This window comes from Rhodococcoides kyotonense, from assembly GCF_900188125.1.
GTDB classification, from domain to species: domain Bacteria; phylum Actinomycetota; class Actinomycetes; order Mycobacteriales; family Mycobacteriaceae; genus Rhodococcoides; species Rhodococcoides kyotonense.
The window spans coordinates 29,368-144,710 of the sequence record NZ_FZOW01000001.1; the positions used below are offsets into that span (position 1 = coordinate 29,368).

The window sequence follows — 115,343 nt, forward strand, 5'->3', positions numbered from 1 at the left end:
GGTGTGAGGGGTATGGAATCGAGCACCACGAACGCCGACGGCACCATATGCGACGGCAACGCCGACGCCACCTTCACACGAACATCCTCGACATCGATCACCACACCCGGAACCGGCATCACATACGACACCAACACCGTCGAACCAGCAGGACCGGAAACACCCAACGTCGCAACGAACTCCACACCAGGAACCGACGCGATCACCGCATCGATCTCACCCAACTCGATACGGAACCCACGCACCTTCACCTGAAAATCCGAACGCCCCACATACTCGAGCGCACCAGAAGCATTCCACCGCACCACATCACCCGTGCGATACATCCGCTCACCGACCACACCGAACGGCGCCGCAACGAACCGCTCCGCACTCAACCCAGCCCGATCGTGATACCCACGCGCCAACCCCGGACCCGCCAGATACAACTCACCCGCAACACCCACCGGAACCGGCTGCAACCGCTGATCCAGTACCAGCTGCTCGGAGCCGGTGATCGGCGATCCGATGTCCACCGGAACTCCGACATTCAACGCCGAGCTGACCGACGAGAACACCGTGGCCTCGGTCGGTCCGTACGCGTTGAACATCTTTCGGCCAGGCGCCCAGCGCTCGACCAACTCAGGACCACACGCCTCGCCGCCGGTCGCCACCACACGCAGATCCTCGAGACCCGCAGGATCCACCGACGCCAACGCCGCAGGCGTCACGAACGCATGCGTCACACGCTCCGCAGCCAACAACGACGCCAACTCCGCACCGCCGTACACATCCGTCGGCGCGATCACCATCGTCGCGCCGCCGCAGAAGGCGAGCACCAATTCGAGAATCGAGGCGTCGAAACTGGTCGATGCGAACGCGAGTGTTCGCGATCCGACAGTCACTTCGAATCGGTCGCGTTCCAGTTCGGCCATGTCGGCGAGACCCGTATGCGTCACCACGACGCCTTTGGGCGTACCGGTGGAGCCGGAGGTGTAGATCAAGTACGCCGCGTCGAGCACCGACGTCGTTCCGGTTCGGTCCTCGTCGGTGACGGGAGCGTCCGAGTTCTCGGACAGCTCCAAGGCGACGGTGTCGTCGTCCAGAACGGTCCAGGAGACGGCGGATCCGATGCCGGCGAGCACGTCGTGATGTTCGGCCACCGTGATGCCGAAGACTGCACCCGAATCGTTCAGCATGTGCGCAATACGATCCACCGGATACGACGGATCCACCGGCAGAAAAGCACCACCCGCCTTCGCCACCGCCCACACCGCCGTCACCGACGACACCGACCGCGACAACGCCAACGCAACAAAAGAACCAGGACCCACACCACGAGAAATCAACAACCGCGCCAACCGAGACGACGCCGCATCCAACTCCCCATACGACACCGACACCCCACCCGACACCAACGCCACACCATCGACACCCGCACTATCGACCGCTGCGGACAAGATCTCCGGCAACAACCGCACACCCACCGACACCCCACCACGCACCGGCACCAACGCCGCACGCTCGGTCCCGGATAGTACGTCGATGTCGCCGACGATGGACTCGTCGTTCTCGGCGACGATCTCGAGGATGCGGAGTAGTCGATCGGCGTGGTCGCGGACTGCGTCCTCGGTCAGTACCGACGCGTCGTAGTGGACGTCGACGGCGATTCCTGCAGGAGCGCCGACCGCGTCGAGATCCTCGGTGGTCTGCACCACGACATCGACGCCGTCGACCTCGGTGGGATCGACGGCGCAGGCGTGAGCGAGAACGACGCGGAACAGTGCTGCATCGTCCGTGGCACCGATCGCGCGACGTACGTCGGCCAACTTCACGTGCGCATGCGCGAGCGCTGCGGAATCGACGAGGCGGAGACGATGCGACAGCGCCGAGAAAGACTCGGCGGTATCCACCGAGCCTCGGAGCACGACAGTGTTACCCGACGTGTACGGGGTGCGAGCTCCGATCGAGACGTCGGTCTCGCCGGATACGCGGGAGAGAAGAGTCGCCAGGGCGGTGTGCAGCGACACCAGCACGCTCGATCCCTGGCGCGATGCCGATGCGAGAAGACCGCGGTGCGCTTCGGCGCCGAGGCGCACGTTCACCGTGCGCGGACTTCGCGATCCATCGGTGGCGGACCGTGTACGCGAGTGCGGGAGTCCGACGGGGTCGGAACGGTTCGCGAGTTCCGTGGACCAGAAGGCCAATTCCTGTTGTTCGACGCGTCGACGCTGCCCGATGGCCGCGCTCTCGGGGTGGACGTCGTCGATGTCGTCGTGTGGGCTCGCTGCGACGAAGGCCGACACGACATCGATGAAGGATCGATGATGCGCCGCGAGATCCTCGTCGACGTATCGGTTGGGGTTACCGCGGAAGTCGACGAAAGTTCTTGCGGGATCGCCACTTTGATAGACGTTGACCAACAGATCGTCGACCGGACCCGAGGTAACGATGTTGAATTCGCCGACGATCGGACCGAGGTGGATCTCCTGGTGGAACAGCATGACGTTGACCATCGGCGCGACGAGCGCCTTGTCGATACCGCTGCTGTGGAGATCGCGGCGGATGTCCTCGATGCTGAAACGTTGGTGCCGAAGGGCTCCCATCAGCTCGAGCTGCACCTGCGCGACGAGGTCGCCGACGGTCGAGCGCGCCGGTACGGTCACCGCGATAGGAGCGACGTTGACGAGCATGCCGCCCGAACGGCGAAGTGTCGCAGTGGTTCTCGCCGACACGGGGATGTTGACGAGCACGTTCTCCCGGCCGGTCATCCGCGACAGGTAGCACGCGAACGCCGAGATCACGACCGCTGCGGCGGTAGCCCCCTTCGAGGCGTCCGAATCCTCGAGCGCACTCACCACACCCTCGGGCAGAGCTGCGCTCTCGAGCTTGCTGGCCGCGATGGTGGCGCCGGGCGTGTTCGACAGCGTCGCACCGTCCTCCACGTCGCGGACGTGGTCTGCCCAGTACTGTCGATCGGTTTCGTAACGGGCCGACGAGCGGTAGGCCTCGTCGAGTTCGTACAGCGTGTGGAGGTCGGACGCCTTGGCAGGCGATGGGTCGCGCCCTTCGACCTCCGCTGTGTACAACTCCGCAGTGCGATTGACCATGGTCATGGCGCCGTAGCCGTCGAGCGCCACGTGGTGAATCTTGCTGTACCACAGGTATCGGTCGTCCTCGACCTGGAGAAGCCAGACGCCCATCAGTCGATCTTCGATCAGATCGATTGGCGCAACATAGTTTTCGTCGATCCAGCTACGTGCGGCCGCCATCGGATCCGGTTCGCCGCGGAAGTCGATCCAGTCGATCGAGTCGTCGATGGTGTGGTCGACGATCTGCACGGGCTCACCGTCGGACTCGGCCAGCCGGAGAAACGCCGATTGGAACTCGTGACCCGCTGCACGCGAGGCGCGTCGCAGTATCTCCAGGTCGAGATCTCCTCGGAGATCGACGTACTGAGCGATGCACACCGGGACGGTCGGCGCGAGCTGCTGCGCGAACCACATTCCTCGCTGAGCCGATGACAGCGGAAAACCACCGCTTGCACCGTTACCTCCCTGAGGAAGGGGGCTGTGAGATTCGCCTGAAACTGCGGCCCGCATTCATTCGCCTTTCTGGAACGAGGTCGAGGAAGGGGGTGTCGCGGCGGGATCGGTCAATGCAAAGTCCGTTCTCGAGCATGAGACGACGGGCGCAATGGACCGCCCCGGGCGCGAAAGGTCGGTACGGCTGTTGCCTCCCCGGCCGTTCTTACAGTGGTTCGTTGCGCGCTGCGGCAGGGATTGGCCCATGAAGGAGGTTCGAATCAGAATGTCGAAACGAAAAAGTACAGAAAAACAAACCCGAGGTCCGTTTCGAGAACGTCGCGTCGGAGCTGCCGACGACCGCCCAATCTTCCACCGAAGATCCCTCCCGAGTGCCAAAGCCACCGACCGCACACTCACGGCCGGGATGAAAACTTCCCATCGATCCAACTGCACGAGAGATCGCCCACCACGATCGATCGAACGGAAGCCGGCCGAAGCCGAATCTGTTCATCCCGATAACGCAAATGCGCGCTTACACACACTGCGATCTACAAACATACAATAGTTCGCCGCCCCCTTTATGGCCGATCACTATTGAAGAATCGAGCCGACATCCGAGACTGTTACAACGCGCGACAATTTCAGGGGTACAAGCGGAATCGAATCCCGGAACTCGAATCCGACTGGACCACAATTCCGTACGGTGTCATTTTTCGGTTGTCGAGTCGCTTTGTCCGCGAAAACCCGTCGGCAGGAATGTTTTACGTGATCGGGCTCTCCCGAGCAGGACGAACGCTGCCGCAAGCGCGGACAGGACGTACTCGGGAATGGACCCGAGATCCGTTGCGAGAGTCTTCTCGTGCCGCAAGTCGATCTGCGCCACCAACGCGTCGGGTACGAACAACTCGGTCCGTTGTGTGACGACACCGCTGGGCGAGACGATGGCACTGACGCCGCTCGTCGCCGCGACCACGACGGAACGTCCGTGCTCGACGGCTCGGACGCGGGACATCGCCAGTTGTTGGTACGTCATCTCGGTATCGCCGAATGTGGCGTTGTTGGTAGGAATTGCTATGAATTCCGCACCCGAGCGGACCGATTCGGTCAGTGCTCGGTCGAACGCGACCTCGTAACACGTGGCAATACCGGCAGCGATGCCATCGGCATGCACGACGCCGTCGCCGGTGCCCGGGACGAAATACCCTGCTCGGTCCGCGTACTCGGAGAACAGCCGAAAGAAACTTCGCCACGGCAGATACTCACCGAACGGTTGAATGATCTTCTTGTCATGTCGCTCCCCCGGTCCCGATGCACCGTCCCACACGATGACCGAGTTCGTCGTCGTTCGGTCGTCGTTGACCAGGACGGATCCGACGAGGATCGGAGCACCCACCGCCTCCGACGCGGCCGTGATCTCGGTTGCCGCGTCGGCGTTGCGGAGAGGGTCGATGTCCGACGCGTTCTCCGGCCACACCACGAGATCAGGGGCTGGCGTTCGGCCTGCCCGGACGTCGTCGGCGAGCGCGACGGTCTCGCGGACGTGGTTGTCCAGCACAGCGCGGCGCTGTGAGTTGAAATCCAGTCCCAGCCTCGGGACGCTGCCCTGGATGGCCGCGACGGTGATCGAGCGGGAGTCGGGATCGTGGTCGTCGCCGATCAACGTCGGCGAGACCAGCAGGGCGACTATCGACGCAGCAGCGGTGACGGCGACACCGACCAGAATTCCGGAGCGCTCGAGTCCGACGCGTCGGCGTCTCCTCGCCACCGCCACGGTCAGCGCCGCCAGACCGGTTCCGGTCAACGCAACTCCGAAACTGAGCAGGGGTGCCCCGCCGACACCTGCCAGCGGGAGCAGCCAGCCGTCGGGCTGACCGAACGCGAGGCGGCCCCACGGAAAGCCGCCGAACGGGAAGCTGGAGCGGGCCCACTCGACGAGACTCCAGACCAGTGCGACCGACACCGGCCACCACCGCGAGCGAGCGACGATCACTGCGAGCACTCCGAACAGGCCGATGAACACGGACTCCGCTGCGGCCAGCGCCAACCAGGGAAGCGGACCGACGTAGACGCCGATCCATGGCAGCAGTGGGACGAAGAATCCCAGGCCTGCGAGCATTCCGTACCCGAAGCCGGCCTTTTTCGTCAGCGATCCTTCGGTGCCGAAGCGAACGAGGACGAGGACCAGCAGCGCGATCGCTACCGGCGCGAGGAACCACAGTTGCCGAGGTGGGAAGCTGAGGAACAGCAGCAGACCCGATACGACCGACGCCGACGAGGACAGTGCGATCCGCAGGATCGGCGACCGATCACGCTTCATGGACGACCCGTCCGCGATGGACGGTGCGCAGGCAACGCGGACTCGGCGAGTCCAATTCGAGTGGAGGCAGCGGCGACACACCTGCCCTCGGATCCGTGGACCATCGTTGGACGCCGTCCTTGGGGGCTCGCACCACCAGTTCCGGGGCGTCCCACAGCGCAAAGCTCGCCGGCGCGCCAGGGGTGAGCGTTCCGGCCACTCCGTCGCGAACACCGCCTGCTCGCCAGGCGCCGCGGGTAGCGGCTGCGAACGCCGCACGCGGAGATACCCCGCTTCCAGGCGTGTGGTGACCGACTGCGGCCCGCAGAACGGCCCACGGGTCCAGTCCCGTGGCGGGCGCGTCCGACCCGAACGCGAGCGACACGCCTGTCGACGCGAGCTGCGTCAACGGGTTGAGCCCCGCCGCGCGCGTCGCGCCGAGCCTGCGGGCGTACAGCGAGTTCGCACCTCCCCACAGGCGGTCGAATTGCGGTTGCATGCTCGCGATGACACCCCACGACGCGAGCTTGCCTGCCTGATCGGCAGTGACCATCTCCAGATGTTCGACGCGGTGACCACGCGCGGCGAGTGCAGGTCCGCCCAACCGGGCTGCAACCGACGCGAAACCCTCGACGACGGCGTGCACAGCGGCGTCGCCGATCGCGTGGAATCCGGCTTGGATTCCGGCCTCGGTGCATGCCGCGATGTGCGCGGCGATGGCGTCCACGTCGAGGTAGGACGAACCACGGCCCGACGCGTCGGCATAGTCCTCGGTGAGCCAGGCAGTGTGCGAGCCGAGAGATCCGTCCACGAACACGTCGCCGCCCAGCGCGTGAGCGCCGGTCCGTGCGACGAGTTCCTCGGCTTCCGCCGGAGTCGACACCGCCTCGCCCCAGTAGCCCCGAACTTCGACACCGTGATCCATCGACAGCAGTTCTGCGAAATCGTCACGGCCGGCGATGTCGGGTCCACCGCATTCGTGCACGGCGACGATTCCCGACGCGGCCGCCGCGTCGAGAGTGCGCGTGCGCGCGGCCGCTCGGGCGGCAGGAGTGAGCATCGACCGAGCAGCAGCGCGTACTGCATGGTGTGCAGCCCGTGTCACGGGCATCTCCGGGTGGAAACCGTCGGCATCCTGCAGGCCCGCGCATGCGGCGCGGAGCGTGGTCGAACACGCCGCCGAATGCGAGTCGATGCGGGTCAGGTAGATCGCCCGGCCCGGCGCGATCGCGTCGAGCTCGGTCGTGGTGGGCGCACCCCCGTCGGTCCACGCCGACTCGTCGAAACCGTGTCCCCAGACGACGGGATCGTCGGACCCGGCCACGTAGCGCCGAATATCATCGAGACATTGTGCGCGCGAACGACATTCGGAGAGATTCATACCGCCGAGCAGCAGCCCGTGTGCTGTGACGTGTACGTGCGAATCGACGAAGGCGGGAGCGACGAACGCTCCCGCCAGATCGAACTCCTCGGCTCCGGGATGCAGAGCGCGGCCGGTGCGGTCCTCACCGGTCCACGTGACGATTCCATCGGTGACGGCCATCGCGGTGGCGTCGGGAGCGGAGGAACTGTAGATCCGCCCGCCGAGAAACAGTTGGGTGCTCACGGCAGACCAGTCTGCCCTCAGCGGGTAGGGGAATCGAAATCCCGTCCGTCGAGCTCGATGATCCGCCCGTGATCGCCCGTCTTCGGTCCTGTGTACGACTCGGAGACCACCTCACCGTCGATGACCGTCGGCCGCATACGGCTCGTGGCCGTCGCGACACTCGGCATCCAGCGTGCGGCGGCGGCCAGTACCAGCGGCCGCAACGCCCACCGGGTCGGCGGCAGCAGAAGCAGAATGCCGAACACCGTCGTCACCAGTCCGGGAACGAACATCGCGACGGATCCCACGGCGAACAGCACTCCGTCGGCCACCGCGCCCGCGGGTGTCCGTTCGCCGCGGCTCGCAGCCCGCAAGCCCTCCATCACACGACGACCTTGCGATCGGACGAGTACGAGACCGACGGCGGACCCTGCGATCAGCAGCAGGACGGTCCACAGCACGCCGATCGCACTGCCGACCGCGACGAGCGCGGCGACCTCGACGACGACATAGAGGAGGAAGAGAGCAAACACGGCGATTCCTTTCGTTGCCTGTCAGGTCAACGAACCACGATGCGAATTTTCTCCCGTTCAGGCGGATTTTCTCCGTGAGGACGTCGCTACGCCCCAGGCCGCACCAAGCCGGTCTCGTATGCCAGAACCACTGCCTGCACTCGATCGCGCAGGCCGAGTTTGGTCAGCACTCGGCCGACATGGGTCTTCACCGTCGCCTCCGACAACACCAGACTTCGGGCTATCTCCGCATTCGACAACCCCGTTGCCAGCAGTCCGAGCACCTCGCGCTCACGCTCGGTCAACGCGTCGAGCATGTTCGGATCCCGCGTCGGTGCCGTGTCTCCGGAGATGAAACGTGACAGTAGCCGCCTGGTGACTTTCGGCGAGACGACGGCGTCACCACCCGCGACGCTGCGGATCGCCGACACCAGATCCTCGGGTGGTGTGTCCTTCAACAGGAACCCACTCGCACCTGCCCTGAGCGCACCCAGAACGTGCTCGTCGAGGTCGAACGTCGTCATCACCAGTACGCGCGACTCGGAATCCGATGCCACGATCCGCGACGTGGCGGTCACCCCGTCGATCCCCGGCATTCGGACGTCCATCAGGACGACATCGGGCTTCAGCTCCTCCACTGCAGCGAGGGCAGCCGCGCCGTCGGACGCCTCACCCACGACCGGCAGATCGTCCTGCGCGTCCAGAACCATCGTCAGTCCCATCCGCATCAGTTCTTGGTCGTCGACAATGAGAACGCTGATCGGCACCGACACAACATATCCGCATCGTCACTCGAGGGGCAGCACAGCTCGCACGAGCCACTGACCGTCCTTGGTACGCCCCGCCTCCAGCGTCCCCTGGAGCACGGCGACGCGTTCGCGCATTCCGAGCAGACCGTTTCCAGTTCCCTGGACCGAGCTCGCGACCGATCCGACGCCACTGTTGCCGATCTCGACCAGCACGTCGTTCTCCCGTCGAATCACGGACACCTCCGCTCTCGGAGCATGGCCTCCGTGCCGCAGCACGTTCGTCAACGACTCCTGGACCACTCGGTGGACACCGAGACTGATCGCAGGGCTGATGTCGTCGAGATTTCCCGTCTGTTCGAGTTCGACGTTCAGACCCGCGCTCGCCATCATCTCCACCACCTTCGCCAATCCGGCAGTTCCGTACTGAGGCATGTCGTCGATGTGCGGGGTGGTGCGCAGCAGTGCGACCGTGCGTCGGAGCTCGGCGAGGGCCTGTCGGCCGGTCGCGGAGATGTTCGCGACAGCCTGCTCGGCGCGTTCGGGATCCTTCCTGATCGCGTACGACGCACCGTCCGCCTGGACCACCATGACGCTCACGCCGTGCGCGATGACGTCGTGCAACTCACGGGCGATGCGGGTGCGTTCGAGTGCCACGGCTTCTTCGGCGCGGCGGTCGCGGTCGTACTCGGCGACGACGAGCCGGGCTTCGACGGCCTCGTCGTATGCGCGACGCGCCCCCAGGAACTCTGCGGCGATCCACGCCAGCGCATACATCATGACGGTGAACACGGCCGACGAGATCGGTTCCTCGTCGAACACGAGGATCGACAATGTCGAGTCCGCGAGTACCGCGACCAGATACAGCGTCCCCTCACGTCGACCCACGTACGCAACCAACGTGTAGAGCATGATCGGCATCGCCAGGAGCGACAGGTGCAGGTTGCTCGTCTCCCCCACGGCCAGTCCGGTGAACGTGCCGAACAACGACGCAACGAGCACCGCGGTCGCGACGGTCCGAGGGTGACGACGACGCCACGCCACCGGAACGCTGACTGCCACGGCTACGACAGCGAACAGCAGCCAGTTTCTCGTCTCGGCGTTGCTGACCAACGCCACTACGTCGAGCACGAAGAGCGCCCCGGCCAGCAGCGAGTCCGCCACGAACGGCTTGCCCCTGAGCCACAGGCTGAATCTCCGCATGTGATTGAGTTTGCCGCATGACAGCAGTGAACAAATGACAGCGGCTGATTGGGGCCTGCTGATGGTCGCCGCGACGGCTGCCGGTTGGGTCGACGCGGTCGTCGGCGGCGGAGGACTGATCCTGCTGCCCGCGATTCTGCTGGTAGCGCCGCAGCTGAGTCAGCAAGCCGCGTTGGCGACCAACAAGGTGACCGCCGTATTCGGGACAGGCGCAGCCGTCGTGACGTTCGCTCGCAAGGTCGCGCTCGACTGGAAGATCCTCGCTCCTGCGGCGGTCTTCGCAGCGGTGGCGTCGGCAGCAGGCGCGGCAGCTGTCTCGCTCATCGATCGAGACCTGTTCGTGCCCATCATCATGGTCGTACTCGTCGGGGTCGCGATCCTCGTGACCGCGCGCCCGACGATCGGTACCGTTGCGGCTTCCCGCCCGCCCATGACGCGCAAGATCGTCGTCGTCGTGTTTCTCGCCGCAGGCGGTTTCGGGTTCTACGACGGAATTCTCGGACCGGGTACCGGCACGTTCTTCATCATCGCGTTCGCGACGATGCTCGGCACCGAGTTCGTGCGCAGCGCCGCGATGGCGAAGGTCCTCAACCTCGGCTCCAATCTCGGAGCTCTGACGTTCTTCGCCGTCACCGGGCATGTGCTGTGGCAACTCGGCGCGGCCATGGCAGTCTGCAACGTGGTCGGCGCCGTCGTGGGCTCACGCATGGCGATCGCGCGAGGCGCGGGATTCGTGCGCGTCGTACTGCTCGTCGTCGTGCTCGGCATGGTCGTCCGACTCGGATGGCAACAGTTCGGCTAATCTCCATTCCTGTGACCCAGCCGTCCGACAGACAAGTGGACCCGGACTTCCGGGCGTTACCGTGCGGTGAGCTGGCGGCCGCAGCCTTGGACACCGCCCGCAAGGCCGGTGCATCACATGCCGACTTCCGCGTGCACCGACTCGCCACGCAGTCGCTGAACCTGCGCGACGGCGCCGTGCAATCGGCCGTCGACGGTTCCGAGATCGGTTTGGCCGTACGCGTCGTCGTCGACGGGACATGGGGATTCAGCTCGCACAGCGAGCTGTCCGTCGACGCGGCCGTGGCGACTGCCGCATCTGCCGTCGCCGTCGCGAAGGCGCTGCGCTCGCTCAACCGCGAACGTGTCGAGCTCGCCGACGAGCCCGTGTACGCGAACGCGTCGTGGGTGTCCCGGTACGAGATCGACCCGTTCGAAGTACCGACTCGCGACAAGGTCGATCTGCTGTCCGACTACTCGGCACGGTTGCGCGCGTCCGACGGCGTCGACCACGTCACCGCGTCCGTGCTGCAGGTGAAGGAGCAGTCCTACTACGCCGACCTCGCCGGAAGTTCCATCACCCAGCAGCGCGTGCGACTGCATCCTCAGCTGGAGGCGACCACCGTCGACACCGCGGCGGGCGCGTTCGAGACGATGCGCACCTTGGCGCCGCCGGTGAGTCGCGGATGGGAGTACCTGGGTCAGAACAGCACGTGGGATTGGTCGGACGAACTGTCGCGGATCCCTGGGTGGCTCGCCGAGAAGGTCAAGTCGCCGCCGGTCGTCGCGGGCCCGACGGACCTCGTCATCGATCCGACCAACCTATGGCTGACGATCCACGAATCCATCGGTCACGCAACCGAATACGATCGTGCGATCGGATACGAAGCTGCATACGCCGGAACGTCGTTCGCCACACCCGACCAGCTCGGGACACTGAAGTACGGCAGCGAGAACATGCACGTGACGGCAGACCGCACGGAGATCAACGGGCTGTCCACCATCGGATACGACGACGACGGGGTCGCGGCCCAGAAATGGGACCTGGTCCGAGACGGCGTGCTCGTCGGGTATCAGCTCGACCGCGTCTTCGCGCCGCGACTCGGCCTGGCGAGGTCCAACGGTTGCTCCTACGCCGACTCGGCGCAGCACGTGCCGATCCAACGGATGGCCAATGTGTCTCTGGAACCCGACCCCGACGTCGATCGCAGCATCGACGACCTGGTCGCCTCCGTCGACGACGGCATCTACGTCGTCGGCGACAAGAGTTGGTCGATCGACATGCAGCGCTACAACTTCCAGTTCACCGGCCAGCGCTTCTTCAGGATCAAGAACGGTGTCCTCGACGGCCAGGTGCGCGACGTCGCCTACCAGGCCACGACGACGGACTTCTGGGGATCGATGGATCTGGTCGGCGGCGCGTCGACGAGACGCCTCGGTGGCGCGTTCAATTGCGGAAAGGCACAACCCGGTCAGGTCGCGGCCGTCAGTCACGGGTGTCCAGCCGCCGTGTTCCGCGGAGTGAACGTCCTCAACACACGATCGGAGGCCGGCCGGTGATTCCTGGTCACGACGTCGTCGAGCGAGTGCTGTCGCTCGCCACTGTCGACGAGACGTTCGTCATCGTCACGGATTCGAGTGAGGCATCACTGCGGTGGGCCGGAAACTCGATGACCACCAACGGAATCGGCACGTCGAGGACGTGGACGGTGGTCTCGATAGTGCGTGCAGCCGACGGCACGAAGGTGTCGACGGTGTCCTCGACGAGTGTCGATCCGGACGACATCGCGTCGGTTGTCGCCGCGTGCGAGAAGACAGCGCGCACAGCGGAAACTGCCGAAGATGCCATGCCGTCGATCACCGGCGCGGGTGCGCCCGACGACTGGAATGCAGACACCGAACACACCACCATCGACGTGTTCGGAGGATTCACAGCGGATCTGGCCGCGGGCTTCGACCGTCAGGATCAGCTGTACGGCTTCGCGCATCATCGTCTCGACACCGTGTGGCTCGGGTCGTCGTCGGGCATCCGGCGACGTTTCACGCAGCCGACCGGATCGATCGAGATCAACGGCAAACGCGACGACGCCAGCGCCTGGGTCGGGGCGAGCACCAAACGGTTCGACGACGTGAACGTCGCCGCCCTGCTCGACGACCTGTCCACGCGACTCGGTTGGGCGTCCCGCCACGTCGATCTCCCCGCCGGCCGATACGAGACGGTGCTGCCCCCGTCGGCCGTCGCCGACCTGATGATCTATCTGATGTGGACGATGGAGGGCCGCGGAGCGCAAGAGGGACATACCGCGTTGTCCAAGCCCGGCGGCACACGCGTCGGCGAGAAGTTGGGTCGAATACCACTGACGCTGTACTCCGATCCGGCAGAACCCGGGCTCGAGTACTCACCGTTCGTCGCTGCGGGCGCGTCGAACGATTCGGTCTCCGTGTTCGACAACGGTATGTCCACGTCGCGCGTCGAGTGGGTGCAGGACGGCGCCGTCGGTGCTCTTGCATACCCACGGTTCCTAGCGAAGAAGTACGACACCGACCCGGTGATCCCCGGCGACAACTTGATTCTGACCGGCGGCAGCGACAGCGATCTGGACGCCATGATCGCGCGTACCGAACGCGGCCTGCTGCTCACTACCCTGTGGTACATCCGCGAAGTGGATCCGGCGACTCTGCTGCTCACCGGGCTGACTCGCGATGGTGTCTACCTCGTCGAGGACGGCAAGGTCACCGGAGCCGTCAACAACTTCCGATTCAACGAGAGCCCGCTGGATCTGCTGCGCCGCGTCACCGAGGCCGGGGCAACGGAAAAGACGCTGCCCCGGGAGTGGAAGGACTGGTTCACACGAACGGCGATGCCGCCGTTGCGCATTCCGGATTTCCACATGTCCTCGGTGAGCAAGGCTCAGTAGTAGCTACTCGCCGGGACCGGAGATTTCGAGCGCGATGTTGTCGGGATCGCGGAACTCGACGATCGCGAGACCGGAACCGATCGGCTTGATCGGCTCGTGCTCGATCCCGAGGTCGTCGAGCGTTGTCACGGCGTCGAGAAGATCCTGGTGAGTCTCGACTGCGAAGCTCAGATGATCCAATCCGGTGCGGTCCTCGTCGAACCGGTCCTGCCCGGGTGCCACAGGGCGCAGCCCGAACATTCCGCCCCCGAACTGATAGATGACTCCACCAAAGAGGAACGCCAGCGACTTCTTCGTCTCCTCGTCCGCATTCGGGTCCCACTCGAAGGCGACGTCGAAGCCGAACACGTCGTCGTAGAACTTCCGCGACACGTCTATGTCGCTGACAGTGACACGAACATGGTGGAAATCGGTGGCCTTGATCGCCATGGTGTTTCTCTCCTCGTCTGGTGGCGTTCGATGCCACCGATCTACTTCTCTTACGGTGTCGCCGCCTGAATCGTTCGCCCGAACGAGAGTGCACCACTGCGGCTCGTACGAAACGTCGCTCCCTCTGCCGTACCGGTCAGGAATCGAGAAGTATCGACGGCAGGCTGCCACTATCGTCATCGCAGAGAACGAATCACGACACCGCCACAGGAAGAGACGAGCACAGATGACCACGAGCGTGGACGCACTGTCATCCGAGACCCACATCGCCGACAGTCACGACCTGATTCGCGTTCGCGGCGCGCGGGTCAACAACCTCCAGGACATCAGCGTCGAGATCCCCAAGCGCAGGCTGACCGTGTTCACGGGAGTGTCCGGGTCCGGCAAGAGTTCGTTGGTGTTCAGCACCATCGCCGCTGAATCTCAGCGCATGATCAACGAGACCTACAGCGCGTTCGTTCAAGGTTTCATGCCGTCGCTCGCGCGGCCGGACGTGGATGTTCTCGACGGGTTGACCACGGCGATCATCGTCGACCAGCAGCGTATGGGAGCCAACCCGCACTCGACGGTCGGTACGGCAACCGACGCCAACGCAATGCTCCGGATCCTGTTCAGCCGACTCGGCTCCCCGCATGTCGGGTCACCCCAGGCCTTCTCCTTCAACGTCGCCTCGATCTCCGGGGCCGGCGCGGTCACCGTCCAGAAGGGCGGCCGCGAAACGAAGGAGAAGCGAACGTTCTCGATCACCGGCGGCATGTGCCCGCGGTGCGAGGGTCGAGGATCGGTCAGCGACATCGACCTGACGGCGCTCTACGACGCCACCAAGTCTCTCAACGACAGCGCCATCACCATTCCCGGATACAGCATGGAGGGTTGGTACGGCCGAATCTTCCGCGGGTGCGGCTACTTCGATCCGGACAAGCCGATCGCCAAGTTCACCAAGAAGGAACTGAACGACCTGCTCTACCGGGAGCCGACCAAGATCAAGGTCGAAGGCATCAATCTGACCTACTCGGGTCTGATCCCCCAGATTCAGAAGTCGTTCCTGTCCAAGGACGTCGACGCCATGCAGCCGCACATCAGGGCGTTCGTGGAACGTGCTGTCACGTTCGCGACGTGCCCCGAATGCGAGGGCACTCGATTGAACGAGGGCGCACGGTCGTCGAAGATCGGCGGCGTCAGCATCGCCGACGCCTGTGCGATGCAGATCACCGACCTCGCCGCGTGGGTCAGCGGGCTGAAGGAACCGTCCGTCGCGCCGTTGCTCGAATCGCTGAGCGAGACACTCGATTCGTTCGTGCGGATCGGTCTCGGCTACCTCAGCCTGGACCGGCCTGCAGGTACGTTGTCCGGTGGTGAAGCACAGCGCACCAAGATGATCCGGCATCTCGGGTCGTCGCTCACCGATGTCACCTACGTGTTCGACGAACCGACGACCGGCCTGCACCCGCACGACATCCAGAACATGAACGAACTGCTCCTCCAGCTGCGCGACAAGGGAAACACCGTTCTGGTCGTCGAACACAAGCCCGAGACGATCGTGATCGCGGACCACATCGTCGATCTGGGACCGGGCGCCGGAACAAGCGGCGGCACAGTGTGTTTCGAAGGTTCGGTCGACGGGCTGCGTAGCAGCGACACCATCACCGGTCGTCACTTCGACGATCGAGCCGTCCTCAAGGAATCGGTCCGGGACTACTCCGAGGTCATCGAGATTCGCGGAGCGGACTCGCACAACCTGCAGGACGTCGACGTCGACGTGCCGCTCGGTGTGTTGGTCGTCGTCACCGGTGTCGCCGGGTCCGGGAAGAGCTCGCTGATCCACGGTTCGCTGTCGGGTCTCGACGACGTGGTGTCGATAGACCAGAGCGCCATTCGCGGATCTCGGCGCAGCAATCCTGCGACATACACAGGGCTGCTCGAACCTATCCGGAAGGCATTCGCGAAGGCCAACGGCGTCAAACCTGCTCTCTTCAGCGCGAACTCGGAAGGCGCCTGCCCGACGTGCAACGGCAACGGCGTCATCTACTCCGATCTCGCCATGATGGCAGGCGTCGCGACGCCCTGCGAGGAATGCGAGGGCAAGCGATTCCAGGCATCGGTGCTCGACTACCACCTCGGCGGCAAGGACATCAGCGAGGTTCTCGCGATGTCGGCGGCCGAAGCCGAGAGTTTCTTCGGGGGCGGCGAGGCGAAACTGCCTGCGGCGCACAAGATTCTGACCCGCTTCGTCGATGTCGGACTCGGTTACATCAAGCTGGGTCAGCCGTTGACGACGTTGTCCGGCGGTGAGCGTCAGCGTCTCAAGCTCGCCACTCACATGGGCGAGAAGGGCGGGATCTACGTGCTCGACGAGCCGACCACCGGGCTCCATCTCGCCGACGTCGAACAGCTTCTCGGACTGTTGGATCGGCTGGTGGACTCGGGCAAGTCCGTCATCGTCATCGAACACCACCAGGCCGTCATGGCGCATGCCGATTGGATCGTCGACCTCGGTCCCGGCGCAGGCCACGACGGTGGCCGCGTCGTCTTCGAAGGCACACCCGCAGATCTGGTGGCGGACCGTTCGACCTTGACGGGACAGCACCTTGCCACCTACGTGGGGCTGTAGGCGTCAGGCCGCGAGTAGGCAACACCGTCGTGAGTGAAAATGTGTACAGGGGTACACATTTTCACTCACGTAGGTGTGACCGAAATGCCTACGGTGCCGGTCTTGCCTCGGCGGAGGTTGCTGCCCTTGATGGTCAGCCACCCGAGGATTCCGTACTTCTTCGCTATGGCGGCGCGGGCCTGCTCGGTCCCCGACGAGTCCAGAATCTCGGCGCGCCCGTCGACCGCGTCGCCCTGGACCGTGCCGCGCGCCGAACACGGTGCGATCGTCACTGCGGCGTTGCGCTTGATCCGCTTGACCTTCCATGAATCAGCGGTCGTCCACACCAGAAGTCGGCCGCCGTCGCGCGCACCCCACAGAGGTGTCGCGACGGGCGTTCCGTCCTTCTTGAAGGTCGTGAGCGAGACGTATTTTCCGTCGGCGATCTCCTGAAAAGAGGACATGTCGCCCAGAGTACGGCTACTCCCCCTCCAAGTCGCCCTCTGTCTCGAGGTACACCTGACGAAGTTCACCGAGGATCTTCGGGTCCGGCTCCGCCCACATTCCGCGTTCGGTTGCTTCGAGTAGTCGTTCGGCGATGCCGTGCAGTGCCCACGGGTTGGACTGCTGCATGAACTTCTGATTCTGCTCGTCGAGAACGTACGTCTCGGCGAGCTTCTCGTACATCCAGTCGGCGACGACGTCGGTCGTCGCGTCGTAACCGAACAGATAGTCGACGGTCGCAGCCATCTCGAATGCACCCTTGTAGCCGTGTCGGCGCATCGCCTCGAGCCACCGAGGGTTGACGACGCGTGCACGGAACACACGGGCCGTCTCCTCGGACAGCGTTCTGGTGCGCACGGATTCGGGCCTCGTGCTGTCCCCGATATACGCCTCGGGCGATCGTCCGGTCAGTGCTCGCACCGTCGCGACCATGCCGCCGTGGTACTGGAAGTAGTCGTCGGAATCCGCGATGTCGTGTTCACGGGTGTCGGTGTTCTTGGCTGCCACCGCAATTCGTCGATACGCGGTACGCATGTCGTCCGAGGCGGGTACACCGTCGAGCCCGCGGCCGTACGCGAAACCACCCCACGTCGTGTAGACCTGTGCCAGGTCGTCGTCACTGCGCCAGGTCTTGCTGTCGATCAGCTGCAGCAGACCCGCGCCGTACGTTCCCGGCTTCGACCCGAAGATTCGCGTCGTCGATCGGCGCTCGTCTCCGTGCTCGGCGAAATCGGCCTGCGCGTGCGCGCGGACGTAGTTCTGCTCCGCGGGCTCGTCGAGTGCCGCGACCAACCGCACCGCGTCGTCGAGCAGTGCGAGGACGTGCGGGAACGCGTCGCGGAAGAAGCCACTGATGCGGACGGTCACATCGATCCGAGGACGACCCAGCTCGTCGAGATCGATCACCTCCAGCGTCGTGACACGCCGCGACGCCTCGTCCCACACCGGACGCACACCGAGCAGCGCGAACACCTCCGCGACGTCGTCACCCGACGTGCGCATCGCCGATGTACCCCAGACCGACAGACCGACGGACTTCGGCCATTCGCCGTGATCCTGTCGGTACCGGGCGAGCAGCGAGTCCGCCATCGCCTGGCCGGTCTCCCACGCCAACTTCGACGGGACGGCTTTCGGGTCGACAGAGTAGAAGTTGCGGCCCGTGGGCAGGACGTTGATCAGACCGCGCAGGGGCGAGCCACTCGGACCGGCAGGGATGAACCCACCGTCGAGGGCGTGGAGAACCTGTTCGATCTCCCGCGACGTTCCGCGAAGCCGCGGCACCACCTCGGTTGCCGCGAACTTCAGGATCTCCGTGACGACCGGACCGTGGTCTCCCCCGACCGTCTCGGCGGCGGCGGGGTCCCACTGCGCTGCCTGCATCGCCGCGACGAGCCCGTGCGCGAGCGCCTCGATCTCGTCGACGCGGGTGCGCTCCTCGTCGCCGTCCTCGCTCAGGCCCAATGCCTCACGAAGGCCGGGAACGGACTGCTCCCCGCCCCACATCTGCCGTGCGCGCAGCATGGCCAGCACGAGTTCGACCTCGGCGTCGCCGACCGGCTCCTGCCCGAGGACATGTAGTCCGTCCCTGATCTGAACGTCCTTGATCTCGCACAACCAGCCGTCGACGTGCAGAAGCATGTCGTCGAACACTTCCTCGTCCGGCCGCTCCTCCAACCCGAGGTCGTGGTGCATCTGTGCTGCGGTCATCAGCGTCCAGATCTGCTGACGGATCGCGGGCAGCTTCGCCGGATCGAGCGCCGAGATGTTGGCGTGTTCGTCCAGCAGCTGCTCGAGACGAGAGATGTCGCCGTAGCTCTCGGCGCGCGCCATCGGCGGGATGAGATGGTCGACGAGCGTCGCATGCGCACGGCGTTTGGCCTGCGTGCCCTCGCCCGGGTCGTTGACCAGGAACGGATAGATCAACGGAAGGTCGCCGAGCGCCGCGTCGGTTCCGCACGAGGACGACATCCCGAGCGTCTTACCCGGGAGCCACTCGAGGTTTCCGTGCTTGCCGAGGTGAACCATCGCGTCGGCGCCGAACCCGCCGTCCTGCTGCGACGCCTGGATCCAGCGGTACGCGGCCAAGTAATGATGACTCGGCGGCAGGTCGGGGTCGTGATAGATCGCGACGGGCTTCTCCCCGAAACCGCGCGGTGGCTGCACCATGATCACGACATTGCCGAATTGCATTGCTGCGATGACGATTTCACCGTCCGGATCGGCAGAACGGTCGACGTACATCTCGCCCGGTGCCGGTCCCCAGTGCTCTTCGACGGCCGAGGTCAGTTCCTCGGGCAACTGCGAGAACCACGTTCGGTACAGAGCTGCCGAGATGCGAATCGGGTTGCCTTCGAGCTGCTCGTCGGTGAGCCAGTCCGGATCCTGCCCACCGCGCGCGATGAGCGCATGGATCAATGCGTCGCCGTCTCGCGCTGCCAGACCTGGAATGGAATCGGGGCCGTCGACAGGACCGAGATCGTAACCGGCCGCGCGCATCTCGGACATCAACGCGATCGCGCTGGCGGGTGTGTCGAGGCCGACCGCGTTGCCGATGCGCGCATGCTTGGTCGGATATGCCGAGAACATCAACGCGATACGACGTTCCTGCGACGGAATGTGCCGGAGCTTCGCGTGTCGCACGGCGATGCCCGCGACCCGCGCCGCACGTTCGTGATCGGGCACGTACGTGGTCAAGCCGTCGCCGTCGATCTCCTTGAACGAGAACGGAACCGTGATCAATCGGCCGTCGAATTCCGGAACTGCGACCTGCGTGGCCACGTCGAGGGGTGACAGTCCGTCGTCGTTGGCCTCCCAGGTCTCTCGGCTGCTCGTCAGGCACAGCCCCTGCAGGATCGGCACGTCGAGAGCGGCCAGTTCGGCGACGTCCCATGCTTCGTCGTCGCCACCCGCCGACGCTCCGGCCGGCTTGGTTCCGCCGGCCGCCAACACCGTCACGATCATCGCGTCGGCTCTCTTCAGCGTCGCGAGAAGCTCGGGCTCGGCTGTGCGCAGCGACGCACAGAAGATCGGAAGCGCTTGTCCGCCTGCATTTTCCACCGCAGCGGACAGCGCGTCTATGTACGCGGTGTTGCCGGCGAGGTGCTGAGCTCGGTAGTACAGAATCGCGACAGTCGGCCCTGCATCGGAGGCGGCGGGTCGTTCCAACAGTCCCCACGTGGGAGTGTGCAGCGGCTCGGAGAACCCGTGACCGGTGAGCAGCACGGTGTCGGACAGGAACGCGAACAGCTGGACGAGGTTCTCCGGTCCCCCTTCGGCGAGGTAGTTGTGCGCTTGCGCGGCGACGCCCGCGGGGACCGTCGACAGTTCCATCAGTTCGGCGTCGGGTGCCTGCTCGCCACCCAGTACGACGACGGGGAGCCCGGACGCGAGTACCGCATCGACGCCTTCTTCCCACGACCGCTTGGAGCCGAGGATACGCAGCACGACGAGATTGGCGCCCTGCGCGAGTGCGGGGACGTCGTCGGCGATGAGTCGGGAGGGGTTACCCCATCGATAGTCGGCACCACTGGCGCGTGCACTGAGCAGATCGGTATCCGACGTCGACAGCAGCAAGATCACGGGTAAAGCCCTTCTGAAGGGTGTTCGCGCCCTTCGATCATCTTGTACCTGGGGCTCGAAGGAGAGGGTCTGACTTTCACAGTGGCGCGACCGCACCGGGATTGCACCGGTTTCCTCTCGGCCGAAGCCTTGTCGAGAAGGATGCTACCCAATGCGGCGGCGTCGGCTGTCACGCAGAACCGATAGCCTCGGATACATGAGTTCGCGCGAGAATCCCGATCGCTGCCCCGGGGCACTCACGATGCACCAGGCAGCGGACGGTGGCCTGGCCCGCGTGCGGTTGCCCGGCGGTCGGCTGGGGTCCGACGCGATGGCGCAACTCGCGCACGCGGCGACGGAACTGGGCGACGGCACGCTCGAACTGACGTCGCGCGCGAACGTCCAGTTCCGCGGGGTCACCGACGGCGACGAACTGGCCGACCGACTCGCGGCCGCAGGACTCCTTCCGTCGCCGACGCACGAGCGAGTGCGCAACATCCTCGCGTCCCCGCTGTCGGGACGGGTCGGCGGTCGAGCCGACGTACGCGAGTCGATCACGCGCCTCGACACGGAACTGTGCTCACGGCCGACGCTGGCCGCGCTACCCGGGCGAACCCTCTTCGCGCTCGACGACGGTCGAGGCGACGTCACAGCCCTGCAGCCCGACTTCGGTGTCCAGGCGATCACGCCCGACGAGTTCGCGCTCGTGCTCGCAGGCGCCGACACGGGCGTGCGCGTCGCGGCCGAGGAGATCGTGGGTGTCCTCCTGGGTGCAGCGCAGGCGTTCGTCGATCTGCGGAGCACCGAGTGGCGCCTGTCCGAGTTGCCCGACGGGACGGATCGGATGCTCGCCGCGCTGGGATACGTCCGCACAGGCGCAGCAGAACTGGACGTCTCCGGCGCCGATGTACCGCCGATCGGTTGGTTGCCGCAGGACGACGGCCGCGTCGCGCTCGGCGGTGTGCTCGCGATGGGTGTTCTCGACGCCAGGCTCGCCGAGTTCCTTGCCGCGATCGAACGTCCGCTGGTCGTCACCCCCTGGCGTGGCATCGTGGTCTGCGACCTGGACGAAGGTGCAGCGGAGACGGTCGTGCGGGTTCTTGCACCGATGGGCCTGAGCTTCGACGAGTCCTCTCCGTGGGCGCAGGTCGGCGCGTGCACCGGTTCACCCGGCTGCGAGAAGTCGCACGCCGATGTCCGGGCAGACCTCACTCTTGCCGTCGACGAGGGTCGGATCCCGACAGGACGCCGTCAGTACTGGTCCGGGTGCGAACGCCGCTGCGGACGGCCGAAGGGCGATGTCGTCGACGTCGTCGCCGGACCCACCGGATACCGGGTGTCCTGAGCCCCGCCTGCCCTGACCTATCGTGAACGGCATGCACGACTACGTCCGCGACGGCGCGGAGATCTACCGGCAGTCCTTCGCGACCATTCGGTCGGAGGCAGATCTGTCGGCCTTCGAGCCCGACGTCGCGCAGGTGGTCGTTCGCATGATTCATGCGTGCGGTGAAGTCGATCTGACCGATGTCGTTGCTGCGACCGCACGCGTCGTCGCCGACGCGCGGGCGGCCCTGAACGAGGGCGCCCCGATTCTGTGCGACGCCAACATGGTCGCCGCCGGAGTCACCCGCCGGAGGCTTCCCGCCGACAACGAGGTGCTCTGCACTCTGTCCGACCCAGCCGTACCTGCCCTCGCCGAAAAAATGCGGACGACCCGTACTGCCGCGGCACTCGAGCTGTGGGGCGAGAAGTTGGACGGTGCGGTCGTTGCGATCGGCAACGCACCGACCGCTCTGTTCCACCTGTTGGAGATGATCGACGCGGGCGCTCCCCGACCGGCTGCCATCGTCGGAGGTCCGGTCGGATTCATCGGTGCCGCCGAATCGAAGGAAGATCTCATCGCCTCGCGGCACGGGCTCGAATACCTCGTGGTGCGCGGTAGGCGCGGAGGCAGTGCGATCACCGCTGCAGCAGTCAATGCCATTGCAAGCGAGGAAGAATGAACGACAACCACGGCAAACTGTGGGGCGTCGGCCTCGGTCCGGGCGATCCCGAATTGGTGACCGTCAAAGCGGCGCGCGTCATCGGTGAGGCCGACGTCGTCGCCTTCCACAGCGCACGCCACGGGCGCAGCATCTCGCGCGGCGTCGCAGCCCCCTACATGCGCGACGGCCAGATCGAGGAACACCTCGTCTATCCCGTGACCACCGAGACGACGGATCATCCCGGTGGATATCAGGGCGCGATCGACGACTTCTACGAGCAGGCCGCGCAACGCCTCGCCGAGCACCTCGTGGCGGGGCGATCGGTAGCCCTTCTGGCAGAAGGCGATCCGCTGTTCTACAGCTCCTACATGCACATGCACAAGCGCCTGTGCGACCGCTTCGATGTCGAGGTGGTCCCCGGCGTGACGTCGGTCAGCGCAGCGTCCGCGGCACTGAGCACACCGCTCGTGGAACGCGACGAGGTGTTCACCGTTCTGCCCGGCACCCTGCCGGTGGAGGAACTGACGCGGCGCCTGCGCACGACCGACGCGGCCGCGATCATGAAGCTCGGTCGCACGTTCCCCAACGTCTTTCGGGCACTGAAGGATTCAGGACGTCTCGACGAGGCCAAGTACGTCGAACGTGCGAGTACCACTGCTCAGCGAGTGCTCGACGCCGCCGACGTCGACCCTGCCGAGGTTCCGTACTTCTCGATCGCCATCGTGCCCAGCCCGTCGAACAACCGGCAGGCCCCCAGCGAGGGTTCCGCAGCGAAGGGCGAGGTCGTCGTCGTCGGATTGGGACCGGGCGCCGACCGCTGGACCACCGACGAGGTCCGCCAGGAACTGGCCGCGGCGACCGACCTCGTCGGATACGTCACGTACGTGAACCGAGTTCCTGAGCGCCCCGGGCAGATTCGCCACGCCAGCGACAACAAGGTCGAATCTGAACGGGCCGCATTCGCACTCGATCTCGCGAAGCGCGGCAGACGCGTCGCCGTCGTGTCGTCGGGAGATCCCGGTGTGTTCGCGATGGCCGCCGCCGTCGTCGAAATCGCCGCGGACCCGCAGTGGTCCGATGTCGACGTCCGCGTCGTTCCCGGTATGACGGCGGCCAATGCCGTCGCCAGCCGCGTCGGCGCACCACTCGGACACGACTACGCGGTCATCTCGTTGTCGGACCGACTCAAGCCGTGGGATGTCGTCGCGACCCGGCTGGCTGCAGCGGCGTCGGCCGACATGGCGATCGCGATCTACAACCCGGCATCGAAGTCGCGGACCTGGCAGGTGGCTGCCATGCGTGACCTGCTGCTCGAGCATCGTGGCCCGGACACCCCGGTGATCATCGGCCGTGCCGTCGGCAGCGACGACGAGTCGGTGCGCACGCTGCGGCTCGCGGACCTCGACCCGGCGGACGTCGATATGCGGTGTCTGCTGATCATCGGATCATCCCAGACGACGGTGATCGAAACCGGTAGCGGCACACAGGTCTTCACGCCGCGGCGATATCCCGAGGTCGCGCACCCGTCATAGACGGCGCCGAAGCCACGAGACGACGTCGTCGACAGCACCGGTCTCGAAGTCGCCGGGAGGTGTCCGGGGGCGGTCGATCATGACGATGGGTATCCGCAACTCGCGTGCAGCGACGAGCTTGGCTTCGGTCATCGCTCCCCCGCTGTTCTTGGACACGACCAGCTCGATACCGCGACTGCGCATCAGTTCGATCTCGCCGGCACTGTCGAAAGGTCCACGCGCCAACAGCACTTCGTGGTGCGGCGGCATCGACGTATCCGGCGCGTCGATACTTCTGATCAGAAACCACGACGAGGCGTTCTCGGCGAACGCGTCGACACCCTGGCGTCCGATCGTCAGGAACACTCTCCGAGGCTGCTGTGCGACGATCGTGGCTGCCTCGGTCATCGATTCCGCCGGTATCCACCGATCATCCGGACCGGCGGTCCAGGGCCGACGTCGCAGTACGGCACTCGGTGTCGAGGTCCGTGCGCAGGCCGACGCAGCGTTGCGTGAGATCTCGGCGGCGAACGGATGCGTTGCGTCGACGACCACGTCGACCTGGTTGTCTCGAATCCACGACGCGAGTCCGTCGGGACCGCCGAAGCCACCGCTTCGAACGCGGCCGACAGGAAGAGCTGGATCCCGGACCCGCCCGGCGAGTGACGTCGTCACGTCGAACCTACCGTCCACATGGAGAGCCTGTGCAAGAGAACGTGATTCCGAAGTTCCACCCAGAATCAGAACCTTCACGGCTTGACCGACGTCCACTGCGCAACGGGCAGCTGAGGCCGCCATCCCGTGAACGAGCCCAGCGGTTCACCGCGATATATCTGGAACTTGCACAACGATCCACCGAAACGCGAGACACACTGCAGCAGAAGAGCTTCCGACTCTGCCGTCACGGCGTTGGCCACGAGACGGCCCCCGGGTCGCAGGCGACCCCAGCACGCATCGACCATGCCGTCCTGCGTCAGTCCCCCACCGATGAAGATAGCGTCGGGCGTATCACTGCAGTCCGCGAACGCCCGAGGCGCACCGCCCACGATCCGCAGCCCAGGAACACCGAGCACCGACGCGTTCTCCGTGATCTGTGTACGACGCGCTGCGGCCACCTCGAAAGCAACTGCGCGACAGCGTGCGTCGGTGCGCATCCACTCGATGGCAATCGACCCGGACCCGCCGCCGACATCCCACAGCATCTCGCCCGGCGACGGCGCGAGCGCACTCAGCGTCAATGCCCGCACTTCGGCCTTGGTCAGCTGGCCGTCACCCGAGTACGCCGCGTCGGGAAGGCCGGGCACGCGGGTGAGCCTGAACTCTCCGGAGAAGACACAGTCGATCGCGACGACGTTCAGCGGGTCGCCCGCAGGCTCCGCCCACGCGTCTGCGGTGCCATGGACGGATCTCTCCGACGGGCCACCCAGCTGTTCGAGAACGGTGACGCGGGACTTACCGAACCCGCTGTCGCGCAACGTCTTCACGACCTCCGCAGGCGTGTCCTGATCACGGGAGAGCACCAGAACGTTCTGGCCGTCGGCGAGTGCAGGCCGCAGCACAGAGGCAGGAGTGTTCACCAGGCTGACCGTCGTCGTGGTGTGGACCGCCCACCCCAGCCGCGAGCAAGCGAGGGACAGCGACGACGGAGCAGGCACAACACGGAGACGTTCTGCACCGAATTCGCGTGCCAGAGTGACGCCGATTCCGTGGAACATCGGATCGCCGCTCGCCAGCACGCACATTCGGCGACCGCCGAACTCGTCGACCCACGACCGCAATGCAGGCAGCAACGGACTGGGCCACTGCCGCTTTCGGTCGTCGGGCACCGGGACCGAGCCGAGCTGCCTACCCGATCCGAAGACGACCTCCGCACCGGACACGATCGCGCGGGTAGCGTCGGACAAGCCGTCCCAGCCGTCGGCGCCGATGCCGACGACGTCGATGGGCATCGCGGTATCGACCGCCATCAGCGCGGCATCTTTCGCCAGATCCACGCCGGCAGCAGATTCATGACGATGGTGATCGGCGCGAGAACACCGGGGATCCACACGCGGGCTCTCCCTTTGTCCAACGCGCGCACGACGGCGTCGGCAACCTGGTCCGGTGTGCTGGAGAACGGTGCGGGCGTCATCCCCTCGGTCATCGACCCGATGACGAAACCGGGACGCACGAGTAGCAGCGACACACCCGAGCCGTGCAGCGCATCAGTCAATCCGGAGGCGAATCCGTCGAGCCCTGCCTTCGCGGACCCGTACACGTAGTTGGCCTTTCGGACCCTCATCCCGGCGATCGACGAGAACACGACGAGCCTGCCCTTGCCCTGCGCTCGCAGCAGCGCCGCAGCGTGAGTCAGCACGGATACCTGGGCCACGTAGTCCGTGTGCACGACGGCGACCGCATGAGCTGCATCCGATTCCGCCCGCGCCTGATCACCGAGGATCCCGAAGGCGAGGACCACGGTACCGAGCGAGCCGTGGGCCGACGCGACATCCTGCAGCAGCGGTCCATGCGAGGCGAGGTCGTCGGCGTCGAACTCGACGGTGTGCACCGACCGGGCACCGGCCTCCTGCAGCCGGGTGACCTGCGCGGACAGTTCCCCGCTCCGTCGTGCGGCCAGCACGACGGTTCGTCCAGGTGCGAGCCGCGCGGCGAGCTCCATGCCGATCTCGCTACGGCCGCCGAGCAGCAGAAGTGTGTCGTGGTCTCCGGTCGTCGTCACGGCTCACAGTCTGTCCGATTAACGTTTCGGGTATGGCCACCACCCCCGCTGACCCCACGTCGCTCACACCGGACGCGCTGGCGTTCCTCACCGATCGCCACCTCGCGACGCTGACGACGCTGCGACCGGACTCCACTCCTCACGTCGTCGCGGTCGGGTTCACGTGGGACCCGGAGGAGCGGATCGTTCGGATCATCACCGGTGGACGCACACAGAAAGCTCTGAATGCTGCACGCGGCGGGTACGCGGCCGTCAGTCAGGTCGAGGGCGCCCGCTGGCTGACGCTCGAAGGGCCGAGCGACGTCCTGACCGACCGCGACGACGTCACCGAGGCCGAACGACGCTACGCCGAGCGCTACCGGATCCCACGCGAGAACCCGGAGCGCGTCGTGATCAGGATCGCCGTGCAGCGCATCCTCGGTTCGACATCCCTGATCAGTCGACCGGCAGAACCGTCAAACCGTGGGGTCGAAGGTTGACCGACTCGCATCCATCGGCGGTGACGATCACGATGTCCTCGATGCGTGCACCCCAGTTACCACGGAAGTAGATCCCCGGTTCGACACTGAACGCCATCCCTTCGGTGAGCCGAATGTCGTTGCCGGACACGATGTACGGTTCCTCGTGAACCGACAGGCCGATGCCGTGGCCGGTGCGATGCAGGAACGCGTCACCCAGCCCTTCGGCCGCAAGAAGGTCGCGTGCCGCAGCATCGATCGATTCCGCGGTCACGCCGGGCCGCACAGCGTCGACGGCAGCCTGCTGAGCCCGCTCGAGCAGTGCGTACTGCGCGGCGATCTCCGGTGTGGGCTCCCCGAGGACGTAGGTACGCGTCGAGTCCGAGTTGTAGCCGGGTGCGACGGGGCCGCCGATGTCGATGACGACGACGTCGCCTGCTTCGATCACACGGTCGGACACCTCGTGGTGTGGGTCGGCGCCGTGGGGACCCGAACCGACGATGATGAACGCCGCGTCGGTGTGCCCTTCCTCGACGATCGCCGCGCCGATGTCCGCGGCGACGGCGGCCTCCGTGCGCCCCACCCGAAGGAAGTCACCCATCCTGGCGTGCACCCGGTCGATCGCCTGGCCTGCCCGGCGCAACGCCTCGATCTCCGCATCGTCCTTGATCATCCGCAGACGCCGCAGGACATCCGTCGCGAGCACGGGCACTTGCCCGATCGACGACGCCAGCGGGACGAAATGAAGCGCAGGCATCGCGTCGTCGACCGCGGTTGCCGCCCCCTGACGCAATGTCGACGACACCAACTCGTACGGACTGACGCCGTCGACCCAATCGGTGATCTGCAGCCCCAGATCGCTCACGGCGGAGTCCGTCAACGCTGCCAGTTCGAGCCGAGGCACGATCACGGTGGCCGTCGAGCCGTCGGCAGGAACGACGAGGCAGATCAGTCGTTCGAACGAGCTGGCCCGGGATCCGACGAGATACTGCAGATCGGGCCCCGGCGTGATCAGGAGCGCGTCCAGGCCCGCTTCGCCCGCATACTGCGCTGCGCGCGACAACCGGGATGCGTAGATCTCGGACGGGAAGCGGGCGCCGGGGTCTTCGGAAGTGGAATCGGAACTCATGACTTCAGGCTAACGGCGTTTTGGCAAGATGATGGCCATGACAGCTCCGGGAAAGTCGCCTCTGCTCCTTCTCGACGGAGCCAGCCTGTGGTTTCGTGCCTACTACGCACTGCCCGAATCGATTACGGCACCCGACGGCCGCCCGGTCAATGCGGTCCGCGGATTCATCGACATGGTCGCAGCCTTGATGGCGCGGACGGAACCGTCGCGCCTCGCTGTCTGCCTCGATCTCGACTGGCGTCCGCAGTTTCGTGTCGACGCGGTGCCGTCCTACAAGGCCCACCGGGTCGCGGAGGTCGTCAGCGGCGACGCCGACAGCGAAGAGGTACCCGAGACTCTGACGCCTCAGGTCGACATGATCATGGATGTCCTTGCGGCGGCGGGCATTGCTACCGCAGGCGCCGAAGGACTCGAAGCAGACGACGTGTTGGGCACCTTGGCTGCGCAGGAGCGACAAGACCCCGTCGTCGTCGTCAGCGGCGACCGAGACCTGCTTCAGGTCGCTGCCGACGAACCCGTCGAGGTCCGTGTGCTCTATGTCGGACGTGGCCTCGCGAAGGCCGAACTGTTCGGACCCGCCGAGGTGGCCGAGAAGTACGGCGTGCCTCTGCATCGCGCCGGAGACGCCTACGCCGAACTCGCTCTGCTACGCGGCGATGCGTCGGACGGATTGCCTGGCGTCAAGGGAGTCGGCGAGAAGACGGCGTCGACGCTCATGCTGCGGTTCGGATCCGTCGAAGCGCTCCGCACCGCTGCATCCGATCCGACGTCGGATCTCGCACAAGGGATTCGAGCGAAGCTGAACGCAGCGAGCGACTACCTCGACGCAGCTCTGCCGGTCGTGCGCGTCGTCACCGACGCCGATGTCGCATTCTCGCGGTCGGACGTCATTCCAGCCGCGCCCGCCGACGAGGCTCGCCTCACCGAGTTGGCGTCGGAGCTCGGGATAGGGAACGCCGTGAATCGACTCGTCGCAGCGATGTCGACCTACGGCACTCCTTGATCGCAGACGTCGGACGTACGAGGTGCGCGGGTCAACGTGGACGCGATACCTCGTACGTTCCCTCGTCGTCGGTGAAGGTCAGCGTCACGGTCCGGGAGATTCCGTCGACGTTGAGGGTGCAGTCGAACGAGCTGCCTCGCTCCACCTGCTGGCCGTCCGGGCACGACACATCGGTGACGCCTGCCGAACCGTAAGTGCCCGTGACGATCTCCTCGACGCCTGATTCGGCGGCAGCACGATCGAGTGTCGTGTTTCCACCGAGCGTGGCGAACAGGACACCGCCGATGACGAGGATCGCCGCGACCAGTCCGAGGATCACGAACAGTGCCGTCTTCGACGAACCCCCCTGCGACTGCTGCTGCCCAGGGCTCCACTGCTGACCGCCCTGCGGGTACTGGCCTTGCGGGTACTGCCCGCCCGGAGGCTGTCCCTGACCGTAGGGTTGCTGTGGGTACTGGCCGTACTGCTGAGGCTGTCCTTGCGGCGCTTGACCGTACGGCTGCTGGCCGCCAGGGTACTGCCCCTGTGGGTACTGGCCCTGGGGGTACTGCCCCTGCGGATACCCTTGCGGGGCCTGCGGATACGACCCTTGGGGGTACTGCCCCTGCGGGTACTGGTACTGGCCCTGGGGAGTCTGGCCCTGAGGATTCTGGCCCTGGGGGTACTGCCCGTACTGGCCTTGCTGCGGATACTGACCCCACGCCTGCCCGCCCGGTTGCTGCGCGTCGGGCGTGTCACCCCCGGACTCGCCCGGTGTGCGTGACCACTGATCGTCAGGATTGCCAGGACCGTATGGGCCGCTCATCTCGCCTCCACTCGATTCGCCTTCTCGACCGATACCGTATCCCGCCGCACCGACCTAGGCGGCATCGACGGCGACGACACCTCGCCGTAGCGCGACGATCGCGCGCGCGGCTGTCTTCGACAACGCCGGATCAGGAGACGCGAGCCGCACCTGGTCCAGAAGATCGATCACCTGTCGGCACCATCTGACGAAGTCCCCGCCGGACAATGCCTTGCCGTGATCACCCGCAGCGAGAAGCGCCTCGACGAGGGAATTGTCGCTGGCCCAGCGATACACGGCCTTGACGAAGCCCATGTCCGGCTCGCGCGTCGGCGGCAACTTGTGGCGAATCTCGTCCGACCGCAGCTCCGCCCACACACGAACGGTCTCCCCCAACGCAGCGCGGATCGGAGCCGTCGGGCCGTGCGGAATCGGGTCGCCTTCCTGACGCGACTCGTAGACGACCGACGACACCACTGCCGCCAACTCCGCAGGCGCAAGGCCCTGCCACAACCCTTGCCGAAGGCATTCCGCCACAAGCAGATCCGACTCGGAGTAGATCCGGCCCAGACGGGTTCCGTTCTCGGACACCGTCGGCACCTTGCCCGTGGTGATGTAGTCACGTTCGGCCAGCAGCGCGAGAATCCGGTCGAAGGTTCGTGCCAGCGAATTGGTCGTCGCCGACACCTTCTGGCGCATGGTCTCGGTCTCACGAGCGATCCGGCTGTAGCGCTCACCGACTCGGCCGAGCTCGTCGCGGTCGGGCCGCGAATGGACCGGGTGCGACCGGATGCTGCGTCGGAGCGTCGCGAGCTCCTTGTCGTCAGCAGCAGTCGACTTGCGTCGTCGCCGATCCGAACCCGCGGAGACCCCGGTCGCTCGGAGAGCAGCGGCGAGGTCACGACGTGTGCGGGCCGTGCGATGGTCGACGTGCCGGGGCAGTCGCATGTGGCCGAGTGAATCCGCCGGCGACGGGAAGTCCGCCGCCGACAGCCGTCCCGCCCATTTGTCCTCGGTCAGGAACAGCGGCCGTGGGTCGCCTGCGTCGCCATCCGGTTCGAGAACGACAGCCAAGCCGCTACGGCGGCCGCTCGGGACCGAGACGATGTCGCCGCGCTTCAGCACCCGCAGCGAATCGACAGCCTTGTCCCGACGGTCTTGCCTTCCCTGACGCTCCAGCGACTTCTCGCGTGCCTTGAGCCGCTCGCGAAGACTCGCGTACTCGAAGTACTCGCCGTCGGGTCCGCCGAGCGTGGCACCGAGTTGCTCGAGGGTCGCCGCATTGCGTTCGATGCCCCGAACGAGCCCGACCACCGAACGATCGGCCTGGAACTGAGCGAACGACCGCTCGAGGAGTGCCCGCGACTCGGTGGCGCCGAACTGTTCCACCAGATTGATCGACATGTTGTACCCAGGGCGGAACGAGCTCCTGAGAGGGAACGTGCGGGTCGAGGCGAGGCCTGCCACCTCGGTGGGCTCGGTGCCCGGCTGCCACAACACGACCGCGTGGCCCTCGACGTCGATACCGCGGCGCCCTGCTCGGCCGGTCAACTGCGTGTACTCGCCGGGAGTCAGCTCGGCGTGGGTTTCGCCGTTGTACTTGACCAGCTTCTCCAACACGACCGTCCGGGCAGGCATGTTGATGCCGAGCGCGAGCGTCTCGGTGGCGAACACGGCCCGCACGAGCCCCTTGACGAAGAGTTCTTCGACGGTGTGCCGAAAGACCGGCAACATCCCGGCATGGTGCGCAGCCAGGCCCCGTTCAAGTGCCTCCCGCCATTCCCAGAAACCGAGGACCTCGAGATCCTCACGCGGCAACTCGGCGGTGTGCTTGTCGATGATGTACCGGATCTCTTCGACCTGCTCGGGCGTCGTCAAAGCCAGCCGCGAGCGCAGGCACTGCGTCAGCGCTCCGTCGCACCCGGCTCGCGAGAAGATGAACGTGATCGCAGGAAGTAGACCTTCCTGGTCGAGACGCGCGATGACCTCGGGCCGCGGCAACGGACGGTTGTTCGCGTTGCCGCTGTAGCCGCCTCCGCCCGACCGTCCGCGCCCTCTGCTGTGCGGCGCCTGCCACCGATCGGCGTGGTCGAGGGCTTGGCGTTGTTTCACATGCCGCACCAGCTCTTTGTCCACGACCACCTTCGAGGCGCCGTCGGCGGCGTGCGCTCTGCTGTCGAACAGGTCGAACAGTCGACGACCGACCATGATGTGCTGCGACAGCGGAACAGGTCTGTTCTCGTCGACGACGACCGTGGTGTCGCCGCGCACCGTCTCCATCCACGCGCCGAACTCCTCGGCGTTGCTCACGGTGGCCGACAGGCTGACCAGTCGCACGTCCTGCGACAGGTGCAGAATGACTTCTTCCCAGACGGCCCCACGGAAACGGTCGGCCAGGAAATGCACCTCGTCCATGACGACGTGCGACAGACCGCGCAGCGCGTCCGACGACGCGTACAGCATGTTGCGCAGGACCTCGGTGGTCATGACGACGACCGGGGCGTCGGGATTGATGCTCGAGTCTCCCGTCAGCAAGCCGACCGAGTCACGTCCGTATCGCGCGGTCAGATCGGCGAACTTCTGATTGCTCAGCGCCTTGATCGGTGTGGTGTAGAAACACTTTCGGCCTGCGGCGAGAGCCAGGTGCACGGCGAACTCACCGATGACGGTCTTGCCCGCACCCGTGGGTGCGCACACGAGGACGCCGTGTCCCGCTTCCAGCGCGGTGCAGGCATCGACCTGGAAGCGGTCGAGTGGGAACCCGAGTGCACCGGCGAACCGCTGCAGCTCGGATGTGGAGACCGTCACTCGATCACGTCAGATCGTGTCGGTGAAATCCTGGTCGCGTCGCTGTCGATCGCGCTGACCGACGTCGGACTGGACCGGCGGTGTGACCGATACCGGCGATTCGATGTTGCTTGCGGAGTCGATCGACGTTGCCTCGTCATCGGACACATCACCCCATTCGTCGTTTCTCTTCCGCAATTTACGCTTGTCGTGGATTCGCGCGATCTGCACGGCGAACTCGAACAACAGCGTCAGAGCCAGAGCCAGAGCCAACATGGAGAACGGGTCCTGGCCCGGGGTCGCGATCGCAGCGAAAACGAACAAGGCGAAAATCAATCCTCGACGCCATGCCTTGAGCCGCTCGTAGGTCAGCACGCCGACGAAGTTCAAGGCGACGACCAACAGCGGGATCTCGAAACTGACGCCGAAGATGATCAACAGATTGATGAGGAAGCCGAAGTATTGGTCACCGCTGAGCGCGGTGATCTGCACGTTGTCACCGATCGACAACAGGAAGTGCAATCCCTTGGCGACGATGAAGTAGGCGAGCACGGCACCTGCGACGAACAACACTGCCGCGGACGACACGAACCCGACGGCGTAACGGCGCTCCTGCGAATACAGACCCGGCGTGACGAACGACCAGATCTGGTACAGCCAAATCGGACACGCCATCACGACACCGGCTGTGAACGCGACCTTGAACCTAAGCAAAAACTGGTCGAACGGCCCGGTCGCGAGCAACCGGCATTCGTCGTCGCCACTCAGATTCGCCCGCAGACTCGGGTCTAGCGAGCAGTACGGGCCACGCAGCAGATCACCGAGTGATTCGATGCCGAACAGCGTGTGGGAATACCAGAAGAACCCGAATGCGGTGGTCACTGCGATTGCGAGCAGCGACCACATCAGCCGGGTTCGTAATTCGTAGAGGTGATCGACCAACGACATGGTGCCGTCGGGATTCAATCGGCGTTTGCTCCGCCGTGGATCGAACGGGATTCGCATTCTCTGTCTTCGCTCAGCAGTGAACCGGGGTGCAGGTCAGCACCCCGGTTTGCCCCGATGTGGGTTACGTCAGGCGGACTTGGAGTCCGGCTGCACGTGAGCGTGCGTGTCGACCGGGCGGGTCGAATCCAGCTGCGCCGGAGCTGCGGTCGGAGCGGCCGGAGCGTCGGACTTGCCGTCGTTCTGCATCTCCTTGACTTCGCTCTTGAAGATGCGAAGTGACCGTCCGAGTCCGCGAGCTGCGTCGGGCAGCTTCTTCGAACCGAACAGAATGACGACGACGAGGGCAACGATCGCCCAGTGCCACGGGCTCATGGCTCCCATGTGTACCTCCCAAGATCAGATGATTCGAGCGTACCCGAGATTTCGGACAGGGTGCTCCCGAGAACCTGTTCGTTTCCTGTCCGTTCACTTGTATTGAGCCGAACGAAACAAATGACTCCCGCCTCAATCGAGGTCGGAGTATGCGGCCAGCGCGTCCTGTGCACGATGCCTGACGCTGCGCTGCAGTTCGGGAGGCCCGAGGACGGTGACACCCTCACCGAATCCCAACGTCAGTCGTGTCATCCATGCCAAAGTCGCGAACCGCATGGTGACCGTCAACGAGCCGTCCGCGTCCGCGCCCACCTGAGTCATCGGGTAGTAGTCCATGACCCACGCGTATCCCGGCGCGATGCGCAATCGCGCCTGCGGAAGTGTCGGATCGTCGTTGAAGATCTCGAAACTGTCGTCCTGTGGAAGCCCTTCGGGCGGACGGGACTTCTCGTCCAGTTCGACGGCGCGATCGATGCGGTCGAATCGAAACAATCGCACTCCCTCGGCCCGACGGCACCACGCCTGCAGGTAGCTGTGATCGTCGATCAACACTGTTCTGATCGGGTCGACGATGCGCTCGGACACCGCGTCTCGCGACGCCGAGTAGTACGTCAACTCGAGCGCGTGCTGGTTCCGCGACGCCGAACGGACGGCAGCTGCTGCGGCACTTTCCGCCTTCGACGCTCCTGTTCCGGAGTCCGACGACCTCGGCACGTTCGCGGCCGCGGCACCTGCAGCATCTTCGATCTTCGCGATCGCGCGCTGCGCCGCCGACGGATCGACCATTCCCGGCATCGCCGTCAGCGTGCGCAGAGCGACGAGCAGTGCCGTCGCCTCCGTCGAGGTCAACCGCAGCGGACGGTCGATTCCCGCCGAGAACGTGACCTCGATGCTCTCCTCGGAGAACGACAGGTCGATCAGGTCACCCGGTCCGTATCCCGGCAGTCCACACATCCACAACTGGTTCAGGTCCGTCATCAGAGTCGACGTCGACACACCCAGCTCTTCGGCCGCCTCGGCAGCGCTCATACCCGGGTTCGCCAGGAAGAACGGCACCATGTTCAGCAACCGGGCCATCCGCACCGACAGTCGCGCGCTCATCGCCCCGCCCCGTTCCTCACGCCGAACGCATCCTCCCGCGTGTCCGAATGCTCCTCCGCGACCGATTCGTCCGGTGACGCCGACTGCAGGGTGGCCACCACATCGTGACGCAACTCGGGCGGGTCGAGTACGAGAGCATCTGCGCCATGGCCTGCGACCAGACGAGTCACCCACTCCCAGGACCGAACGGGAATCCGAAGTACCGCACCTGGACGACCGCCGACGCTGCGATGTTCGACGACGTCACCGAGACGCCTGATCTCGAGAGCCCGGTCGTCGGCCACCCAGATCGTGGCAGTTCCGCTGATTTCCGCCGTGCCTGCGACACGTTCGACGATCGCCTGCAGGTCGACGTCATCGGGCTTGCGGACACTGCCCGCTTTGCCGAACGTGGTGACGTCGTCGCCGATGCGCGACAAGCGGAACGTGCGCACGTCGTCGCGATCGAGATCGTGGCCGACGAGGTACCAGCGTCCGCGGAACGTGACGACGCCCCACGGTTCCACCGACCTGGTGGTGAACGGATCCGACGTCGAACTGCGGTGCTCGAATCGAACCGAGCGACCCGCGTCGATCGCGGCAAGCAACGCACCGAGCGCAGGCTCCGAACCACGCGTCCGAGCTGGTACTGCGGTCACCGACGCGGCCGACTCGTCCTGCTCGACCTGAATCCCCGCGGCGCGCAACTTCAACAGAGCGCTCTGCGCAGCCGAGGTGAGCTCGGGCGACTCCCACAACTGAACCGCGACCGCGACCGCAGCTGCTTCTTCGCTGCTGAGGTCGATCTCGGGGAGCTCGTACGCGTCGCGGTTGATGCGGTATCCCTCGACACCGCCCGTTCCGATCGACACTCCCGTCTCCAGGGGCACACCGAGATCCCGGAGCTCGTTCTTGTCGCGCTCGAACATCCGACTGAATGCTTCGTCGGACCCGGAATCGCCGTAGCCCGCGACGGACTCTCGAATCCGCTCGGCCGTCACGAACTGACGTGTCGACAGAAGACAGATGACAAGGTTCATCAACCGCTCGACTTTGGTGATCGCCACCTGAAGAAGCCTAATGGTCCGTGCGCGGTCCGCTACATCGACGCGATCAGCCGCTCGACACGCTCGTCGACGCTGCGGAACGGGTCTTTGCAGAGAACGGTGCGTTGTGCCTGGTCGTTGAGCTTGAGGTGCACCCAGTCGACGGTGAAGTCGCGGCCCGCTTCCTGCGCGGCAGTGATGAATTCTCCGCGCAACTTCGCGCGCGTCGTCTGAGGCGGCAGGTCGACAGCCTCGTCGATCTGTTCGTCCTCGGTGATGCGCTTCGCCAGACCCTTCCGCTGCAACACGTCGAACACACCTCGTCCACGCTTGATGTCGTGGTACGCCAGATCCAACTGTGCGATCTTGGGATCGGACAGCTCCATCGAGTAGCGATCCTGGTAGCGCTGGAACAGTTTGCGCTTGATGACCCAGTCGATCTCGGTGTCGACCTTGGCGAAGTCCTGGGCCTCGACAGCGTCCAGAGTGCGACCCCAGAGATCGACGACCTGCTCGACCTGAGTGTCGGGCTCGCGGCTCTTCAGGTGCTCGACGGCTCGCGCGTGGTACTCGCGCTGGATCTCGAGCGCACTCGCCTGGCGGCCACCTGCCAACCGCACCGGGCGACGACCCGTCAGATCATGACTGACCTCACGGATCGCGCGAATCGGGTTGTCCAGCGCGAAGTCTCGGAAGGAGACGCCCGCTTCGATCATCTCGAGTACGAGGGCTGCGGTACCGACCTTGAGCATCGTGGTGGGCTCGGCCATGTTCGAGTCGCCGACGATGACGTGCAGGCGCCGGTACTTCTCGGCATCCGCATGCGGCTCGTCGCGCGTATTGATGATCGGCCGTGACCGTGTGGTCGCCGACGACACGCCCTCCCAGATGTGCTCGGCCCGCTGAGAGAGGCAGAAGGTGGCAGCTTTGGGTGTCTGCAGAACCTTGCCTGCACCACAGATGAGCTGACGAGTCACCAGAAAAGGCAGGAGCACGTCGGAGATACGGGAGAACTCCCCCGCACGCTGCACGAGGTAGTTCTCGTGGCACCCGTAGGAGTTGCCGGCGGAGTCGGTGTTGTTCTTGAACAAGTAGATGTCGCCGCCGATACCTTCCTCGGCCAGACGTTGCTCGGCGTCGATCAGAAGGTCCTCGAGAACTCGCTCACCGGCACGATCGTGCGTCACCAGCTGCAAGAGACTGTCGCATTCGGCGGTCGCGTACTCGGGATGCGACCCGACGTCCAGGTACAGCCGCGCGCCGTTGCGGAGAAAGACGTTCGAGCTACGTCCCCACGACACGACTCTCCGGAACAGATACCGTGCTACCTCGTCGGGGCTGAGTCGCCTGTGCCCGTGAAAAGTACACGTGACACCGAACTCGGTCTCGATGCCCATAATTCGTCGCTGCACACTTCGACAGTACAACGATGACGGCACCGATGATGGCTTCGAACACACCGACTCCGGCGAGTGTCGTACCGGCCGACATAGGGTCGAACCATGAGAACCCGCGCCACCCGTCTCGCCGACCGCATTCATGGATGGGACGAGGTGACATTCGATCGAACTGCAGCGTTCCGAGCGTCGGCGGCCGACCCCGTGTTGCGGGCGCTGACGAAGTCCGCCAACCACAGTGTTCTGTGGGGAGTCGCGGCCGGCGCTCTCGCTGTGCGGCCCGGCCGTACTCGACGCGCAGCAGTCCGCGGAATGCTTGCCGTCGCCGGGGCCAGTGCCGTTGCGAACGGTCTTCTCAAGCCACTGTTTCCACGGACGCGTCCAGGGACGGAATTGACGCCGTTCGTACGCAGACTGATCTCGCCGCCCAGGTCCTCGTCGTTCCCGTCCGGCCACTCGGCGTCCGCCGCAGCCTTCGTCACGGCTGTCGCACTCGAATCTCCGGCGGCAGGCGCGGTCCTGGCACCCGTCGCCGCAGCCGTCTGCTATTCGCGGGTACACACGGGAGTTCACTGGCCGAGCGACGTCGTGGCAGGCGCTGCGCTGGGGACGGCCCTCGCACTCTCGACGCGTCGCTGGTGGGCAGTGCGCACGGACGAGCCGGCCGAGGTGCGCGCCGATCGTGATGCGCCGTCGCTGCCACACGGACACGGTCTCCTCGTTCTCGTCAATCGCAGCTCGGGGTCCGACGACGCCGTCACCGACGAGATCCGCGCTCTGCTGCCCGAAGCCGAACTGTTCGAACCCGATCCGGATCTGGACTTCGGAGACCAACTGGAGAAGCAGATCGCGCAGTCGAGCCCACGCGCGTTGGGTGTGTGCGGCGGCGACGGCACGGTCGTGAGTGTCGCCGAATCCGCAGTACGACACGATCTTCCGTTCGTTGTGTTCCCTGGTGGCACGCTGAATCATTTCGCGAAGGATGCAGGCGTCGACGACGTGTCCTCGACTGCGACGGCCGTCGAGAACGGCCTTGCGTCGGTCGTCGATGTCGCCTCGGTTCGCGTCGACGAGACGCAGGTGATTCCGTTCGTCAACACAGCGACGTTCGGCGGCTACCCCGACTCGGTACGGATGCGTGAACGGCTACAAGGCCGCATCGGCAAGTGGCCCGCAGCGGCGGTCGCCATGGTCCGGGTTCTCGCTGCTGCTCGACCGCTCGACGTCACCATCGACGGTCGGAAGCATGCGGTCTGGATGCTGTTCGTCGGAAACGGCCAGTACTCCCCCGCCGACCAGGTTCCGATGTCACGGAGGTCGATCGGTTCGGGCACGCTCGACGTCCGATACCTGCCGTCGAAGCCGTTCCTCTCACGAACGAGACTGGTGTTCGCGGCCGCGACCGGCACTCTCGGATCGTCCTCGACCTACGTGCACCGCGTTGCGCAATCGCTGAAGGTCGAGGTCGACGGGCCGCAGGTAGCGCTGGCAACCGACGGGGAGGTCACTGCCGACGGTCGTGTGTTCGAGTTCGCGAACGACACCGGCGTCGTGCTCTACCGCGATCGGTAGCGCACGACGCCGGTTAGGTCGAAAGGCGAACGCCGACAGAGCGTTCCGACGGTTATGCCGGAAGAAGCTCCTCGAGTGCGGTTCCGGCGATCCGCCGGAACGCACGCCGCGGCCGCGCTTGGTCGAGGACAGCGACCTCGAGGGAACTGACTTCCAGCACCTTCTTGTCCGTGTCCGCCGAGCCGTTGGTGCCCGGACCCGCTGCAGCACTTGCACCGTCCGACAACGCAGCAACGGCGATCGCGACCGCGGCACCCAGATCGAGACCAGGACGGTACGACTCGCGCAACGCCGTCACGATCGGCTCGGTCGTGCCGCCCATGACGACGAAGTCCTGCTCGTCGACGATCGACCCGTCGTACGTGATGCGGTACAGCTGCGTCGACGGCGCCTCGTCGGAGTGCGACACCTCCGCCACACAGATCTCCACCTCGTACGGCTTCAGCTGCTCGGTGAAGATGGTGCCGAGGGCCTGCGCATACGTCTTCGCGAGCGAACGGCCCGTGACGTCGCGCCTGTCGTAGGTGTATCCCTTGGTGTCCGCATGCAGGATTCCCGCTTTGCGAAGGTTCTCGAACTCGTTGTACTTCCCGACAGCGGCGAAGCCGAGTCGGTCGTACAGTTCGCTGACCTTGTGCAACGCGGTCGATCGGTTCTCGGCCACGAACAGCACACCGTCCGCGAACGTGAGGACGATGACGCTCCGTCCGCGTGCGATTCCCTTGCGCGCGAGTTCCGAACGATCGCGCATGATCTGTTCGGCCGACGCGTAGTACGGCATGGTCATGACGCGGTCCCCCCTCTCGGTGCACCCTGTACCTCGGCGGCGCGCTCGGCGATGACAGCCCGTGCCGCATCCGCGATACGGGACTCACCCACTTCGACGGCACCGACGCTGGTGACGGACACGGCAGTGGGATAGATACCCCGTGTGATGTCCGGGCCACCGGTGGCCGAGTCGTCGTCGGCCGCGTCGTACAACGCCTCGACGACGGCACGCAACGCGGCGTCCTCCGTCGAAGCCGGGGTGTACAGCTTCTTCAACGCCGACTTGGCGAACAACGACCCCGAGCCGACGGCGTGATAACCCGACTGCTCCTCGTAGCGTCCGCCCACGATGTCGTACGACACGATGCGGCCGGCCTTCTCCGGATCGGTGACGTCGATATCGAATCCCACCAACAGTGGAACTGCAGCCAAACCCTGCATCGCGGCACCGAGATTGCTGCGGACCATCGACGACAGCTTGTTCGCCTTGCCGTTGAACGTGAGCGGAACGCCCTCGATCTTCTCGTAGTGTTCGAGCTCGACCGCGAACAGACGCACCAGCTCGATCGCGATACCCGCCGTTCCGGCGATACCCGCAGCCGAGTACTCGTCGGTTACGAACACCTTCTGCATGTCCCGGTTGGCGATCAGGTTGCCCTGAGTCGCACGACGATCGCCGGCGATGAGGACGCCGCCGGCGAAGGTGACCGCAACGATGGTCGTGCCGTGTGGGGCGACGTCCGACAACCCTTGCCCGGCGGACGTCATACGTCCTTCGGGAAGTAGGTGTGGCGCATGGTCGCGCAGATAGTCGGTGAACGACGAATGATGCGAACCGAAGGTCGGCAGCAAATCACGAGGTCCGTGTCCGGCTGTGCGATCGTCCGTCACTGGCCGCCCTTCTGAACGTAGGCGCGTACGAAGTCTTCAGCGTTTTCCTCGAGCACGTCGTCGATCTCGTCGAGGAGGTCGTCGGTCTCTTCCGCCAACTTCTCGCGGCGTTCCTGACCACCACCGGCCTCGCCGGGAACCTCGTCGTCGCCGTCGCCACCGCCAGAGCGCCGTGTCTGCTCCGTAGCCATAGTCGCCGACCTCCTTACGTATTCGCTCAACCTGCTCGGACCTTCACCCTACCGAGTCGAACACCGGTAGGGGTGGCAGACACAAGGTACGAACCGGAGAAAGACGACGGATACGCGTCGACGCTCGATCAGGTCGTCAGTTGCTCCACGAGCTCGGCAGCCGTCTCCGCGGTCTCGAGAAGTTCGCCGACGTGCGCTTTGCTTCCACGCAAGGGCTCGAGGGTGGGGATACGCACGAGCGAATCACCGCCGAGATCGAAAATGACCGAATCCCAACTCGCAGCGGCGATGTCGGCGCCGAACTTACGCAGAACCTCGCCACGGAAGTACGCGCGCGTGTCTGCGGGCGGCGTCGACACGGCGTCGAGCACCTGTTGCTCGGTGACGAGACGCTCCATCGAGCCACGGGCGACGAGACGGTTGTACAGACCCTTGTCGAGCCGAACATCCGAATACTGCAGGTCGACGAGATGGAGTCTCGGCGCCGACCAACCCAGGCCCTCACGCTGCCGGAAACCCTCGAGCAGGCGGAGTTTCGCCGGCCAGTCGAGCAGATTCGCGCACTCCATCGGATCGCGTTCGAGCAGATCGAGAACCATGGCCCATTTGTCGAGAATGTCGGCCACGCGTGGGTCGTCGTTGCCTTCGCTGGCTACGAACTTCGCAACGCGCTGGTGGTAGATGCGCTGCAGTGCGAGCGCGGTCAGCTCGCGACCGTCGGCGAGTGCAACCGCTCGGCGCAGCGTCGGGTCGTGACTGATCTGGTGAACGGCCGTCACCGGCCGTGCAAGCTGCAGATCGGACAGATCGACACCGGCTTCGATGATGTCGAGAACGAGGGCGGTAGTCCCCACCTTGAGGTAGGTCGCCATCTCGGCGAGGTTGGCATCGCCGATGATGCAGTGCAGGCGACGGTACTTGTCCGCGTCGGCGTGCGGCTCGTCGCGAGTGTTGATGATGCCGCGCTTCAGCGTCGTCTCGAGGCCCACCTCGACCTCGATGTAGTCCGCTCGCTGCGACAGTTGGAAGCCGGCCTCGTCGCCCGACTGGCCGATACCGACGCGTCCGGACCCTGTGATGACCTGACGGGATGCGAAGAACGGCGACAGACCGGCGATCACGGCCGAGAACGGGGTTTCGCGCGACATCAGGTAGTTCTCGTGGGTGCCGTACGACGCGCCCTTGCCGTCGACGTTGTTCTTGTACAACTGAAGCCTCGGCGCTCCGGGAACGCTGGAGGCATGCCTCGCGGCCGCTTCCATGACACGCTCGCCCGCCTTGTCCCAGATGACGGCGTCCAACGGATCCTTGACCTCGGGAGCCGAGTACTCCGGATGCGCGTGGTCGACATACAGACGAGCACCGTTGGTCAGAATCATGTTGGCGGCACCGACTTCGTCGGCGTCGATGACCGGGGCAGGACCGCTGAAACGGCCGAGATCGAAGCCACGGGCGTCCCGCAACGGAGACTCGACCTCGTAGTCCCACCTCGTGCGCTTGGCGCGTGGAACTCCCGCTGCTGCCGCGTAAGCGAGCACGGCCTGCGTGGAGGTGAGGATCGGGTTGGCCGTCGGTTCGGTCGGAGAGGAGATTCCGTACTCCACCTCGATGCCGATGATGCGCTGCATGAGTCCGAGCCTAGGTGATCGCTGCGTCCGACATCGAACTCAGCACCGTCGAATGGGCATACGCGTCGGGGCTGCCCGTGTAGACGGACAGCCCCGACGACGGCCGAGCCACGACGGCGATTACAAGTACTGTCCCGTGTTGGATTCGGTGTCGATCGCGCGTGAAGCACTCGCGTTCTTGCCGGTGACCAACGTGCGGATGTAGACGATGCGTTCGCCCTTCTTGCCGGAGATTCGCGCCCAATCGTCCGGGTTGGTGGTGTTGGGCAGATCTTCGTTCTCGGCGAACTCGTCGACGATCGAATCGAACAGGTGCTGTACACGCAGACCGGGGTTGCCCGACTCGAGCACCGATTTGATCGCGTACTTCTTGGACCTGTCCACGATGTTCTGGATCATCGCGCCCGAGTTGAAGTCCTTGAAGTACAGAACTTCCTTGTCACCGTTGGCGTACGTCACCTCGAGGAAACGGTTGTCCTCGCTCTCGGCGTACATGCGGTCGACGACACGCTCGATCATCGCGCGGACGCACGACGGTCGATCTCCACCGAACTCCGCGAGGTCGTCGGCGTTGACCGGCAACGAATCGGTCAGGTACTTCGAGAAGATGTCCTGTGCCGATTCGGCGTCGGGACGCTCGATCTTGATCTTGACGTCGAGACGGCCGGGTCGCAGAATGGCCGGGTCGATCATGTCCTCGCGGTTGGAGGCACCGATGACGATGACGTTCTCCAGCCCTTCGACGCCGTCGATCTCCGCGAGAAGCTGGGGAACGACCGTCGTCTCGACGTCGGACGACACACCCGACCCTCGGGTACGGAAGATCGAGTCCATCTCGTCGAAGAACACGATGACCGGCGTGCCTTCCGACGCCTTCTCACGAGCGCGTTGAAAGATCATGCGGATGTGACGCTCGGTCTCACCCACGAACTTGTTGAGCAGTTCGGGACCCTTGATGTTGAGGAAGTAGGACTTGGCTTCCTTGGCATCCTGGCCGCGTGCTTCGGCGATCTTCTTCGCGAGCGAGTTGGCGACGGCCTTCGCGATCAGCGTCTTGCCGCAACCCGGAGGGCCGTACAGCAGAACACCCTTCGGCGGACGCAACGAATATTCGCGGAACAGATCCTTGTGCAGGAACGGCAGTTCGACCGCGTCGCGGATCTGTTCGATCTGACGACCGAGCCCGCCGATGTCCTCGTATCCGACGTCGGGAACCTCCTCCAGCACAAGGTCTTCGACCTCCGCCTTCGGAACACGTTCGAAGGCGTAGCCGGCTTTGGTGTCGACCAACAAGGAGTCACCGGGACGCAGCTTGCGAGACGGCTCGTCGGGATCCTCGACACCCTCGTCGTTGGCCATGTCGAACAGCGGCTTGGCCAACCACACCACGCGTTCCTCGTCGGCGTGCCCGACGACCAGCGCTCGTGATCCGTCACCCAGCAACTCACGCAAGGTGCTGATCTCACCGACCTGCTCGAACGATCCCGCCTCGACGATGGTGAGCGCCTCGTTGAGGCGAACCGTCTGGCCAGGCGCCAAAGTGTTGGACTCGACGTTCGGCGAGCACGTCAACCGCATCTTGCGGCCCGACGTGAACACGTCGACGGTGTCGTCCTCGTGGACGGTCAGAAGAATCCCGTAGCCGCTCGGGGGTTGCCCCAGACGGTCGACTTCCTCGCGCAACGCGATGAGTTGCTGACGGGCTTCCTTGAGAGTGTCCATCAACTTGGAATTGCGCAACGACAGCGAATCGATCCTCGACTCGAGTTCGCGCACGTGCTCCGGTGATTCGCCGAGCTGGCCGAGTTGACGCCGCAGCGACGCCGCCTCGATGCGCAACTCCTCGAGTTCCGCCCTTGCCGCGGCCGAATCCGGATTGTCTGTCGAGCTCATGAGCGACTCCTCCCAGTGAAGATCAGTCAACGCTACCGGCAGTCGAGCAAAAGTGCGTGTGGACACGATCCCGTGGTGTCGTATGCCCCGATTCGACGCATCCGAACCCAGGGCGAAGTCATGTTAGCCTCGCCTGACCACATGGGATTTCACGTATCTCGAGGAAGAGACTTCACCAGTGAAAATGCGCAGGTACACAGCGTTGGTCGCATCCGTTTCGGCCGCTCTTCTCATCGCCGGATGTAGTTCGAGCGATGATTCGGATCACGCGGACCACACGTCGGAGGCTTCGGCCGCGTCGACATCCGAGACCGCGACATCGGAGCCCACTGCCGCAAGCGTCGCAGCACCGACCGTCGACGAGCTGACCCAGTCGCTGGAACTGCTCGTCGATCCGCAGGTCGACGCGGCCACGAAGGCTGCGACCGTCGAGAACGGGCAAGCCCGGCTCGCGAATCTGGAACAGATGACGGCCGCTCTCCAGAACTACGGGGAGATCACCTTCCAGGTCGAGGAGCCGACGGTCGAGGGCGAAACTGCCACCGCGCCGGTCACGATCGCGACGGTCCGCGGTGCTACTGCGCCGACACCGAACACGTGGGTGCTGATCGACGGCGACTGGAAGGTCTCGGACGCGAGCGCGTGCCAGCTTCTGGCGATGGGCCAGGCCCCCTGCGTCTGACAGGACTCGATCAGCCACCCCGAGCGGCAGCGACTGGATCAGCTCTTGCCGGAACGTCGCTGCGGCTTGGGGGTGACGGTCCCGGCAGCGAGTTTGCGTGCGCTGATGAGGAATGCGGTGTGACCCTGCATCCGGTGTTCGGGTCGCACCGCGAGACCGACGACGTGCCAGCCGCGGACGATGGACTCCCACGACCGGGGCTCGGTCCAGCATTCCTGTGCTCGCAATGCTTCCACGACGCGGGACAGCTGGGTGACGGTCGCGACGTAGACGATCAGAACTCCGCCGGGAACCAAGGCGTCGGCGACTGCCGGAAGCGCGTCCCACGGAGCGAGCATGTCGAGGACGACGCGGTCGACGGTCTCACCCGGTCGGTCGTCGGCGAACCTGCTGATGTCGGCAACCGTGAGATCCCAGTTGTCGGGGCGTTCCCCGAAGAAGGTCTCGACGTTCTTGACGGCGTAGTCGGCGTGATCTTGTCGAATCTCGTACGAGATCACGGTGCCCGTCGGGCCGACGGCGCGGAGCAGCGAGCACGTCAGCGCGCCCGAACCGGCACCGGCCTCCAGCACACGAGCGCCCGGGAAGACATCGCCCTCGTGCACGATCTGTGCGGCATCCTTCGGATAGATGACCTGCGCACCCCGCGGCATCGACAGCACGTAGTCGGTCAACAGCGGTCGAAGCGCGAGATACGGCGTGCCGTTCACCGACGTGACGACGCTTCCCTCGTCTGCGCCGATCAACGCGTCGTGCGTGATGCCACCACGATGAGTGTGGAACTCTTTCCCCTCGTCGAGCACGACGGTGTAGTGACGACCCTTGCCGTCCGTCAGCTGGACCCTGTCGCCGATGCGGAACGGGCCGCTGCGAGCAGGCCCGGTGGGAGCGGTGCCGCTGGGGGCCGGTGTGCCCGCAGAGGTGGTCTCGTCCGAAGACAGGCTTTCGTCCGAAGACACAGCAGTTCCCTCTTTCGTCGTGAATCGAGCTGGGTGTGCCGTCCGAGAAAGGGACGGCGACTCGACCGACCAGACTACGGGCCTCCACGATCTTGTCGGACGACGGGCTTAGTCTGCTCGATGTGAGTATCACCGATGTGCCGCCGGTCCCGGCCCCGAACACCCCAGCACGCCGGAGCAGGCCCGCGTTGTCGCCGTCACGGGCGAACGACTTCAAGCAGTGCCCGCTCCTGTACCGGTTCCGTGCTGTCGACCGGATCCCGGAGAAGTCGACCACCGCGCAGGTCAAGGGAACCGTCGTGCATGCCACCCTGGAGGCGTTGTACGGAATGCCCAGCGCGACAAGAGATTCCGAGACCGCAGTGGACCTGGTCGATCCCGCGTGGGAGCGCGTCGTCGCAGACGATCCGGAGATCGACGAGCTTCTCACGGCGGACGAGCGCACCGCACTGCTCGATCAAGCACGCGCTCTCGTCACCGGCTACTACGACATGGAAGACCCCACTCGATTCGATCCCGAATCGTGCGAACAACGCGTCGAGATCGACTTGGCCGACGGCACACCGCTCCGCGGGTTCATCGACCGAATCGATGTGGCGCCCAACGGCATGGTGCGTGTCGTCGACTACAAGACGGGTCGGGCCCCGAGTGGTTTCACCGAAGCGAAGGCGCTGTTCCAGATGAAGTTCTATGCGCTGGTCATCATGCGTATGCGCGGAATCGTGCCCGCACAGCTGAAGCTGATGTATCTGGCCGACAAGAAGTCGCTGACGTATGCCCCCGACGAGGGCGAGCTTCTCCGATTCGAACGCATGCTGTCCGCCATCTGGAAGGCGATCCTGACGGCAGGCGAGACCGGCGACTTCCAACCTCGACGCGGAACTCTCTGCAAGTGGTGTGATCACCAGGCACTGTGCCCCGAGTTCGGTGGCACGCCGCCGGTGTATCCAGGGTGGCCTGTCGGAGCCGAGTCGTGACGGCCGACGCGTTCTACGTCCCACTCGGCGCCGACGACGACGGCTACGAGGTCTTTCGCACCACCGAGCGGACCGTCAGCCTCTGGGCGCCGACGATGCAGCACGGCGCTCCCCCATCGGCGTTGCTCGTTCGAGCGCTCGAGCGCGTCTCGCCCCGCGCCGATGTCCAACTCACTCGTGTCGTGGTCGAACTGCTCGGGCCCGTGCCCATCGCGGACATCACGGTTCGATCATGGATCGAACGACCGGGCCGCAGCATCGAACTCGCCGTCGCCGAGCTGTGGGCTCGATCCGAGACGGGAGCGTCCCGTGCCGTCGCACGCGGAACTGCATGGCGCATGGCGACCGCTGCCACCTCGCACGTGTCGCACGTGGCGGATCCGCCGCTCGAGCCGGTATCCGAGGCAACGGACCACGTCTGGAGCGGCTTGTGGGAATCCGGCTACCTCGAAAACGTCGAGATGAAGGCACTCACGAAACTCGGCGGCCCCGGTCCGGGTCAGGTCTGGGCACGGCCCAAACCTGCACTCGTGGAAGGGGAATCGATGACGCCCCTCGAACGACTGTTCTCCATCGCCGACATCGCGAACGGTATCGGCGCCACACTCGACCTGGACAGGTGGACGTTCTTGAACACGGACCTCACCGTGCACGTCTTTCGTGAACCAGTCGGCGACTGGATCGGCGTGTCGGCCGAAACATCAACCGGGCCAAGCGGATTCGCGATGTCCGCCGGTGTCCTGCACGACGAGCGCGGGCCGGTCGGGCGGATTGCCCAGACGGTGCTGGTCCGCCCCCGCGCCTGACCCGGTGAAGTCCTGTCGGGTCAGAAGGCCCTGCAGGACCGAATGTCGGATGCCAGAATCGCTTTCGCACCGAGTTCCGCGAGATCGTCCATGACCGTGTTGTGCACCTTGCGAGACACCATGGCGCGCACGGCGATCCAGTTCTCGTCCGCCATCGGCGACAGCGTCGGCGATTCGATTCCAGGTGTGATCTTGACGGCCTCGTCGAGAATCGATTTGGGGCAGTCGTAGTCCAACATCAGGTACTGCTGCGCGAACACGACACCCTGAATACGTGCGATCAGCTGCTTGCGAGTCCTGTCGGTGTCGGTCTTCGAGTCGCTACCCTCACCGACACGCTGAATGAGCACACCCTCGGAGTCGCACAGCGACTCACCGAACGCCACCAGATTGTTCTGGCGTAGCGAGCGACCGGACTCGACGACGTCGGCGATGGCGTCGGCGACGCCGAGTTGGATGGAGATCTCGACGGCACCGTCGAGTCGAATGACCGTCGCGTCCAGTCCTCGCGCGGCGAGGTCGGCTTTCACGAGATTCGGGTACGACGTCGCGATGCGGAGTCCAGCGAGATCACCCGTCGACCATTCCCTGCCCTGTGGGCCTGCGTAACGGAACGTGGATCGACCGAAGCCCAGAGACAGAATCTCCTCGACCGGAGCACCGGAGTCGAGGGCGAGGTCGCGTCCGGTGATCCCCACATCCAGTTGGCCCGAGCCGACGTAGATCGCGATGTCCTTCGGGCGGAGGAAGAAGAATTCGACACCGTTCGCCGGATCGAGAACGGTGAGGTCCTTGGAGTCGCTTCGGCGTCTGTAGCCGGCTTCCTTCAGAATCTCGGCGGCGGATTCGGACAGAGCACCTTTGTTGGGAACTGCAACGCGCAACATGACGAGGTCCTTAGTGTGTGCGGACGATGAGCTGGGGCCGGGAACGTAGCCCGCTGGAGTGACCAGAAATCCTGCAGCTCACAGATGTCGGTAGACATCCTCCAGCTTCAATCCGCGTCCGACCATCAGCACCTGGACCCAGTAGAGCAGCTGGGAGATCTCCTCGGCCAGTGCTTCGTCGCCTTCGTGCTCGGCGGCGATCCATACTTCGCCTGCCTCCTCGATGATCTTCTTCCCTTGCGCATGCACGCCTGCATCCAACGCAGCGACGGTGCCGGAGCCCTCTGGGCGGGTGGCAGCGCGGTCGGTCAGCTCGGCGAACAGGGAATCGAAGGTCTTCACGGTGACTGATTCTTTCATGACGCTACTTTCACGATGCGGCCGACGTCCGTGCATCGCGCCACGCGGACCGAAACTGATCCGCGGTCAGACCGACCAGGGAGTCCAGAAGCACGTACCCCGGCGTCGGCTCCACGGCCACTTCCGACGGGACGAGCAGCACGGAGCAGCCGGCCCGGTGCGCCGACAGTGATCCGGTCGGCGAATCCTCCACTGCCAGACAGCTCGACGGGTCGAGACCGAGAAGTGACGCACCACGCAGATAGGGCGCCGGGTGGGGCTTGCCCTCGTCGACCTCGTCGCCGCTGACGGTGAAGTCGAAGTACTCGCGCCCGATGGTATCGAGCGCGTTGTCGACGAGTCCGCGCTCGGTGTTGGTGACGAGAGCTGTCTTCAGGCCCATGTCACGGGCGAGCTGGAGCGCATCCTTCGCACCCGGTCGCCACGGAATACCCTCCGCGAACAACGATCCGACGCGCGCGGTCAGCCAGTCACGGCCGAACGAGAACATCCGTTCCGTCAACTCGGTTCCGGTGTGCGCGAATACTTTGGTGAGCGCGCCACGCATCGAGTTTCCGAGAGTGCTCTCCCGAACTTCCGGTGTCAGTTCACGGCCCAGTTCGAGCGACAGCTCGGCAACGGCGACGTCCCAGATCTTCTCGGAGTCGAGCAGGGTTCCGTCCATGTCCCACAAGACGCCCTGCAGACCGGATACAGCGAGATCAGACATTGAAGTACTTGGCCTCCGGGTGGTGGAGCACGAATGCGTCGGTCGATTGTTCGGGATGCAGCTGCAGTTCCTCGGACAGCTTGACCCCGATTCGTTCGGGTTCGAGCAGGGCTGCCAGCTTGATGCGATCCTCGAGGTCCGGGCACGCGCCGTACCCGAACGAGTAACGCGCACCACGATATTCGAGCTTGAAGAACCCTTCCGGATTCGACGGATCCTCCGCTGCGACGCTCGCGCCACCGGCGAGCTTCAGCTCTTCACGAACACGCCGATGCCAGTACTCGGCAAGCGCTTCCGTGAGCTGCACGCCGATTCCGTGTACTTCGAGGTAGTCACGGTAGGAATCCGATGCGAACAGCTGGTTCGCGAAATCGGCGATCGGCTGACCCATCGTCACGAGGTTCATCGGAAGCACGTCGACCTGGCCGGTCTCTCTCGCGAGTTCGCGCGACCGGATGAAGTCGGCGACGCACAGGAACCGATCACGCTGCTGGCGCGGGAAGGAGAAGCGGAACCGCTCAGGCGCTTCCGGCTCGGGTTCGGTGAGCACGACGACGTCGTCGCCCTCGGACACGGCCGGAAAGTATCCGTACACGAGAGCGGCGTGCGCGAGAATGCCGTCGGTGCTGAGTCGATCGAGCCAGTAGCGCAACCGAGGCTTGCCCTCGGATTCGACGAGGTCCTCGTAGGTCGCCCCTTCGCCCTTGCGCGCCCCACGCAATCCCCACTGGCCGAGGAACAGTGCACGCTCGTCGAGCAGGCCGGAGTACTCGGTCAGCGACACGCCCTTGACGATGCGCGTGCCCCAGAACGGCGGCACCGGCACCTCGATGTCGGTGGCGACATCCGAACGCTCGGGTACGACGACGGGAGTCGCGTCAGCCTTGCGCTGCTCGGCGATTCGACGTGAACGCTCGTGCCGCGCCTTGCGCTCCTCGGCTTTCGCCTTGGCCTCCAACGCTTCCGGGCTGTCGGGTGCAGGCCCCCCGCCTCGCTTGGTGGTCATGATCGTGTCCATGAGCCGCAGACCCTCGAAAGCGTCACGCGCGTAATGGACTTCGCCTTGGTACACATCTTGCAGGTCGTTCTCGACGTAGGACCGCGTCAGTGCCGCGCCGCCCAGCAACACCGGGAACTGTTCGGCGACTCCCTTGCTGTTGAGCTCCATCAGGTTGTCCTTCATGACGACCGTGGACTTCACGAGCAGGCCGGACATACCGATGACGTCGGCGCGCTTGTCGATCGCTGCTTCGAGGATGGTCGCAATCGGTTGTTTGATACCGAGGTTGACCACCTCGTATCCGTTGTTGCTCAGGATGATGTCGACGAGGTTCTTGCCGATGTCGTGGACGTCGCCCTTGACGGTGCCGAGCACGATGCGCCCCTTGCCGTCGTCGTCCGTCGCCTCCATGTGAGGTTCCAGGTATGCAACAGCGGCTTTCATGACTTCGGCCGACGCGAGAACGAACGGCAGCTGCATCTGACCGGAGCCGAACAGCTCACCGACCGTCTTCATGCCGGACAACAGCGTCTCGTTGATGATCTCGAGTGGAGGCTTCTCCGTCATCGCTGCGTCGAGATCGGCGTCGAGTCCGTTTCGCTCGCCGTCGACGATCCGTCGCTCCAGTCGTTCGAAAAGCGGAAGGCGGCCGAGTTCCTCGGCCCGCGACTCACGCGCCGACGCTGCCGATACACCCTCGAACAGCTGCATCAACTTCTGCAGCGGGTCGTAACCCTCGGCGCGACGGTCGTAGACCAGATCGAGTGCGGTCTCACGCTGCTCGTCGGGAATCTTGTTCATCGGCAGGATCTTCGAAGCATGAACGATGGCCGTGTCGAGTCCTGCTTCGGTGCACTCGTGCAAGAACACCGAGTTCAGCACCTGCCGCGCAGCAGGATTGAGGCCGAACGAGATGTTGGACAGCCCGAGAGTGGTGTGCACCTTCGGATACTTGGCCTTCAGCTGACGGATGGCCTCGATCGTCTCGATGCCGTCGCGTCGGACTTCCTCCTGGCCCGTCGAGATCGGGAACGTGAGGGTGTCGACGATGATGTCCTCGTGGCTCAATCCCCAGTTGGTGGTGATGTCCTCGATCAGCCTGTCGGCGACGCGCACCTTCCACTCGGCTGTACGAGCCTGGCCTTCTTCGTCGATCGTCAGCGCCACGACGGCAGCGCCATGCTCCTTGACCAGACGCATGATCTTCTGGAATCGGGAATCCGGACCGTCGCCGTCCTCGTAGTTGACCGAGTTGACCGCGCTGCGCCCGCCGAGATGCTCGAGCCCTGCCTCCAGCACGGCCGGCTCGGTGGAATCGAGCATGATCGGCAACGTGGACGCCGTCGCGAGCCGCGACGCGAGCGCAGCCATGTCGGCGGCGCCGTCACGGCCGACGTAGTCGACGTTGAGATCGAGCATATGGGCGCCGTCGCGCGTCTGATCCTTGGCGATGTCGAGGCACTTCTCGTAATCCTCGGCGATCATGGCCTCGCGGAACGCCTTGGATCCGTTGGAGTTGGTGCGCTCGCCGATCATCAGGATGCTGGCGTCCTGCTCGAACGGCACCGCGGAGTACAACGACGACACGCCCGGCTCGGGCGCAGGCACACGGTCCGCCTTCGCGACGCCGTGCACCAAGTCCGCGACCTGACGGATGTGCTCCGGCGTCGTGCCGCAGCAGCCGCCGACGAGCGACAGACCGTACTCGCTGACGAACGACCCGAGCGCGGTCGCCAACTCGGGTGCCGTCAGCGGGTACTCGGCACCGTTCGCGCCGAGTGTGGGCAGGCCTGCGTTCGGCATGACCGACACAGGGAGCGTCGAGTGCTTCGACAGGTGACGGAGGTGCTCGCTCATCTCGGCGGGACCCGTCGCGCAGTTGAGGCCGATCATGTCGATGCCGAGCGGTTCGAGAGCAGTAAGCGCTGCTCCGATCTCGCTGCCGACGAGCATGGCACCAGTGGTCTCCACCGTGACATGTGTGATGATCGGAATGCGGAGCCCGAGCTTGTCCATCGCGTGCTGGCTTCCGATGATCGCGGCCTTCACCTGCAGCAGATCCTGGCAGGTCTCCACGAGAATCGCGTCGGCGCCACCGTCGATCATTCCCAGGGCAGCCTCGGTGTACGCATCTCGCAGTATCGCGAAGGGCGCGTGTCCCAGCGTGGGCAGCTTCGTTCCTGGGCCCATCGAGCCCAGCACGAACCGATCCATACCGTCGCGGCCCTTGCCCATCTCGTCGGCGGTCTCGCGTGCGAGGCGAGTGCCCTTCTCCGCGAGCTCGCGGATGCGATGGGCGATGTCGTAATCGGCGAGGTTCGGCAGGTTGCAGCCGAACGTGTTGGTCTCGACGGCGTCGGCGCCCGCAGCGAAGTAAGCACGGTGGATGTCGCGTAGGACGTCCGGACGCGTGTCGTTGAGAATCTCGTTACAGCCTTCGAGACCGATGAAATCGTCGAGCGTCAGATTCGCGTCCTGCAACATCGTTCCCATAGCCCCGTCGCCGATCACGACGCGAGAGCGAATCGCATCCAACAGGCTGGTCTTGTGTAGCGCAGGCATCACTACAGACTAGTGGGGTCGTTTGCACAGGCTCCACTCTCGCCCCCGTGGGCATGGCGCCATGACCACGACAGCGCTGCCTGGTCGTAGGCTGGCGTGGTGAGTCCTCGAAACCGAGACGGCAACTTTCCCGCCGACAACGACGATACAGAACATGACAATTCGGACAGCGCCGCGGAGGCGCTGCTGGACGCAGTCACGTCAGCTGTGTCGAACGCAACACCGTTTTCACCGGTTTCCGACCTCGTCGACGACGACGACATTCCGCTGCCGACGCTGCGCGACCCGATTCTGGTGGCCGCATTCGAGGGGTGGAACGACGCGGGCGACGCCGCGAGCGGAGCCGTCGAACACCTGGAACTGATCTGGGACGCCAGTCCCCTCGCGGAGCTCGACTCCGAGGACTATTACGACTACCAGGTCAACCGACCGACGATTCGGCAAGTCGACGGAGTGACCCGCGAGATTCAGTGGCCGTCGACCAGGTTGTCGGTGTGTTCGCCGCCCGGCAGCACACGGGACATCGTGCTTCTCCGCGGTATCGAGCCGAACATGCGCTGGCGAAGCTTCTGCGACGACCTCCTGGAGTTCATCGAGCAACTCGGGGTCGACACCGTCGTGATCCTCGGCGCTCTCCTGGCAGACACGCCGCACACCCGTCCCGTTCCTGTGACCGGAAGCGCTCACAGCGTCGAAGCAGCCGAGCGCTTCAATCTCGAACAGACTCGCTACGAGGGGCCGACCGGGATCACCGGCGTCCTGCAGGACGAATGTGTCAAAGCCGGTGTGCCCGCGGTGTCGTTCTGGGCGGCAGTTCCCCACTACGTCTCGCAGCCACCGAACCCCAAGGCGACCGTCGCTCTGCTGCAGCGCGTCGAAGAGGTTCTCGACATCGAGGTCCCTCTCGGCGAACTCCCGACGCAGGCGGAGGACTGGGAGGAAGCCGTCACCGAAATGACGAAGGAAGACGAGGAGATCAGCGAGTACGTCCGCAGCCTGGAAGAGCGCGGCGACGCAGAGGTCGACATCACCGAGGCGATATCGAAGATCGACGGTGACGCGATCGCCGCAGAGTTCGAGCGCTACCTGCGTCGACGGGGTCCCGGCAGCTTCGGTCTGTGAGCGGTTCTCGCGCAGAACACCGCAGCCGAGCCGATCGGATTCGCGTCGCAGCTCTGTATTCGGGCGGATTCCTCGGTCCTTTCGGTGGCAGCGTCGTGGCATCGATGCTGCCGGAGATGGGTGATTCGCTCGGCGTGACAGCGGGCACGGCGTCGTCGTCGCTCACCGCGTACCTGCTCCCGTTCGCGGTGACGATGCTCGTGTCCGGGACGCTCGGTGCGCGGTGGGGCCGTCTGCGCACAGTCCGTATCGCGTACGCGGTGTACGGCGTCGCGTCGATCGCCTGCGCGCTCGCGCCGACTCTGGATGTTCTGCTGACGGCACGCGTCGTGCAGGGGTGTGCCAACGCGTTCACGACACCGTTGCTGCTCGCGACTCTGGCGGCGACGACGCCACGGGCGCGACTCGGTCGAGTCCTCGGCACGTTCGGTGCGCTGCAGGCAGCGGGTCAGACGAGCGCCCCTCTGGTCGGTGGAGTGGCCGCCGAATTCGACTGGCGCTACGCCTTCGTCGTCCTGGCGGTCGTGTCCACGGTCCTCGGGCTCGTCGGGCTACCTCGTACCGACGACGCCGTCGGCCGGGCTCCGCGCGAACGACTCCGTGATGCGATGCGGCCGCACGTGTTGCGCATCGGTCTCGTCGCGCTTCTGGGGTGGGGCGCATTGGGCGGACTCAACTTCATGCTCGCGTACCGGGCCGAGGACGTGTTCGGTCTCACGTCGGTCCAGCGAGGCTTGCTGCTCACCGGCTTCGGGCTCACCGGCATCCTGACCGCGCCTGCGGTCGGACGATTGATCGACCGCCTCGGGGCGTCCCGCACCGTCCTGATCGGTGCCGTCGCAGGCGCCGTGCTCGTCGCAGTCACCGGTACCGTTCCCGCGCTGTGGGTCGTCGGTGTGGCGTGGGCGGCCGCCGGCGTCGCCTCGCAGTTCATCCTGGTCGGTGTCAACGCGGCCGCGCTCGGCGGAGGTGCAAATCGTGGAGGCGCGGTCTCGGTGGTCCAGGCCTTCCGGTTCTCCGGTGCTGCCGTGGCGCCGCTGGCCCTGACGCCGTTGTACCTCGCGCATCCGGCCGCCGGGTTCCTCGTTCCTGCGGTGCTGCTTGCCGTCGTCGCACCGATCGCGATGCCCCGCGGCACCCGCCCTGACAAGCGCGAAGTCGGAGCTGTGAGTTCTTCCTGACCCTTCCGTAACTCGGACGCAGCGAAGACGTCACCGGGTGACCGCACGCTGGGTCCATGGCCAGCACACCGCGTTTCCTGCAGGGCGTCTTTCCATTCGTCGGACACGGTCTCGGCAAGCCCGAGTCGGTCGATGCGTCCACCACCTTCGTCGTTCCATCCGGGTCGATCGCGCAGCCGCTCTATTTTCGAGGCGGAAATTCGAGCGACGAACTGGTCGTCGTGACACTGTTGCGCGACGGTCAGCCGATGCGCATGTTCCCGATGGGAGCAAAGAGCGGAGTCAACATTCCGCTGCGGGTGGTCGAGGACGTCGATCCCGATTCGGTGCTCGAACTGGTGGTCGCGGCGCCCGAGGGAACCACCGGAGAAATCGTCGTCGACTTCGGTCTGGTGTTGATCTGATGACGCCTGGGACTCGGCAGCGGCTTCTGGTCGTCGGTAACGGCATGGCAGGCGCGCGGACCGTCGAGGAGATCCTGAAGCGCGGCGCCGACCGCTTCGACGTCACCATGATCGGCGACGAGCCGTACGGCAACTACAACAGAATCATGTTGTCGCACGTACTGGCCGGTGAGACCGGTGTCGACGACGAGGACCTCCTGCTCAACCCGATGAGCTGGTATCGCGACAACGGCGTGACGCTGTACGCCGGCGATCGCGCCGTCTCACTCGATCGGTTCGCGAAGTCGGTGCGCTGCGAGAGCGGACGCGAGGTCGCCTACGACATCCTCGTGATCGCCACCGGCAGCAACACGTTCTTTCCCAACATGGACGGCCTGCGTGAATCGGACGGCCGACTCGCGCGCGGTGTCTTCGGGTTCCGGACGATCGAAGACACCAACGGAATGCTGCAGATGGCCGCGTCCGACGACGACCTACGGGCCGTCGTCATCGGCGGCGGACTTCTTGGGCTGGAAGCCGCCTACGGGTTGCGGACGCAGGGGCTCGACGTCGACGTCGTCCACTCCCCCGGCCACCTGATGAACCAGCAACTCGACGAGCGTGGTGGCCGTTTGTTGCGCAACAAGATCGAGTCCTTGGGTGTCGGCGTGCACACGTCGCGGCGAACCACAGCGGTGCTACGTGACGAGTCCGGCCGAGTCGCGGGTGTCGCGTTCAACGACGGCAGTTCACTGCCCGCAGACATGATCGTCGTCACCGCGGGCATTCGTCCCAACGTCGAGTTCGCCCGAGGAGGCGGGCTCGTGATCGAGCGAGGCATCGTCGTCGACGACCAATTGCGTTGCGAAGACGAAGGATCCATCTATGCGGTCGGCGAATGCTGCCAGCATCGCGGTGAGGTCTACGGTCTCGTCGCGCCGCTGTGGGAGCAGGCCGTCGTTCTGGCCGAGCATCTCGCGGGTACGAATTCGGCTGCTGCATATCACGGTTCACGGTTGACGACGAAGCTGAAGGTGGCCGGAGTGGACGTCGCAGCGATGGGCGTGAAAGGCCCCGAGCGCGACGACGACGAGTTCGTGCAGTTCTACGAGCCACGCAGCGGGACGTACAAGTCCGTCGTCGTGCGTGACGGAAAGCTCATCGGCGCAACACTTCTGGGTGATATCAGCAAGGCGAACTTCCTGACGCAGGCGTTCGACGAGAAAGTGCCGCTCCCGGACGAGCGCATCAGCATGCTGTTCGACATGGGCACTCCGAGCGCCTCCACGGGAGCGGCCGAGCTCGCCAACGACGTGCAGGTGTGCAACTGCAACGGAGTCACGAAGGGGGCGATCGTCGCGTGCGTCCACGCGGGCGCGAAATCGATGGGCGACGTCACAGCCGCGACCCGAGCGGGTAAGGGCTGCGGGTCGTGCAAGGGCCTCGTCGCCGACATCCTGGCCTGCGCCGCCGGTGGCGCGGTGGAGGCCGATCCGGCAGCGGACTGGTACGTACCGTGCATTCCGCTGGCCAAGCCTGCACTGATCGACGTGATCCGCGACCGTGACCTGCGGTCGGTCTCGCAGGTGTTCGCCGAGTTGGCCACCGACGGCCGCGAGGACGCTCCGTCCAAGATGCCGCTCGCGTCGTTGCTGCGGACCGTCTGGGGACCGGACTGGGTCGACGAACGCGGTGCACTGTTCATCAACGACCGCGTGCATGCCAACATCCAGCGCGACGGCACGTTCTCCGTCGTTCCGCAGATGAAAGGTGGCGTGACGACGCCCGATCAGCTGCGCAAAATCGCCGACGTTGCGGACAAGTATCGGGTACCGCTCGTGAAGGTGACCGGAGGCCAGCGCATCGACCTGCTCGGCATCAAGAAGGAAGACCTACCGAAGGTCTGGGGTGACCTCGACATGCCGTCCGGGTTCGCCTACGGCAAGAGCATGCGCACGGTGAAAACGTGTGTCGGCAGCGACTTCTGCCGGTTCGGTCTGGGTGACTCGACAGCTCTTGGAATCGCGCTGGAGGAGCGCTTCCAAGGACTGGAGACGCCCGCCAAGCTGAAGCTCGCGGTGGCTGGGTGTCCCCGCAACTGCTCCGAGGCACTGTGCAAGGACCTCGGTGTCGTGTCGGTCGGCGACGACAAATGGGAGATCTACGTCGGAGGAGCGGCAGGCGCGCACATCCGGAAGGGCGATCTTCTGGCGACCGTCGTCGGCGCCGACGAAGTCGTCCGTGTCGCAGGAGTGTTCATTCAGCACTATCGCGAGTCCGCGCAGTGGCTCGAGCGAACGTACGCCTGGGTTCCGCGTGTCGGCCTGGAAGAACTGCAACGCCGATTGATCGACGACGGCGACGGCATCGTCGCGGGATTGGAGGACCGCATGCAGACATCGGTGAACGGCTACCGCGATCCCTGGCAGGACAGGGTGGAACAGAAGTCCCCCGCCCAGTTCGCGCCGTCCCTCCCCCTGCTGCCGTTGCCGCAGGTACCGGTTCGATGAGCGTCCCGGTCGGCTCGCTCGACGACCTCACACCCGGGGAGGGTCGCGCCTACGTCGTCGACGGAAGACAGGTGGCGGTGTTCCTGCTCGGCGACGGCACCGTGCGCGCGACCGACGCGGTCTGCCCACACCGTGGCGGTCCCCTCGCGGACGGGCAGATCGACGGTTCGGTCGTCGTCTGCCCGCTGCATCAGTACGCGTTCTCGCTCGACGACGGCACATGTGCAAGCGGAATCGATGCGGTCGCGACATATCCCGCCGCGATCGTGGACGGCAAGGTGACGGTCGAACTGCACTAGGTCTTGCGCCCGGCGGCCCTCTCGGTCATATTGGATAGTAATGCTATCCAATATGACGAGAGGTGACTGCCATGGAGACGAATCGGGTTCTGCCCGGCCGGCATACCGCGCGCATCGAAGGCGACTTCGTGGTGTTCGTCATCGGGATACGGATCAACAAGTGGCGGAAAGTCCGCAGGTGGGTGCGGCCCTTCTTCGCCATGCCCGCGATGCTGAAAGAGCTTCGCGCCCACCCGGAGGCTGGTTTGCTCGACGCCCGAATCATGCTGGGCGGCAGAACGTTCACGCTCATTCAGTACTGGCGCAGCTTCGACCAGCTGGAGAAGTTCGCGAAGAACCCCGACGACCTTCACCTACCGGCGTGGCGGAACTTCAACAGAAGCGTCGGGTCGAGCGGTGATGTCGGGGTCTTCCACGAGACTTACCGCGTTGGGCCAGGAGATCACGAGTCGATCTACGTGAACATGCCGGTAGTCGGACTCGCGGCGGCCGGGGCGTCCATTGCGGTCGACACCCGCACCGATACCGCCCGCCGTCGCCTCGACACGTGACCGTCCCGCAGGCTCGTGTTTTCACTCCTACACGCCAACGCCCTACCCTGTTCCAGTGAGCGATTCGGGTGACGACAACGCACGTCTGGGTGGCGCGGCGGCGTTTCTGCAGGAAGATCGCCTCAAGCTGTTCGCGTTCACCGTCGCGGAGAAGCGCCAGGAGTACCTGTGGGTGCTGCGGGCGTTCGACATCGCCCGGGCCAATTACGTCGTCCTGCTGCACGCCGCAGACATCGCCGACACGCTCGCCAGGAACGCCCCCGAGGACCTGAAGCTGAGCGCGGCGGAGATCGGGCCTCTGCTCGAGCAGCTGCACGCCTGGGAGCTGCTCGAACGCAGCTATGACGGTTCGCGCGCGGCCACGCTGGCGGAGTACCGCAACCGCCACTTCGTCTACCAGTTCAGCCAAGCAGGCTACAAGGCGTTCCGTGCCGTCGAGGACGTCCTCGGCGCACGGCTCGACGACGCATCGCTGTCGAGGCTCGTGCTGCCGGAACTGCTCGCGGACATGCACGAGCTGGCCGACGCGAACCGCCAGGCCGACGGTGACCTCATCTACCGCAAGCTGTCGAGGCTCGACTCCACGCTGTCGGAGATGGCCACGCGCGCCGCGCACTTCTATCTGGTGCTCGGTGACCTCGTCCGCACCACCGAGATCACTCCCGAGTCCTTTCTCGTACACAAGGACGCGCTGCTGACGCACATGCGTGAGTTCAGTTCCGATCTGACTCGCTACGCCCCCAAGCTGGCCGAAGCCATCGGCGTCGTCGAGGACAGCGGCATCGACGCCCTCATCGAGCGAGCCGCCGTCAGCGACGAACGTGTCTTCCTCACCGTCGACGAACGGCGCGCCGACTGGCAGGCACGCTGGTCCGGCCTGTCCCACTGGTTCGTCGCCGCGGAAGCCGAGCTCAGCGAGTCGGAACGCCTTCGCGAAGGAACGATGAGCGCCATCGCAGCGGTTCTGTCGCTGCTCCGACGCGTGACCGAGACTCGTAAAGGCGGTGTGAGCCGAGAAAGCCAGCTGCGTCATCTGGCCGGCTGGTTCTCGAACACTCCCACCGAGGACAGCGCGCATGCTCTGTTCCACGCAGTGTTCGGTCTCGGACGCCCTCGCCACCTCTCGATGGTGCATCCGGATGCCGACATCATCCCGACGTCGCGAACGTGGTGGGAGGCGCCTCCCGTCGAGATCTCCCGCACTCTCGCCGAGACGGGCCGGACTCCGTCCCCCGGCCTTCCCGGCCGGCTACAGCGCAACGACGGCAGTGTGCGACGCCTTCGCGAACGCCAGCTCGAGGCGCAACGCTCACGCAGCATCGCAGCGCACTCTCTGGCATCGTCGGGTGTCTACGAACGCACTCTCGACGAAGAGGAGACCGAGGTTCTGTTGAGTCTGCTCAATGCCGCGTTGACCGCCCGAGTGCGGGTCAGCGGACAGACGTCGGGATCCACGGGCTCGGACAGCGGCGTCAAACTCACGCTGAGCGAGAGTCCGACCTCGACGGTCGTCCAGACAGCACGTGGGCGGCTGCACCTCGACCGGTTGACGCTCGAGGTCGCGGAGGTGGCGCGCCGGTGAGAGCACGCGACATTCCCACTCTCGCACTCGATTCCTACCAGCGCGCGGCACGGATAGCTCTGTCGAACCATCTGGTGACGACGACGTATCCCGATCGGATCGCGCTTCCTCTGCTGCGTCGATGGGCCACCGAACTTCGGGAGGACCTCCTCGATCTCTTCGGCTACCGACTCGAGGTCACCGAAACCACCGCGCGACTGTTCCCCGTCATCGACGCACTCGACACCAGTCAACCCGCTCGCACGGCCTCCGATCGCATCTTCGACCGTCGTCGCTACGCCTATCTCGCGCTGGCTCTGGCCGCACTGGGTCGCGCCGGCAACCAGATCACGTTGTCCGAGTTGGCCGATCACGTCGCAGCCGAAGCCGGGCAGGTCGACGGAGTCGAACTCGCGACGGACCGAGCAGCAGACCGAGACGCGTTCGTCGACGCCGTCGGATGGCTCGGCGCTCGCGGCGCGATTTCCCTTGCCGACGGCGACGCGGGCGGCTGGGCGAGCAACCCGTCGGCGGGTGAGGCGCTCTACGACATCGAGCGATCCGTCGTCGTCGCGCTGTTCCGGCCGCCGCGCGCAGTGCAACACCTGCGATCGGTCACCGGCCTTCTGTCCGGATCCGACGCCGTCGTCGACGACGAGCACGACACCCCGACTCCCTCCGATCCGAAAGAGACGCTTCGACGAGTCCGACGTGCCCTCGTGGAGAGGCCCGTCGTCTATTTCGACGATCTGGATCGAGACGGGAGATCCGCATTGGGCGCAGAGCGGACCGTGGCCGACGTCGAGATGCTGACCGGGTTGGTGTCGGAGCGTCGCGCGGAGGGTGTTGCGCTGATCGACACGTCGGGTCGGTTGTCCGACATACGTTTTCCGAGCACCGGGACCATCGCGCAGGTTGCACTGTTGCTGGCCGGTGAGATGTCGGACCGCGTGATCGATCCCGACGCACCGGAATTGACCCGCTATGCACTGCCGGACGACACGGACCTCGTCGACAGCCTCGACGCCGCGATTCCGGGCGGCGGGATCTTCGACGATCTGGCCGAATTCGGTTCTGCAGCAGAAGGTTCCAGTGACGATTCGGATCCGACGACGTACCCGTTCCTCGAGAACAGCTGGCTCGCACACATCGTCACCGACCTGATCGAGCGGTTCGGTAAGACGTTCGCCGCGCAGTGGCAGGCGGACCCCGATGGACTCCGCGACCGCGCGATCACGATGCTCGATCGACTTCGGTTGGTGCACACCATGTCCGGCGGTGTGCTGGTTCTCCCCGCGATCGCACGCTACCGAGATGTCATGGTCAGCGTCCGTGAGCGGGCCCCGCAGGATTCACTGTTCGACGACACCACAGCTCGCGACATCACAGATATCGAGGCGCACTAGATGACTGCACATACTCAGCGCTTCCGCCCCACCCGCGCGGGAATCATCAATCTGTGGGATTACCGTGACCAGGAATTCTCGTTCGCCGACGGCCGCCTCGTGCTGCGTGGACCGAACGGGTCGGGAAAGACCAAGGCGCTCGAGGTGCTGTTCCCCTTCGTACTGGACGGACGAATCGAGCCGCGCAGGCTCAATCCCTTTGCGGGCGAAGAGCGCACGATGAAGTCCAACCTGCTGTATCGCGGCCAGGAAAGCGCACATTCGTACGTCTGGATGGAGTTCGGGCGCGGTTCGCGAGAAGATCCGGAGTCGGTGACCGTCGGCATCGGCATGCGGGCGAGCAAGTCGAACGACAAGGTCACCCGATGGTACTTCGTCACCGACGGCCGTGCGGGAGTGGACTTTTCGCTGCTCGGTTCGGACGACCGCCCGCTGACGAAGAAGCAGCTCGCCGAGCAGCTCGGCACCGATGCGCTGACCGACCGTCCCGTCGACTATCGCGCCTCGATCGATGCGCGGATGTTCGGCCTCGGCGCGCAGCGATACGACCAGTTGATCAACCTGATCCTGACGCTGCGTCGGCCCCAGCTGGCGAAGAACCTCGATCCGAAGGGCCTGTCGCAGGCACTGACCGACGGCCTACGTCCGCTCGACGACCAGCTGGTGCTCGAAGCGGCGCGCTCGTTCAGCGACATGGAAGAAGTCGGTCGCGCGCTGGAAGGACTCGCCCAAGCCGACCATGCTGCGAAGAACTTCGTGACCGTGTACTCGAAATATCTTCGTGTGCAAGCACGTTCGGACGTCGAGACCGTGACTCGACGCCTCGAGGCCGTCACGCATGCGACGACGGCCAACTTCGCTGCGGCGGCGTTGAAGGAACGCCGCCTGACCGAGCGCGCAGAGGCAGAAAAACGATTCGACGACGCCGAGCGCGCTTTCGATCAGGCTGTGGCCGACCGTGAGACGCTGCAGCGTTCGAGCGCCTACGAGGGCAAACAACAGCTGGACGATCTTGCCGAGTCGGCAGCCAAGCTGAAGGTGTCCGCGGCGCAGCAGACCGAACGGGCGCGCAAGGCCCAGTCCGATCTCGAACAGCGGTCCACGGAGGCCGCGCGCGCGGACACGGCGATGCGCGATTCGGTCGCCGCACTGAGCCGCGCCGAGGACGACCTGTTGGTGGCGGCCGAGGACGCGGGCATCGTCTGGACGCCCATGCCGTCGAACTCGCGCAGTGATCAGTTCAGCACCGCCCTTCGAGGGCATGCCGAGGAACGCGACGGCGACATCCGTGCGGTGCGTGAGGCAATCGGCACCGTGGAGAAGGCGTCGACCGAACGTGTTCGGGCGGACAAGAGCAGCTCCCGAGCACGCGAACTCCTCGACGCCTCGCGCGCCGCCGTCACCGAGGCGGAGGCGGCCGTCGAGCTCGCGAGGGCGCAGTACGCATCGGGCCTGCGCGCGTGGTGGTCCGAGCACTCCTCGCTGTACGCGTCGGCCGACATCGGTGTCGCGGCGTTCGAGCACCTCGACGCTGCCGTGCCTCATATCGGCGAGGAGGACGCGCCGAGCCTCGACACGGTGCTCGCCGACGCGTCGGCCGATGGCCTCGAGTCGGTGCGTGCACGACGCGCACAGGCGTCGATGACGTCGACCACGCTCTCGGACGAGCTCACAGCGATGCGCTCCGAGCGCGAGTCGATCAGCGCCCAGCACGACGACGCTCCCCCGCCGTTCGCCGCGCGAACCAGTTCGCGGGACGGGCTCGTCGGCGCACCGCTGTGGCAACTCGTGCGTTTCGCCGACGGCATCGACGGGGCCGATGCAGCAGGCGTCGAGGCGGCACTTCATGCCGCCAATCTCCTGGACGGCTGGGTGTCGGCGTCGGACGCCGCGACGGCACCCGAGTCCGACCAGTTTCTCGTCGCGCTTCCCGAGGCAGATCGTCCCACCGGTTCCACGCTCGCCGATGTCCTCGAGATCGAGCCGGGAACCGACGTACCCGAGCACGCCGTCCGCGCGATCCTCGAGTCCGTGGCTCTGGCAACGGACCCGCATGCACCGGACGGCTCTGCCGTCTCGGTCGGCGTCGACGGCCGCTTCTGGCAGGGCGTCCAACTAGGTCGCCACGTCAAGACCGATGCCGAATACATCGGCGCGACCGCTCGTGCAAGGCGCCGCGCCGCACGTATCGCCGAGCTCGACAGCTCCATCGAGACGACCGAGGCCGCGCTGACGGCCGCCCAGGAGACCGAACGCGCCGCAGGCGAACTTCTCCGTGGCCTTGCCGCCGCCACGAAGCAGCTGCCGAAGGTGGCAGGCATCGTCAAGGCACAGAAGTCCGTCACGGAATCGGCAGGCGCCCTCCGCACCTCGCAGGCCGCGTCGACGGCAGCGGACAGCGAGCTCGATCAGGCGATCGCGGAACTGTCCGCCCGGGAGAAGCACCTGCGCACCACCGCGGTCGCTCACCGCACCCCACACACTGCCCGAGACGTCGATTCGCTTGCTGCCGCCATTCGGCACTTCGAGAACCAGGGCGCACTCGTGCTGCGTCGCCGCGGCGACAACACTCGCGAGAGCGAACGGCAGCGTGAGGCACAGAACAGACTCGAGGAGGCGACGGGTCTCGCCGAGGAGCTTGCCGAGGAAGCCGCGATCGCCGAGGAGAATCATCTCCAGCAGGTGCAGCGCCTCGAGATTCTCAGCGAAAAGCTCGGTGCCACAGCCGATCAGATCGACGCGGACCTCGAACAGGCACGCGAACGCATCGACAAGTGCAAGGCGGAACAGCGGGCCGCACGCAAGGCCGACAAGGAGGCAGGCGAGGCGATCGGCAAGGCCGAGGGTGCATGCAATACCGCGCAGGAGAGCCTGCGGGCCGCGTTGACCGAGACTCTGACCGACACGGAACGGCTCGCACCGTACGCACGCAAGGATCTGCTTACCATCCTCGGCGTCGAGGAGTCCTACGCATGGCCGGCGAGCGAATCCGCGTGGCTGACAGTGGATCAACTTCTCTACCGCATTCGGAATGTCGAATCTCCCGACGACAACCTCGCCGTGCTGCCCGAGGTGGTACACCGACTGCACGACGCCCTCGACGCCGCGACGTCGTCGGTCAAGGCAAGTGACACGTACCGCAAGAGCACGCGGACCGCGTTGACCGGTGCACTCCAGGAGTTCGACTCGCAGCTCGCCGCCTCAGGGCAGGACTACCGGCTGCAGTGGGACGCACCCGACGGGTTGACCGTCGTGAGAGTTCAGGACGAGCAGGGTTACTCCTCGGTGGGCGAGTTCGCCGAACGCATCGCCGACGCACGCTCGAACCAGGAACTCCTGCTCACCGAGCACGAACGGCGGATCCTCGAAGACGCACTGCTCACCGGGTTGGCGCAGCAGATTCACGAACGCACCGTCGACGCGCGCGAGCTGATCGCGCAGATGTCCACCGAGATGAAGCAGCGAAAGATGTCGTCGGGCAACACGATCGGTGTGCACTGGGTGCTCGCCGACAATCTCGACGAGGGCGCCCGAGCGATCTCGAAGTTGCTCGACCGCGACGCGTCTGCGTTGAGCGCGGACGACCTCGCGTCGATGCGAGCGCACTTCGCGTCGGAGATCAGGATCGCGCGCGCGGCACACCCCGAACGGTCCTATCCGGAGATTCTCGCGACGACACTCGACTACCGACGCTGGCGTGTCTTCTCGTTCTCGCTCATCCGCGGCGACGGCACGGAAGACCGACTGACGGTCGCGCGGCACAGCGCGCTGTCGGGCGGTGAACAGTCGGTGTCACTGCACCTTCCGCTGTTCGCTGCAGCCCACGTGATGCTGTCCTCGGCCGACCCGCACTCCCCACGACTGCTCGCGTTGGACGAGGCATTCGCCGGTGTCGACGACAACGGACGGAGCGAATTGCTCGGTCTCAGCGTCCAGTTCGACCTGGACCTGTTCATGACCGGCTACGACCTCTGGATCACGTACTCGGACGTCCCTGGCTGCGCACACTACGACCTGGCGCACTCCACCGCCGAGAATTCCGTCAGTGCCGCGCTGCTCGTCTGGGAGAACGGTGAGCTGTTCGCCGAACACGACGGCACCGACCTCGCAGCGGCCCTCGGCTCCCCACTGACACGGCGAGTCCCGACGCGCGCGGACGGAGGGCTCGAATTTGCCCGATGACGGAACCTGGCGCGGGACAGCAGAACTCGATGCACTGCTCGCGGCGGCACGCAAGAAGCTGGAATCGAACTGGCTGAACGTCACCGGCACGGTCACCATCCATCTCGGTGACCCGCCCGACCTGTGGCGGTTGTGCAGTGCGATCTCGAGATCCAGCTCCGGGCTGCACAGTCGTGCGCACACCACACGCCTCGACCTGGCGAGATTCGACGAGTGGCTGACGCACCCGCGCAACGGCGGTCGCGGGCTGCTCGCCACACTGAACGAGCAGACACCGCTGCAGGACAAGAAGCAACTCGCCGCAGACAAAGCCGACGTCAAAGCGCGCGCACTGTCCGACGCCCGCACTCTTCTGGAATCCCACGGCGACTGGGCCGACCGCTGGTTGTCTTCTCTGCTCAATCAGGACGGAACCCTCGGTGGTCGTGTCGCGGTCGATTCACTGCGCACCGCTGCCCGCGTCCTCGCCGTGCTTCCGGTCGACGGGTTGTCGCTGACCGAGCTCGCCGAGTCGGCGTGCGGTGACACGAAGGCTCTGGCGTCCGGTGGCGCACCGCGGCTCGTGCTCGACGCCCTGTCTCTGCGCGAAGGTATCCCGCGCCCTGCCGATCCGGTCGGTATACGGCTTCTGTGGGAGACCGCGGGAGTGTCGGTGGACGCGCTGTCGAGCAGAGTGGTGGTGTTGGGGTACCGCGTTGCCGAGGACCACGCCGTTGCACGCTGGTTGAACGAGGCTGCGGCGGAGGGGATTCCATTTGCTCTCACCCTCGACATGATCGGGCGAGGCTCGCTGACCAACACGGCCGAGCGAATCTTCGTGTGCGAGAACATCGCCGTCGTCGCAGCTGCCGCCCGCACACTGGGCTCACGGTCGGCAACACTCCTGTGCACGGACGGTCAGCCGTCCGCCGCGCTGCACAAACTGCTGGCAGGTCTCGCACCGGGGACGAACCTGCACTGGCGCAACGACTTCGACTGGCCCGGACTGCAGATGACATCCCGGGCGATCAGCCGATACGACGCGACTCCGTGGCGCATGGACGCCGAATCCTATCGTCACGCGTTGGACGCACGAAATTCCGAGCCGCTCAAAGGGTTTCCGACCTCGAGCGCATGGGACCCGGAGTTGGCGACCGCGATGCACGAGTCGGGCCGCGCAGTGATGGAGGAACGTTCGATCCCCGATCTACTGCGCGACCTGGCCCCTGGCGACTAGAAGCACCGTCAGCGCAGCGACACGCCGAGTAACGCGTCGACTGCGTCGGCGAACGATCCCGGCGCCGTCGTGTCCGAACCACCCTGCTCCACAGCGAAACTCGCCCACGCGTCGAGCGCGTCGAGCGCCTTCGGCGTGTCCAGATCGTCGGCCAGATGTTGGCGCAGACGAGCGACGACGTCGTCGGCGCTGACGGCCGACTCCACGGCCGCAGCAGCGCGCCACAGAGCAAGGCGGGTGTGCGCGCGTTCGAGAACCTCGTCCGTCCACGCCCGATCCTGACGGTAGTGCCCGGCGAGCAGTCCGAGACGGATCGCGGCAGGGTCGACGTTCTCCGCACGGAGCTTGGACACGAACACCAGGTTCCCGCGGCTCTTCGACATCTTCTCGCCGTCGAGACCGATCATGCCGGTGTGGACGTAGTGGCGTGCGAAGCGCCCGTCGCCCGACGTCGCTTCCGCATGCGCGGCCGAGAATTCGTGGTGCGGGAAGATCAGATCACTGCCGCCGCCCTGAACGTCGAATCCGGTTCCGATACGGTTCAACGCGATCGCGGCGCATTCGACATGCCAGCCGGGGCGGCCAGGACCGAACGGGGACGGCCACGACGGCTCCCCTTCACGTACGGCACGCCACAACAGGGCATCCAACGGATCGCGCTTCCCGACTCGGTCCGGGTCTCCCCCGCGCTCGGCGAAGAACTTCTCCATGGTCGCGCGGTCGTAGCCGGACTCGTAGCCGAACTCTGCCGTCGCGTCGGCACGGAAGTAGACATCCGGGAACTGCGCATCGTCGACGACGTACGCAGCACCGGATGCGAGTAGCTTCTCGACCAGTTCGATCACCTCGTCGATCGATTCGACGGCACCGATGTAGTCACGCGGAGGCAGCACACGCAGTGCCTGCATGTCCTCGCGGAACAAAGCGATCTCGCGGGCACCGAGGTCGCGCCAGTCCTCACCGTCACGGTCAGCGCGCTCGAACAGCGGATCGTCGACGTCGGTGACGTTCTGGACGTAGTGCACGTCGTGCCCGGCATCACGCCACAGTCGATTCACGATGTCGAACGTCAGATACGTGGCGGCGTGACCGAGATGGGTGGCGTCGTACGGGGTGATGCCGCAGACGTACATCTTTGCTTCTGCACCGGGTGTGACCGGGCGCACTTGCCGGTCCGCGGTGTCGTACAACCGAAGTGGTGGCCCCTGACCGGGGATCGACGGAACGGCTGTGTCGGACCAAGACTGCATGCAGACGAGCCTATCGGAGAGAACTCAGAAAGCGGGCCACGGTATCGGCCTACTCGACCGCGGCTCCGGCATGACCGGTCGGGCGACCAATCCACGCGCTCGGGCCAGCAGCGCTTCGATCTCGTGTTCGGTGATGTGACCGCGCAACCGGGGCTCCACCGACGTATCGAACGCGTCGACGAACTCGACGATGTCGCTCATCAACGCGTCGTCGACAGCGGTACCGGACCAGCCCCACAGCACTGTGCGCAGCTTGTCCTCCGAATGCAGGCAGATGCCGTGGTCGACGCCGTACACGTACCCGTCCAGGCCTTCGAGCGCGTGACCGCCTTTACGATCGGCGTTGTTCAACAGGATGTCGAGCACCGCCATGCGTTGCAGTCGCGGATCGTCGGCGTGGATGAGAGCCACTTCCTCACCGTCCCCGTCGTACGCCTGCAGAACCGGAATCCACCCGGCCGGGACCATCTCGGGCGGGCAGATGTCGACGAGATCGATGCGAGTTCCGTCCTCGCCGTGCCTCTCCGGAGTGTCGATCCAGCGCTGCACCATGCCTGGACCGAACGGGCCGTCCCGCAGAATCGTGGTCGGAATCACACCCCACCCCAGGGCGTCGGAAATCTCGTACGACGCGATCTCCCGGCCTGCGAGTGTGCCGTCGGGGAAATCCCACAGCGGCACCTCGCCGCGAATCGGCTTGTACACACATCGGACCGGTTCCGACGATCCGTCACCGCTGTCTGCGAGCGTCGCCTCGCACACCAGAGTGGCGTTGCTCGCCGACACCACCCGACCGACGACGTTCAGCTCGCCGGTCTCCATCACGGCACGCCCGCCGAACGGGGGCCTGTCTTCGATCAAAGTTCGTCGCCCAGCTCGGACGCCGAACCGAACGTCGCGTCACGCTTGTATCCGTTGGACCGCACACACGTGTGCCCCTCTTGCGCCAACGGCTGTCCACACAGCGGGCACGGCGCACGGCCTGCCGCAATGACCCGCTCGGACCGCAGCGCGAACTCACGCGCCTGGATCGGAGTGAGGAACACCCGCACGGCGTCGGGGCCTTCCTCGGTGTCGTCGAGGACGACGGACTCGTCGATCTCGGTCTCACTGACCGCCAGCAACTCGACGACGACGGCGTTCGCATCGGCATCCCAGCCGAGGCCCATCGTTCCGACCCGGAACTCCGTGTCGATCGGAGTCAACAGCGGACTCGTGTCGCCGACGGTCGTCTCCTCCGGCGGCACCTCGGCCCCGAAGCGGCGGTGAACTTCGTCGAGCAAGAGCCCCATCCGGTCGGCGAGCACCTGGACCTGCTGCTTCTCGAGAGCAACCGACACGACTCGTGTTTCGTGGACGGCTTGCAGGAAGAACGATCGGTCGCCCGGCTCACCCACGGTTCCTGCGACGAATCGATCAGGGGTGCGGAAAACATGTATTGCGCGTGGCATTGCACCTCCTGGGTTCATGACGTACGAGCTGGAAGTACGCATTCTCGAAGGATCCACTCTGTCGGACCCCACCTGTCTCATTATCCGCTATCGGCACACTCACGTTCCGGAACCTCCGCCCGGCACCGCATCCGAGTCCGATGCCCGACTCGCTCCTGCCTCGGCCTTCTCGGCGACCGGAACCAGCCCGGACAGATCGAGCCCGGTGTCGTTGGTCCGCAGCACGAAAGGCCTGGTCGACGTGTATCGCACCACGCTCACCGACGCCGGATCCGCCACGATTCGCTGGAACGAATCGAGGTGACATCCGAGTGCGTCGGCCAGAACCGACTTGATGACGTCGCCGTGCGAACACGCCACCCACAGGACATCGCGGCCGTACTCCTGCGCCAGACGGGCATCGTGCTCACGCACAGCCGCCACCGCCCGTGCCTGAACCTGCGCGAGCCCTTCGCCACCGGGAAACACCGCCGCCGACGGATGCTGCTGCACCACCTTCCACAGTGGTTCGTTCAGCAGTTCCTTGATCGGGCGTCCGGTCCACGAGCCGTAATCGACTTCGAGCAGGCGGTCCTCGATCACCGGCGTCAACCCGCGCTTACCTGCAAGCGGTTCGACGGTCTGCTCGCACCGCTGCAGCGGCGACCGAACGATTTCCTCCACCGGCAGCGCACCGAGCCGCTCGGCGACGAACGCTGCCTGCTCGATACCCCGCTCGTCCAGCCCCACGCCCACCGAGCGGCCCGCGAGCGTTCCGGCGGTATTCGACGTCGACCGACCATGGCGCAGCAAGATCACAGTCATGCTGTCAGCCTAATCTGGGTCATTCCTGCAGGCTCCACTCCCGGCCTGATCTGGGTCATTCCTGCAGGCTCCACTCCCGGCCCGATCTCGCTCAGGTCGCCGACACCACCCCGGCCGACAGCAACGCCATCACGCCGACACCCAACACGATCCGGTATCCCACGAACCAGTACAGCGAGTGATTCGCGACGAACTTCAGCAGCCACGCGATCGATGCGTACCCGAGGCCGAACGCGACGACGGTAGCGACCAACAGCTGCGGACCGGAGGCGTTCATTCCCTCGCCCGCCGGCTCGAACGCGTCGGGAAGCGAGAACAGACCCGACGCGGTGACCGCGGGAATCGCCAGGAGGAACGAGAATCGCACTGCCGCTTCACGTTCGAGACCCATGAACAGGCCCGCACTCGTCGTCGCTCCGGATCGCGAGACACCGGGGATCAAGGCCAGACACTGCGCGGCGCCCATGACGAGCCCGTCACGCGTGGTGATCTTCTCGAGCGGACGACGCTTGGACCCGACGTATTCGGCGACGGCGATGACGATCGCGAACACGATGAGCATCGTCGCGATCAGCCACAGGTTGCGAGCACCCGTGCGAATCTGGTCCTTGAACACCAATCCGAGAACACCGATCGGGATCGTGGCGATGATCACGTACCAACCGAGCCGGTAGTCCAGTGTGCGCTGCGTCTTGTCACGAAGTCCCACGAACCACGCCTTGACGATACGAACGATGTCGCGCCAGAAGAACAGCAGCACTGCGGCTTCGGTTCCGAGCTGGGTGACCGCCGTGAACGACGCGCCTGCGTCGTCACCGAAGAACACGCTGGAGACGATCCGTAGGTGGCCCGACGACGAGATGGGCAGAAACTCCGTGAGCCCCTGCACTGCGCCGAGAACGATCGCCTGCAGCCAGGTCATCGACTCACCGATCATCGAACGATCCCCCGTCCGCCGTCGCGACTGTCCTGGCCGCGATCACCGAGACGAGCATGAACCGAATCAGCGGGAGGCGATGGATCGAGAAGCATGTTCACGGTCCTGACCGTACCTAACGGCCGACATGCGCACCGGGCGACACTCGCACCGCCGAGCGCCGCGCACTACTGTGCTGACTCGGCGCGCTCTGCGCCCCACCGCACTAGGCCGCACGACCCAGGCCGGATCAACCCAGTTAGGAACTGTCGAACACCATGAAGCAGAGATCTGTCGGCTCCAGCGGGCTTCGCGTGTCGAGACTCGGACTCGGCACTCTCGGGTGGGGAAGCGGCACCGACGGTGACGACGCGGCGGCTCAACTCGCTGCGTTCGCAGAGGCAGGCGGAACCTTGGTCGACACGTCTCCTGCCTACGGCGAAGGTCGAGCCCAACGAGTGTTGGCCGAAGTTCTCGACGACGTGGTGCCTCGACGGGATCTCATCGTCAGCGGCGCCGCCGGAGTCACGACACGCGGCGATACGTACCGGGTCGACTGCTCACGGCGTGCCCTGCTCGGCCAGCTCGAAGAGACGTTGCGTGATCTGGGCACCGACTATCTGGATCTGTGGCAGGTCGCGGCGTGGGATCCGCATACGCCCGTCGACGAGATCGCCGCCACGTTGGACTACGCAGTCACGAGCGGAAAGGTCCGCTACGTCGGTGCACGCGGGCATTTCGGTTGGCAACTCGCGACCGCCGCAGGCGCTGCTGGAGCTGGACGCATCGTTGCGACGCAGGCCGAATATTCGTTGCTGGCACGCGGAATCGAAGACGAGCTCGTTCCCGCCGCGAGCCACCACGGCGTCGGAATTCTCGCCGCGGTTCCGCTCGCCGGTGGGGTGCTCACCGGCAAGTACCGCAAGGGCACCCCTGCCGATTCGCGTGGCGCCGACGACCTGCATGCACAGTCCATCGCCGCCTATCTCACGGACGCCGCCGACAACGTCGTCGACGCCACGGTCACCGCTGCCAGTGGACTGGGCACGTCGCCGCTCGCGGTGTCGCTCGCGTGGGCGCGGGATCGCCCCGGTGTCAGCTCGGCGATCGTCGGCGCGCGCGATCTGGCGCAGCTGACCGGTGTGCTCGTCGCCGAGGATCTGGAACTCCCCCGGGCCATCACGGCAGCGTTGGACGACGTCAGCAGCTGACCCTGCACAGGCTAACCTTGTCTGCGTGAACGGATTGCGCACGACACGAACACGGATCGCATTCGGTGTCCTCGCGGCGGCTGTGTCCGCCGCGCTCGTCTCGTGCACGGCGACGGAGTCCGGAAGCGGTGAGCACGCTGCCGGCGCGATCGGACCGCGCACTGCCGTCATCGAGAACCCGGACCCCGAACCGATCGCGGAAGCACCGACGCCGACACTGCCTGCGACGACGCGAGGCTTCGACGGCGTCGACGTCACCGTCACCGACACCAGCCGCATCGTCGCGGCCGATCAATACGGCACGCTGGCCACGACGGTGTACGCCCTGGGGCTCGGCGACAACCTGGTCGGGCGTGACACGTCGGCCGAGTTTCCTGCGGTGGCGAACGTGACCGATGTGACTCCGGGAGGCCATTCACTGAGCGCCGAAGGAATTCTGGCGCTGAACCCGACGGTCGTCCTGACCGACACCAGCATCGGACCACGCGCGGTGCAGGATCAGCTGCGTGCAGCGGGAATTCCCGTCGTCTACTTCGATCCCGCCCGAACTCTCGACGGTGTCGGCCCACAGATCGAGGCCGTCGCGTCCGCCCTCGGCGTTCCGCAACAGGGCACGCAGCTCGCCGACCGGACCGCGTCGGAGATCGACAGCGCCCGGCAACTCGCGCCCAGTGACGGCGACCCGGTCAAGATCGCGTTCCTGTACATGCGCGGCCCTGCCATCAAGATGCTCGCCGGACCCGGCTCGGGAGCGGACTCGCTCGTCGCCGCGCTCGGCGCAGAAGACGCAGGTACCGTCTCGGGCCTGACGCAACAGTTCGTTCCGATCACCAGCGAAGCCCTGATCGCTGCCGCCCCGGACGTCATCCTGATGATGACAGGCGGCTTGGAGTCCATCGGAGGCGTCGACGGTCTCGAGCAGGTCCCCGGTATCGCGCAGACACCGGCAGGACAGTCCGAACGCATCGTCGACATGGCCGACGGCGTCGTCCTCAGTTTCGGCCCCAACACCGGGAAGGTGTTGGACGCCCTCGCGAAAGCCGTCTACGCACCGGCTTCATGACCGCGAAGCTGGAACGGCCGACGCGTCGTCGCTCCCGTACCTGGGTGGTGTTCGGCGCCCTGGTGGTGCTCGTCGTCGCGCTCGCTCTGATCTCGGCGTGCATGGGCCAGGTGCAGACGACGCCCATGGAGGTCGTCGGGAGCATCTTCCATCGCATCGGTCTCGACATCGGTCCCATGCCTGCCCACCCGAGCGGTGACGTCACACTGTGGCAGGTCCGGTTTCCGCGTATCGCTCTCGGCGCAGTCGTCGGAGCGAGTCTCGGCTGCGCCGGTGCGCTGCTCCAGGGCGTGTTCGCGAACCCGCTCGCCGAGCCGGGAGTCATCGGTGTGTCGTCGGGAGCGGCGGTCGGTGCGTCGTCGGTGTTCGTGCTCGGCAGTGCGTTCGCCGGTGCCTGGTCGGTTGCAGCGGCGGCATTCCTCGGTGGGCTCGTGACGACCGTCCTCGTCTACCTGTTGGCTCGCGGAGGCGGACGAACCGAGGTCGTCACGTTGATCCTCACCGGAGTGGCCGTCAATGCATTCGCGGGTGGGCTCATCGCATTCTTCACGTTCGTGGCATCCCCGGCCGCGCGCGAGCAGATCGTGTTCTGGCAACTCGGCTCGCTGGCTGGTGCGACGTGGCAGGCCGTGGCCGTCGTCACACCGCTGGCGGTCGTCGGCGTCGCGGCATCGATCGCCATCGCACACCGACTCGACCTCCTCGCGCTCGGCGAGGACGTCGCACGCCACCTCGGCGTGAACGTCGAGCGGCTACGCCAGTTCGCGATCGTCATCGTCGCCTTGTTGGTCGCGTCCGGGGTGGCGTTCACCGGGATCATCCTGTTCGTCGGATTGATCGTGCCTCATCTGATGCGCATGCTTCTCGGGCCTGCCCACCGAACGCTGGTCCCCGCCAGCGCCCTCGGGGGCGCGGTCGTGCTTCTCGGGTCCGATCTCATCGCGCGCAACCTCGTGCCGAATGTCGACATGCCGCTGGGCATGATCACCTCGCTCGTCGGTGCGCCCTTCTTCTTCTGGATGCTGAGACGGACACGCGCGAGGCAGGGCGGATGGGCATGAGGCTCTTCTCGACGCGCGCCGACGCTCTGTCCCCGGTCACACCAGGCGACGTCACGCTACGGGCGCGCGGAGTCGACGCAGTCCGCTCCGGCCGCACCGTCCTTCGCTCCCTCGACCTCGACATCGTCGCGGGCGAGGTACTCGCGCTCGTCGGTCCGAACGGCGCGGGCAAGTCCACTGCTCTCGGAGTTCTGGCCGGAGAGATCGGGCCGCGAACGGGACAGGTCGAACTGCACGGACGGCTGCTCTCGGCATGGTCCGACGTGCGCGTCGCTCGCCGGAGGGCAGTGCTCCCACAACAGCACACCGTCGGCTTCTCGTTCACCGTCGAGCAGGTCGTCCGCATGGGGCGATCACCGTGGAACCGAACTCCACAGCAGGACGACGACGATGCGCAGATCGGTGCGGCCATGGAGGAATGCGATGTCGAGAGGTTTGCGCATCGACCCTTCTCAAGCCTCTCCGGCGGCGAGCGCGCCCGAACGTCGCTCGCGAGGGTGCTCGCACAGAACACCACGACACTTCTGCTGGACGAGCCGACGGCGGCGCTGGATCTCGGTCATCAGGAGAAGGTCATGTCGGTCGCGCGAGCACGCGCGAGGGCCGGAGCAGCTGTCGTCGTCGTGCTGCACGATCTTGCCCTTGCAGCGGCGTACGCCGACCGGGTGGCCGTTCTGCACGACGGCGCACTGGAGGCGGTCGGCGATCCGAGAGCGGTCCTCCGCGCGGACCTTCTCTCACGTGTGTACGGCCACCCCGTCGAGGTGCTGGATCACCCGGTCACCGGTGCGCTGCTGGTGCTCCCTATTCGTGACGGCTCAGAAATTGTCGATCAACGAACCGACGCGACCGAGGAACGCCCGGACCGCTGACACCTCCCGCGCCGACGCGTCGGACGCATGGTTGACGGCGTCTCGAACGGCGCCGACGACGCTGCGCTCGTCGGTGAGATCGACGTCGGTGACAGACTGTTCCGCGACGGCCGAGACATCGGACTCATCGGGAACGGGCGACGTCAGGTTCGCACGATAGATCTCCAGGTAGAGCGTGCTTCTATGCACCCGGAAGGCGAACGGTCGTCCGTCGTCGGTGAGGCCGAATCCATTGGCATGGGATCCGGTGGTGATCTGCTCCACCGCGAACCGGTTCGTCCCGCTGCGCGAGGATGACGTGCGTGCGGTGTCGATCCGCTGTTCGGTTTCCAACTCGACTCCTCGTTGTCTCCCCGCGAACACGGTACCCATGCCCGTCCGATTTCACTCCGGCGGTCCGGCGGTGTCGGCCCGAGGGCCATCAGGCAGGCTGGAGGCAGATGCCGTTCTCTGGAAGAACGCATCACTCGACGAGAACCGAACGCCCCCAGGAGCAGACGAATAGATGAAAGACACACGAAGGCCGTGGCGAATCGCCGTTGTCGTTGCGGCAACGTCAGCTGCACTCCTGGCTTCCGCATGCTCCGAGAACGACAGTGACGACCCGGACGCCGTCCGTATCGAACCACTGTCGAGAATCGACTCCCCCGACACCACGACCACCCCTGCAGGCGTGGTCACGGCGTCCCCCTTCGGACTGCATTCCACCACATTCGACGCCGACACGCGCTCCGTCGTCGCACTGTCCGACGACGCGACATCCCTTCTGGTGTTCTCCGCGACGGACGACCCGGCCGCCGCGCCACGCGAGGTGCAGCTGCCAGGTGCGGCCGCAGCAGTGACCGGGATAGGCGACGGCCGCGTGCTGCTTCCGCTGGATCGCTCGCTGGTCGAGGTGGACCTGCGCACGGCGAGTGTCGATGCGATGGCCGTGGACGCGAATCTGCTGAGCGCCGTCGTCCTTCCCGACGGACGCTTCGCCACCGGTGACGACAGTGGCACGATTCACGTTCTCGACGCGAACGGCCAAGAGTCACAGACGATCAGCGGTCTGTCGTCGGTGGACGCACTGGCGTCCACCGAGTACGGGTTGAGCGCGCTCGATCGACATCAGACCTCGCTCACCGAGGTGAAGGTCGACGACGAGTCCCTCGGTCTGGCGCTGCGCGCCGGCGAAGGTGCGGCAGAACTGGACACCGACCGGTTCGGACGAATTCTGGTGACGGACGCCGTCGGGCGCGAATTTCTCGTCTACTCGTCCGAAGACCTGCTTCTCCGCCAGCGATTTCCAGTCGATGCGCAGCCGTGGGCCGTCGCTTACGATGACAAGTCCGACGTCGTCTGGATCAGTCTGCCGGAGGTGAACGAGGTGGTCGGTTACACACTGGAGACGGGGATACCGGTCGAGGTCGACAGGTTCCCGACGGTTCGCCAGCCGGACTCGATCGCCGTCGACGCCGATACCGGTGATCTGTTCGTCGGATCGGCAGCGGGGAATGGACTGCAGCGGATTTCGGTTTCCGAGGGGCGATAGTACAGAGCGAAAGGCGATTGCCACTGTGCCGAAAAACGACACTTTACGTGCCCGTGTCCCGTCGGATTGGGACATCACATCGGAAGACTGGGAGTACATTCCGCTTCGGCTCCCGCCCGACGTCACTCGCGTGACGGCATCGATGCGGCTTGCGATTCAAGCCGAGTTCGGCGGTTGGGAACTGTCCCGGGTTCGGCTGTACACCGACGGAAGTCGACGGGTTCTCCTCAAGCGTAAAAAGACGACATATCACGTCCCGGAACCGGGAATCTGATCCCGCAACGCGGGATTTCCAAGTAGAGAGAAGATCTGTGGGTCACACGTTGTATCGCGCTTTGCTTCGGCTGATGTTCCTTCTCCCACCCGAGAGGATCCATCACATCGCATTCGGCGCGATACGCGCAGTGACCGCGTTCTCTCCCGCGCGGACTCTCGTGAGGAAGCTTCTCGTCGTCGACGACCCGCTGTTGCGGAGCACGGTGTTCGGCGTCGACTTCCCCGCTCCCCTCGGCCTGGCCGCGGGATTTGACAAGAACGCGGAGGGTGTCGACGCCTGGGGTCCACTCGGATTCGGATTCGCCGAGATCGGCACCGTCACGGCGCAGGCGCAGCCGGGCAACCCCCAACCACGTCTGTTCCGTCTGCCGGAGGACCGTGCGCTCGTCAACCGCATGGGGTTCAACAATCACGGGGCAGGCGCGGCCGCCGGGATCCTGCGTGGTCGCCGCGGCGGCGTTCCGATCGGCGCCAACATCGGTAAGACCAAGGTCACCCCTGCTGCGGACGCGGCCGCCGACTACACCGCGAGCGCAACCCTTCTCGGCCCTCTCGCCGACTTTCTGGTCGTCAACGTCAGCTCCCCCAACACCCCTGGCCTTCGGGATCTCCAAGCGGTGGAATCGCTTCGTCCGATCCTGGTCGCGGTGCAAAACGCCGTCTCGATACCCGTACTGGTGAAGATCGCCCCCGACCTGTCCGACGACGACGTCGACGCGGTGGCCGATCTCGCCGTCGAACTCGGCTTGGCCGGAATCGTCGCGACGAACACCACCATCAGCCGAGCCGGCCTGCGCACCGACGCCGCCGTCGTCGACGCCGCAGGCGCGGGCGGTGTGTCCGGCACTCCGGTCGCCGAGCGTTCGGTCGAGGTTCTTCGACGATTGCACGCGCGGGTCGGTGGACGTATCGCGCTGATATCCGTCGGCGGTATCGAAACCGCCGACCAGGCGTGGGAAAGAATCACGGCAGGCGCGTCGCTGGTGCAGGGCTACACCGGATTCATCTACGGTGGCCCGTTCTGGATGCGGCGCATCAACAAGGGAATCGCGCAGCGGCTTCGTGCGCACGGTTTCTCCGAGCTGTCCGAGGCCGTCGGCTCGGCCGCACGCTGACCTGGTACCTGCAGGTGGGACGCGGTCGTCGACCGCGTCCCACCTCGATCATGCTTCGTACACTCCGGTCAGCACCGCACGCCCGATCGCGTGCGAGAACAGGTTGAAACCGAGGTACGCAGGCGTTGCGGTCTCGTCGACCTCGAGGCGCTCCACATCCACCGCGTGCACCGCGAAGATGTAGCGGTGGGGTCCGTGCCCGGCCGGCGGAGCAGCGCCGATGTAGCGGAAGAGCCCCGCGTCGTTCTTCAGCGTCACTGCGGAGGTGGGGATCGCAGTGCCGCCGTCGTCCCCCGCACCGGCGACGAGAGACGTCGTCGTCGCGGGAATGTTGGCGACGGCCCAGTGCCAGAAGCCCGACGCCGTCGGCGCGTCGGGATCGTATGCGGTCACCACGAAACTCTTGGTGCCCTCGGGAAAACCGGACCAGGACAGCTGCGGCGAGTTGTCGTGCCCTCCCGCACCCATGATGCCGCTGACCTGTTGCGCGTCGAGCGTTGCTCCCTCCTGAAAGTCCTCCGAGGTGAGCTGGAACGACGGCAGGTCAGGCAGAGCAGCGTACGGGTCGTGTGTCATCGAGAATCCTTTCGAAACATGGTGTCTCTCCTGCGCTGGTTCCCGCTCCCGCTGTCAGCTGTGGAGCAGGAAGTGTTCCAGTACCTGTGTACCGAACTCCAACGAGCTGACGGGTACCCGCTCGTCGACTCCATGGAACAAAGCAGCGAAATCGAGTTCCGGGGGCAGCCTGAGCGGCGCGAATCCGAAGCATCGAATTCCGATCCGTGCGAACGCCTTGGCATCGGTGCCACCGGACAGCATGTACGGAACCGTCCGTCCGTTCTCGTCGTGCGCGAGGACCGCGTCGTTCATCGCATCGACGAGGTGGCCGTCGAACGTGGTCTCGTACGAGTCGAGCTTGGTGATCCATTCGCGTTCGACGTTCGGGCCGATCAGTTCGTCGACCTCGCGCTCGAATTCGGCCTGGCGGCCCGGCACGACGCGGCAGTCGACCATCGCCTCGGCGGTCTGCGGAATGACGTTGGCCTTGTAGCCGGCCTTGAGCATCGTCGGATTGGCGGTGTCGCGGAGCGTCGCACCGACGATGCGAGCGATGCTGCCCAGCTTCTGCAGCGTGCCGTCCAGGTCGGGTGACGTCGGATCGAAGTCCAGACCGGTCTCCTCGGCGACGGCGGACAGGAACTCCGCGACGGAATCCGAGATCACCAGTGGGAACGTGTGATTGCCGAGTCTTGCCACGGCCTCCGCCAGGTACGTCACGGCGTTCTCGTCGTGCAGGAAGGATCCGTGGCCTGCCCGAGCCTTGGCGGTCAGCTTCATCCAGCCGAGACCCTTCTCTGCGGTCTCGACCATGTAGAGCCGCTTCTCCGTTCCGTCCGGTCGTGCGACCGTCAACGAGAAGCCACCGACCTCACCGACCGCCTCGGTGACTCCTTCGAAGAGATCGGGACGGTTGTCGACGAGCCACTGCGATCCCCATCTGCCGCCGTTCTCCTCGTCGGCGAGGAACGCGAACATGATGTTCCTCGGGGGGACGGTGCCGTTGGACTTGAACTGCCGCGCCAGCGCCAGCGCCATCCCGACCATGTCCTTCATGTCGACGGCTCCGCGGCCCCACACGTAACCGTCCTCGACGGCGCCGGAGAAGGGATGGACGCTCCAATCCGCGGGTTCTGCCGGGACCACGTCGAGATGGCCGTGGATCATGAGCGTTCCGCGGTCCTGATCCGCGCCGGCGAGCGTCGCGAACACGTTGCCACGGCCGGGCGCGCCGGATTCGACGTAGACCGTCTCGTAGCCGACCTCCTGAAGCTTCTGCGCGACCCACTCGGCGCATTCCTTCTCACCCTTGGTGGTCTCGAGCTCCCCCGTGTTGGAGGTATCGAATCGGATCAGGGCGCTGACGAGGTCGACGACCTCGTCCAGAGCCGTCGTCGGGACTGATGCAGTTGCGGACTTATCGACTGAAGACACCACACTTTCCTACCACCCGTTCCGCATCGACGGGCAACGCGACGGGTCGACTGACATGCGGATTTGGGTGATCGGGAACCTATCGGATATCTTTGTCCAGCACGCAGCGAGCAGGCGTGCGAACAACAGAACAAATCTGGTCCGAGTGGCGGAATGGCAGACGCGCTAGCTTGAGGTGCTAGTGTCCTATTAACGGACGTGGGGGTTCAAGTCCCCCCTCGGACACCAGAGATCGAATCAGTACATATTCACAGACGCTGGTGCGATCCACGATTTCTGAGTTGAGACAGACGAGATAGACCCCGATTCCCTTGGAGTCGGGGTCTATCTCGTTGTGAGGACCTGCGCAGCGAGGACTTGGTCGCTGTTGGCCGTCCTGGAAGGAAACGAAAGATGACCGACGCCCTCACCGGTATCGATCCGGCCGATCTCGAGACGTGCCTACGCGTGCTGAAGGTCGCAGGATCGCTGGATAAAAATCATCCTGATTCCATTGTCGTCCAGCGGGCCTCGGGACAGCTTTTCAAGGACCTGAAGCGCTCGCGCCGCATCGCCGCACGCGATGCGAAGTCGGCCGCCGACCGAGCCGTCGTCGCTGCCACGGCCACCGGATCACCCGAACGCATCGACGACGAGACTGCGGGAGTGTCACTCACCGCTCGTGCGACAGGAGAGTTCGCGGGGACACTCATCCGCGCCAGGCCCTGCTACATCTGCAAGCAGCGATACACCCTGGTCGACGCGTTCTACCATCAGCTGTGCCCGGACTGCGCGGCGACGAATCGCAGCAAGCGCGATGCGACCACCGATCTGACGGGACGACGTGCGCTGCTCACCGGTGGCCGCGCCAAGATCGGCATGTACATCGCGCTGCGGTTGCTGCGCGACGGGGCGCACACCACGATCACCACACGCTTCCCGAACGACGCGATCCGACGCTTCAGTGCGATGGAAGACAGCGATCGATGGCTGCACCGTCTACGCATCGTCGGAATCGATCTGCGTGACCCCGCACAGGTTGTGGCACTTGCCGATTCCGTGGCCGCGGAGGGCCCGCTCGACATTCTGATCAACAACGCCGCGCAGACGGTCAAGCGCTCCGCAGGCTCGTACAGCGCGTTGATCGACGCCGAGACGGAAGCGCTGCCGTCGGGACCGAGGCCGGACGTGATCACGTTCGGCAAGACGAGCGAGGCGCACCCGGCGTCGCTGACCAGTTCTCTTCCTGCCACCGCCGTCGGAGAGGTCACCGGCGCCGACGTGCTGACCGCCGAAGCCGTCAGTTCTCTTGCCCTCGTGGCGGGATCGGCTACTGCAGAGCGCATCGAGCAAGGCATCGCCATCGACGCGGGTGGCCTCGTGCCGGATCTCGCGGAGACGAACAGCTGGATTCACACGGTCGACCAGGTCGATCCTGTGGAACTGCTCGAAGTGCAGTTGTGCAACTCGGTGGCGCCGTTCATTCTCGTCAGCCGCCTGCGTGCCGCGATGGAAGCATCGCCTGCGCGTCGGAAGTACGTCGTGAACGTCTCGGCGATGGAGGGACAGTTCAGCAGGGCATACAAGGGCCCCGGCCATCCGCACACCAACATGGCGAAGGCAGCTCTCAACATGCTGACGCGCACGAGTGCGAAAGAAATGCTCGAGAAGGGCATTCTCATGACGGCTGTCGACACCGGCTGGATCACCGACGAACGCCCGCATCCGACGAAGATGCGGCTTGCCGACGAAGGATTTCACGCACCGCTCGACCTGGTCGACGGCGCGGCCCGTGTCTACGATCCGATCGTTCAAGGCGAACTCGGCGTCGATCAGTACGGACAGTTCCTGAAAGATTTCGCACCCTCCCCCTGGTAACCGCTTGTTTGTGCCGCGATACTCACGGATATACGGGTACTTCGGCAACACACGGGGCGAGACAACAGGTGGGCGAACATGGGCGACGACGTCGATCAGCGCAAGTTCACGAGGCAGGACCGACATCTCTTCCGCCAGAAGGTCCAGGACTGTCTGGACGCACTGGCGACGATGTTGGCCGACGATACGTTCGATGTCGGTGAACCGCAGATCGGCATGGAGGTCGAGCTCAACCTCGTCGACGACGACATGGCACCGGCCATGGCGAACGCAACGGTTCTCGACGCGATCGCCGACCCCGATTACCAGACCGAACTGGGACAGTTCAACATCGAGATCAATGTCGAACCGCGGCCGTTGCGCGGCGACAGCATCACGAATCTCGAATTCGCTCTTCGTCGTTCGCTGAACGCCGCCGACGAACGTGCAGGCTCGTCGGGGAGCCACCTGGTGATGATCGGAATGCTCCCGACGTTGACGGACAAGCACTTCGAGTACAAGTGGCTGTCGGCGAACCCTCGCTACGATCTGCTCAACCAACAGATCTTCGCTGCGCGCGGCGAGGACATCGAATTGCGAATTCCCGGTGTGCGACTGCCTGGTTCGGCGGCGACCGAGGACCTCGATACGATCACGGACACAATTCTTCCCGAAGCTGCGTGCACCTCGGTGCAGTTGCACCTTCAGGTATCGCCCGACGACTTCGCTTCGTATTGGAACGGCGCGCAGGCGCTGGCCGGTATTCAGGTTGCGCTGGCGGCGAATTCACCGTTCTTCGCCGGCCGCGCGCTGTGGCACGAGACTCGAATTCCGTTGTTCGAGCAAGCAACCGACACCCGGCCACAGGAATTGAAGAATCAGGGTGTCCGGCCTCGGGTGTGGTTCGGCGAACGGTGGATCAATTCGATCTTCGATCTCTTCGAGGAGAATTCACGATATTTCCCGGCGCTGCTACCGGTGTGCAGCGACGAGGATCCGAAAGAGGTTCTCGCACAGGGCGGTACGCCGGACCTATCGGAGCTGCGCATGCACAACGGGACGGTGTATCGCTGGAACCGACCCATCTACGACCGATCGGGCGGCGGCCACCACATACGGCTCGAGAACCGAGTGCTGCCCGCCGGTCCCACAGTCATCGACACACTGGCCGACGCGGCGTTCTACTACGGAACTCTGCGTTCGCTCGCGGAGGCCGACCGGCCACTGTGGTCGCAGATGTCGTACGACGCGGCGGCCGAAAATCTGCACTCGGCCGCGCGCAGCGGCTTCGACGCGCGACTGTACTGGCCCGAAGTCGGATGGGTCAGTCCGCAGGAACTCGTGTTGCGACGACTACTGCCCATGGCCGATGCGGGACTCGCGGCGTACGGCGTCGACGCAGACGTCCGAGACCGGTACCTCGGCGTCGTCGAAGGCCGGTGTCTGGCCAAGGTCTCAGGATCGGTGTGGCAGCGCAACGCCGTCGTCGACCGCGAGCGCGCCGGAGATGCACGAGAGGCGGCACTGTCCGGCATGTTGGGTGACTACGTGACGCTCATGAACGAGGGCAATCCCGTGCACACCTGGGCCCGCTGAGGCCTACGATCGTGTTCATGCTCTACAGAGCAGTCGCCGACGTCACGGTGGTGGTGCACCTGGCATTCATCGCCTATGTCGTCGCGGGCGGATTCCTGGCGTGGCGCCTCCCTCGAACCATCTGGCTTCACGCATGCGCCGTTGCCTGGGGCTTCATGTCGATCGTGGTCGGCGTCGACTGCCCACTGACCGCGGTCGAGAATTGGGCTCGGCTGCGGGCGGGAGTAGCCGAACTACCGTCGACCGGCTTCATCAGCCACTACCTGACCGGCGTCGTGTATCCCGAGAACGCACTCGGTGCGGTCAGGCTCGCCGCTGTCACCACGGTCGTGCTCTCGTGGTCGGGATACGGCTACCTGCGTCTGCATACGCACCGAAGTCTTCGACTCCCGTAACCATCCGGGTTACTGTCCAGTATGACTACGCCACGCACACACGACATCGTCGTCTACGGTGCCACCGGTTTCGTCGGCAAACTCACCGCCGCCTATCTCGCCCGTCACGCCCCGACAGGTACGACCGTCGCACTCGCGGGTCGTTCGCTGTCGAAGTTGGAGACGGTTCGTCGCTCGTTACCGCCTGCCGCCGCGGAATGGCCACTGCTCCAAGCAGATGCGGCCGACGAGGCTGCACTGAAGGCGCTCGCGGAGAGCACGAAGGTCGTCATCACCACGGTGGGTCCGTACGCGAAGTACGGATTGCCGTTGACCACCGCGTGCGCCGAAGCGGGCACGGACTACGTCGACCTCACCGGCGAGGTTCTGTTCGCCCGCGAGAGCATCGACACCAATCACGAGATCGCCAGGCGTACCGGCGCCAGGATCGTCCACTCATGTGGATTCGACTCGATCCCCTCCGATCTCGGCGTTCACGTCGTGCACGCTGCGGTCGTCGCCGACGACGCGGGCGAACTGACGGACACGACCATGGTGGTCACCAGCATGCGCGGAGGGGTCAGCGGGGGCACCGTCGACTCGCTGCGCACTCAGATCGAGGTCGTCAAGAAGGACAAGAAGCTACGACGGCTTGCCGCGAGCCCGTATTCTTTGAGCCCCGATCGCTCCCGCGAACCGGATCTCGGCCGTCAGTCCGACGTTCAGCTGGTGAACGGCAAGGACATCGCACCGGGAGTACGCGGTTGGAAAGCGCCGTTCGTCATGGCATCCGCCAACACGCGCGTCGTCCGACGAAGCAATGCACTCCGAGACTGGGCCTACGGCAAGCAGTTTCGCTATCGGGAAGTCATGAGCGTCGGATCGTCGGTCGCGTCACCGTTGATCGCGGGAGCTGTGTCTGCCGGTCTCGGTGCACTGGTTCTCGCCCTGACCGTGGCACCCGAGAGGCTCCTCGACCGTGTTCTCCCGGCCCCCGGGAACGGGCCGAGTACGCAAGCCCAGGAAAGTGGACATTTCACGGTGGACATCTACACGAAGACGACCACAGGTGCGCGCTATCGCTCTCGAGTCAAGGCGCAAGGCGATCCTGGGTACAAAGCGACTGCCGTCATGTTGGGTGAGTCCGCACTCGCGCTGGTGCACGATCGGGACGAACTCCCAAACGCCGCAGGCGTACTCACGCCTGCCACCGCGATCGGTGATGCACTCGTCACTCGACTGACCGACGCAGGCTTCGAGATCTGGGCCAGGAAGGAATGACACTGCCGGACCTCGTCCGGTCGTACGACGACGCGCTCGACACCGATTCCAGCGCAAGTCGATTCACGGTCGGTGACTGGGGTTCGCTGCTCTCGGCCACGCTCCCCGTCACCGACCTCGCTGCTGGTTCGGTCGCCACGTTCGCGGCGGCAGTCGATCGGTTCAAGGCGGCCCACCGTCTTTCGACGCGGCCGTGGCACCTCGTCCCCGAACGCATCGCCGCGTCGTTCGCGGGTGACAAGATGCTGCGCATCGACGGCAACCCGGTGCGGGGGTTCGCCGAACTGTCCGGATTCTTCGCCAGCGCCGATGGTTGGGTACGCACGCACGCGAACTACCCGCACCACCGACGGGCACTGATCGCGGCGCTGGAACTGCCTGCCGACGCCGAGGTCGAGACGGTGCTGGGCCGACTTCACGAGTTACCGGGAGGTGAGATCGAGCGTCGGTGCGCGTCCGCGTCGGCCGTCGCCGTCCGAGTACGCACCGAGGCGGAGTGGGCACACGAGCACGGTGCGGTCACCGACCACCAGCTCGTCGAACAGTCGGTGGGAGCGCGTTCGTCCGGCCCTCGACCCGAGGCGGAAGCACAGGCAACCGATGGCGCCCCGCTGAACGGAATCAGGGTGCTCGATCTGACCCGCGTCATCGCTGGTCCGGTCGCAGGTCGAGCCCTGGCGTTGCTGGGGGCAGACGTACTGCGCATCGACCCGGCTCGGCTTCCCGAGATCGAGTGGCAGCATCTCGAGAACGGCCAAGGAAAGCGCAGCACCCTGCTCGATCTGCGAAATACTGTGGAAGAGGGCAAGTTTCGCACATTGCTGTCGCAGGCGGACGTCGTCCTGTCCGGATACCGCCCAGGTTCGCTCGAACGCGTCGGGGTGGACTCGCTCCCCTCAGGAATCGTCCATGGCCGGGTGTCCGCGTGGGGCGCGGGGTCATGGAGTGGCCGACGCGGCTTCGACAGCATCGTCCAAGCTGCCACCGGGATCTCGGTTCTCGAAGGAACCGCAGGCGCGCCCGGTGCACTGCCCGCGCAGGCCCTCGATCACGCCAGCGGCTACCTCTTGGCGGCCGCGACAGTCGACGCGCTGACTTCTCGGCGGACGGGCGGACCCGATCTCGACGTATCCGTCTCGCTCGCGCGGACAGCAGCATGGCTACTCGGGCGCGGCGGACGCGTCGAACATCCGCCTGCGTCGACCCTGCCTGCTTCGACGACGACCACCGTGCTGCACGGTGCCGTTCTCGCCGCGCGACCGGCATTGGCCGAGTTCGCCGACTACCCCGCTCCGGCTCGTCGATGGGGAGCCGACGAGCCGGCATTTCGGGTCGTCAGGATGTCGGCGCGGGGAGCTTCGAGACTTCCTTGAACAGCGTCTGCGCTTCCTTCGGCGAATCGACCTGCGGAGGTGATCCCTCGAGTGGCTGCGTCGCAGACTCCTTCAGGAATCCCACGGCCACGAGGCCGATGACGCCGCTGAGCATCAGATAGAACGCAGGAACCATGACGCTGCCCGTTGCGGACACCAGCGCCGACGTGACGAGCGGAGTCGTTCCACCGAACAGCGACACCGAGAGGTTGAAACCGATGGACAGCGCGGCGTAGCGGACCCGCGTGGGGAACAGCGCAGGCAACGTCGACGCACTGGGAGCGGCGAAGCACGCGAGAATCACGCCGAGGATCAGGCACCCGATCAACGGTCCGGCAAAGCCTGTCTGCTGAATCAGGAGGAAACACGGGATCGCGAGAACGATCTGAGCGACGGCACCGAACACGAAGACGGGCTTACGACCGATCCAGTCCGTGAGCCGCCCGACACCGACGATGATCGACACGACGATCACCATTGCAGCCAGAACAAGGATGTCGGCGCTGAGCTGTGAACGCCCGAGGACCTCGGTGAAATAGGTGGGGAGGTAGCTCGTGACCATGTAGTTGGACACGTTGTACAGCAACACGATTCCCATGCAGACCAGCAACGCGCGCCAATGTTGCGTGAAGATCTTGCCGATCTCCTTGGCTCCGCTCTCCTGCTCCTTGACCTTGTTCTCGTGGTCGTCGAGCTGCTTTCGGAATGCAGGAGTGTCCTCGAGCTTGAGGCGGAGGTACAACCCGATGATCCCCATCGGTCCGGCAATGAAGAACGGTATGCGCCAACCCCATTCGACCATCGTCGCGTCGCCGAGCGTCGCATTCAGAATCGTGACCAGACCCGATCCCATCGCATATCCGACGAAAGTGCCGAAGTCGAGCCAACTTCCGAAGAATCCACGCCGTTTGTCGGGTGAATATTCGGCGATGAATGTCGTCGCGCCGCCGTATTCGCCACCGGTCGAGAATCCCTGGACCAATCGCGCAACGAGAAGCAGAATCGGAGCCCAGATACCGATGGTGTCGTAACTCGGAATGAGGCCGACGGCCAACGTTCCGATGGACATCAAGATCATCGTGGCAGCGAGCACCTTCTGCCTACCGATGCGGTCACCGAGGGGTCCGAAGAACAATCCGCCGAGCGGCCGAACGAGGAACGCCGCAGCGAACGTCGCGAACGTGCTGAGCAGCTGAACACCGGGCGACGCGTCGGGATAGAAGACCTTGCCCAACGTCGCGGCCAGGTATCCGTACACGCCGAAGTCGAACCACTCCATCGTGTTGCCCAACGCAGCGGCCGACACCGCGCGCTTGAGCATGGGCTGGTCGACGACAGTGATGCTTTCTTCGGTCAACTTGGGCTTGCGGTGCATCAGCCGCGCGAACACGCCTCGCCTGAGATGCTGGACATGGTCGTGCCCCCACCGGGAATCTTCCGGTGGCGTTCGGGATGATTCGGAATCCTTCGCAACCGTCATTTACCTAACGTTAGCCAGAATAATGACCACCTTTCAAACTCCATGACGGCCGAATAGCCGGTATTGTGTGCATTCACGCTGGTCATCTGCTGGAATATCGAATTTGCCTTTGCCCCTTGAGGATTCGGTCTTTTCGGGCAATTCGGACCAAACGCGACAGTCGGTCTGTCCACCCCGACGCACGACTACCGGACACGAACCGGCACGATGGATCGGTGCGCACTCATACCGATTCGACTGTTCCCTTGATCGTCGACGTCGACACCGGCATCGACGACTCTCTCGCGTTGCTCTACCTTCTGGCGAGCCCCGAGGCCGACATTCTCTCGATCGCGTCCACCGCGGGCAACGTACCTGTGAACCAGGTCGCAGCAAACAACGTGGCCTGGCTCGACCTGTGTGGCGCCACCGACATCGAGGTCACCCTCGGCGCGCAGAAGCCCCTCGTCGCACCGTTGATGACGACAGAGGAGACACACGGACCGCAGGGCATCGGGTATGCAGAACTGCCCGTATCGACGCGTCCACTGTCCGACCGCGACGCCGCGACGGCGTGGGTGGAGATCGTCCGAGAGCGCCCGGGTGAGGTCACCGGTCTCGTGACCGGTCCGCTCACGAATCTCGCGACCGCGATCCGGATCGAACCGGAGCTCCCACGACTACTGAAACGACTCGTGATCATGGGCGGCGCATTCCACCACCCCGGCAACACGACACCGACGAGCGAATGGAACGTCGCCGTCGACCCCGAGGCCGCCGCCGAGGTGTTCGAGGCCTTCACCGGACTGCCCGATGATCGACTGCCGATCGTGTGCCCGCTCGATGTCACCGAGACGATCGAGATGTTCCCCGAACACATCTCGCGACTCGGCGAGCGTGCGGGAAGCTCACCGCGAGAGATCATTTCGGCCGAAGATCCGTCGACGACTCGCTCGACCGCGTCCAATCCCATCGTCCGTCACTTCTCGGACGCTGTTCGGTTCTACTTCGAATTCCACCGGGACCACGATCAAGGATTTCTGGCGCACATGCACGATCCGTTCGCGGCTGCAGTGGCTCTGAATCCGAGTATTGCGACGTATCGGACAGCGACCGTCGACGTCGAACTGGACGGAAAGCTCACGCGCGGAACGACTGTCGCGGACTACCGTGGAATGTGGGGCCGTCAGCACAACGCAGCCATTGCTGTAGCCACCGACCCCGCGGCCTTCTTCGACGACCTGATCGAGCGGGTCGGCGGGATGGCTACCCGGCTGTAGTGCGCTGATCCGGCGCCGCATCGAACGCGTCGAGCAGTTCCTGGGCTGCGAGCGCCGCGGTGAGGGAACCGTCGCGGACACGTTGCTCGACGTCGCCGCGGATCTGTTTCACGGCAGGGTTCTGGGCGAGGCGACGGAGAAGCTGATCGTTGACCATCGTCCATGTCCAGTCGACCTGCTGAGTGCGCCGCTTCTCGGCGAATTCGCCTGCGTCGGTGAGCACTTGCTGATGCTTCAGCACGGTGTTCCAGAACTCGTCCAGACCGACGCCTTCGAGTGCACTCATCGTCAGTACCGGCGGCGTCCAGATCGCGTCGTGCGGGTAGATCATCCGCAGCGCGCCCTGTAGCTCCCGTGCTGCGCCCTTCGCCTCGATGGCGTGCTTGCCGTCGGCCTTGTTGACCGCCACCAGATCGGCGAGCTCGAGCACGCCCTTCTTGATGCCCTGCATCTGATCTCCCGTGCGCGCCAGCGTCAGGAACGCGAAGCAGTCGACCATGTTCGCGACGGTCACCTCGGACTGCCCGACACCGACCGTCTCGACGAGAATGACGTCGAAGCCCGCGGCCTCGAGCAACACGATCGTCTCCCGCGTCGCCCGCGCCACTCCCCCGAGTGTCCCCGACGTCGGCGACGGCCGGATGTAGGCATTCTCCTGGACCGTCAGCCGCGCCATCCGCGTCTTGTCTCCGAGAATCGACCCACCCGTACGCGTCGACGACGGGTCCACCGCCAACACCGCGACCTTGTGTCCCTTGCCGATCAGATACATCCCGAGCGCATCGATGAACGTCGACTTCCCCACGCCCGGAACGCCGGTGATACCGACCCGGTGCGATCCACCGGCCTTGGGCAGCAGCTGCAGAAGCAGCTGCTGCGCGAGCTCGCGGTGATCGGTGCGCGTCGACTCGACCAGGGTGATCGCTCGGGCCAGACCTGATCGTTCATTGGCCAGCACCGACTTCGCTACCGCGTCGACGTCGATGGCGGATCTCTTCGGAGAACTCATGCTCAGGCGGTGGCCCCGTGCGGATCGGACCCGTGGCCGAGCTGCTCCGACAGCTTCTCCACCAAACCGATCGCCGCGTCGGCGATTACCGTTCCGGGCGGGAAGATCGCCGACGCGCCCGCCGCATACAGCTCGTCGAAATCTCCGGGCGGGATGACACCGCCGACGACGATCATGATGTCGGGACGATCCACCGCCGCGAGGGCTTCCCGTAGTGCCGGGACCAGCGTCAGGTGGCCTGCCGCCAACGACGACACCCCGACGACGTGCACGTCGTTGTCGGCCGCCTGACGTGCGACCTCCTCGGGTGTCTGGAACAGCGGGCCGACGTCGACGTCGAAGCCGATGTCCGCGAATGCCGTCGCGATGACCTTCTGACCACGGTCGTGACCGTCCTGGCCCATCTTGCAGACCAACACACGCGGCCGACGGCCCTCGTCCTCGGCGAACTTGTCCACCAACTCGGTCGCCTGGGTCAGGTTCTTCGCTTTGCCTGCTTCGTCGCGGTACACACCACTGATTGTCCGGATTTCTGCCTGATGACGCCCGTAGACCTTCTCCAGCGCGTCGGAGATCTCCCCGACCGTGGCCATCTTGCGGGCGGCGTCGATCGCGAGATGCAGCAGATTGTTCTCCAGCCCCGACTCGCTCGACGCCGCTGCGCGCGTCAGGTTCGCCAACGCTTCTTCCACGGCCGCCGAGTCCCGTTCGCCGCGCAGACGCTCCAGCTTCTCGATCTGTTCCTTGCGGACCTTCGAGTTCTCGACCTTGAGGACCTCGATGGTGTCCGGCTCGTCCGGAACGTACTTGTTGACCCCGACCAACGGCTGACGTCCCGAATCGATCCGAGCCTGCGTCCGTGCCGCAGCCTCTTCGATGCGAAGCTTCGGGATACCTTCGTTGATCGCCTGCGCCATACCGCCCGCCGCCTCGACCTCGGCGATATGCGCGCGAGCTCGGTCGGCGAGCTGGTGCGTCAGCCATTCGACGTAGTGCGACCCGCCCCACGGATCGATCGGACGCACCGTGTTGGACTCCTGCTGGATGAGCAGCTGCGTGTTGCGGGCGATGCGCGCGGAGAAATCCGTCGGCAACGCGAGCGCTTCGTCGAGTGCGTTGGTATGCAGCGACTGGGTGTGTCCCTGCGTCGCCGCCATCGCCTCCACACACGTGCGCGCGACGTTGTTGAACACGTCCTGCGCCGTCAGCGACCAGCCCGAGGTCTGCGAATGTGTGCGCAGAGAACGCGATTTCGCGCTCTTGGGCTCGAATTTCTGCACCAGTTCCGACCACAGCAGGCGCCCCGCGCGAAGCTTGGCGACCTCCATGAAGAAGTTCATTCCGATCGCCCAGAAGAACGACAGACGAGGGGCGAACGTGTCGATGTCCATGCCCGCGTCGAGTCCGGCGCGGATGTACTCCACGCCGTCGGCGAGGGTGTAGGCGAGCTCCAGATCGGCTGTCGCGCCGGCCTCTTGGATGTGGTAACCCGAAATCGAGATCGAGTTGTACTTCGGCATCTTCTCGCTCGTGTAGGCGAAGATGTCGGAGATGATCCGCATCGACGGCTTCGGCGGATAGATGTAGGTGTTGCGGACCATGAACTCTTTGAGGATGTCGTTCTGGATGGTCCCCGCCAACTTCTCCGGCGGCACACCCTGCTCCTCCGCCGCCGCGACGTACAGCGCCAGAATCGGTAGCACCGCACCGTTCATCGTCATCGACACCGACACGCTGCCCAGATCGATGCCGTCGAACAGCTGACGCATGTCGTAGATGGAATCGATTGCCACACCGGCCATTCCGACGTCACCCTGCACACGCGGATGATCGGAGTCGTAGCCGCGGTGCGTCGCGAGGTCGAACGCGACCGACAGACCCTTCTGACCGGCCGCAAGATTACGTCGGTAGAACGCATTCGATTCCGCGGCCGTCGAGAAGCCCGCGTACTGACGAATCGTCCACGGCTGATTGACGTACATCGTCGGATACGGCCCGCGCACGAACGGCGGCGCACCCGGATAGCTGTCGACGGGATACCCCTGCGCCTGCGCCTCGTCGCGGTCGGCCTTGGTGTACACCGGCTTGACGTCGATCCCCTCCGGGGTCGACCACACCACCTGATCTGCGGTGTAGTTGTTCGCCGTAGCACCCGCCGCGATGTGCGCCGTCGCCTCGTCCGCCGACGGCGCCGCAGGTACCGGCTCGTGCGGATCCTTCAGCGGTACATCGGCGAAACTGCCGATCGTGTGCGAGATACGCGAATCCTGAGTGGTCATGGCCCTACGCTCCCAATGTGTCGAGTAGCTCGGTGAGGACAGCGACCGCATCGACCTTCGCAGTCAAGAAGCCGTCGGGACGCTCGTCGCCGGTGACATCGGCGAAGATCTTCTCCGGACCCGCGAGCAGAACCCGCTCGATGCCCGCCGCTCGCAACGCACCCACCGCCGCCGCGGCCTCGTCGGCATACCGCTTGTCCGTCCCGCACACCACCGCGACCGTCGCGCCCGACGAACCGACCGCACTCGCGATCGTGTCCACCGTCAACGGGCCGGGGTTCTCGGTGTGAATACCGCCCGACGCAAGCAGATTCGCGGCGAACGTCGTCCGCACGTTGTGCTCGGCCACCGACCCCAACGGCGCCAACACGATCAACGGCCTGCGATCGTGCTCGGCGAGATACGCATCGGATCGATCACGCAGCGCCTCGAACGCAGCCCCGTACCGCGCCACCGTCGACACAGGCTGCGGAGGCAGCGGCGCCTCAGCCAGATTCGGAAACTCGTTGACCCCCGTCACCGGTGTACGACGGTGTGCGATATCGGAATCACGCAGCGTCTTCGTCTCGGCGATCTCGCCGGCGACGAAGCCCGACTCCAACGCCGACGCGTACCCGCCGTTCGCCTCGATCGACTGCGTGAACTCCCACGCCTTCGACGCGATCTCATCGGTCAACTGCTCGATGTACCACGAACCCGCACCCGGATCGAGCACACGCCCGAGATGGGATTCCTCCAGCAACAGCAACTGCGTGTTCCGAGCGATCCTGGCAGCGAACGTCTTCGACACACCCGCAGCACCGCCGTCGATCGCGACATCGAACGGCAACACCGTCACCGCGTCCGCCCCGCCGACGCCCGCACCGAACGCCGCCAACGTGGTCCGCAGCATGTTCACCCACGGATCACGCTGAGCCATCATCGCTTCCGACGTCACCGCATGCTGCGGCGCACCACCGTCAGCCGGAGCACCACACACCTGCGCGACGCGCGCCCACACCACCCGAGCCGCACGGAACTTCGCGATCGTCTGGAACTGATCATCAGTCGCCGCGAACCGAAACTCGATCTGTCGCAGTGCCTGCCCCACCGGAAGACCCGCATCGGTCAGTGCACGCAGGTACTCGAGCCCGACCGCGACGGCTGCGCCCACCTCCTGCGCGTCACTCGCGCCTGCATTGTGAAAGACCGTGGCGTCCACGGTGATCGACCGCACGGTTTCTGCTCGCGCCGCGGAACGCACAGCCAGTTCGACTGTCTCCCCCAGTTCGGCAGCGTCCGTTCCGGCGAAACGAGCCGTCAACGCAGACGCACCGAGACGCACATCGACCGCAGCTTTGTCCGAGACGGTGATCCCATCGAGAATTCCGAAGACCGCCTCGGCAGCAGCACCTGTCTGCGAACCTGCGTCCAACACCACCGGCGCCAGGTCCCACAGCACCCCGTCCAGGGCGTCCGCCAGCGCATCGACAGCCAGATCGGAACCCCCGACCCGCAGCCACAGCGCGCTCACGCCGTTGTTCAAACCGTCGAGAATCGATCCGTTCACCACAGCCGCATCCGACTGCCCGACGCCGTACCGTGCACTGACCTTCCACCCGGCATTGACGTCACGACCTGCATCACGACCGCGGACGAACGGGAAAGCACCCGGCAAAGGCCGGTCCGCCACCTCGTCCTGCGCGTCGTACAGCGGCGAGACGGTCACACCGTCATAGGTCCGCGTCTCCAACAAGGACTCCGGATTCGACGGCAGGTCTCCGACGTCGACGCGACGAGACTTGGCCAGCACTCCGGCCACCGCCTTCTGCCACGCCACGTGCGCGCTACGCGCTGCGTCCTCCTGTGTAGCACTGGACACGATCTGCTCCTCGATTCGACCGGCGAGAGCCGATCGACAGTAGGCGACTTGTGTGATGTTAACCGCGACTGATCCGACAGTATCGTGAGGAACACCTCACGTTCGCGGGGGTAGCCTGCTTTCGCGCGAACGTCACACCTGCGCGCGTGGACATCCCAGCGGCACACGCGTCGCGGTGATCGCTGCACATCGCGCGTGCGCAGGTAGTCTCGGTGAACGTGACGAAGCGACTCCGCGATCCAAGGCTGATCGGACTCGTCGTTCTCGTCGTCGTCCTGGCCGCCGCAGCTCTGATCGCTCCGCACCCGTCCATGTCGCAGGTGCGTGAGTGGGCGCAGTCCATCGGTCCGGCTTTCCCTCTCGTGTTCTTCGCGGTGCACACCGTCGTCACCATCGCCCCGGTCCCCAGAACGTTGTTCACGCTGTCCGCGGGCGTTCTGTTCGGTCCGCTGGTCGGACTGACCGTGACGATCGGGGCCACCACGCTCAGTGCGGTTCTCGCGTTGCTGCTGGTGCGCGCGGTGGGCAGGGATTGGTTCGCTGCACGAATGACCCATCCTGCGATCCGTGCGGTCGACGACAGCCTGCTTCGACGCGGGTGGTTGGCGGTCGGCTCTCTTCGCCTGATCGCACCGGTCCCGTTCTCCGTCGTCAACTACTGCTGTGGGGTCTCGTCCATCGGGGTGCTCCCGTTCGCACTGGCTACGGCCGTCGGCGTCGTACCGGGAACCATCGGGATCGTCGTTCTCGGAGACGCACTGGGCGGACACACCGATCCGCTGCTGCTGGCCCTGTCCGGCGTGTGCATCGCCGTGGGTGTGATCGGTCTCGTCGTCGATTGGCGGTTGTCGGTGGCGTCGCGCACGTCGACGGGCACCGACAACACCCCGTCAAGCCTGGATGCTTGATTTCCTATAGTCAAGCTTTCAGCATTGACTTGCTGCAATCCAGTCTCTAGCCTTGTCTTCATGTTCGTACTGACGATCGACCAACGCGGCAGCCGCCGCGACGTCGACCGAGTCGAGGAGCTCCTGCGCACCATGCAGGATTCCCGGCTGGTGCGGCCGTTCGAGCGAACCGCAGGCGACGAGGTGCAAGCAGTCGCGTCCGACCCGCGCACCGTCGTCGACATAGCCCTGGCACTCGTCCGCGACGGCAGCTGGAGCGTCGGGATCGGAGTGGGACCGGTCGAACTGCCGCTACCGCAGAGCACGAGGGCAGGACGCGGGCCTGCTTTCGAAGCCGCCCGCGACGCGGTGACCCGGGCCAAGAACGCCGCCGCGTCCGTCGCGATCACCACCGCGGACGCCGACGCCGACACTCGACGCCGTGACGCCGAGACAGCGCTGACGCTGATCGCCATGCTGATCACCGACCGCACCGAGCAAGGGCACGCTGCCGCGGACCTCATGGCCGAGGGGCACACCCAGAAACACGCAGCCGAACTCCTGGGCATCACGAAACAGGCCATGTCTCAGCGTCTGTCGGTGGCTCGGTGGAACATCGAGGCAGACGGACGAGCGCTCGCCGAACGACTGCTCGCCGAACTCGACGACACTTCGCACGGACAGGCATCCCAGGGGGACACATGATGGTTGCGACGTTGATACTGCTCGGAGCAGCGGCAGGCGCAGGCGTCGTACCTGCCCGCGGACCGATTCCCTACTGGCTGCCCACCGGGGCGGCCACGACGCTGCTCGCTCTGGCAGCGATCACGGGAGCGAACACTGCCCCGGCAACGGGATTCGCGATGGCAGCTGCATACGTGCTGACCGTCGCCGCATCGGTGACCGGTGGATCTCCCGTCGTCACCGTCGTCTTTCGCCTCGCACGTCGCTCCGACACTCCGGCGCCCGACGCCGTGACCCAGCCGCTGCACGGCGGCCGCACGATCGGAGTCCTCGAGCGGAGCGCCGTCGCCGCATCGATACTGGCCGGCTGGCCGGAAGGCATCGCGATCGTCCTGGCAGTCAAGGGCCTTGCTCGTTACCCCGAACTACGAGGAGCTCAGGCGTCGGCCGCCTCCGAACAGTTCATCATCGGAACGTTCACGAGCGTCATGTGGGCCGTCGCCGCCTGCGGCGTGGGTCGCGCTCTCGTGACGTGATTCAGGACTGCTGCTCGGGCTCCGGCGGCGGCGCCCATCCCGTATCCGGCTGAGACGCAGACAACTCGCCCAGATCGAGCCCCTTGGTCAAACTGGGGTCGGGCGCGAGAGAGGTGTCCACCGGCGTGCGTGCCACTGCCTCCGCAGCCTTGACCGCCTCCGCGACCGCCGGGTCCGACTTGGTCTCGAACCAGTCGGCTACCTCGGCCGAATCGTCTTCGGGCTTCGGCGCGTCGCCCCCTGTCGTGCTCGGCTCGAATCGGAAGACGCCGTCCTCGCCCTGCGCGCCGAGGTTCTTCGCGAACCCTTTCAATGCATCCCCGAAATCGCTGGGAATCATCCAGACCTTGTTCGCGTCACCCTGCGCCATCTGAGGCAAGGTCTGCATGTACTGGTACGCAAGCAATTCGGGTGTTGGCTTGCCCGCCTTGATCGCTGCGAAGACCTTCTCGATCGCCTTGGCCTGACCCTGCGCTTGCAGGTACTTCGCGGCACGGTCGCCCTGCGCACGCAGAATGCGCGACTGACGCTCACCCTCGGCCGTCAGAATCGCGGCTTGCTTGGAGCCTTCGGCGGCGAGAATGCGGCTCTGCTTGTCACCCTCGGCGGTCTTGATGGCGGACTCGCGATGCCCCTCGGCCGTCAGAATGGTCGCCCGCTTCTCGCGGTCCGCCTTCATCTGCTTCTCCATCGACTCCTGGATCGACGGAGGCGGATCGATGCTCTTCAATTCGACTCGGGCGACGCGCAATCCCCAGCGACCCGTCGCCTCGTCCAGCACGCCGCGGAGCTGACCGTTGATGGAATCGCGCGACGTCAGCGTCTCCTCGAGGGTCATTCCGCCGACGACGTTACGAAGCGTGGTCGTCGTCAACTGCTCGACGCCGACGATGTAGTTGTTGATCTCGTACACGGCCGCTTGGGGATTGGTGACCTGGAAGTACACGACCGTGTCGATGGACACCGTCAGATTGTCCTTCGTGATGACCGGCTGCGGCGGGAACGAGACCACGCGCTCGCGCAGGTCGACCTTGGCACGAATCCGGTCGACGAACGGAACGAGGAACGTCAGCTGTCCGGACACGGTCTTCGAGTATCGACCGAGACGCTCGATCACAGCGGCGTCCGCTTGTGGAACCAACGCAATCGATTTCGCCACCAACACGACGACGAGCAGAACGATGACGCCGAGAACGATGAGTGCTGCCATGAAGCTACGGTCCCCTCCACACGACGGCGGTTGCGCCGTCTATTTCCATCACGGTCACGGTGGTGCCCGGCGCGTACACCTCGGTCTCGTCGAGAGGACGCGCCGTCCACACTTCCCCGCCGAGCTTGATCTGACCTTCGTGCGCCGTAACCTGTTCCAGCACAAGGGCGGTCTTACCGGTCAGCGCCGCTGCGTTGGTCGGCAGAAGCGGTGGCTTCGAGAACTTGCGCAACAGAATCGGCCTGACGCCGAGAACCAGAGCGAGTGAGACGACACCGAAGACGATCGCATCGGCCCACACCGGAAAGTCCGTCACCGCCGAGATACCGGCCGTCGCCAATGCACCACCGGCGAGCATGAGCAGAAAGAAGTCTCCCGTCAGCGCTTCGGCCGCCGCGAGTACGACTCCTGCGATGAGCCAGATGATCGCCGCCACATCGACCATACAACCACAATTCGGACATCAGGCGGCGTAGCAGCTGCACACGGAGCAGATCAAGCTTCCGTGACGAAGTCGACGAGCCGCTCGACCGCTCCGATCAACGGCGCCTCGAGATCACGGAACGAGGACACCGACGCGTACACGTGACGCCACCCGTCCTTCGGCGTACCCCACCCGAGTTCACGACAGATCCCGGTCTTCCAGTCCTCACCGCGAGGAATCTTCGGCCACGCGGAGATCCCGACGGCCTTCGGGCGAACGGCTTCCCATACATCGATGTACGGATGGCCCGTCACGAGGACGTTCGGGCCGAGCGACGTCGTCATTCTCGATTCCTTGGAGCCCTCGACGAGGTGATCCACCAGAACCCCGACGCGACGCCCGGGGCCGGGCTGGAATTCCGCGAGCCGCTCCCCCAGATTGTCCAGACCTTCCAGATGCTCGACGACGACTCCTTCGACACGGAGATCGTGACCCCAGACACGTTCCACCAGGGCCGCGTCGTGCACGCCTTCGACCCAGATCCGGCTCGCCCGGGCAGTACGCGCCCTGAGGTTCTCCACTTTCGTCGAGCCGGACGCCGATCGCGTCGACGTCGGCTTCTTCGGGGCCTCCGAGGCGCGCACGAGTGTGACGCGCTTGCCGTCGATCAGGAACGCGGCTTCGCGCAGCGCGAACAACCGCGTCGTGCGCGCCGAATCCTCGAGCCGAACGAAATCGCCGTCGTAGGTGCGTTCGAATCCGACGACGGCACCGCAGTAGCCGCTGGCCGCGTCCTCGACGACGAGACCACGCTCGGCCGGAACCTGCGGCGCAGGCACCTTCCGCATCCGAGAGTGCCCCGCAAGAATGTCTCCGCCGTACATGTCCGTCACGGCCCACCACGCTAGCGGCCCCCATGACTGCACGCGCGTCGCCACGCCGTCCTATGCTCGTGAGTCGTGAGTTCTCCCAGTGCAAGTCTTGCCGTGTGGGCCAGTTCCTGGCTGGCCGGTCTCGGCGCGCCCGACGACGTCATCGATGCGCTGACGGAATGGGCGCCCATGCATCTCCTCGTCGCGGGCGACGAACGATCCGCCGACGCCACCGGCCTGTCGTGGCCAACCCCGCGCGCCGACGGTGTCGCGGGCCTGCTCACGGTGATCCGGCGGCATCTTCCGACCCAGCGGACCGAGCCGGGCATCCAATTGCTGTTGCCGCACCCGGGCGCCACGACCAACCTCCCACCGAACACCCCGTTCTCTCGAAGTGCCATCGTGGCCGAACAGGCTGTCGTCGTAGGCGATTCGGGTACCACGGGCCTCGGAATAGTCCCCACCGTCGAGGGTCCCGACGTACTGCGTTGGACGGTGTTCGTCATCGATGTACCGCCGGCTGCGGCCAACGACTTCACACTCGGACAGGCCGAATACGCGATGCGCGACGCCGTGCGCGGTGCCGCCGACGCCCTGGGCTCGTTGCAGTCGCTGCCCACTCGATCCGACCTCGGTGACCCCCGTACCAGGATCGCCGCCGAACTCGCCGAGTTCTCACGGCATCGCTACCCGGCGGAGACACCGGAACGCGCACTCAGAGTGCTGGAGTCCGCCGACCGCGTCGCTGCGATCCTGTCCGTTGCAGGGCATTCGTCGCCGACCGAGGAAGCCACCGCCCGTTCCGCTGCAGCGCGAGAAGATCTGATCAGGCCACTGTGGACCGCGGTTCAATCTGCGCGCCTCGGTGCCGTGACGGCGAGTATCCAGTCGAGCGTGCCCCGACGCTGACGAGCTCTATCAGGCGTCCTCTGTCAGGCGTCAGACACGGGCACCGGCGCGTGTCGGCCGCGTCGGCTGCTCGCAGCACTGCAAGGCGCACCGCGCTCCGTTGAGTGTCGACCCGTAACGCGGCACCTCACCGACGCCGCGCGGAGCGCCTTCGGCGACGTACTCGCGAACCAGTTCGACGACCATCTGAGCGAACCGACGATCGGTGCCGGGGGTAGCTGCGCGGGCGAACGCCATGCCCAGCTCGCGTGCCTTGTCTTCGGCCTCGGTGTCGAGATCCCACACGACCTCGAGATGGTCCGAGACGAACCCGATCGGGCACACCACGACACTGTCGACGCCCTTGGCCGACAACGACTCCAGGTGATCGCAGATGTCCGGTTCGAGCCACGGGATCTGCGGCGGGCCCGACCTCGACTGCCAGACGACGTCGTAGTCGTCGATGCCCGACGCGGCCGCCACCAGTCGCGATGCTTCGGCGACCTGCCTGCTGTAGAGGTGTCCGCCGTCCTCCGGAGGTCCCGCGTTGGCGTCGGCGGCATCCGGAATGGAGTGGGCCGTGAACACCAGGCGTGCGCTTGCGCGGCGTTCGTCGGGGAGGGACTCGAGGGCGGAAGTGACCGCGTCGGAGAACGCGCCGATCATCGCCGGGTGGTCGTAGTACTGGCGAATCTTCACGAGGTCGGGCGCATCGTCTCCGACGGCGCCCCGAGCCCGAGCGATGTCTTCGTGGTACTGACGGCATCCGGAATATCCGCCCCACGCGGACGTCGGGAACACCAATGCGCGCTGCACGCCGTCGGATGTCATCTGCGCGACGGTGTCCTCCACCATCGGATGCCAGTTCCGATTGCCGAAATAGACAGGAAGGTCGATGCCCGCCGACGCGAGTTCCGTCTCGATCGCCGCGATGATGTCACGGTTGAGAGCGTTGATCGGCGACACACCGCCGAAGTGCATGTAGTGCTCGACCACCGCGTCGAGGCGTTCCGGCGGTACGCCTCGTCCGCGGGTGACGTTCTCCAGGAACGGCCGCACGTGAGCGGGTTCTTCCGGCCCGCCGAACGAGAGAACGAGGAGGGCGTCGTAGCCCGAGGACGTCGTCATGATCTCCATTGTGCGCCGCGCGCTCGTGTGACCGAACACGCACCGCCTCGTGAGTGGAAATGTGTACCAGGGCACACATTTCCACTCACGACGAGTTACATGCCTTCGGGCAGGTACGTGTTGTGGCTCGCGCCGCCGTCGACGTAGACGATCGACCCGGTGGTGCCCGGAAGCCAATCGGACAGCAACGCGACGACCGACTTGGCGACGACGGTCGGGTCGTCGTAGTTCCAGCCGATGGGAGACGCTGCATCCCAGTACTCGTTGAGCTGGTTCATCTTCTGCGCGTCACCGGTGGCGGTGCCTGCGATGGCCTTGGCAGCGAGGGTGCGGATAGGTCCCGCGGCAACGAGATTCGATCGAATACGCTTGGCCTGGCCGACCTCGCGAGCGACGTACCGGTTGACCGATTCGAGCGCGGCCTTCGCCACACCCATCCAGTTGTAGTACGGCATAGCGGTACGCGGATCGAAGTTCATGCCGACGATGGAGCCGTCCTCGTTCATGACCGGCAGCGCGGCGCGAGCGAGCGAGGCATAGCTCCACGCGGAGATCTCGAACGCCTTGGCGGCGTCGGGGCCTGGACCGTCGAGGAACGGCTTGGCATCCGGACCCATCAGGGTGCGCGGCGCGAACGCGATGGAATGCAGAACGCCGTCGAGTCCCTCCGGTGCGACCTCACGCACGCGATCGGCAAGTGCCGCAAGGTGTTCCTCGTTGGTCGCGTCCAGCTCGATGGCCGGCGGCACCGGCTGCGGCAGCCGCTGCGCGATGCGGTCGATCAGGCGCAACCGGTCGAACCCGGTGATGATGACCTTGGCACCTTGGTTCTGAGCCATCGCGGCCGCGTGGAACGCGATCGATGCATCGGTGATGATGCCGGTGACGAGAATTGTCTTGCCTTCGAGCAGTCCGCCCATGTGTCTTCCTTACCGAAATCGAATCGAAACGAGAAAAAATATCTGACCGTCGAGCGAGAACCTCAGTGCCCCATACCCATACCGCCGTCGACGGGGATGACCGCACCGGAGACGTACGCCGAGTCGGGGCCTGCGAGAAAGCTGACGACAGCAGCGACGTCCTCGGGCTGGCCGAGGCGCTGCAACGGGATGAACTCCTTTGCCTTGCTGCGCAAGTCGTCGGGCAGCTCGGCGGTCATGTCGGTCTCGATGAAACCGGGCGAAACGACGTTCGCCGTGATCGAACGCGAACCGAGCTCACGAGTGATCGAACGCGCCATACCGATGACGCCCGCCTTGGACGCTGCGTAGTTGATCTGGCCCGGGCCGCCACCGAGCGCGACGACGGAACTCAGGAACACCATGCGGCCCCATCGTGCGCGCAGCATCGCGCGGTTGGCGCGCTTCGCAACTCGGAACGCACCGGTCAGGTTCGCGTCGAGGACACGCTCGAACTGCTCCTCCGTCATACGCATCAGCAAGGTGTCGTCGGTGATGCCTGCATTGGCCACGAGCACCTCGACGGGACCCTGCTTCTCCTCGACCTCCTTGAAGGCCGCATCGACCGACGCCGAATCGGTCACGTCGCACTTCACGCCGAAAAGACCATCGGGCGCACCCGAGCCGCGATGCGTGACGGCCACCTTGTGGCCGTCGGCGGAGAGGCGTTGTGCGATGGCGAGGCCGATGCCTCGGTTACCTCCGGTGACGAGCACCGATCGTGCGATGAAGTCGGGTGTGGACATGCCTGCAACCTATCTGTTCGTGCGGAAATGACAAAGCAGCGCTACTGGTGAGTAATAACAGCGAATCACGGCAATCTTTGCCGAAGGACCAAAGCGGTGCCCAATCCCGTTGCGGTGAAAAGGACTCCGAGAATCAGCCAAGGCCGACTCGCGTCTCCACGGGTGACCTCGAATCCGATCTGTTCCTCGAGTGTGTCGTACACGGCACGAAGTTCCTCCAGTGAGGATGCTGTGAAGAAACTCCCGCCCGACAGGTCCGCGATCTCACGCAGCGACGGATCGTCCACGGGGACCGGCACTCTCTCGACGCCGGAATCGTCCTCGATGTCGACCGTTCCGTAACTGGTTCCGAACGAGATGGTCGAGATCGGCACGTTCTTGTCCTTGGCGGCACGGGCAGCCGTGTATCCACCGCGCGGATCGTCGGGACTCTCCGGAACGGTCTGCTTACCGTCGGACAACAGCACGATCCGAGCGGGCGGGGCTGCGTCACCACCACCGAGGACGGCACCGAGCGTGTCGATCGATTGCAACGACGTGAAGATGGCCTCACCGGTCGCGGTGCGCTCGCTCAGTTGCAGCTTGTCGATCGCCGCCTTGGTGGCCTCTCGATTCGCCGTCGGCGACACCAACACCGATGCCGTACCCGCGAAGGCCACGAGACCGAGGTTGATACCGGGCGTCAGCCCGTCGGCGAACGACTTGCCCGCTTCCTGCGCCGCGGCAAGACGGGAGGGCTCGACGTCGGTCGCTTCCATCGACAGGGACACATCGATGACGAGCATGACCGTCGCGCGGTTCCGCGGTACCCGCTGATCCGATGTCGGCCCCGCCAGTGCGACGGTCAGCAGCAGTAGCCCTACCAACACCAGCGCCGTGGGAACGTGCCGCCAATATCCGGGACGTGTGGGCGCGACCTTCTCGAGAAGGTCCATGTTGGAGAAGCGCAGCGTGTGCTTGTGCCGGGAACGCTGTACGACGACGTACCCGACGACGAGGCCGATGACGACGAGCAGGAACAGCAGCCACCACGGCGACGTGAAATCCGACAGGCTCACCGGCGACCCGCCCGGGCATTGTTGACGGCACTCGCACCGAGTGTGTGACGGCGCGACGAGACGAACCTGACGACGTCGGCGATCCAGTCACCGTCGGTCCGCAGTGTCATGCGCGGCGCCCCGCACCGACGCAACGCGCGCTCGACGTCGGACCGGTGAGTCGCGGCCGCGTCGGCGAAGTCCGACCGCAGTCGCGGTGTCACGCTGAATTCGCGGGTGCGTCCGGATTCGGGGTCGTGCAGCACCACATCTCCGATGTCGGGTAATTCGAGGTCGCGAGGATCGACGACCTCGACCGCCAGCACATCGTGCCGGGCCGAGATCGCGCGCAGAGAGCGCTCCCAGTCGATCTCGCCGAGGAAATCGCTGATCACGACGGCCATTCCACGCCGCCGTTGCGGGCGACGCAGCGACTCGATCGCCCCCTGGAGGTCTCCGCGCACACCGTCGGCGGCACTCGGCGTGGTGGCTATCGTGCGCAACATCGACTGCAGATGAATGCGTCCACTCCTGGCGGGAATGCGTGTCGTGCGCTCACCCGTCGCGACGACGGCGCCGATACGGTTGCCTCCCCCGCTGGTCAGGTGTGTGATCGCCGCGGCCGCCGCCACCGCGAGGTCACGCTTCTCGCATCCGGTCGTGCCGAAATCCAGGCTGGCGGAGAGATCGATCACCATCCACGTCTCGAGCTCACGGTCGGCAACGGATTGACGGACGTGCGGATGCGTCGTGCGTGCGGTGACCGACCAGTCCATTTGGCGAACGTCGTCGCCCGGTTGATACTCGCGCGCGTCCCCCGGCTCGGAACCCGGTCCGGGAATCAGACCCAGGTGGTCTCCGTGCAGGACACCATCGAGACGACGACGCACGGTGAGCTCGAGTGTCCGCAGCGCGGCTGTCAGCGTCGGGTCGCGAAGCTCGCCGCTCCGGAAGGACGGCGGACGCGCTTCGGCCGACCGGGCTGTTGCCCCGCTCACTGCTTCTGGCTACCCACGGCCGGTGTGTTCCCTGCAGGCTTGTCCAGAGACGGTGCCGGTGCGCCGGGCTGCTGCCCGTTACCGTGAATCGGCCCAGGCCCCTGCTGGGGTCCGTTCTGTTGCGATGCGTTCTGTTGCGGTCCCTGCTGCTGAGGTGCCTGCTGGAGCGGTCCGTGCTGCTGCGGGACTCCGGCCGGCTGCTGAGGTGCCTGCTGATGAGCCACCGGCTGCTGCGGACCCGGTACCGCCTGCGGCGAGACCTGGGGCAGTCCGACGGTCTGCAACACCCGGGTGATGACGTCCTCCGGTGTCACCTCGTCGGCCAGCGCGTCGTACGACAGCACGAGACGGTGACGCAGTACATCGGGGATGACTTCGAGCACGTCCTGCGGGACGACGTAATCACGCCCGCGAAGCAGGGCAAGCGCGCGTGATGCGGAGATGATGCCGAGCGTGGCGCGCGGTGACGCTCCGTACGCGATCCAGCTGGCGACGTCGTCGAGACCGAGCTGCTCCGGCGTTCTGGTCGCGGCGATGACCCGCACGACGTAGTCCACCAACGCATGGTGGACGAACACCGAGCTCGCGACGTTCTGCAGCCGCACCAGTTCGACGGGGTCGAGAATCTGCTTGGGCGTCGGCACCGCCGTTCCCATGCGGTAGACGATCTCGCGCTCTTCCTCGACGGACGGGTAGTCGACGACGATCTTGAAGAGGAAGCGGTCGCGCTGCGCCTCGGGAAGCGGGTACACGCCCTCGTTCTCGATCGGATTCTGCGTCGCCATGACGAGGAACGGGTCGGGCATCGGGAAGGTCTTTCCACCGATCGACACGTGCCGCTCCGCCATGACTTCCAGCAGTGCGGACTGCACCTTCGCGGGCGCGCGGTTGATCTCGTCGGCGAGGACGAAATTCGCGACGACCGGACCGAGTTCGGTGTCGAATTCCTCGCGACCCTGCCGGTAGATGCGAGTACCGATGAGGTCGGTGGGCACGAGGTCGGGCGTGAACTGCACGCGAGAGAACGATCCCCCGACAACCTTCGCGAACGTCTCGACCGCGAGAGTCTTGGCGACGCCTGGGACGCCCTCGAGCAGAACGTGGCCACGGGCCAGAAGACCGACGAGAATGCGCTCGACCAACCGATCCTGACCGACGATCACTCGTTTGACCTCGTAGACGGCCTTCTCGAGCGTCCGAACATCGTGCGCGAGTCCGGCACCGTCCGTCCGGCTGGAACCGCCCCCGGTCGGTACGCTGCCGTTCGATTCGCTGCCGTCACGTGATGTCACCAAGAATTCACCGCTTTCACTCGCATCGTCTCTCGGGCACGTCGGTGTCCCCCCGTCAACTATTCCAGGTGATGCTCGCGCGTGCGACGAAGGCCGACGCAAGGCTGCCGGCGGCACCCACCCACTCAGGACACCATACGCACGGCGTAGGGCGTCATACCGCTGTATCGCACGGGTGACACCTTGACGACATCGCCGGACTGCGGCGCCTCCAGCATCTTGCCGTCGCCCAGATAGAGCGCGACGTGCTGACTCGCATTGGGACCGTAGAACAGCATGTCGCCCCTCTTCATGTCCGAGGACGGCACTTGCTTGCCTGCGGTGTACTGATAGCCCGTGTAGTGCGGGAGAGAGATTCCGAGGCCTGCGAACGCGTAGATCATCAATCCCGAGCAGTCGAATCCGACCTTGTTGTAGTCGCCGTAGCTGTCGGCGACCCCGCCGTCGCGGATGCCCTTGGTCGGTCCGTTCTCGTCGCCGCCGCCCCATGAGTAGGGCACGCCGAGCTGCGACATTCCGCGGTCGATAGCCAGTTCGACAGCTGCGCTACCAGTGAGTGACGGGTTGCTCTGGCCCGAACTCCTGGGTTTCTTCGGGGTGGGCGTACTGGTCCCGGAGCTGCTGTCGGAGCCGCTGCTCGAATCGCTTCCCGAGTCACTGCTGGAGTCGTCGATGTCGGTGTGCGCGCGCTGGCCCTCCGCGGCCGCGGCAGCCGCGGCAGCCGCCGCTTGGTTCGCTGCAACTCGCGCTGCCGCCTGTACCGCGGCTTCTCGGGCGGCAGCAGCCGCAGCCGCGATCGCGGCATCCTCGGCCGCTTTCTGCTGTTCCCACGCCGAGTACGCGACGCGTTGATCCTGCAGGCCGGCCACTTCGGAACGCGCCGAGTCGAGTTGAACCTGCGCCGCATCGCGCTGGCCCTCGATCGCGACCTTCTGCTCCGCCTGGGCCTGCAATGCGGCACGAGCGACTGCGATCGCCTCTTCCGCCTCTGCCTTCTTGCCCTCTGCTTCCGCGGACGCCGCGTCGGCCTGCTGCTTGGATTCGCGCGCCGACGATTCCTTGTTCGCCTGTTCCGTACGTGCTCGCTGCAACCCGTCGAGAACCGCATTCTGACTGTTCGACAGGACCTTCAGCACCTGCGCGCGATCGAGGACGTCGTCCGGACCCGTCGATCCCAGGAACGACGCGACGGACGCGACACCGGTCCCCTGCGTGTAGCTCGATCGTGCGAACTCGTCGAATTTCGTCTGCGCGGCCTGGATCTGCGTTCCCGCGTCGGCCAGAGCTTGCTGCGCAGTGACGACGAACTGCGCTGCTAGGTCCGCCGCGTCGCGCGCGTTCTGCAGGTCCACGAGCGCTTTGTTGACGTCCTCGCGCTTGATCGCGACGTCGTCGTCCAGTTGTGCGAGCTGTTGATTCGCCGCAGCGACCTGATTGATGAGGTCACCGACTGCACCGAGTTGGGAGTCGACACGCGAGCCCGCAGCAGCGATGTCGGAGTCCGATGGATTGGGCGGCGGAGGTGGCACAGCGGCAGCGGTTCCCGACACCGCACTCGTCAACGCGACCACGAGGCCGGCCCCGACCAGCAGTCGAGCAGTACCCGAGAACGCGCTGCGGCGAGTGCCGCGGAATGCTCGTCGCCTCACGAAATATCTCCCTCGCTCCGGCACTCGCGACGCTCGAAACGAACGTCGTCGCCGGACGAGCGGGTGGCTCACACCCACGTCGGATGCGCCTGTCTTGCTCGCCGAGCAGGGAGAAAGCACGCAGCAACACGACAGGTGCAGACCACATCAGCCACACCCGAAGCATCGGCTACCCGTATCCCCACGGATAGACCTCTGCCCTCTGCGACACTCCTTCCCCAGCAGTGCCAATGGCACCGTACGACACTTTGCCCTCTAATGAAACTCCAGTCACAAAGAACACATTTGTAATTCGACCTGCGAAAACGCGCTGAACTCGCGGTATGCCGGAAACAATTCTTCGGTCTTTTTCCGGACACGACGAAAAACGCCCCGACCGTCGAGGTCGGGGCGCCGAAGAGGTCCGCTGGGACCCGTCAGGATTCGGTGGTCTGCACCGTGGTCGACCGTCGCCGGATCTTCGCAACGGCCGTGGCTGCTGCGGCACCCGCGACGATCACGACGATGACTCCGGTCATCAACGCCCAGGGCGTCTGATCTCCGACGAGTTCGTCGACGAAGTTGTCCGCCGCGACCACGGGATCACCCGTGTACGTGCGGTCCTGGCCGGCCTCCAGGGTGACGCGGCTGACCGTGTCACTGAACGATCCGACCTGACCTGGACTGAGTACGAGCACCGTGCCGCCGTCCTGCGCGCCGACCGCCGTTGCGAGGTCTCGCAACTGCGAATCGTGCGACGGGTTGTTCTCGACGACGACGATGCTCAGATCGATGCCGTTGTCCTCGGCGCGGTCCACGGCGCCGAGCAACGCGTCCTCGATGGACGGAGGCGCGCTGACGCCGGTTTCCCGAACCTCGGCCACGATCGTGTCCACATCGACACCGGGGGGAACATCCGCGGCAAGCGGAACGAAGGCCGCGAGCGGGGCAATGGCAAGGAACGGTTCAGGCATCTCTCGTCCAGTCGAATAAACGCGGCTTCACTTCTCGATCGGGGTACGACCGCACCGCACAGACCATAGCGGCAAGGGCTGGCCGAGCCGGTTCGGCCCGCCGAAGGTGTAGGCCTCGACCCGACGCTCCCCACATTGCGAAGCCACCGCACCGTGCGCGAGGATCGAGGGCGCAGGGCACGCATGCAGCAATGTAGGCTGCCCTTCGTTTCAACAGGACAAGCGTACTGTTAGACTCGACATCGAGACGCCAGCCGTGCCAACCGGCGCGCGAGAAACGTCTCGCTTCAACCGTCGACACAGCCCCGTCGGCGGTGTGCCTCATAGACGAGTGGAGCTGAAGTGACCGCCAGTAATGATTCATTCGGTGCAAAGGGCACCCTCGAAGTCGGAGAGAACTCGTACGAGATCTTCCGCCTGTCGGCCCTGCCCGGCGCCGAGAAGTTGCCCTACGCGCTGAAGGTCCTCGCGGAGAACCTCCTTCGCACCGAGGACGGTGCCAACATCACCGCCGACCACATCCGTTCGATCGCGTCGTGGGACCCGTCCGCGGACCCCAGCATCGAAATCCAGTTCACCCCTGCGCGCGTCATCATGCAGGACTTCACCGGCGTTCCCTGTGTCGTCGACCTCGCGACGATGCGTGAAGCCGTCACGACCCTCGGCGGCGACCCGAACAAGGTCAACCCGCTGTCCCCCGCCGACATGGTCATCGACCACTCGGTCATCCTCGACGTCTTCGGCAAGGCCGACGCACTCGAGCGCAACGTCGATCTCGAGTACGAGCGCAACGGTGAGCGGTACCAGTTCCTTCGTTGGGGCCAGGGCGCGTTCGACGACTTCAAGGTCGTCCCCCCCGGCATGGGCATCGTCCACCAGGTCAACATCGAGTACCTGGCACCGACGGTCATGACCCGCAAGGGCCAGGCATACCCCGACACCTGCGTCGGCACCGACTCGCACACGACGATGGTCAACGGCCTCGGCGTTCTCGGCTGGGGCGTCGGCGGCATCGAGGCCGAGGCAGCCATGCTCGGCCAGCCCGTCTCCATGCTCATCCCCCGCGTCGTCGGCTTCAAGCTGTCCGGTGAGATCAAGCCGGGCGTCACGGCGACCGACGTCGTGCTCACCGCGACCGAGATGCTCCGCAAGCACGGTGTCGTCGGCAAGTTCGTCGAGTTCTACGGCAAGGGCGTCTCCGAGGTTCCGCTGGCGAACCGCGCGACCCTCGGCAACATGAGCCCCGAATTCGGTTCCACCGCAGCGATCTTCCCGATCGACGAAGAGACCATCAACTACCTGCGCCTCACCGGCCGCAGCGACGAGCAGCTCGCTCTCGTCGAGGCGTACGCGAAGGAACAGGGCATGTGGCACGACCCCGAGAACGAGGCCGTGTACTCGGAGTACATCGAGCTCGATCTCGGCGACGTCGTTCCGTCGATCGCAGGGCCGAAGCGTCCGCAGGACCGCATCCTTCTGTCGGACTCGAAGGTCGCATTCCGCAAGGACATTCACAACTACGTCGAAGAGAACTACCCGACCGAGCACACGCAGCTCGACGAGGCAGTCGAAGAGTCGTTCCCGGCATCCGATCCGGCCACGCTGTCCTTCGCCGACGACGGCGCAGTCGACGTGCAGTCCGCCGCGTACGGTTCCGACGGTCGTCCGAGCAAGCCGGTCCGCGTCGTCACCGACGAGGCAGGCGAGTTCGTTCTCGACCACGGTGCAGTCGTCGTTGCAGGCATCACGTCCTGCACCAACACCTCCAACCCCTCGGTCATGCTCGGTGCAGCGCTGCTGGCTCGTAACGCCGTCGAGAAGGGCTTGTCCACGAAGCCGTGGGTCAAGACGAACATGGCGCCGGGTTCGCAGGTCGTCACCGACTACTACGAGAAGGCCGGCCTGTGGCCGTACCTCGAGAAGCTCGGCTACTTCCTCGGCGGCTACGGATGCACCACGTGCATCGGTAACACCGGCCCGCTGCTCGAGCCGATCTCGAAGGCGATCAACGACAACGATCTCTCGGTCACCGCGGTCCTGTCCGGTAACCGTAACTTCGAGGGTCGCATCTCCCCCGACGTCAAGATGAACTACCTGGCCTCGCCGCCGTTGGTCATCGCGTACGGACTCGCGGGAACGATGGACTTCGACTTCGAGAGCGACTCGCTCGGAACGGATCACGAGGGCAACCCCGTGTTCCTGAAGGACATCTGGCCGTCGTCGCAGGAGATCGAAGAGACGATTCAGTCCGCGATCAGCCGTGACATGTTCAGCAAGTCCTACGAGACCATCTTCGCCGGCGACAGCCGTTGGCAGAACCTGTCCACCCCCGAGGGTGACACGTTCGAGTGGGATCCGAAGTCCACGTACGTGCGCAAGCCTCCGTACTTCGACGGCATGACGATGGATCCGGAACCCGTCAAGGACATCAAGGGCGCCCGCGTCCTCGCGCTCCTGGGCGACTCGGTCACCACCGACCACATCAGCCCAGCAGGACCCATCAAGTCCGGAACCCCTGCCGCGCAGTACCTGGATTCGCACGGCGTCGAGCGCAAGGATTACAACTCCCTTGGTTCGCGTCGCGGCAACCACGAGGTCATGATTCGCGGAACGTTCGCGAACATCCGGTTGCGCAACCAGCTCCTCGACGACGTCTCGGGCGGCTACACCCGTGACTTCACGCAGGAAGACGGCCCGCAGGCCTTCATCTACGACGCGTCGCAGAACTACCAGGCCGCCGGCATCCCGCTCGTCGTCCTCGGCGGTAAGGAATACGGTTCGGGATCGTCGCGCGACTGGGCTGCCAAGGGCACGTCTCTGTTGGGTGTCAAGGCCGTCATCACCGAGTCGTTCGAGCGCATCCACCGCTCGAACCTCATCGGAATGGGTGTTGTCCCGCTGCAGTTCCCGGCAGGCGAGAGCGCGAAGTCGCTGAAGCTCGACGGAACCGAGACGTTCGACATCATCGGTATCGAGAAGCTGAACGAGGGCGTCACGCCGAAGACGATGTCCGTCACGGCAACGAAGACCGACGGCAGCAAGATCGAGTTCGACGCAGTCGTGCGCATCGATACCCCCGGTGAGGCGGACTACTACCGCAACGGTGGCATCCTGCAGTACGTGCTGCGCAACATGATCAGGGGCTAGGCGCCACACGCTGGTGCCGCATCGTCGGCCCAGCACGCGCGAAGCGCTCACGACCATGACACCGGTGGATTCGCCACTGTGCTCGTGGTCGTGAGCGCTTTGCGTTGATGGCTACCTGTCGGCGAAGACGGCCGAGAGAGCGAACCAGCTGTCCGACGAAGGAGGAGTGCACTTGCCCAAGGTCAGTGAAGACCAGTTGGCTGCGAGGCGAAGCGAGATCCTCGACGGGGCCCGTCGATGCTTCGGCGAGTTCGGGTACGAAGGTGCGACGGTTCGTCGGTTGGAAGAAGCCACCGGGCTCTCGCGTGGCGCGATCTTCCACCACTTCAAGGACAAGGACGGACTGTTCCTCGCACTCGCGCAGGAAGATGCGCGGCGCATGGCCGAGGTCGCCGCCAACCAGGGCCTCGTTCAGGTGATGAGAGACATGCTCGAACAGCCCGACCGATTCGAGTGGCTCGGTACGAGGTTGGAGATCGCCCGCCGTCTACGTACCGACGCGGAGTTCCGCGAGAGCTGGTCGGAGAAGTCCGCCGAGTTGACCGACGCGACCCTCGCGCGTCTCGAACGGCAGAAGACCGCGGGCCGTCTGCGTGACGACGTACCGAAGGACGTCATGCTCGACTACCTCGACCTCGTGTTGGATGGCCTGGTAGCCCGAATCGCGTCCGGGCAGGGCGACAAGAACCTGTCCGCGGTGCTCGATCTCGTCGAGGAGTCCGTGCGAAAACAGGAGACGAGCGGCTAGTCCGTCCGGTCCGTTCTCTTTCTCCGATTCGGACCACCGCGCGTACGCAGCGGTGTGTCCGACTCGGCGAGCACCTTGTGCACGAATCCGTACGACCGACCTGTCTGCTGCGCCAGAACTCGGATGCTGGCGCCAGCGGTGTACTGCTCCACGAGCTGCGATCTCAGCCGATCACGCGAATCACCGGTGATACGTGCGCCTTTCGAGTACCCGGCTTCCCCCGCGGACACTGCACCGCTCGATCGCATTCGTCCCATGGCGTCCTCCAGTCAGCGACATACACTCACCGAAAACCCCCGTCCGTTCAGGGTAGAGGAGGCCGCGGCTGCGCCATCGGAGAACAGCCGAATCACGCCAGCTGAATCAGCTCCAGGTAGTCCTGCGACCAATGGTCCTCGGTGCCGTCGGGCAGCAGGATCACACGCTCCGGTGACAGCGCCTCGGCCGCACCCGGATCGTGTGTCACGAGAACCACCGCACCCTTGTAACTGCGCAACGCGTCGAGGACCTGCTCACGTGAGATGGGGTCCAAGTTGTTGGTCGGCTCGTCGAGAAGCAGAACGTTGGCAGCCGACGACACGAGCCCGGCCAGTGCCAGTCGGGTCTTCTCACCACCGGACAGCGTTCCTGCCGGCTGCTCCAACTGCGGGCCGGTGAACATGAACGCACCGAGCAGCGACCTCAGCTCCTGCTCCCCCGTGTCCGGAGCCGCGTGACGAATGTTCTCCCACACGCTGGCGTTGTCATCGAGTGTGTCGTGCTCCTGCGCGAAGTAGCCGACGCGAAGCCCGTGGCCTGGTTCGAGTGCACCCGAGTCGGATTTCTCGGTCCCGGCGAGAATCCGCAGCAGCGTCGTCTTGCCTGCACCGTTCAACCCGAGTACGACGACGCGGCTGCCGCGGTCGATTGCCAGGTCGACGCCTGCGAAGATCTCCAACGACCCGTACATCTTGGTCAGGTTCGACGCCATCAGGGGCGTCTTGCCGCACGGCGCAGGCTCGGGGAATCGAATGTGCGCGACCTTGTCGGACACGCGCTCGGCATCCAGATTGGCGAGCAACTTGTCGGCGCGCTTCGCCATGTTCTGTGCCGCAACGGCTTTCGTCGCCTTCGCCCCCATCTTGGCCGCCTGGGCACGCAACGCGCCCGC

At 65.3% G+C, this 115,343-nt stretch carries 97 protein-coding genes and 1 tRNA gene (1 of these 98 running past the window's edge); 43 read left to right on the forward strand and 55 right to left on the reverse strand.

From position 1 onward, the window contains the following. The 6 genes from CHB96_RS00110 to CHB96_RS00135 all read right to left on the reverse strand — a co-directional run. The coding region (locus tag CHB96_RS00110) for a non-ribosomal peptide synthetase (RefSeq protein ID WP_176444049.1) at positions 1 to 3,485 on the reverse strand (3,485 nt) is incomplete at its 3' end. A gap of 727 nt (positions 3,486 to 4,212) precedes the next feature. Continuing rightward, positions 4,213 to 5,823, reverse strand: coding sequence for an apolipoprotein N-acyltransferase (lnt, locus tag CHB96_RS00115; RefSeq protein WP_089242574.1), 1,611 nt, complete (start codon positions 5,821 to 5,823; stop codon positions 4,213 to 4,215). After that, positions 5,813 to 7,408 (reverse strand): amidohydrolase, encoded by a 1,596-nt coding sequence (locus tag CHB96_RS00120; RefSeq protein WP_245865109.1) that lies wholly within the window; start codon positions 7,406 to 7,408, stop codon positions 5,813 to 5,815. Before CHB96_RS00120 ends, lnt begins: the two co-directional genes overlap by 11 nt. Positions 7,409 to 7,425: 17 nt before the next feature. Beyond that, the gene (locus tag CHB96_RS00125; RefSeq protein WP_089242575.1) at positions 7,426 to 7,920 is read right to left on the reverse strand and encodes an FxsA family protein; all 495 of its coding nucleotides are present in this window, start codon (positions 7,918 to 7,920) and stop codon (positions 7,426 to 7,428) included. A gap of 86 nt (positions 7,921 to 8,006) precedes the next feature. After that, positions 8,007 to 8,666 carry a response regulator gene (locus tag CHB96_RS00130; protein WP_089242994.1) on the reverse strand — a complete coding sequence of 220 codons (660 nt, stop codon included), beginning with the start codon at positions 8,664 to 8,666 and terminating at the stop codon, positions 8,007 to 8,009. A 21-nt stretch (positions 8,667 to 8,687) separates the two neighbouring features. Continuing rightward, positions 8,688 to 9,848: a sensor histidine kinase gene (locus CHB96_RS00135; RefSeq protein WP_089242576.1), complete on the reverse strand. Its 1,161-nt coding sequence runs from the start codon at positions 9,846 to 9,848 to the stop codon at positions 8,688 to 8,690. Positions 9,849 to 9,882: 34 nt separating this feature from the next. Here CHB96_RS00135 and CHB96_RS00140 point away from each other — a divergent pair, with 34 nt between their 5' ends. Genes CHB96_RS00140 through CHB96_RS00150 form a run of 3 tightly spaced genes read left to right on the forward strand, consistent with a single transcriptional unit; the run spans position 9,883 to position 13,546 of the window. After that, the gene (locus tag CHB96_RS00140; RefSeq protein WP_089242577.1) at positions 9,883 to 10,650 is read left to right on the forward strand and encodes a TSUP family transporter; all 768 of its coding nucleotides are present in this window, start codon (positions 9,883 to 9,885) and stop codon (positions 10,648 to 10,650) included. Then, entirely contained in the window at positions 10,632 to 12,188 is a 1,557-nt protein-coding gene (locus CHB96_RS00145; protein WP_089242578.1) for a TldD/PmbA family protein, read from the forward strand. The genes CHB96_RS00140 and CHB96_RS00145 overlap by 19 nt, the downstream gene beginning before the upstream one ends. Beyond that, positions 12,185 to 13,546 carry a metallopeptidase TldD-related protein gene (locus tag CHB96_RS00150; protein ID WP_089242579.1) on the forward strand — a complete coding sequence of 454 codons (1,362 nt, stop codon included), beginning with the start codon at positions 12,185 to 12,187 and terminating at the stop codon, positions 13,544 to 13,546. The genes CHB96_RS00145 and CHB96_RS00150 overlap by 4 nt, the downstream gene beginning before the upstream one ends. A gap of 3 nt (positions 13,547 to 13,549) precedes the next feature. Here the strand turns inward: CHB96_RS00150 and CHB96_RS00155 are convergent, their stop codons facing one another. Beyond that, the gene (locus CHB96_RS00155; RefSeq protein WP_089242580.1) at positions 13,550 to 13,975 is read right to left on the reverse strand and encodes a VOC family protein; all 426 of its coding nucleotides are present in this window, start codon (positions 13,973 to 13,975) and stop codon (positions 13,550 to 13,552) included. 226 nt (positions 13,976 to 14,201) lie between these two features. On the opposite strand from CHB96_RS00155, the gene CHB96_RS00160 reads away from it, so the two are divergent. Beyond that, positions 14,202 to 16,586 (forward strand): ATP-binding cassette domain-containing protein, encoded by a 2,385-nt coding sequence (locus CHB96_RS00160; protein WP_089242995.1) that lies wholly within the window; start codon positions 14,202 to 14,204, stop codon positions 16,584 to 16,586. 65 nt (positions 16,587 to 16,651) lie between these two features. Here CHB96_RS00160 and CHB96_RS00165 read toward each other — a convergent pair whose 3' ends face one another. Together CHB96_RS00165 and cobN are read right to left on the reverse strand one after the other, a co-directional pair. Continuing rightward, on the reverse strand, positions 16,652 to 17,029 hold the full coding sequence (locus CHB96_RS00165; RefSeq protein WP_089242581.1) for a PPOX class F420-dependent oxidoreductase: 378 nt from the start codon (positions 17,027 to 17,029) through the stop codon (positions 16,652 to 16,654). Positions 17,030 to 17,045: 16 nt separating this feature from the next. Further along, positions 17,046 to 20,648 carry a cobaltochelatase subunit CobN gene (gene cobN, locus CHB96_RS00170; RefSeq protein WP_089242582.1) on the reverse strand — a complete coding sequence of 1,201 codons (3,603 nt, stop codon included), beginning with the start codon at positions 20,646 to 20,648 and terminating at the stop codon, positions 17,046 to 17,048. Positions 20,649 to 20,844: 196 nt separating this feature from the next. Here cobN and cobG point away from each other — a divergent pair, with 196 nt between their 5' ends. The 3 genes from cobG to cobJ are packed head-to-tail and all read left to right on the forward strand — an operon-like array spanning position 20,845 to position 24,144. After that, entirely contained in the window at positions 20,845 to 21,972 is a 1,128-nt protein-coding gene (cobG, locus tag CHB96_RS00175) for a precorrin-3B synthase (protein WP_089242583.1), read from the forward strand. A 31-nt stretch (positions 21,973 to 22,003) separates the two neighbouring features. Further along, positions 22,004 to 22,630: a precorrin-8X methylmutase gene (locus CHB96_RS00180; protein WP_089242584.1), complete on the forward strand. Its 627-nt coding sequence runs from the start codon at positions 22,004 to 22,006 to the stop codon at positions 22,628 to 22,630. Continuing rightward, positions 22,627 to 24,144, forward strand: coding sequence for a precorrin-3B C(17)-methyltransferase (cobJ, locus tag CHB96_RS00185; RefSeq protein WP_089242585.1), 1,518 nt, complete (start codon positions 22,627 to 22,629; stop codon positions 24,142 to 24,144). The genes CHB96_RS00180 and cobJ overlap by 4 nt, the downstream gene beginning before the upstream one ends. Here cobJ and CHB96_RS00190 read toward each other — a convergent pair. From CHB96_RS00190 to dprE2, 3 genes are read right to left on the reverse strand one after another with little or no spacing between them, the layout of a single operon-like run. Beyond that, on the reverse strand, positions 24,139 to 24,921 hold the full coding sequence (locus tag CHB96_RS00190) for a cobalt-precorrin-6A reductase (RefSeq protein WP_245865111.1): 783 nt from the start codon (positions 24,919 to 24,921) through the stop codon (positions 24,139 to 24,141). The genes cobJ and CHB96_RS00190 overlap by 6 nt on opposite strands. Continuing rightward, positions 24,873 to 26,090, reverse strand: coding sequence for a precorrin-6y C5,15-methyltransferase (decarboxylating) subunit CbiE (gene cbiE, locus CHB96_RS00195; protein ID WP_089242997.1), 1,218 nt, complete (start codon positions 26,088 to 26,090; stop codon positions 24,873 to 24,875). Before cbiE ends, CHB96_RS00190 begins: the two co-directional genes overlap by 49 nt. Beyond that, positions 26,090 to 26,842 carry a decaprenylphospho-beta-D-erythro-pentofuranosid-2-ulose 2-reductase gene (dprE2, locus tag CHB96_RS00200; RefSeq protein ID WP_281254379.1) on the reverse strand — a complete coding sequence of 251 codons (753 nt, stop codon included), beginning with the start codon at positions 26,840 to 26,842 and terminating at the stop codon, positions 26,090 to 26,092. Before dprE2 ends, cbiE begins: the two co-directional genes overlap by 1 nt. Before the next feature lie 32 nt (positions 26,843 to 26,874). Between dprE2 and CHB96_RS00205 the strand changes: the two genes are divergently transcribed. Then, a complete protein-coding gene (locus CHB96_RS00205) occupies positions 26,875 to 27,321 on the forward strand; it encodes a TIGR03618 family F420-dependent PPOX class oxidoreductase (RefSeq protein WP_089242587.1) in 447 nt (148 codons plus the stop codon). On the opposite strand, the gene CHB96_RS00210 is transcribed toward CHB96_RS00205, so the two are convergent. Further along, the gene (locus CHB96_RS00210; RefSeq protein ID WP_089242588.1) at positions 27,278 to 28,429 is read right to left on the reverse strand and encodes a M24 family metallopeptidase; all 1,152 of its coding nucleotides are present in this window, start codon (positions 28,427 to 28,429) and stop codon (positions 27,278 to 27,280) included. The genes CHB96_RS00205 and CHB96_RS00210 overlap by 44 nt on opposite strands. A gap of 28 nt (positions 28,430 to 28,457) precedes the next feature. Between CHB96_RS00210 and CHB96_RS00215 the strand changes: the two genes are divergently transcribed. Next, entirely contained in the window at positions 28,458 to 29,432 is a 975-nt protein-coding gene (locus CHB96_RS00215; protein ID WP_089242589.1) for a 5'-3' exonuclease, read from the forward strand. Between the two features lie 31 nt (positions 29,433 to 29,463). On the opposite strand, the gene CHB96_RS00220 is transcribed toward CHB96_RS00215, so the two are convergent. From CHB96_RS00220 to pafA, 7 genes are all read right to left on the reverse strand, one after another. Then, complete coding sequence (locus CHB96_RS00220; RefSeq protein ID WP_089242590.1) at positions 29,464 to 30,237, reverse strand: DUF4333 domain-containing protein; 774 nt, start codon at positions 30,235 to 30,237, stop codon at positions 29,464 to 29,466. A gap of 54 nt (positions 30,238 to 30,291) precedes the next feature. Next, the gene (locus tag CHB96_RS00225) at positions 30,292 to 33,024 is read right to left on the reverse strand and encodes a DEAD/DEAH box helicase (protein ID WP_089242591.1); all 2,733 of its coding nucleotides are present in this window, start codon (positions 33,022 to 33,024) and stop codon (positions 30,292 to 30,294) included. Positions 33,025 to 33,033: 9 nt separating this feature from the next. Next, positions 33,034 to 34,008, reverse strand: a complete 975-nt coding sequence (tatC, locus tag CHB96_RS00230) for a twin-arginine translocase subunit TatC (protein ID WP_089242592.1) — start codon at positions 34,006 to 34,008, stop codon at positions 33,034 to 33,036. Between the two features lie 69 nt (positions 34,009 to 34,077). Further along, complete coding sequence (tatA, locus tag CHB96_RS00235) at positions 34,078 to 34,332, reverse strand: Sec-independent protein translocase subunit TatA (RefSeq protein WP_089242593.1); 255 nt, start codon at positions 34,330 to 34,332, stop codon at positions 34,078 to 34,080. A gap of 123 nt (positions 34,333 to 34,455) precedes the next feature. Continuing rightward, positions 34,456 to 35,424, reverse strand: a complete 969-nt coding sequence (locus CHB96_RS00240) for a helix-turn-helix transcriptional regulator (RefSeq protein WP_089242594.1) — start codon at positions 35,422 to 35,424, stop codon at positions 34,456 to 34,458. Then, positions 35,421 to 36,470: a helix-turn-helix transcriptional regulator gene (locus tag CHB96_RS00245; protein WP_089242595.1), complete on the reverse strand. Its 1,050-nt coding sequence runs from the start codon at positions 36,468 to 36,470 to the stop codon at positions 35,421 to 35,423. Before CHB96_RS00245 ends, CHB96_RS00240 begins: the two co-directional genes overlap by 4 nt. 32 nt (positions 36,471 to 36,502) lie before the next feature. Further along, positions 36,503 to 37,861: a Pup--protein ligase gene (gene pafA, locus CHB96_RS00250; protein WP_176444050.1), complete on the reverse strand. Its 1,359-nt coding sequence runs from the start codon at positions 37,859 to 37,861 to the stop codon at positions 36,503 to 36,505. Between the two features lie 90 nt (positions 37,862 to 37,951). Between pafA and CHB96_RS00255 the strand changes: the two genes are divergently transcribed. Then, positions 37,952 to 39,418, forward strand: coding sequence for a bifunctional phosphatase PAP2/diacylglycerol kinase family protein (locus tag CHB96_RS00255; protein WP_089242597.1), 1,467 nt, complete (start codon positions 37,952 to 37,954; stop codon positions 39,416 to 39,418). A gap of 52 nt (positions 39,419 to 39,470) precedes the next feature. Here CHB96_RS00255 and prcA read toward each other — a convergent pair whose 3' ends face one another. The 5 genes from prcA to arc all read right to left on the reverse strand — a co-directional run bounded on the left by prcA (position 39,471) and on the right by arc (position 44,789). After that, positions 39,471 to 40,205, reverse strand: coding sequence for a proteasome subunit alpha (prcA, locus tag CHB96_RS00260; RefSeq protein ID WP_089242598.1), 735 nt, complete (start codon positions 40,203 to 40,205; stop codon positions 39,471 to 39,473). Next, positions 40,202 to 41,077 (reverse strand): proteasome subunit beta, encoded by an 876-nt coding sequence (prcB, locus tag CHB96_RS00265; protein ID WP_089242599.1) that lies wholly within the window; start codon positions 41,075 to 41,077, stop codon positions 40,202 to 40,204. The genes prcA and prcB overlap by 4 nt, the downstream gene beginning before the upstream one ends. Beyond that, positions 41,074 to 41,268, reverse strand: coding sequence for a ubiquitin-like protein Pup (locus tag CHB96_RS00270; RefSeq protein ID WP_068424137.1), 195 nt, complete (start codon positions 41,266 to 41,268; stop codon positions 41,074 to 41,076). The genes prcB and CHB96_RS00270 overlap by 4 nt, the downstream gene beginning before the upstream one ends. 128 nt (positions 41,269 to 41,396) lie before the next feature. Continuing rightward, on the reverse strand, positions 41,397 to 42,896 hold the full coding sequence (gene dop / locus CHB96_RS00275; protein ID WP_089242600.1) for a depupylase/deamidase Dop: 1,500 nt from the start codon (positions 42,894 to 42,896) through the stop codon (positions 41,397 to 41,399). A 120-nt stretch (positions 42,897 to 43,016) separates the two neighbouring features. Further along, entirely contained in the window at positions 43,017 to 44,789 is a 1,773-nt protein-coding gene (gene arc, locus CHB96_RS00280; RefSeq protein ID WP_089242998.1) for a proteasome ATPase, read from the reverse strand. Between the two features lie 184 nt (positions 44,790 to 44,973). Between arc and CHB96_RS00285 the strand changes: the two genes are divergently transcribed. Beyond that, the gene (locus tag CHB96_RS00285; RefSeq protein ID WP_089242601.1) at positions 44,974 to 45,471 is read left to right on the forward strand and encodes a WKL family lipoprotein; all 498 of its coding nucleotides are present in this window, start codon (positions 44,974 to 44,976) and stop codon (positions 45,469 to 45,471) included. Between the two features lie 38 nt (positions 45,472 to 45,509). On the opposite strand, the gene CHB96_RS00290 is transcribed toward CHB96_RS00285, so the two are convergent. Continuing rightward, a complete protein-coding gene (locus CHB96_RS00290; protein ID WP_089242999.1) occupies positions 45,510 to 46,325 on the reverse strand; it encodes a tRNA (adenine-N1)-methyltransferase in 816 nt (271 codons plus the stop codon). A 227-nt stretch (positions 46,326 to 46,552) separates the two neighbouring features. Between CHB96_RS00290 and CHB96_RS00295 the strand changes: the two genes are divergently transcribed. Together CHB96_RS00295 and CHB96_RS00300 are read left to right on the forward strand one after the other, a co-directional pair. Next, positions 46,553 to 47,407 (forward strand): RecB family exonuclease, encoded by an 855-nt coding sequence (locus tag CHB96_RS00295; RefSeq protein WP_089243000.1) that lies wholly within the window; start codon positions 46,553 to 46,555, stop codon positions 47,405 to 47,407. Further along, positions 47,404 to 48,213 carry a thioesterase family protein gene (locus CHB96_RS00300; protein WP_089242602.1) on the forward strand — a complete coding sequence of 270 codons (810 nt, stop codon included), beginning with the start codon at positions 47,404 to 47,406 and terminating at the stop codon, positions 48,211 to 48,213. The genes CHB96_RS00295 and CHB96_RS00300 overlap by 4 nt, the downstream gene beginning before the upstream one ends. Before the next feature lie 20 nt (positions 48,214 to 48,233). On the opposite strand, the gene hisG is transcribed toward CHB96_RS00300, so the two are convergent. The 4 genes from hisG to metH all read right to left on the reverse strand — a co-directional run bounded on the left by hisG (position 48,234) and on the right by metH (position 53,731). After that, the gene (gene hisG, locus CHB96_RS00305; RefSeq protein WP_089242603.1) at positions 48,234 to 49,100 is read right to left on the reverse strand and encodes an ATP phosphoribosyltransferase; all 867 of its coding nucleotides are present in this window, start codon (positions 49,098 to 49,100) and stop codon (positions 48,234 to 48,236) included. Positions 49,101 to 49,178: 78 nt separating this feature from the next. Continuing rightward, positions 49,179 to 49,460, reverse strand: coding sequence for a phosphoribosyl-ATP diphosphatase (locus tag CHB96_RS00310; RefSeq protein ID WP_176444051.1), 282 nt, complete (start codon positions 49,458 to 49,460; stop codon positions 49,179 to 49,181). Positions 49,461 to 49,470: 10 nt separating this feature from the next. Further along, positions 49,471 to 50,169, reverse strand: coding sequence for an HAD family hydrolase (locus CHB96_RS00315; protein ID WP_089242604.1), 699 nt, complete (start codon positions 50,167 to 50,169; stop codon positions 49,471 to 49,473). Continuing rightward, positions 50,162 to 53,731, reverse strand: coding sequence for a methionine synthase (metH, locus tag CHB96_RS00320; protein WP_089242605.1), 3,570 nt, complete (start codon positions 53,729 to 53,731; stop codon positions 50,162 to 50,164). Before metH ends, CHB96_RS00315 begins: the two co-directional genes overlap by 8 nt. A gap of 261 nt (positions 53,732 to 53,992) precedes the next feature. On the opposite strand from metH, the gene CHB96_RS00325 reads away from it, so the two are divergent. The 10 genes from CHB96_RS00325 to CHB96_RS00370 all read left to right on the forward strand — a co-directional run bounded on the left by CHB96_RS00325 (position 53,993) and on the right by CHB96_RS00370 (position 68,142). Beyond that, positions 53,993 to 54,853, forward strand: a complete 861-nt coding sequence (locus CHB96_RS00325) for a PAC2 family protein (RefSeq protein ID WP_089243002.1) — start codon at positions 53,993 to 53,995, stop codon at positions 54,851 to 54,853. Next, positions 54,850 to 56,034, forward strand: a complete 1,185-nt coding sequence (locus CHB96_RS00330) for an MFS transporter (protein WP_089242606.1) — start codon at positions 54,850 to 54,852, stop codon at positions 56,032 to 56,034. Before CHB96_RS00325 ends, CHB96_RS00330 begins: the two co-directional genes overlap by 4 nt. 56 nt (positions 56,035 to 56,090) lie before the next feature. Then, entirely contained in the window at positions 56,091 to 56,438 is a 348-nt protein-coding gene (locus tag CHB96_RS00335) for a molybdopterin oxidoreductase (protein WP_089242607.1), read from the forward strand. Continuing rightward, complete coding sequence (nirB, locus tag CHB96_RS00340) at positions 56,438 to 58,927, forward strand: nitrite reductase large subunit NirB (RefSeq protein ID WP_089242608.1); 2,490 nt, start codon at positions 56,438 to 56,440, stop codon at positions 58,925 to 58,927. Before CHB96_RS00335 ends, nirB begins: the two co-directional genes overlap by 1 nt. After that, a complete protein-coding gene (locus CHB96_RS00345; protein WP_089242609.1) occupies positions 58,924 to 59,226 on the forward strand; it encodes a Rieske (2Fe-2S) protein in 303 nt (100 codons plus the stop codon). The genes nirB and CHB96_RS00345 overlap by 4 nt, the downstream gene beginning before the upstream one ends. Positions 59,227 to 59,297: 71 nt before the next feature. Next, positions 59,298 to 59,777 (forward strand): DUF4188 domain-containing protein, encoded by a 480-nt coding sequence (locus CHB96_RS00350; RefSeq protein WP_089242610.1) that lies wholly within the window; start codon positions 59,298 to 59,300, stop codon positions 59,775 to 59,777. Between the two features lie 85 nt (positions 59,778 to 59,862). Continuing rightward, the gene (locus CHB96_RS00355; RefSeq protein ID WP_176444091.1) at positions 59,863 to 61,359 is read left to right on the forward strand and encodes a TIGR02677 family protein; all 1,497 of its coding nucleotides are present in this window, start codon (positions 59,863 to 59,865) and stop codon (positions 61,357 to 61,359) included. Continuing rightward, positions 61,356 to 62,744 (forward strand): TIGR02678 family protein, encoded by a 1,389-nt coding sequence (locus tag CHB96_RS00360; protein ID WP_176444052.1) that lies wholly within the window; start codon positions 61,356 to 61,358, stop codon positions 62,742 to 62,744. Before CHB96_RS00355 ends, CHB96_RS00360 begins: the two co-directional genes overlap by 4 nt. Further along, positions 62,745 to 66,926 carry a TIGR02680 family protein gene (locus tag CHB96_RS00365; protein WP_089242612.1) on the forward strand — a complete coding sequence of 1,394 codons (4,182 nt, stop codon included), beginning with the start codon at positions 62,745 to 62,747 and terminating at the stop codon, positions 66,924 to 66,926. Beyond that, entirely contained in the window at positions 66,916 to 68,142 is a 1,227-nt protein-coding gene (locus CHB96_RS00370) for a TIGR02679 family protein (protein ID WP_089242613.1), read from the forward strand. The genes CHB96_RS00365 and CHB96_RS00370 overlap by 11 nt, the downstream gene beginning before the upstream one ends. 8 nt (positions 68,143 to 68,150) lie before the next feature. Here CHB96_RS00370 and mshC read toward each other — a convergent pair whose 3' ends face one another. The 5 genes from mshC to CHB96_RS00395 form a co-directional block, all read right to left on the reverse strand. After that, positions 68,151 to 69,392, reverse strand: a complete 1,242-nt coding sequence (gene mshC / locus CHB96_RS00375; RefSeq protein WP_089242614.1) for a cysteine--1-D-myo-inosityl 2-amino-2-deoxy-alpha-D-glucopyranoside ligase — start codon at positions 69,390 to 69,392, stop codon at positions 68,151 to 68,153. Positions 69,393 to 69,416: 24 nt separating this feature from the next. Next, the gene (locus tag CHB96_RS00380) at positions 69,417 to 70,214 is read right to left on the reverse strand and encodes an SCO1664 family protein (RefSeq protein ID WP_176444092.1); all 798 of its coding nucleotides are present in this window, start codon (positions 70,212 to 70,214) and stop codon (positions 69,417 to 69,419) included. A gap of 35 nt (positions 70,215 to 70,249) precedes the next feature. Further along, positions 70,250 to 70,843, reverse strand: a complete 594-nt coding sequence (locus tag CHB96_RS00385) for a DUF3090 domain-containing protein (protein WP_089243004.1) — start codon at positions 70,841 to 70,843, stop codon at positions 70,250 to 70,252. 99 nt (positions 70,844 to 70,942) lie between these two features. Next, positions 70,943 to 71,647 (reverse strand): histidine phosphatase family protein, encoded by a 705-nt coding sequence (locus CHB96_RS00390; protein ID WP_089242616.1) that lies wholly within the window; start codon positions 71,645 to 71,647, stop codon positions 70,943 to 70,945. Between the two features lie 91 nt (positions 71,648 to 71,738). Continuing rightward, positions 71,739 to 72,581 carry an undecaprenyl-diphosphate phosphatase gene (locus CHB96_RS00395; RefSeq protein WP_176444093.1) on the reverse strand — a complete coding sequence of 281 codons (843 nt, stop codon included), beginning with the start codon at positions 72,579 to 72,581 and terminating at the stop codon, positions 71,739 to 71,741. 260 nt (positions 72,582 to 72,841) lie between these two features. Between CHB96_RS00395 and CHB96_RS00400 the strand changes: the two genes are divergently transcribed. Genes CHB96_RS00400 through CHB96_RS00415 form a run of 4 tightly spaced genes read left to right on the forward strand, consistent with a single transcriptional unit; the run spans position 72,842 to position 76,770 of the window. Next, entirely contained in the window at positions 72,842 to 73,774 is a 933-nt protein-coding gene (locus CHB96_RS00400; protein ID WP_089242617.1) for an aldo/keto reductase, read from the forward strand. A gap of 34 nt (positions 73,775 to 73,808) precedes the next feature. Then, positions 73,809 to 74,837 carry a heme/hemin ABC transporter substrate-binding protein gene (locus tag CHB96_RS00405; RefSeq protein WP_176444094.1) on the forward strand — a complete coding sequence of 343 codons (1,029 nt, stop codon included), beginning with the start codon at positions 73,809 to 73,811 and terminating at the stop codon, positions 74,835 to 74,837. Continuing rightward, entirely contained in the window at positions 74,834 to 75,898 is a 1,065-nt protein-coding gene (locus CHB96_RS00410; RefSeq protein WP_089242618.1) for a FecCD family ABC transporter permease, read from the forward strand. The genes CHB96_RS00405 and CHB96_RS00410 overlap by 4 nt, the downstream gene beginning before the upstream one ends. Continuing rightward, positions 75,889 to 76,770 carry a heme ABC transporter ATP-binding protein gene (locus tag CHB96_RS00415; protein ID WP_089242619.1) on the forward strand — a complete coding sequence of 294 codons (882 nt, stop codon included), beginning with the start codon at positions 75,889 to 75,891 and terminating at the stop codon, positions 76,768 to 76,770. Before CHB96_RS00410 ends, CHB96_RS00415 begins: the two co-directional genes overlap by 10 nt. On the opposite strand, the gene CHB96_RS00420 is transcribed toward CHB96_RS00415, so the two are convergent. Next, positions 76,717 to 77,103: a hypothetical protein gene (locus CHB96_RS00420; RefSeq protein WP_245865113.1), complete on the reverse strand. Its 387-nt coding sequence runs from the start codon at positions 77,101 to 77,103 to the stop codon at positions 76,717 to 76,719. The genes CHB96_RS00415 and CHB96_RS00420 overlap by 54 nt on opposite strands. A gap of 172 nt (positions 77,104 to 77,275) precedes the next feature. Between CHB96_RS00420 and CHB96_RS00425 the strand changes: the two genes are divergently transcribed. The 3 genes from CHB96_RS00425 (at position 77,276) to CHB96_RS00435 (ending at position 79,695) form a co-directional block, all read left to right on the forward strand. Next, complete coding sequence (locus CHB96_RS00425) at positions 77,276 to 78,304, forward strand: YncE family protein (protein WP_089242620.1); 1,029 nt, start codon at positions 77,276 to 77,278, stop codon at positions 78,302 to 78,304. Positions 78,305 to 78,377: 73 nt separating this feature from the next. After that, a complete protein-coding gene (locus CHB96_RS00430; protein ID WP_371828971.1) occupies positions 78,378 to 78,578 on the forward strand; it encodes a DUF5703 family protein in 201 nt (66 codons plus the stop codon). A 49-nt stretch (positions 78,579 to 78,627) separates the two neighbouring features. Then, positions 78,628 to 79,695 (forward strand): quinone-dependent dihydroorotate dehydrogenase, encoded by a 1,068-nt coding sequence (locus CHB96_RS00435; RefSeq protein WP_089243008.1) that lies wholly within the window; start codon positions 78,628 to 78,630, stop codon positions 79,693 to 79,695. Between the two features lie 48 nt (positions 79,696 to 79,743). On the opposite strand, the gene CHB96_RS00440 is transcribed toward CHB96_RS00435, so the two are convergent. Together CHB96_RS00440 and CHB96_RS00445 are read right to left on the reverse strand one after the other, a co-directional pair. Then, the gene (locus CHB96_RS00440; RefSeq protein WP_089242622.1) at positions 79,744 to 80,271 is read right to left on the reverse strand and encodes a YbhB/YbcL family Raf kinase inhibitor-like protein; all 528 of its coding nucleotides are present in this window, start codon (positions 80,269 to 80,271) and stop codon (positions 79,744 to 79,746) included. Positions 80,272 to 80,325: 54 nt separating this feature from the next. Beyond that, positions 80,326 to 81,687, reverse strand: coding sequence for a M20/M25/M40 family metallo-hydrolase (locus CHB96_RS00445; RefSeq protein ID WP_089243009.1), 1,362 nt, complete (start codon positions 81,685 to 81,687; stop codon positions 80,326 to 80,328). A 139-nt stretch (positions 81,688 to 81,826) separates the two neighbouring features. Between CHB96_RS00445 and CHB96_RS00450 the strand changes: the two genes are divergently transcribed. From CHB96_RS00450 to CHB96_RS00475, 6 genes are all read left to right on the forward strand, one after another. Next, positions 81,827 to 81,915 (forward strand) — tRNA-Leu (locus tag CHB96_RS00450). A gap of 165 nt (positions 81,916 to 82,080) precedes the next feature. Beyond that, positions 82,081 to 83,544 (forward strand): SDR family oxidoreductase, encoded by a 1,464-nt coding sequence (locus tag CHB96_RS00455; protein WP_089242623.1) that lies wholly within the window; start codon positions 82,081 to 82,083, stop codon positions 83,542 to 83,544. A gap of 78 nt (positions 83,545 to 83,622) precedes the next feature. Continuing rightward, positions 83,623 to 85,119, forward strand: a complete 1,497-nt coding sequence (locus tag CHB96_RS00460; protein WP_089242624.1) for a glutamate-cysteine ligase family protein — start codon at positions 83,623 to 83,625, stop codon at positions 85,117 to 85,119. A gap of 17 nt (positions 85,120 to 85,136) precedes the next feature. Continuing rightward, the gene (locus CHB96_RS00465) at positions 85,137 to 85,514 is read left to right on the forward strand and encodes a DUF2784 domain-containing protein (RefSeq protein WP_089243010.1); all 378 of its coding nucleotides are present in this window, start codon (positions 85,137 to 85,139) and stop codon (positions 85,512 to 85,514) included. 21 nt (positions 85,515 to 85,535) lie between these two features. Continuing rightward, entirely contained in the window at positions 85,536 to 86,774 is a 1,239-nt protein-coding gene (locus CHB96_RS00470; RefSeq protein WP_089242625.1) for a saccharopine dehydrogenase family protein, read from the forward strand. Next, entirely contained in the window at positions 86,771 to 88,147 is a 1,377-nt protein-coding gene (locus tag CHB96_RS00475; protein ID WP_089242626.1) for a CoA transferase, read from the forward strand. Before CHB96_RS00470 ends, CHB96_RS00475 begins: the two co-directional genes overlap by 4 nt. Here CHB96_RS00475 and proP read toward each other — a convergent pair. Beyond that, complete coding sequence (proP, locus tag CHB96_RS00480) at positions 88,110 to 89,627, reverse strand: glycine betaine/L-proline transporter ProP (protein WP_089242627.1); 1,518 nt, start codon at positions 89,625 to 89,627, stop codon at positions 88,110 to 88,112. The genes CHB96_RS00475 and proP overlap by 38 nt on opposite strands. 215 nt (positions 89,628 to 89,842) lie before the next feature. Between proP and CHB96_RS00485 the strand changes: the two genes are divergently transcribed. Next, positions 89,843 to 90,886 carry a nucleoside hydrolase gene (locus tag CHB96_RS00485; RefSeq protein ID WP_089242628.1) on the forward strand — a complete coding sequence of 348 codons (1,044 nt, stop codon included), beginning with the start codon at positions 89,843 to 89,845 and terminating at the stop codon, positions 90,884 to 90,886. On the opposite strand, the gene meaB is transcribed toward CHB96_RS00485, so the two are convergent. The 3 genes from meaB to mutA are packed head-to-tail and all read right to left on the reverse strand — an operon-like array spanning position 90,873 to position 96,035. After that, positions 90,873 to 91,895 (reverse strand): methylmalonyl Co-A mutase-associated GTPase MeaB, encoded by a 1,023-nt coding sequence (gene meaB / locus CHB96_RS00490; RefSeq protein WP_089242629.1) that lies wholly within the window; start codon positions 91,893 to 91,895, stop codon positions 90,873 to 90,875. The two genes, CHB96_RS00485 and meaB, sit on opposite strands and share 14 nt — an antisense overlap. A gap of 2 nt (positions 91,896 to 91,897) precedes the next feature. Next, positions 91,898 to 94,174, reverse strand: a complete 2,277-nt coding sequence (gene scpA, locus CHB96_RS00495) for a methylmalonyl-CoA mutase (protein WP_089242630.1) — start codon at positions 94,172 to 94,174, stop codon at positions 91,898 to 91,900. Between the two features lie 4 nt (positions 94,175 to 94,178). After that, positions 94,179 to 96,035, reverse strand: coding sequence for a methylmalonyl-CoA mutase small subunit (gene mutA / locus CHB96_RS00500; RefSeq protein ID WP_089242631.1), 1,857 nt, complete (start codon positions 96,033 to 96,035; stop codon positions 94,179 to 94,181). Between the two features lie 218 nt (positions 96,036 to 96,253). Between mutA and CHB96_RS00505 the strand changes: the two genes are divergently transcribed. The 3 genes from CHB96_RS00505 to CHB96_RS00515 are packed head-to-tail and all read left to right on the forward strand — an operon-like array spanning position 96,254 to position 98,142. Beyond that, complete coding sequence (locus tag CHB96_RS00505; protein WP_176444053.1) at positions 96,254 to 96,943, forward strand: TVP38/TMEM64 family protein; 690 nt, start codon at positions 96,254 to 96,256, stop codon at positions 96,941 to 96,943. 60 nt (positions 96,944 to 97,003) lie between these two features. Continuing rightward, entirely contained in the window at positions 97,004 to 97,627 is a 624-nt protein-coding gene (locus CHB96_RS00510; RefSeq protein WP_089242632.1) for a hypothetical protein, read from the forward strand. Beyond that, positions 97,624 to 98,142: a hypothetical protein gene (locus CHB96_RS00515; RefSeq protein ID WP_089242633.1), complete on the forward strand. Its 519-nt coding sequence runs from the start codon at positions 97,624 to 97,626 to the stop codon at positions 98,140 to 98,142. The genes CHB96_RS00510 and CHB96_RS00515 overlap by 4 nt, the downstream gene beginning before the upstream one ends. Before the next feature lies 1 nt (position 98,143). Here CHB96_RS00515 and CHB96_RS00520 read toward each other — a convergent pair whose 3' ends face one another. Genes CHB96_RS00520 through CHB96_RS00530 form a run of 3 tightly spaced genes read right to left on the reverse strand, consistent with a single transcriptional unit; the run spans position 98,144 to position 100,660 of the window. Continuing rightward, complete coding sequence (locus CHB96_RS00520) at positions 98,144 to 99,352, reverse strand: SPFH domain-containing protein (RefSeq protein ID WP_089242634.1); 1,209 nt, start codon at positions 99,350 to 99,352, stop codon at positions 98,144 to 98,146. A 4-nt stretch (positions 99,353 to 99,356) separates the two neighbouring features. Next, positions 99,357 to 99,788 carry an NfeD family protein gene (locus CHB96_RS00525; RefSeq protein ID WP_089243012.1) on the reverse strand — a complete coding sequence of 144 codons (432 nt, stop codon included), beginning with the start codon at positions 99,786 to 99,788 and terminating at the stop codon, positions 99,357 to 99,359. A gap of 59 nt (positions 99,789 to 99,847) precedes the next feature. Then, entirely contained in the window at positions 99,848 to 100,660 is an 813-nt protein-coding gene (locus tag CHB96_RS00530; RefSeq protein ID WP_089242635.1) for a DUF3097 domain-containing protein, read from the reverse strand. Between the two features lie 75 nt (positions 100,661 to 100,735). Between CHB96_RS00530 and CHB96_RS00535 the strand changes: the two genes are divergently transcribed. Next, complete coding sequence (locus CHB96_RS00535; protein ID WP_176444054.1) at positions 100,736 to 101,557, forward strand: Rv1486c family protein; 822 nt, start codon at positions 100,736 to 100,738, stop codon at positions 101,555 to 101,557. A 30-nt stretch (positions 101,558 to 101,587) separates the two neighbouring features. Here the strand turns inward: CHB96_RS00535 and CHB96_RS00540 are convergent, their stop codons facing one another. From CHB96_RS00540 to CHB96_RS00575, 8 genes are all read right to left on the reverse strand, one after another. Further along, positions 101,588 to 102,664, reverse strand: coding sequence for a ferrochelatase (locus CHB96_RS00540; RefSeq protein ID WP_089243014.1), 1,077 nt, complete (start codon positions 102,662 to 102,664; stop codon positions 101,588 to 101,590). A 95-nt stretch (positions 102,665 to 102,759) separates the two neighbouring features. Further along, positions 102,760 to 103,584, reverse strand: coding sequence for an NADH-dependent enoyl-ACP reductase InhA (gene inhA / locus CHB96_RS00545; protein ID WP_089242636.1), 825 nt, complete (start codon positions 103,582 to 103,584; stop codon positions 102,760 to 102,762). A 62-nt stretch (positions 103,585 to 103,646) separates the two neighbouring features. Further along, on the reverse strand, positions 103,647 to 104,369 hold the full coding sequence (gene fabG1 / locus CHB96_RS00550; RefSeq protein WP_089242637.1) for a 3-oxoacyl-ACP reductase FabG1: 723 nt from the start codon (positions 104,367 to 104,369) through the stop codon (positions 103,647 to 103,649). A 65-nt stretch (positions 104,370 to 104,434) separates the two neighbouring features. Continuing rightward, positions 104,435 to 105,427, reverse strand: a complete 993-nt coding sequence (locus tag CHB96_RS00555) for a VWA domain-containing protein (RefSeq protein ID WP_089242638.1) — start codon at positions 105,425 to 105,427, stop codon at positions 104,435 to 104,437. Then, complete coding sequence (locus CHB96_RS00560) at positions 105,424 to 106,404, reverse strand: DUF58 domain-containing protein (RefSeq protein ID WP_089242639.1); 981 nt, start codon at positions 106,402 to 106,404, stop codon at positions 105,424 to 105,426. The genes CHB96_RS00555 and CHB96_RS00560 overlap by 4 nt, the downstream gene beginning before the upstream one ends. Beyond that, a complete protein-coding gene (locus CHB96_RS00565) occupies positions 106,401 to 107,696 on the reverse strand; it encodes an AAA family ATPase (protein WP_089242640.1) in 1,296 nt (431 codons plus the stop codon). The genes CHB96_RS00560 and CHB96_RS00565 overlap by 4 nt, the downstream gene beginning before the upstream one ends. 125 nt (positions 107,697 to 107,821) lie before the next feature. Further along, positions 107,822 to 109,345 carry an NlpC/P60 family protein gene (locus CHB96_RS00570; RefSeq protein ID WP_089242641.1) on the reverse strand — a complete coding sequence of 508 codons (1,524 nt, stop codon included), beginning with the start codon at positions 109,343 to 109,345 and terminating at the stop codon, positions 107,822 to 107,824. Between the two features lie 416 nt (positions 109,346 to 109,761). Next, positions 109,762 to 110,298: an Rv1476 family membrane protein gene (locus CHB96_RS00575; protein ID WP_089242642.1), complete on the reverse strand. Its 537-nt coding sequence runs from the start codon at positions 110,296 to 110,298 to the stop codon at positions 109,762 to 109,764. 342 nt (positions 110,299 to 110,640) lie between these two features. Here CHB96_RS00575 and acnA point away from each other — a divergent pair, with 342 nt between their 5' ends. After that, the gene (acnA, locus tag CHB96_RS00580; RefSeq protein ID WP_089242643.1) at positions 110,641 to 113,445 is read left to right on the forward strand and encodes an aconitate hydratase AcnA; all 2,805 of its coding nucleotides are present in this window, start codon (positions 110,641 to 110,643) and stop codon (positions 113,443 to 113,445) included. 172 nt (positions 113,446 to 113,617) lie between these two features. After that, on the forward strand, positions 113,618 to 114,193 hold the full coding sequence (locus CHB96_RS00585) for a TetR/AcrR family transcriptional regulator (RefSeq protein WP_089243015.1): 576 nt from the start codon (positions 113,618 to 113,620) through the stop codon (positions 114,191 to 114,193). Here the strand turns inward: CHB96_RS00585 and CHB96_RS00590 are convergent. Beyond that, on the reverse strand, positions 114,190 to 114,450 hold the full coding sequence (locus tag CHB96_RS00590) for a helix-turn-helix domain-containing protein (RefSeq protein ID WP_245865114.1): 261 nt from the start codon (positions 114,448 to 114,450) through the stop codon (positions 114,190 to 114,192). The two genes, CHB96_RS00585 and CHB96_RS00590, sit on opposite strands and share 4 nt — an antisense overlap. Positions 114,451 to 114,542: 92 nt before the next feature. Next, a protein-coding gene (locus CHB96_RS00595; protein WP_089242644.1) for an ABC-F family ATP-binding cassette domain-containing protein crosses the window boundary here: on the reverse strand, positions 114,543 to 115,343 show its 3' portion. The gene runs 831 nt beyond the window's last position; only the last 801 of its 1,632 coding nucleotides appear in the window; the start codon falls outside the window, past its right edge; it ends in the stop codon at positions 114,543 to 114,545.

What these genes read in the sequence shown, in the direction of transcription:
- CHB96_RS00135 (WP_089242576.1), bottom strand. Translation starts at nt 9,848, where the DNA reads ATGCGGAGATTCAGCCTGTGGCTCAGGGGCAAGCCGTTCGTGGCGGAC.
- scpA (WP_089242630.1), bottom strand. Translation starts at nt 94,174, where the DNA reads ATGACCACTCAGGATTCGCGTATCTCGCACACGATCGGCAGTTTCGCC.
- CHB96_RS00575 (WP_089242642.1), bottom strand. Translation starts at nt 110,298, where the DNA reads ATGCCTGAACCGTTCCTTGCCATTGCCCCGCTCGCGGCCTTCGTTCCG.
- CHB96_RS00350 (WP_089242610.1), top strand. Translation starts at nt 59,298, where the DNA reads ATGGAGACGAATCGGGTTCTGCCCGGCCGGCATACCGCGCGCATCGAA.
- fabG1 (WP_089242637.1), bottom strand. Translation starts at nt 104,369, where the DNA reads ATGTCCACACCCGACTTCATCGCACGATCGGTGCTCGTCACCGGAGGT.
- CHB96_RS00345 (WP_089242609.1), top strand. Translation starts at nt 58,924, where the DNA reads ATGAGCGTCCCGGTCGGCTCGCTCGACGACCTCACACCCGGGGAGGGT.
- CHB96_RS00210 (WP_089242588.1), bottom strand. Translation starts at nt 28,429, where the DNA reads ATGAGTTCCGATTCCACTTCCGAAGACCCCGGCGCCCGCTTCCCGTCC.
- CHB96_RS00470 (WP_089242625.1), top strand. Translation starts at nt 85,536, where the DNA reads ATGACTACGCCACGCACACACGACATCGTCGTCTACGGTGCCACCGGT.
- CHB96_RS00520 (WP_089242634.1), bottom strand. Translation starts at nt 99,352, where the DNA reads ATGGCAGCACTCATCGTTCTCGGCGTCATCGTTCTGCTCGTCGTCGTG.
- CHB96_RS00145 (WP_089242578.1), top strand. Translation starts at nt 10,632, where the DNA reads ATGGCAACAGTTCGGCTAATCTCCATTCCTGTGACCCAGCCGTCCGAC.
- proP (WP_089242627.1), bottom strand. Translation starts at nt 89,627, where the DNA reads ATGACGGTTGCGAAGGATTCCGAATCATCCCGAACGCCACCGGAAGAT.
- CHB96_RS00465 (WP_089243010.1), top strand. Translation starts at nt 85,137, where the DNA reads ATGCTCTACAGAGCAGTCGCCGACGTCACGGTGGTGGTGCACCTGGCA.
- CHB96_RS00140 (WP_089242577.1), top strand. Translation starts at nt 9,883, where the DNA reads ATGACAGCGGCTGATTGGGGCCTGCTGATGGTCGCCGCGACGGCTGCC.
- CHB96_RS00425 (WP_089242620.1), top strand. Translation starts at nt 77,276, where the DNA reads ATGAAAGACACACGAAGGCCGTGGCGAATCGCCGTTGTCGTTGCGGCA.
- hisG (WP_089242603.1), bottom strand. Translation starts at nt 49,100, where the DNA reads ATGTTGCGCGTTGCAGTTCCCAACAAAGGTGCTCTGTCCGAATCCGCC.
- arc (WP_089242998.1), bottom strand. Translation starts at nt 44,789, where the DNA reads ATGAGCTCGACAGACAATCCGGATTCGGCCGCGGCAAGGGCGGAACTC.
- prcA (WP_089242598.1), bottom strand. Translation starts at nt 40,205, where the DNA reads ATGACCATGCCGTACTACGCGTCGGCCGAACAGATCATGCGCGATCGT.
- CHB96_RS00270 (WP_068424137.1), bottom strand. Translation starts at nt 41,268, where the DNA reads ATGGCTACGGAGCAGACACGGCGCTCTGGCGGTGGCGACGGCGACGAC.
- CHB96_RS00510 (WP_089242632.1), top strand. Translation starts at nt 97,004, where the DNA reads ATGTTCGTACTGACGATCGACCAACGCGGCAGCCGCCGCGACGTCGAC.
- CHB96_RS00455 (WP_089242623.1), top strand. Translation starts at nt 82,081, where the DNA reads ATGACCGACGCCCTCACCGGTATCGATCCGGCCGATCTCGAGACGTGC.
- CHB96_RS00255 (WP_089242597.1), top strand. Translation starts at nt 37,952, where the DNA reads ATGAGAACCCGCGCCACCCGTCTCGCCGACCGCATTCATGGATGGGAC.
- CHB96_RS00335 (WP_089242607.1), top strand. Translation starts at nt 56,091, where the DNA reads ATGGCCAGCACACCGCGTTTCCTGCAGGGCGTCTTTCCATTCGTCGGA.
- CHB96_RS00180 (WP_089242584.1), top strand. Translation starts at nt 22,004, where the DNA reads ATGCACGACTACGTCCGCGACGGCGCGGAGATCTACCGGCAGTCCTTC.
- CHB96_RS00220 (WP_089242590.1), bottom strand. Translation starts at nt 30,237, where the DNA reads ATGAGCGGCCCATACGGTCCTGGCAATCCTGACGATCAGTGGTCACGC.
- CHB96_RS00240 (WP_089242594.1), bottom strand. Translation starts at nt 35,424, where the DNA reads ATGAGCGCGCGACTGTCGGTGCGGATGGCCCGGTTGCTGAACATGGTG.
- cobJ (WP_089242585.1), top strand. Translation starts at nt 22,627, where the DNA reads ATGAACGACAACCACGGCAAACTGTGGGGCGTCGGCCTCGGTCCGGGC.
- tatC (WP_089242592.1), bottom strand. Translation starts at nt 34,008, where the DNA reads ATGCGAATCCCGTTCGATCCACGGCGGAGCAAACGCCGATTGAATCCC.
- CHB96_RS00380 (WP_176444092.1), bottom strand. Translation starts at nt 70,214, where the DNA reads ATGGAGACCGGCGAGCTGAACGTCGTCGGTCGGGTGGTGTCGGCGAGC.
- CHB96_RS00190 (WP_245865111.1), bottom strand. Translation starts at nt 24,921, where the DNA reads ATGGCGGCCTCAGCTGCCCGTTGCGCAGTGGACGTCGGTCAAGCCGTG.
- meaB (WP_089242629.1), bottom strand. Translation starts at nt 91,895, where the DNA reads ATGAGTTCTCCGAAGAGATCCGCCATCGACGTCGACGCGGTAGCGAAG.
- CHB96_RS00415 (WP_089242619.1), top strand. Translation starts at nt 75,889, where the DNA reads ATGGGCATGAGGCTCTTCTCGACGCGCGCCGACGCTCTGTCCCCGGTC.
- CHB96_RS00315 (WP_089242604.1), bottom strand. Translation starts at nt 50,169, where the DNA reads ATGTCTGATCTCGCTGTATCCGGTCTGCAGGGCGTCTTGTGGGACATG.
- cbiE (WP_089242997.1), bottom strand. Translation starts at nt 26,090, where the DNA reads ATGGCGGTCGATACCGCGATGCCCATCGACGTCGTCGGCATCGGCGCC.
- lnt (WP_089242574.1), bottom strand. Translation starts at nt 5,823, where the DNA reads ATGAAGCGTGATCGGTCGCCGATCCTGCGGATCGCACTGTCCTCGTCG.
- CHB96_RS00590 (WP_245865114.1), bottom strand. Translation starts at nt 114,450, where the DNA reads ATGGGACGAATGCGATCGAGCGGTGCAGTGTCCGCGGGGGAAGCCGGG.
- nirB (WP_089242608.1), top strand. Translation starts at nt 56,438, where the DNA reads ATGACGCCTGGGACTCGGCAGCGGCTTCTGGTCGTCGGTAACGGCATG.
- CHB96_RS00515 (WP_089242633.1), top strand. Translation starts at nt 97,624, where the DNA reads ATGATGGTTGCGACGTTGATACTGCTCGGAGCAGCGGCAGGCGCAGGC.
- dop (WP_089242600.1), bottom strand. Translation starts at nt 42,896, where the DNA reads ATGCAGCGCATCATCGGCATCGAGGTGGAGTACGGAATCTCCTCTCCG.
- CHB96_RS00155 (WP_089242580.1), bottom strand. Translation starts at nt 13,975, where the DNA reads ATGGCGATCAAGGCCACCGATTTCCACCATGTTCGTGTCACTGTCAGC.
- CHB96_RS00440 (WP_089242622.1), bottom strand. Translation starts at nt 80,271, where the DNA reads ATGACACACGACCCGTACGCTGCTCTGCCTGACCTGCCGTCGTTCCAG.
- CHB96_RS00530 (WP_089242635.1), bottom strand. Translation starts at nt 100,660, where the DNA reads ATGTACGGCGGAGACATTCTTGCGGGGCACTCTCGGATGCGGAAGGTG.
- CHB96_RS00385 (WP_089243004.1), bottom strand. Translation starts at nt 70,843, where the DNA reads ATGCCACGCGCAATACATGTTTTCCGCACCCCTGATCGATTCGTCGCA.
- CHB96_RS00160 (WP_089242995.1), top strand. Translation starts at nt 14,202, where the DNA reads ATGACCACGAGCGTGGACGCACTGTCATCCGAGACCCACATCGCCGAC.
- CHB96_RS00205 (WP_089242587.1), top strand. Translation starts at nt 26,875, where the DNA reads ATGGCCACCACCCCCGCTGACCCCACGTCGCTCACACCGGACGCGCTG.
- CHB96_RS00460 (WP_089242624.1), top strand. Translation starts at nt 83,623, where the DNA reads ATGGGCGACGACGTCGATCAGCGCAAGTTCACGAGGCAGGACCGACAT.
- CHB96_RS00410 (WP_089242618.1), top strand. Translation starts at nt 74,834, where the DNA reads ATGACCGCGAAGCTGGAACGGCCGACGCGTCGTCGCTCCCGTACCTGG.
- tatA (WP_089242593.1), bottom strand. Translation starts at nt 34,332, where the DNA reads ATGGGAGCCATGAGCCCGTGGCACTGGGCGATCGTTGCCCTCGTCGTC.
- CHB96_RS00165 (WP_089242581.1), bottom strand. Translation starts at nt 17,029, where the DNA reads ATGTCCTCTTTTCAGGAGATCGCCGACGGAAAATACGTCTCGCTCACG.
- CHB96_RS00390 (WP_089242616.1), bottom strand. Translation starts at nt 71,647, where the DNA reads ATGACTGTGATCTTGCTGCGCCATGGTCGGTCGACGTCGAATACCGCC.
- CHB96_RS00310 (WP_176444051.1), bottom strand. Translation starts at nt 49,460, where the DNA reads ATGAAAGAATCAGTCACCGTGAAGACCTTCGATTCCCTGTTCGCCGAG.
- CHB96_RS00215 (WP_089242589.1), top strand. Translation starts at nt 28,458, where the DNA reads ATGATGGCCATGACAGCTCCGGGAAAGTCGCCTCTGCTCCTTCTCGAC.
- CHB96_RS00475 (WP_089242626.1), top strand. Translation starts at nt 86,771, where the DNA reads ATGACACTGCCGGACCTCGTCCGGTCGTACGACGACGCGCTCGACACC.
- inhA (WP_089242636.1), bottom strand. Translation starts at nt 103,584, where the DNA reads ATGGGCGGACTGCTCGAAGGCAAGACAATTCTCGTCACCGGCATCATC.
- metH (WP_089242605.1), bottom strand. Translation starts at nt 53,731, where the DNA reads ATGCCTGCGCTACACAAGACCAGCCTGTTGGATGCGATTCGCTCTCGC.
- cobG (WP_089242583.1), top strand. Translation starts at nt 20,845, where the DNA reads ATGAGTTCGCGCGAGAATCCCGATCGCTGCCCCGGGGCACTCACGATG.
- CHB96_RS00365 (WP_089242612.1), top strand. Translation starts at nt 62,745, where the DNA reads ATGACTGCACATACTCAGCGCTTCCGCCCCACCCGCGCGGGAATCATC.
- CHB96_RS00400 (WP_089242617.1), top strand. Translation starts at nt 72,842, where the DNA reads ATGAAGCAGAGATCTGTCGGCTCCAGCGGGCTTCGCGTGTCGAGACTC.
- mshC (WP_089242614.1), bottom strand. Translation starts at nt 69,392, where the DNA reads ATGCAGTCTTGGTCCGACACAGCCGTTCCGTCGATCCCCGGTCAGGGG.
- CHB96_RS00285 (WP_089242601.1), top strand. Translation starts at nt 44,974, where the DNA reads ATGCGCAGGTACACAGCGTTGGTCGCATCCGTTTCGGCCGCTCTTCTC.
- CHB96_RS00540 (WP_089243014.1), bottom strand. Translation starts at nt 102,664, where the DNA reads ATGACGACGTCCTCGGGCTACGACGCCCTCCTCGTTCTCTCGTTCGGC.